Genomic DNA, 115,343 nt, shown 5'->3' with positions numbered 1-115,343 from the left:
AGGGGGCCTTGTGCTAATTTGTGGATGATTACCCTGCGGGTAGGATCTGAAATAGCCTGAAAAATATCTCTTCGTTCGATCATAATACAACCAAATGGTTGCTCAAATATAAACACAACCATTTGGTTGTACAAATATTTTGGATAATATTTTACCCTTACAAAACGATACAGGAAAATAGAAAACTCAACGAAATTACTTGGCTAGCGCGCTCAAAGCATCACCTGTTGACCTGACAAAATTGACGTGCTTTCCCTTGTTACTTTCATAGATAAAATCCTTTAGGCTTTGGCTCGTAAATGTTGAGTAGTCGCCGACAATGGCAAGCTGGATGCGATAATTGGCAAATTTTTGAAGAATATCTCCCGCCATCTTGTTCTTTAAATCGAAGAAGTCGGCCGTGATATCTTTTTGATGGATAATGATTTTGTCAAACCCTTGGTAATAAATATTGCCCATCAAATCCAACGCATCTTCGGTGTTTTGGATGATGATTTCTTCCGAAATTACTTCTGCAATTTTTGAGTTATGTATGTTGTGTTCTTGGATCTTCATTTTGAATGGTATTATACTTTACAAAGATGCGCGTCTCGAAAGCTATTGGCGGTCCAGGTTCAAATCTTCGATATCAGACATTTCGTCCTCCGACTCATCCGCACTTCTTATCAAGTCTTCATGGACATCAAAACCGAAAGCGGCACTTCTTTCTTGATCGATCTGGGTTTTATAATACGTGCCGTCAAAAAAGCCCAGCGCCTTTTTGTTGGTTTGGTTTTTTATATTTTTCTTATAATACGCTTCAGGCACCCGTTTTACCTTGGCGAAAAAGGGAACATCTTCACGCTTTATGCCTTCAACTCCAGGCTTCACCAACACCTCTTTATCTGCTACGGCCAGATCCTGCGCCTTTTCCCCCTTAAGTTTAGCGGCTTTTTCTTTCGTAGCGAAATCTAAATGTTCTCTTCTTTTGCGTATCCCCGCAATAACACCAATACGCTTTCTACCTTCGTGCTCCTCTTGGCTTCCTTTCGTATACGATTTTTCTTGTTTAAGGAAACCGCCTTCCAGCATTTCAACCCCAAGGGGCTTATTATCATCATCCACTGGTTTTGGAGCATACTTTCCGGCGCTGACCGCCAAGCCTTCGGCCTCAAACGAGAGGTAGGGAGAATCTTGGGAATCGTCAACGATGTGTTCTTCGGGCGTGGCTGACCCCTCGGGGTTTTGCACCGTGAAAATAGCAGGGTTATCGCCATAGAGATTGGCGAGGTTATTTACACTCATCCCCCGGTATATCAAATCGCCGCCTAAATCAGCTCCTTTCTTTTCCGCTGCCTTACGCCCCCTTTGGGGGACGTCTTCGCGCACTCCGGGTGCGCCGGACTTCTTTCCTTTGCTGGGGCCATGCTGCTTAAACAGGTGCTCCTTATATTCGTCTTTACTTAATTCCCGTTCATCGGATTTTACCTTGTAACTATCCTTTGCGACGACAACCTTTCCATTTTTCTTCATCACATACTTTTTCAGCTGTATGACGGGTGAAATGCTGGTCATGCCGGCTTTCAGCTGCATGGGTAGACCGGTAAGACCGGGACTCCCATTTTCGGCTGCTTGTTGCAACTTCGCTTGCGTGATGGCCTCAGGTCGCTTATCGGTAAACCGGATGGTTTGCCGGGTAGTGACGGCATTATCCTGCGGCGGCATCGGGCGTGTGATACGTTCTTTCGTTGCGTACATAGCGTAGTGTGTCCATCACAATATTACGGATTGTTGGCGAGGTTTTCATTCGTAATGTGAAAATTGTCAGCTGGTATACCCATGATAGAGGTATAAGGCGCCGGAGGTCCAATTCGGCCCTTCAACCCCGGATAGTTGAACCGATTCATCATGAGTGCCACGTATCGAAACGAGTGACTGTCTGGCAATTCCACCATGTTAGCCCAAACCCGTGTACCCGCACGTTCGTCCCATGGTGGCAGATCCATTTTCAACGTGCCGAATTCCTCCAGATTAGGATACGAATAGATAAAGATCTTCCGTTCATCACTTCCGGAAAAACAATAAGGTATCCCACCGATACGTTGAATGGATGTCCCTGTCGAATTATGGGATACCGGCTCGGCAATGCGTTGATCATCCTTATTCCAATGAAACCGATTCTAACATGATGGCTTTATAACCACCGGTGTTTTCACAGGTGAGTATGCGCCATCTCGCTACATCGGCATCATACAGCATATGCGGGTCTTCGATATCTCCAACAATGCCAAAGGGCGCAACTTGCCGATAATTGCTCCAGGTTTTAGTGCGGCCAATGAAATGGAATGCGCCTCTTCAAAAACGAATCGTCGGACACCCTGACGTGTGAAGTTAATTTCATCGGGGGAGAGTTGACTCTGCGCTAAGGCACGGTTGGGAACAAAGGAATTAATTTAGTGTTTCCGCTTTTAGTGCAAAGCGTCTCGATAGGCTTTCAACGCTCTTTCTCTTGCCATTTCGTGAGACACGATAGGGGCTGCTAAACGTTGTTGATAATCGGGGTTCCAAGTTTTGATATACTGTAAGTCCTTGTCGAATTTCTGTGTTTGGATAGTTGGATTGAAAATGCGGAAATACGGCGCGGCGTCGCAACCACAGCCCGCAGCCCACTGCCAGTTCCCGTTATTGGATGACAGCTCATAGTCCATTAATTTCTGTGCAAAATATGCTTCACCCCAGCGCCAATCGATAAGTAGGTGCTTGCAAAGGAAACTGGCCACGATCATCCTTACCCGGTTGTGCATGAAGCCGGTTTCGTTGAGCTGTCGCATTCCTGCATCGACAATGGGGTAGCCGGTTCTACCTTCGCACCATCGCTGGAATTCTGCCTCGTCATTCCGCCATACAATGGAATTATATCGGGTTTTAAAACAGCTGTTGACTACACGTGGGAAATGGTACAAAATCTGCATGAAAAATTCCCTCCAGATCAACTCCGACAACCAGGTTTCATTGTGCCGCCGGGCAAAAGCTACGCACCGGCGTATGGAGATGGTTCCAAATCGCAAAGCGCTGCCAAGTCGGGTCGTATGATTATGGGCCGGAAAATTACGGTGTTTGTCATAGTCGCCAATAATAGTCAGGTCCAAGTTGGGCTGTTGAAATACCACATCGGTTTTCTCAAACCCGATTGCTGCCAGGGAATGTATTTCCTTTATTTTCGTTTTGTAAAAATTATCGAATGAAGCTGGTAACGAGGCCTGATGTTCCGTCGTTAGCGTAGCTTTCCATTTACTTGCATACGGGGTGAAAACGGTATAGGGGCTGCCATCATTTTTTAAAATTTCTGATTGATCAAAGATAACCTGATCCTTAAAATCATAGAAGCCGATATTGTTTTCCTGTAAATACGCACCTACTGCTTGATCACGTTTGATGGCTTGAGGTTCGTAATCCCTGTTGCAATAAACAGCATGAACTGCATAGATTTGCGTGATTTTCTTGAAAACTTCTACGGGTGTGCCGTGATAGGTATGTAGTGATGATTGATGTTGCTGCAATGTGAGATGCATCACACCCAATGCCTGGCAAATGTAGTCTACACGACGATCACAACGGTCATCCAAGAGGTTGAGTATATCCGTATCAAAAACAAATACCGGCAAAACCGGAACTCCCGCAGACAAGGCGTACTGTAAACCCACGTTGTCTTCCAGACGTAGGTCCCGCCTAAACCAAAAAACAGCCACCTTACTTTCCATTAGCTAACGCCTATATCAAAAACCCCTTGAAATTTAGTTTTTCCTGAAATCCATACTTCGCCTTTAAAAGCAATGCGCCATGGTTGCCTACAAGTATACACAAAAAAGGCCGGGCTACCGACGTTCCCCGTAAAGATGGTCACTGAGTAAAACTGACTTGGATCTGCTTGCCTAACGACTAGGTTTAACCGGTTGATTTGTTTAGATTTGTGGATACAACAACATAGAAACATGACCACGTTATCTGAAAATCACCGCATTCATTTACAACGTTGCGTGGCCCTAGCGAAACAGGCACTGGCTGAAGGTAACGATCCGTTTGGCTCGCTGCTTTTAGCTGCCAATGGCGAATTGTTGTTTGAGGATTACAACCGTACGGTAAACGGCAACCAAATGCTGCATCCGGAGCTGGCCCTTGCGCAATGGGCGGTGGCGAATATGACGTTGGAAGAAAGGGCAACAGCCACCGTGTATACATCCGGCGAGCATTGCGCCATGTGCTCGGCTGCACATGCATGGGTGGGGTTGGGAAGAATAATCTATGCCAGTTCATCCGAGCAACTGCAGGAATGGATGGTTGAATTCGATGCCAAACCTTCACCGATTAATCCTTTGGGCATCAAAGACGTAGCACCAGCGATTGAGACCGAAGGCCCTTATCCGGAATTTGCCGAAGCGATTCGGGAGTTACACAGAAAAAGGATAAGGCCGGCATAATGTATCCTACCCTGTTGGCGCTACATTCGGTAATCCGCTGGCTTGTATTGGCTGGCTTACTGTTCGCACTTTTCCGTGCTTATCGTGGTTGGATTTCAGAACGGCAGTTTTCTCGATTTGATAATTCCGTGCGACATTGGACGGCCACCATCGCTCATATCCAGCTAGTACTTGGCCTTTTGCTCTATTTCATTAGCCCGATAACCACGTACTTCTTGCAGCATTTCAATCAAGCGGTCCATCAGCGGGAACCCCGCTTCTTCGGCATGGAACATAGCTTCATGATGGTTATCGCAATTGTGGTTATCACAATAGGTTCAACAAAGGCGAAACAGAAAACAACGGACAATGGAAAATTCAAGACCCTGGTCATTTGGTATACCATCGCCCTGCTAATCATACTTACTTCTATCCCGTGGGCATTCTCGCCATTTACACGCAGACCAAATTTCCGACCATTCGTTCTCGCAAAAGTAGCACCACCCGGACAAAAGTGGCTCAAACCAGATCAAAAGCCATGGCAAACCGGAGCAGTTCCGCAAAGGAACTACATTCAATTTTACGAATGATATTTTTCCGGTGTGTTGAGACGGTATTTGGAGAGATAAACAAGATTTCGGCAATCTCTACCGACGATTTCCCATTTGCCAAAAGGGCAATGATTTCCTTTTCGCGCGGGGTCAATTCAGAAAACTTTCTATAATTTTTCCGGATATAAGAATCTTGGTCTAGCGTCTTGGTAACACGGGCTATAAGGCTATTTATACCTGCAACCGGAGAAGACAGCAGTACAACTTTGTCGACCATACTATCCGCCACGCGGAGTCTCACCAACTTGCAAACCGTATAGAACCAAGTATAGTCATTATCACCATCGAGTTTTACCCGCTGAAAAAAATTATACTGCCGATCGAAGTCGCCTGCTTCCAGGTAGTCGCCCATCCCCTGAAATATTGCGGTAGACTCTTCCTTTACAAAATATTTTTCGTAGTAAGCTTCACCCATTGCATTGATTTCCGCCAACGAAGACCCCAAATGCTCCAGCCCCCAATTATTCATATAGCTGCATCCGATGGGCTTAAGGCCATCCAGATCCTGAAGCATTACAGATGCTGGAACAATTTCGCCAAAATCTGGCACTCGCATATCGCCCTTCTTCAGGCTTTTGGAAAGTCCGTGAAGCTGTATATCCAATTGGTATTTCATTGCAGGCTAGATGTAATGTATTAATAGGTCCGACGGCTATTTTAACAGCACGAAGATAAGGTTTTAATCTTGCATGCAAAAATACCCTAGGTTAGGTATTTATACGCCCAAGTCTTAAAGATAACTTTGCATAAACTATTCACAAAAAAGTAATTAGAACGTTATACGCCCATGAACGTAAATGCTTACGCAGCCCGCCACAGTGATTTTACGGACAAAATAGATGTAATTTGTCCAAAATGCGGGCGGAAGGCATTGGTAATTGGTGCTAGTGTTTATGCATCGGTTGCCGAATATGAAAAAAATGTGCGTTTTTCCTGCGTGGCGTGTGGCTATGCAGTCAAATACGGCAATACTCCAAAATTTACGGCGTTTATCAATACTAAGGGCAAAGCCGTACAGGGCAGAATGTTGTTTCTGAACACGACCTGTGATCCATTTTTCGGTTTTGGTCTATGGTACATGATTGAAACTCCGTACGGCACATTATGGGCCTATAACCTGGATCATCTTTCGGTAATTGAACACCATATCGCCGACAGAAAGCGCGAAAGGAACGGCTTACCAAATCAAAACAACAGTATTGCAAGCCGATTACCCAAATGGGCCAAAGATGCCAAACACCGAGATTCGCTGTTGCGGCTAATCTTGCGATTTAAAACAGCTAAAAGCTAGACCCCTTGTTTGCCTTTTGATTTATGATAGACAATTGTTAGCTTCATCCCTTGTTAGTCACTTCGATTAGTTAAGGAAAATGAAGTTTTTATTTTTAGTGGCCATACTGTTATTGGCGGGCGGGTACCTCTGCTCCTACCTATTGTCTCGAAATGATAGCCGCCCTTTTCTATCGGCCAGCGCTCGCAATAGTGTAAGGCGTTTTTGCATCACCTGCTTTTTTTTGGGGACGGCGCTTTGCTTATTCATGTTGTACATCAGGATTAGGTATTAAATTCAAACATTCCCCCAATTTGGGCGTTACTAAACCAATGAGATCGGTTTGGAAATGGTCTATCGGGGTTGCGGTGTGCGCGATTGCAGTTGTAGCAATTGCCAATTGGTATGTAAACTATTCACTGAAGCCGAAAATGGAGGTGGCGTTGAAGAAGCGGGTAGTTGATGGCACTAATGGGCACTATCGGCTGACGTATGACGAACTGGAGTTATCATTGCTCGCAGGCAACGCTACCGCTACGAACATCCGGCTTACGCCAGCTATGTCGGCCGATACCCGCCATCGGCCCGCCGCAACAATTTACCACCTGCGAATTGGGCGTTTAAAGATCAACGGCGTAGGACTGCTTCGGCTACTCATTTCCAATCGTCTGACTATCAATACGATCACTATCGACACGCCCTCATTCCGTATTGTCCGGCATCGGCAGGTCGATACCGGAGCCACAGATTCGGCCTCCAAACCGGTACACGAGCAGATTACCCAAACCCTATCGGGTATAAAAGTGAATCGTATCGTGCTCCAAGCAGGCGAATTTGAATTGGCGGATGAACACGATGCGACTCACCTGCATATCCAAAAAATCACAGGAACTGCACGGGATATCCGGATCGATTCGGCTTCATTACTCGATACCGCACGTCTTTATGGTGCAAAGGCCATCCAACTGGAAGCGGAAACTGTGGATTACGTCCGACCGGACAGCCTGTATCATCTGCAAATCGGTCCGCTACATTTTCAGACCACCAAGGAGGAATTGGTATTACATAATCTCCGTTATGGGCCCACATTAAGCAAAGCGGCGTTTTACCGTCGAACACAATTAGCAAAGGATATCAGTAATATCTCCATCTCACGCATCGGCCTTACCGGGATTGATATAACGCGTTGGGTAAGTGCACAGACTATCGCTGCAGCGGCGCTGCATATCGACAGCGGGAGCATCGCGATCTATAAAGACAAAACGCAACCGAATCCGCCCGAAAACAAAATAGGTAAGTCGCCGCACCAGCAGTTGCTGCGATTGGAACAACCGGTAGCCATCGACTCAGTATTGATCGGCGCGCTTGATATCGGCTTTACCGAAGTAAGTGACCAAACCGGCAAAGCGGGTACGGTGACATTCGAAACGACTAGCGGTGTAATACGCAACCTCACGAACGATTCACTAGCATTGGTCCGCAACCGGTTTATGGAGCTTCATGCACGTTCACGGGTCATGGGGGCCGGTGATCTGACCGTCGACTTCCGCTTCGACCTACGGGATAGTTTGGGAGCACACAAGTACCGGGCTCAATTGGGCCCGATGAGCGGTACGCCGTTCAACAAAATGCTCACACCACAACTCCACGTCGAAATTGAGCACGTGGCAATCCAGGGATTGCGTTTCGATATGGAGGCCAACGACAGGCGCACCGCAGGTACGCTGCATCTGGACTATGACAACCTGAAAGTGAATATGCTACGGGAAGACAATGAAGGCGGAACCTCGACGAAACCGATCGTATCCTTCTTTGCCAATAGGTTCCTCTTGAATGATAGTAATCCTGATGCCAACGGCGTACGCCATACCGGGCAAGTATACATCGAGCGCCCGTATTCGTTTTCGTTCTTTAAGATGATCTGGCGAAGTATCCGCGAGGGTACGAAGGAATGTATTGGGCTGTAACCCGTCAGTTCTTTTCTGATTGCTGCAGATGCAGGGAATTAAGCTGTTCTAATATTTTATATTGACCAAGTATGGCCGATTGTTCAACAACATCCGGAGGAACCATAGTCGTATGGTTGGCCAACCCCAGTAGTTCCAGAGCCAGGTTATAAACAGGTGCTAAGTGGATGCCCGCACAGAGCACAATTTCATCACCCCCGCTAAGGTATTTCAATTCGTGGCCAAGAAGCAGTCCGATCAGAAAGTCATAGTTCTGCGATTTGGTGAGCTTGTTCAATACTTCATTGCACCTCACAGTGAATATATTCTCCAACAAGTCAGTCTTTTTACCGGTCAATAACCCAGTGTTAAAGCAATCCACATCCATGTCGGCCGGTTTAGTTGCCGAAACGTTTGTCTTAATGGTACTGAAATTGGTAAGCAGCGAAAGCAACTCCCCGGTAATGAATGTCCTGAAGTCACGAACAGTAGCATGCGCTACGTCGATGTGTTTGGAATGCGTACCCGGAAAGATGAACGTCTTTCGTTCGGATGCGAACGTTTGCTGCCAACATCCGATCAGCTGGGTCTCTTCGCCACGCATAATATTGCCCTCAGTCCGAAGACCCGACAATAAAATGACCTGCGGGTTGCCGAACGCTTCCATAATCTTTAAATTGATTTTTGGAGGGTCTAATTCAAACGGCACCATGCTATACGGTACTTCTTCTATTCCGATTGAAGAACTAGCCATTCCGGAGATGACAATGGGAGTCTCCTGCAGCGTTTGCATCGGCAGGCCAAGGTCGGCCGTGATTTTTTCCAGGTAGGGCCGCAACCGCGTCAGGTAATAATCTGCCCGATCTGTACGGGGTCGCTCCAACCATCCATTGTAGACTTCGGATACACCCATCGCGGCTTGCTCGCTACCCAGTAGTGTCACCCCGCCCTGACTTATCTTTACTAATTTAATGCGACAATTTGTAGTGCCCCAGTCAACGCTAAAAAAAATCATAAAACGACAGCAAATATATCTGTTGATTACTCGCTTGGTTATTTAGAGTTCTTTGATGGACATTTTCTTCCACCTTACTTTGATGCCGCCACCGTCGTGGATCTGCAAAGCGATGAAGCCCGTAGCCTCGCCGATTTTCTCATCAGACAGCTGTACCATCTGCTTGCCATTGAGCCAGGTAGTCACCTCGCCCCCTACGGCGCGTATCTTCATCTTATTCCAAGCGCCCGGCTTGAGGTATTGCTCATCCTCGGGAGCGGGCTGTATCAGCCAACCGCGGCCATAGGATTCGTAGATACCACCTGTATGGTTCCCAAGCGGAGCCACCTCTACCTGCCAGCCCTCGATTTTCACGCCCTCGATATCCGAACGGATGAAAACCCCACTGTTACCATCAGCCTCCTGCTTAAAATGGACCACCAACTCAAAGTCCTTATACGTTTCTGTCGTGGATAAATACCCGTATTCCGCATCCGGACCGCTCTCACACACCAACTCTCCATCTTCCACGTACCATTTTTCGGTACCGTGTATTGTCCATCCGGAAAGATCTTTTCCGTTGAACAGGCTTTTGCGTTGGCCGATTGCTGAAAGATGGACCGTCAGGCACACCGCAATTAGAGCGGTTTTAAGTAGTGATTGCATCGTCATTAAATTAAATTAGTCAATATTCAATATATAGGTAATCATCTTCTATGCTGTCGAAAGGGAACCTCCGGGTTGTATCTTAGGCAAATACAATCAATGCTTCCCATGCTGGAAAAGAACAAAAGCAAAAATATCATAATAACCTGGTATATACAAGGGAAGTGATTTGAAATTGTCGTTATACCTATTGACCATCGCTATCACGAGTTTTACAGAAAAATCGTACCTTTGTCTTTTATAGAAACCACTAATAGTCAGGGATGTTATCGAAGAAAACGAAATACGCCATCAAAGCGCTGATTGTTTTGGGCCGCAATTACGGTAAAGAGCCGATGCAGATTTTACGCATTGCAGAAGCAGAACGTATCCCCAAAAAATTCCTCGAGCAGATCTTATTAGAAATGCGCAACGCAGGAATCCTGTACAGCAAGAAAGGAGCGGGCGGGGGTTATAGCCTTAATAAAGCGCCCGAGGATATCCGCCTCTCGCAAGTGATGCGCCTCATCGATGGCCCCATTGCCCTGCTGCCTTGTGTGAGCCTCAACTTCTACAGGAGCTGCGACGAATGTAAGGCGGAGCACGTCTGCGGTATCCGTGATACGTTTATTGATGTCCGAAACGCCATGCTCCAAATTCTCAATGATACCAGCATAGCGGATATCATCAATAAAGAGTCGCGATTGGCTTTGGATGTATAATCGGTAATCAGTGACCGGCGGCCGGTGATTCGATTCCAAATTTGGAGGCCAATCCCATTAAATCTTGCCATACCGCATCGACCAATGGAATGCCATGCGTTTTGCGTTGTTGAACAGACTCATATTCCGGTTCACCGGGAATGACCACAGGCTGCTGCTCATTGATGCGTCTGGCTTCCTTGAACCGCGCAATCCACTGATCCATATTAGCTTTGAATTCCGAAACGGGCCGGAAACCATCCACCCGCATAGCACCCACGAAATGGCCGATGCCCTGCCCAGGCTGATCGGCCACTGGTTGCAGATAAGCCACAAAAGGTGGTACCCAAGGTCCGTAATTGGCTCCGGAAAGCACCCCGGAGAGAATATCAACTGTGGCTGAAAGTCCAAAACCCTTATGGCTACCATGTTCGCAGTCGCTGCCCAAGGGGAGAAGTGCGCCTCCTTTTTTCACTGCTGCTGCATCCGTGGTTGGATTACCTTGCGTGTCGAGCGCCCAGCCTTCGAGGATGGGTTTACCGGTACGATCCGCAATTTCCAGCTTGCCGTTGGCAGCAGCGGAAGTGGCCATATCGACCACAACCGGTGGATATTGCCCAGCAGGAAAAGCATAGCATATCGGATTGGTACCAAGTAATCGTTCCGACGAAAACGTGGGGGCTACTAACGGGCTGGCATTAGTGAGCGCATAACCAATCATCTCCTGATCTACCGCTTTGAGCGCATGATAGCCTGCAATACCGAAGTGATTGGAGTTGCGGATGGCTACCCAGCCAGAGCCGTACTGCCGCGCTTTTTCAATAGCGACATCCATGGCATACGGAGCTACCACAAGCCCCAGCCCGCCATCGCCATCTATCGTAGCCGTAGTAGGTGTTTCGTGTACAATGCGAACATTGGGAGTCGCATTCAGGCGGTTGTTTTCCCACAGCCTTACGTACCCACTAAGGCGAGCTACGCCATGCGAGTCAATACCACGTAAATCTGCTGAGACCAACACATCTGCGGCTAAAGAAGCATCAGCATCGGAGCAACCGATGGATTTGAAGATGCGATAAGTAAATGCGCGTAAGCGCTGCTCAGGTATTGTCATTTTTATGCTTTATACGGTGTGCTTAGGGAATACGCGTCGGAGTCGATCAGGTAGAAGCCCTTATTGCAATTCGTCATCCTCAAAATCGCCATCAAAAAGACTGCCAAGCATATCGGCAAACACTACGCCACCATTAAGATAATCTTTATTGAGCTGCGAATATTCAGCCAATCCGTGAAGTACAAACTCCATGAGCAGCAATAGCTGACCTTCAACAAGCTTTGGATGCAATTTTTTGACCAAGGCATACAGCCCGGGAACCTGCATGACCGCCTTTTTGTATTGGTTGTCCGACAGGCTATCTGTCAGTTCGAGGCGATTCCCCATGGTAAACCAGTCGATAATGGAGGCATAAAGGTTTTCACTTTTAGATTTCTTTGCTTTCTCGGGGTGGGGAAAATATTGCGTAAATAGTGTTTTCACGGCTGACCCGATCAGGCGATGCGCCACATGTACCGGTCCTTCCAGTTCGCCTTCGTAGACCAGCTCGATTTTGCCGGTAACAGCAGGGATGATACCCGCAAAATCGGATAGGCGGGCCACGGTCTTCTCTTGTCCGGCCGTGAGCATGCGGCGCTCGGCGGCGCTGACCAGGTTTTCAAACGCCGAAATGGTGAGGCGAGCGGAAACACCCGATTTCTGATCGATGAACTCGCTCTTACGGGCTTCAAACGCCACTTGCTCCACCAAATCCTTCAACAATCCGTCTACCTCAACGGTAATGCGCTGCTCTGGGGTGATGCGTGCTTCCTGAAAGGTAATTTTGCGCGATATCTCGATGCTCTTCGGATAGTGGGTCAGTATTTGGCTTTCGATCCGGTCTTTGAGTGGTGTAACGATGGCTCCGCGGTTGGTATAATCTTCGGGATTGGCGGTAAATACAAACTGGATATCGAGCGGCAGGCGCAGCTTGAATCCCCGGATTTGGATATCCTTTTCCTGCAGCATATTGAAAAGGGCTACCTGTATGCGTGCTTGGAGATCTGGAAGTTCATTGATAACAAAGATTCCGCGGTGCGCCCTGGGAATCAACCCAAAGTGAATGACGCGTTCGTCGTTATAGGTGAGCTTCAGCGTAGCCGCTTTGATGGGATCGACATCACCCACCAGGTCGGCCACCGTAACATCGGGGGTAGCAAGTTTCTCGGTGTATCGTGCCGACCGGTGCAGCCAAGCGATGGCTGTATCGTCGCCTTTGGTTTCAATTTCGTTGCGCGCATACCATGAGATGGGATGTAGGGGATCGTCAAACAGCTCGCTGCCAGCCACATAGGGCACATACTCATCCAACAGCTGTACCATAAGGCGGGCAATACGCGTTTTGGCTTGACCACGTAACCCCAACAACAGGATATTGTGTCGTGAAAGAATTGCGGTTTGCAATTCCGGAATTACCGTATCATCATATCCCACAACACCTTCAAAGCCCGCTTTATGTTCTTGCAATTGCTTGATGAGGTTCGCTCTTAATTCGTCTTTTACTGTTCGGTATTGATATCCTGCTTTTTTGAGTTCGCCTAAGGTGTGGATGTTCTTCATTTATTGCTGATACGCTTTTGTGTTTGCTAATTCGGTTATCGCACAGTTTTCCTCCTGTTGCGCACATAATCTTCAAAGATGTATTCGCCGAGGCCCTGCAGGGAGCTATAAAACGCTCTACCCCCATTGGTTTCGGTAAACTGCCGAACGAACTGCTGCAGGTACGGGTCGCGTGCGATCATGAAGGTGGTAATGGGAATATTAAGCCGCTTGCACTGCGCGGCCATGTTCAGCGTTTTGTTAACCACCTTGCGATCGAGCCCTACGCTGTTTTTATAATAGCGGCCATTTTCCTTCAAGCATGTTGGTTTGCCATCGGTGATCATAAAAATCTGCTTGTTATGTGTTTTGCGTCTGCGTAGTAAATCTGTAGCAAGTTCTAACCCGGCCAAGGTATTGGTGTGGTAAGGCCCTACCTGTAGGTAAGGCAAGTCTTTGAGGCTGATGGGCCACGCATCGTTGCCAAAAACGACGATGTCCAACGTGTCTTTCGGATAACGGGTATGGATGAGCTCGGCCAAGGCCATTGCCACTTTTTTGGCTGGCGTAATTCGGTCTTCACCGTAGAGGATCATGCTATGGGAAATATCGATCATCAGTACGGTAGCTGTCAACGTCTTATAATCCCGTTCTTCCACTTCCAAGTCACGCTCGGTCAACATGAAGTTGCCGAGACCATGATTGACCTGGGCATTGTGAATGGACGATGTCATATCAATCTGATCGAGGCTATCACCATATTGGTATTCGCGACGGTCGGCATTTTTCTCCTCACCCAATCCCGAGTGGTTACTGTTATGGTTACCTTGGCCACTTTTACGCAATTTCCCAAAAATCTCCTCTAAAGCCGATTGGCGGATGGATTGTTCGCTTTTGGCTGTAATCGCCAATTGGCCGGAGGCCGGATTGTCACTCAGGTAGCCTTTGTCTTTAAGATCTTGGATGAAATCTCCTATCCCATAACTATCGTCAGTAACCCGGTACTGTTTATCCAGCTCATTGAGCCAGGCCAAGGCTTCATCAGCGTCGCCCGCGGTATAATGGAGCAGCTGCATAAAGAGTTTCAATAGCTCGTCAAAACCGCCTTTGGGCAATTCATTAGGAACGTATTTTGAAAAATGGTAGCCGCGCATGTTGTGTGCTTATTCGTTTGTCGGTGAAGCCGTAATTTCCTTATGCGGAACAGCAGTCTAAGGTAATTGTTTTTTACGATTGTACGAATCGGTGGTTGATTTTTGACATTAGGCGTATAATTGATCTTTATTCCACATTTAGCAAATCCATTGGAAGATTTCCTAATCGCTAAATTTCCGTATCTTTGCACCCGATGAACACTGATACACCCTATGTCTGTTAACATCGGAAATATCGACTTAGGGGTATTTCCACTTCTCCTTGCACCCATGGAGGACGTGAGTGATCCCCCTTTCCGTTTTGTCTGCAAACAAAATGGGGTGGATATGATGTATACCGAATTCATTTCTTCGGAGGGGCTTATCCGCGATGCCGCCAAGAGCAGGCAGAAGCTGGATATCTTTGAATATGAACGGCCAATTGGTATCCAGATTTTCGGCAGTGACATCGACACCATGCGTGAGGCTACCGAAATTGCCTCACAAGCAGGTCCCGATCTAATTGACATCAATTATGGCTGCCCCGTCAAAAACGTAGCCTGCCGCGGAGCGGGAGCCAGCTTATTGCAAGATGTGGTTAAAATGACGGCGATGACCAAAGCCGTGGTCGAAGCCACCCACCTCCCTGTAACGGTGAAAACCCGCCTGGGTTGGGACGACAACACCAAAAATGTATACGAAGTGGCCGAGCGTCTGCAGGATGTAGGAATCCAGGCGCTAAGCATCCATGGCCGCACGCGGTCACAAATGTATAAAGGGCAGGCTGATTGGCACCTCATCCGTGAGGTAAAACGCAATCCCCGTATCCGCATTCCGATTTTCGGCAACGGCGACGTGGATAGCGTAGAGAAAGCCGCGGCTTGGCGGATGGAGTACGATGTGGATGGCATCATGATTGGGCGCGCCGCTATCGGCTATCCGTGGATATTCCGCGAAATCAAACATTTCTTCCAAACCGGCGAATACCTGGCAGGACCGACCACTGCGGAACGCGTGGCCGTTTGCCGCACACACCTGCAAAAATCCGTGGAGTGGAAAGGCGAAAAGACAGGCATCTTCGAAATGCGCAGGCATTATGCCAACTACTTCAAAGGCATCCCCCACTTCAAAGAGTACCGCATGAAGTTGGTATCGTTAACCGATATTGCGGATATCCACAATGTGCTTGATGAAATCAGTGAGCAATTCGAGCTGGAAGTTGCCTAACGAAACTACGGTAGCGTTAGCGCTGTTGATGCCAAATCGCCAGCAACGTCTTGCGTTCCACCAGTGCGGCCGTAACGACAAATCCCAAAAACAGTAGATTACCGACTACAATGTGCCGATCAAACACGGCAAATTGCAGCCAGCAGAGCGTTGCACCAGCACCGATATACGCCAAATTTTTACCAACGCGGTAGGGAATAGGGTACCGCTGCTGCCCCCAGAGGTAAGATAGGGTAACCATGACCACATAGGCGAGGACCGTAACCCACACAGCGCCGACATAACTGTACCGGGGAATCAGAATCAAATCAAATACAATGGTGACCAAGGCCCCAATACCCGAGATATACAGGCCGAAGCGGGTTTGGTCGGTCAGCTTATACCACACCGAAAGATTCATGTATACGCCTAAAAGCACATAGCCTAACAATAAGATGGGTACAATATGCAATCCAGACCAATAAAGGGCCTGCTGCTCGGCATCCTCGCCCTCGATGAAATACTTGAGCCATTCGATATTGGTGGAAATACCGACCATGACCATGACCATGGCAATCACGAAGTAGTCCATAATCAAGGCGTAGACGCGTCTTGCATTATCGTTTTTGGCGTAGCTGAAAAAGAATGGTTCGGCACCCAGGCGGAAAGCTTGCACAGCGATACTCAAAAACACCGCAATCCGGGATACAGCACCATAGATGCCGTTCGCTATCTTACCCTCGTCCCCCGAAATGAGGAACGGAATTGCTATCTTGTCAAGATGTTCATTGATGATAAACGAAATATTCGCAACGAGCACAGGAAAACTATAGGAGAGCATATCCACCATCAGCTTGCGATCCATACGCAGGCGGATACGTAGTAGCTCGGGAAGGAGCAGCAGAAGAGTCACTAAACTTGCGATCAGGTTCGCGATAAATACATAGCCCAACCATTCGGGCCGGTACCAAGTGAGGTAAGCACGCGACGAAGGCACATACTCTAGCAACAAGGGGATACCAAAAAGGAACAACAGATTGATGCTGACGAGTGCAGTAACGTTGACCAGCTTAAGCAAGCCAAACCGGACCGCTTTGCCATCTGCCCGCAATTGAGCAAATGGAATGATTGCGATGGCATCTGCTGCAAGGAAGATTGCAAAGTAACGAACGTACCGGACGTAATCACGATCGTATGTACCGTCGTTCAACCACGTAGCAATGGGTGTAGAGAACAGGAAAACCGTGACCAAGAACAGGCAAGACAGGAATAACGTAACCGTAAACGTGTTATTCAGTACCTTTTGTTTATCACCCTCGTGCTTTTGCAGGTACCGGAAAAAGGTAGTCTCCATGCCGAAAGCGAGTACGGCTGTAATCATAGCTGCCCAGCTATACAGCTGGGTAAAGATGCCGTAAATTGCTGTTGAAAACTGCCGAACAAAAATCGGTGTAAGCACGAAGTTGATGAGCCGGGCGATGATGGTACTCAATCCGTATATCGCGGTTTGTCCAGCAAATTTTCTAAGTACAGACAACTTCTAAAACATTAAGGTCAGCCACGTGATTTCCTGATGACCTCAAAGTTACGATAGTTTTTCATTTCGCCCTCAATGGTCGTTACTTTTTCCACTTCCGCCTTTTCCGGCCCCTCGCGGCACCACTCCAAGAATGATTCCAACGCGAACCTATCTCCTTCTGCTTCGATATATACTGTGCCGTCTGCATTGTTCTGAGCCATACCTTTCACGCCGAGCTGGTCGGCTACCGCTTTGGTAGTCAGCCGGAAAAATACGCCCTGTACCTTGCCGGTGACGGTAATATCGAGGTGTTTGAAGTTGCTTTCCGTTGCCATTTTAATGGATTTTCCCAAGATTGCCCAAAGATACCAAACAGAAACCGGGAAATACAGCCAGATTAAATCCCTTTATACCTTTGCCATTCATGAACTACCCATAAATTGCTTCTGATCCATGTATTAACCACGTATCCGCCACCTATATCCCACATATTGGCCACCTTTCACTATGTGGATAATCAGTTGCCAGTATCCTGCTAATCCATGGTTTTTAAATGAGGTTGCAAGAGATCGGCTACGCTTACCCATAAACAGGTGCCTAAATAAGGCATCAGGAAACCGTCTTTGCAAGGCAAACAATGGGCTGCATAGCGAACAATCATCAAAGCAGCCTTGCCGCGCCGTCGAAGCGGTAACTCAGACCGATTTCGTGGGTGTTGTTACTGATGCCACGATTGAGCGCCTCATTACGCGTGCCGAACTGGTAACTGTAGCCGAGGCCGAAACCGGCGAAGTTGAACTGTGCCATGCCCGCGATTTCCCCGTAGCTGCGCACATTGAGCCCAACACCAAACACGCGCTTGACGAAGAACAGTACAGAAGCCTCTGCCTGAGGACGCAGGCTTTCCGAATAGGTCACCAACACCGACGGCCGGAATTGGAAGTCCGTACCCATGTCAAACAAGGCGCCCGCAGTGAGGTGGTAAAGGTTACGGAAATTGTAACGGCTGTCACCGCCCACGCCCAAGTTGCCCAGCATCAGCCGCGGCAGCGACAGGCCCACGTAGTAGCGCTCGGGGCGGTAAAGCATGATGCCGAAACCAACCAACGCATCGGTCTCTTTGACATCCTCACGGAAGGCCGGGTCTTGCGGGTCCAATTGCGAGAACCGGCCATCCATGTAGCTGAAGCCTGCGTTGAGCGATAATCCCACATATTCCGTTTGTGAGATGCGTACGGATTTGGCAAAGAAAGCCGAAGCCTCGGTGAGCTTCTCCACGGCAAGGCTTTCGTGGCGGATGTTGATGCCGCCAGTGGCGCCGAAACGTTGGAAGCCCATGTGTCCGCTTCCCCAGAATACCGAGGGCGCACCGTCAAGCCCCACCCATTGGCGGCGTCCGATCACGCTTACTTCACCACCCATTTGCATTAAACTCGCAGCTGGATTCAGTACGGTACGGAGCTGTCCATACTGTGTATGGGTTAGCGGTTGCTGGGCCCGAAGGCCCGTACTCATCAGCGCTCCCGCTAGTATCATTAAAAAATATCGTTTCATAGTCTCTTATCTATTGTCTGCTATCTTAATACCTAAGTACAAACCATCCCTTTTCATATTTCCATTTACCATCTACCTTAATTTCAGCAACATAGAAGTACGTGCCGGCCGCTACTCGCAGCTGTCCTGTACCGATGCCCCGGAAGGCCTTGGTACCGTTGTTATAGCCCGAAACTTCGTACACAATGGTACCATTACGGTTGAAGACAGTCACCCGGTTTTCGGGATAGTCCTTGATCGCTTCGATGATCAGGTACTCATTGATGCCGTCGCCGTTGGGCGAAACGGCTTTGTGTATCCGTATCGGCATATCCGATGCTGGGTCGATGACCCGGATCGCTACCGTGACCGGCTCGGCCGGCTCATAGTTCGCATCCCCTTGTTGCACGGCAGTGATCCGTACTGTACCGAGGCGTAGGATATCCAAGGTCAGGCCCTCCAGCTTAGCCACTTCAGGGTCGTCCAGTGTAAGCACGAGCGGCAAGCCACTTGAGGCCGTCGCAACCAATTCGATGCTGCCTGCATCACGATAAACTTCCAGCGGTGCATCGAATGTGATGGTCTGGGTTGCTTTGCGCACGGTTAGCACCTGCGTAGCTTCGGGCCTGTTGCTGTAGTTACTGTTCTCAGGTACAGACGCTGTGATCGTGGCTGTACCTGCGCCCGTGATGTGAATTTGCCCATTGCGGATTTCGGCTACTGTGGCATCGCTGCTGGTATAACTTACCTCCTCATCAGTACTAGCCGTTGCCCCGGCGTTAAAGTCCGCATCACCGTAGGTTTTTGCCGGTATCGCCGGGAATTCTATACTGCGCGTAGCTGCCGTTACGGTGAGTCCTGCTGTTAGCATCAGGTCCTCATAATTATCACCGCTAACGGTAGCCGTCACTTCCTGTGTGCCCGCGTCCGTGCGGCTATTGTTGGTGTAACTTACCGATGTGCCATCCGGCAGATCGCCCGCTATGGCCAGCGACTTCGCCGTGCCATCATATACGAAGCTGCCGTCTTCCAGCGTAATACCAGTGATTACGGTCGCGGTGATGGTCAGGTCAGCAGTCAGTACCAGGTCCTCGTAATTATCACCGCTGATGGTTGCCGTTACTTCCTGTGTGCCCGCATCCGTGCGGCTATTGTTCGCGTAACTTACCGATGTGCCATCCGGCAGATCGCCCGCTATGGCCAGCGACTTCGCCATGCCATCATATACGAAGCTGCCGTCTTCCAGTGTAATGCCCGTGATTATGGTCGCAGTGATGGTCAGGTCAGCAGTCAGCACCAGGTCCTCGTAATTGTCACCGCTTACGGTAGCCGTCACCACCTGGGTGCCCGCATCTGTGCGGCTGTTATTTTCGTACGTCACGCTTGTGCCATCCGGCAGGTCGCCTATAATGACGAGCGATTTCGCCGTGCCATCGTAGATAAAGGTGCTGTCTTCCAGTGTGACGCCGGTGATGATATCGTTGAATTGAAAACGCAACGTATTCGACACGTCGTTCCCATTATTTGCGATATTAACAGCCACATCCGCAGCAACAGAAAGTTGCACGCTTCCACCCATGATGGGTGTGACTACGAACACATAGGAACTATTGTCGCTTGTCTGCAAGTCGCTCAACGTGCCATTAGTAACCGTAATATCACTGAGTGTAAATCCGGTAACCGCCTCGCTGAACGTCGCCGTAACGTTAAATGGTGCGTTCACGGGCGATGCGGCTTCAGTAGACAAGGCAACAGACGGTCTCTTCGAATATACAAAGATATTGTCTGTCGGTGCCACATCATTAAGCGTGAGCGCCGCGTCGTTGCCCACTGCGTCCTTCATCGTACCGTCATTCAGAATGATATCCTCACCAAGGGCAATACCATCTAAGTCCTCATTTTCGGCCTGTACGGTATAGCTGAAGGCGAGCATTGCTGTTCCTGAACCACCCGTATAAGTTGCCTGTACGGTAGCTGTTCCGATCATGACATCCAAGTAAGGTGTTCCGACGGCGTCATTCACCGCCACATCCTCACTCATATGCACCGTAAATAGCAACACATCCGCTTCGCGGTAATAGCCATCGGCCGGCACCGATACCGAAGTAACCACCGGGGCTACGGCATCTACCAGTACACCGCTGGTATTGCCAGCACCAACCAAAGCGAGGGAAGCGTCGTTGCCAGCGCCGTCCAGCAGTGCCCCTCCATTCAGTAAAATGCCGGGCCCTATTTCAATACCGTCCGTATCCAGTTCACCATTCTGCACGGTATAGCTAAAGATAAGCCTATTACGGGTGGTATCGGTAAGGGGCGCTTGCACTGTAGTGGTACCAATCGTTACCGGCAAAGTCAGCATGCCGCCAACCACGGGTATGTCTTCACTGTAGTGTACGGTAAAGGAGAGTACATCGCCGCTGCGATAGGTGCCATCGGCTAGCATGTCTACAACAGTCACGACAGGTGCCACCCCGTCGACGATAATGGCGTGCTGCCCCGCAATTGAACTGGCCCCGCCAACAGCAGGCAATGTCAACACCGCATCATTGCCGGCAGCACTCTGTATGGTTGCACCATTAAGCGTTAACGCTGCGGTCGATTGGTAATCCAGGTCCGTTGTCTCGTCGCCTGCCTGCACCGTATAGGTAAATTCCAGTGTATTGGACCCTGAGCCGGATTTATAACCCGCCTCCCGATCGGCGCTACCGGTTTCTAGCAGCAAAGTGGGCAAACCGCCAGTCTCATCCACGGTCACCACTTGATCGAACGTCACCGTCAAGTTGATGATATCAGTCATTTTATATACGCCGTCCGGACTCGTCGTATTCACACTGGTGACTTCCGGATTGATTTCGTTGACGGTAATGTCGACTACGTCGGTATCCATTTGGTCGCCACCAGCGCCGGTGAGTCCAAGATCGTTGGTGACGATCTGGAGACTGGCTGCACCACTGTAACCAATTGTAGGCATCATCGTCAATCCCTCCAGTGCTGCATTGATATCGATAATCGTTCCTACGAAGGTCACGGTGGCATCATCGGTTCCGCTGCCACTGATGAATGTCAGTCCGGTAGTCCCCCCCAATGTCAGTAATCCGTTCGACGCCGTTAGCGTAACCTGTATGGTGCCGCCTCCAGCATCCACGTCGGCAACAGAAACGGTATTACCACTGGCTGCGCTGAACACCAACGGCTCATCCTGATCGATGGTTTGGCCTGCGGGAACAGTGTTTACCGGCGCATCGTTTTGGGCGGTCACGGTTATCGTCACCGTTGTTGTAGCTGCCTCCGAATCATCCGTGCCTGAATTTCCGGGGTCGATGCCCGTATTACCTCCGTCGTCGATATCGATGGTGAGTGTTACATCGGTGGTGGCATTGAGCGCAGTTGTGAAGGCAAGGTTGTTCGCCGCGATAAATGTATTGAGGTCAGCAATCGCTCCAACCAATGCCAATGTTCCTGTTTCCGACCCGCTGACCGTCACACCACTGCCCGACACGGCAGAAAGCGTACCATCAGCTACCGAAAATGTCGCCGTGACATCGGCACTGCCCGCGTCCACGTCAGCGAAGCTAATACCCGTAAGTGGGGTTTGCACGTCTTCATCCGCTGCGATGGTCGCCGGGGCCGTAATGGAGGGGGCACTATTAATTGCACCCACGTTGAAATATACCAATGCCGTATCACACAGCGATGGTGTGCCGTTGTCGCAAACCTGGTAGGTCAGGCTGTCCCGGCCATTGTAGTTGCTATTGGGCGTATAGGTCAGGCTACCGTCCGCGTTGAGGACTACCGTACCGTTAACGGGTGCGGTGACCAGGGACGCCGTCAATGCATTTCCTTCCGCATCCGAATCGTTGGTCAATGCATTGCCGGTGGCGGGCACGTCCTCCGTGACCATTATTTCATCGTTCACCGCTACCGGAGCCGTGTTTACCGCCACGATATTGACATCCTTTGTCGCCGGACTGCTGTTGGCCGTACCGTCATTCGCTACAAAGCTAATCGTTCGGATGGCCGTATTTGGTTTTTGTGAGCTATTGCTATAGGTAATAGCACGCAAAGCAGTCTGCCATTCCGCCAAGGTCGCCGCGGCACCCGCAGAGGTGAGCGTAAACATACCTGTACCGGCATCGTAAATACCGGAGATATTGCCCATACTGCCGTCGTTTACGAAAGCAAGCAGATCTTCGCCGGATTCGAAATTGCTTGTGATGCTCACCGTTGCCGAAACAAGCGTCGTATTGTCCGGATCCGTCACCGTCAGTCCCGGATCAATGATTAACGGTACGGGATTACCGTCTTCCGGTTCGGTAAACGTAACTGTTCCACCACTAGTGGTGACAATCGGCGCATCGTTTACCAAGGTGATATTCACCGTAACTTCCTGGAAAGCGCTAGTGGCACCATCGCCGTCCGCCAAGGTGATACGGATCGTGCGTGGATCCGGCGAGGGATTTACGGAGTTAGAATTACTGTAAGTCAGGTTTCTGATCAGCGCCTGAGCGACGGCGGGAGTTGCCGCCGAATTGAACGTCACAATGAGATCGATTCCACCAGTGCCTCCGGTTAGCGTACCGATCGTCGTCCCCCCGTAGGTCACATCACCCCCAGATACACCGATTTGGCCAGCGGCCGTCCCTTCATCCCGGATCGTCAGCCGATCTTCGCCAGCAGCGCCATTCGACACGATGGATACCGTCAGGCTGCCCCCATTGAAATCAGGACTGTCCGGATCGCTGACCGTGGCATCCCCACCCGCATCGATCAGCACTGCCGGACCACTTTCGGTGAAAGAGATGACATCGCCATCCAGGTTACTGAATGTAGGCGGTTGGGGTTCGGTAATCGTCACATCCAATACATTAGAACAATCGTTTTCGTCGGTAACCGTAACGGTATAAGTACCCGCTACCAACCCGGTGGCGGCGGGCCCGGTTTGTACCGGGGTAGTACTCCAGCTGTAGGTGAGCGATCCGGTACCACCAGTGGCGCTCACTGTTGCGGACCCGTCGTTACCACCGTACGTGCTTACTGGCGTAATCGAGCCGATCGACGTTACAATTTCATCGGGTTCGTTAATTATGAAATTTTGGGAGATCTCACATCCGTGGTTATCCGTGACGGTAACGGTGTAGCTTCCTGCAGACAAACCTGTAGCCGTGGCTTGCGCGCTGACGGAGGAGGTCCAGCTATAACTATAGGGTGGTGCGCCGCCGGTTACTTGAACGGTAGCCGTTCCGTCTGCCTCACCAAAGCAAGTGATATTTGTTTGAGAAGGAGTGATGACTAATGCCGGCGGTTCCGTAATGGTGAAGTCTAACGTTGCCTGACAGTTGTTGACGTCGGTAACTGTGACGGTGTACGTACCAACAATCAGGCCAGTGGCGGTGGCCGCCGTGCCGCCAGACGGACTCCAACTATAGGTGTAAGGACCCACACCACCCGATGCGACCACCGTAGCGGTGCCGTTTGACCCTCCAAAGCAGGAAACGGCGGACTGCCCCCCTGATATTAGGACCAGTCCCATGGAATTGATATCAAACGTGTTGGATACGGTGGTGCCCAAGCCGGTATTGCCGGAGTCATCCGTCACGCCGGTGTTATCCAACGTGATAACTAAGCCTGTCTCCTGTACATTCAGGTCGGGTGTGAACGTAGCCGCCCAAGTAATGCCGCCATCGGTTGAGTTCACTTCCGTTAAGGTGCCATAGGGTACGGTCAGGTCACTATTATCAAAACCCGAAACCGCTTTGGTAAACGTAAACGTCACGGCAGCTGTGGCGCAGCTGTGGAGGTTTACATTACCAACGGTGATTGTCATCTCCGGCCGCTGGGTATCGATGGAATAATTTTCCGAATCGGTCGTGCCAGTACCTGCGTTGCCTGCTTGGTCGGTTACGCCGGTACTGACCAACGTTATCACGTTGGTCGCGTCGGCAACGCCGCTGGCGGGCGTGAAAGTGACTGTCCAGGTGATACCGCCGTCATCGGATTCGACCATACCGAGATTACCATTGGCGGCATCTAGGTCGCTGGCGGTAAAGCCCGAGACGGCTTCGCTGAACGTGATGGTTACCGTGGTGGTTTCCCCGGCGACCAGCTCCGTATCGGCGATATCGATTGTGGCCGTGGGACGTATGCCATCTACCCGCACGTTCGTCGTACTGCCTATGCCGTTCAAATCAGTGACAGCCGCATTTCCGGGTAAATCCGTGATCGCACTCCCGTTGAGGTCGATCACGTTCCCTACCGTGATACTGGATTCAGGGTCGTCTTCCTCTACGGTGTATTGAAACACCAGCGTGTTGGTGCCTGACCCCGACTGGTAGGAGGCATATCGGGTCGTGCCATCAATGGTCAGTGGGAAACGAGGGGTGCCGCCGCCGGTGTTCACGGTGACGATTTCATCAAAATTAACCGTAAAATTAAGCGTTTCACCAATACCGTAGGTATCAGCCATAGGTACATCTACACTGGTTACCGATGGTGCTATGCCGTCGACAAGTACGCCCGAGGCGTCCGCGGAGCTAATCGCTAAATTCATGTTATTGTCTGCGCCATCGGCGATGGTGCCGCCATTCAAGGTGATGCCATTGTCCAATTCTATGCCATCGGTGTCCATGTCGCCCGGTTGGATGGTATAGCGGAATAGCAAGGCCGTTGCGGTAGAACCGCCTGCATTGTAGGTAGCATTGACAGATGCGGTTCCGATGGTCAATGGCAGTTGTGGCGTACCGGTAACCGTTATATTTTCCGATACGTTTATAGTGAAATCGAGGTTCTGCCCCGCAACATAGGTTGCGTTTGCCGGTACGGCTACGCTGCTGACCGTGGGTGCCACGTCATCCACCACGACAATTACAAAAGCTCTTTCGTAAGATCCTCCGACATTGTCCGTCGTACGGATATGCACCGTGTATGGTGCTCCACCGACCTGCATAGCCGATGCATCATTAGCGCGCAGCATACTCCCCGCGATATTGAAAAGATCATTATGATCATCGCCTACACCTTCGACTAAAGCATACGTATGTGTATCATCCTCATCGGCATCGGTAGAACTGAGGGTGCCTACTACCGCGTTAGCACCCGCGCTCTGATTTACAGATGCATTGCTGAGGGTGATGTCTGTAGGCGCATTGTTTGGTGGCGCAATATTGACGATTGGCGTCGGAGCCGAGGTGATCGGATTTGTAACGTCATCTTCGTCACTTCCAGTCCAGTTGGCAATGTTGGTGATGCGCGCTAACCACGTATTCCGGTCGGCAGTCGCCGTTGGACCGGTATATTGGACATTGTCTTGTTGAGCAGCCTCTCCGGGTAGGCCGATGGCATTTATACCATTGGTCAGGGCATTTTGGCTACCGCCCGAACCATTTGGAAGATTTGAATCCCTCAGAGAAGCAGCTATTGAGGTATTCCAGTTCGTGGCATCCACCGGACCAGCGGAATTATTCATCCCAAAAATGAAAAACGGATTCGAATCCACACCTTGGTAAATGAAAATCTGGTCGCCAGTAAGAATCATCGCATCGTTTATCGTATAAGTCGAAGCGGTTATATCACTGGTTAAACTGGCTGATGTTGTCAAGTTGGTCAATGACGTACCGTCATCAGCACCGCCTAAAAATAGCTCCAACACCGTCCCGGCTGGCACCGCATTAGATAGCGTCCAAGTAACAATACCATCGCCGGTGAAGGATGCCGTAAATGCATTGGTATTCTGATCCCAGCCCTTATCCGTGATTTTGATGACTGTACCGGTTGGGATATCCACCAAGGTGACCAAATGCACCTGATCTGTAAGCGCATTCCATCCAATGACCGCCAAATCACCCTGATTGAGGGTCTGCGCCTTTATACCGGTAAAACATAGCAGTAAAGCAACCGGAAAAAGAACGGCTATTTTTTTCAGGAATTGTAGCTGTCTATTCATAACAACGTGTATAATGATGATTTGGAGGCATATCGTCGAAGTGTAATGGTTTTACAAAACCACTACACCCCCAACGAGTGGGTCATCTTTCGGGAAATGCGCCACGGCATGGATCCATTGACCAATTAACTGTATTCGTATATGACTTAGTTTCTAGCGGGAAACACCCCATACATACAAATGATGTAATACATCGCCAATGACGGTTGCATATTGGGATGTGGCGACGTAGATCCGGCCGGACCCACGGTCACCGAAGGCGGCGGTACCACCACGTCTGTAACCGTTATCGCACCGGCATTCATGGCAACGGGCGTACCCGAAGCGGCATACGGCGTAGCGCCTGCGCTATTATCCTCACCGATGAAATTTCCGCCGGGGTTAGCCTCTCCACCGGGGCTATTGACACCATACAACGTGCCGGTAGCGGTGACGGTGCCCACCTGGGCGGTCGCCTCATGACTATGCATGGGCATCTCCGGCGTAAGCAGCGTTACGTTCTCCGTACCGGTACGTTCCCCGATGGTGTAGGTGCTCAGGCCGGGGCCCTGCCCAACGCCCAGCGCGGTCCTCCCCCTAAGATCAGGAAGCGCGAATGTGGTCTTCCCATCGCCTCCGTACTGGACACCCAGTATCGAGAAAAGTGCCGTATTGCGCGAAATCGGCAGTAGTTGCCCTTCGCAGGAAGCCCAGTTTTTGGGCGCGAAATTAGCCGCGAAAACGCGGATTTCTCCAATTGTTCCTTCCATAATTCTTCACTTATTAAGATTATTAAATCAGTTTCTTGATGGGAATATACCCTCCAGACAGATAATGTAATTCGTCGCGAGGATGGGCTGTACGTTTTCATGCGGTGTGTTTCCGCCATTCTGCGATAGCCTGACTGTCGGGGGGGATGCGTTAATAGTCGCGTCAAGGGAGCTGGCGTGCATCGCGACAGGGGTACCCGCCGTAGCATAAGACGTTGCTCCGGCGCTGTTGTCTTGCCCCAGGTAATTTCCGCCAGGGGCTGATTGCCCACCGGCATTGTTGATCCCATTGAGTGTCGCCTTTGCTGAACCGGGGGTCGACGCTTGCTGGACGGTAGCCGCGTGGGAATGAGCCGGCATTTGATTGCTCGTTAATGTTACTCCTTCGTCGCCAACCTGACTTCCTAACGTATAATTCGGCAACCCCGGTCCCTGGCCGGTCCCAATGGGAATACGGCTCCTCAAATCAGGTAAATTAAAGGTCGTAACACCGTCTCCGCCGTAAACGGTACCCACGATGGCAAATAGTGCATTGTTGGATGCGATGGATATGGTTTGCCCCTGGCAAAACGCCCAACTGCGCGGAGCGAAATTCCCGGCAAAAATCCGGATTTCTCCAATAGTTCCTTCCATGGTGATGTTTCTTTCTGGGTTAATAATCAGTTTCTCGACGGGAATATGCCCGCTGTGCAAATAATGTAATTCAAAGCAAGCGACGGCTGCATGTTCGTATGCGGCTGGCTTCCGCCGGCATTTCCAATCGACACCGTGGTTGCAGCCTGCACGTCAGTTATCGCTGCGGAGCCTGCATTCATCGCGACCGGTGTTCCGGACGATGCGTAAGCCGTGGCTCCCGCGCTATTGTCTTCCGCTAAGTAATTACCCCCTGGCGTTGCACTCCCCCCGCCGGCATTCACCCCATACAGGGTAGCCGAACCGCTTGCGGTACCTGCCGTAACCTGTGCCATATGCGTGTGTGCCGGCAGCTGGTTTAATGTCAGCGTCTCCGTGGGGGTACCTACGATTTGGCCTAGGCTGCGTGGGCTTAAGCCGGGTCCGGCCCCTTGGCCAATCACAGTTCGCCCCCGTAAATCGGGCAAATTAAACGTAGTCACCCCATTTCCGCCATAGGTTGTACCCAGCAACGCAAAGAGGGCTTGATTGCTCGATATAGCCAAAACACTCCCATTGCAAAACGCCCAATTTCTTGGTGCAAAGTCGCCGGAGAACAGGCGGATTTCTGCCATTGTTCCTTCCATAATTCAATTGGTTTTTATGTAAACATTTAATTAGTTGTAAATCGCTCTCCTGGTTTTACACCCATCGTGAAAAGCTTACTCCCCGAAAGGTAACCTTCAGGAAGATGCACCACATTCACCTTAAGGAATTTCTTATCACTACAAGCTATGATCAAACCGTATACCGCATCCGCATATACAATGGTACCTGGCATGGACATACCCTCATTGCCTGTACCATTCATGTCTGCCGGAGCTACTTCCAGCAATCGGATTTCCCTTCCCCTTAATAAAGTAGACGCTCCTCCGTATTTCGGATTAGCCGCATTGATCAGCCACTCAATTTCTTCCGCCGACTGTTTCTCCCAATCGATGGATAAGTCTATTGTCTCGGGTTTCTTTGCAAATGAGGGGACTACGGTTTGCTGTTTCTTTTCAGTCAGTTTTCCTGACATCAATTGTTCGGTAAACGGTAGTAGCATATCGGCGGCCAGGTACCCCATACGTTGACAAAGCATACCATAGGTCTCTCCCGGAATCATCTGGCACTTTTCCCGCCAAACGATAGGCCCTTGGTCTACGATCGATGTCATCCGATGCACGGTAAGCTCACCTTGGTCCTCCCTGTTCCGAAGTTGCCAGAATATCGGATCAGCTCCTTGATAGACCGGCAGCTCGCCAAAATGAAAGTTGAAAAAGCCTCTTACTGGTGCGTCAAGAACATCCGCAGTGATTTTCCATGGAAATCCAAAAACGAACACCACGGTGGGTTTAAGCGCACATACCCAATCTTTCAGCGCCTGTCTTCGCGTATCGGCAGGAATCAAGGTAATGTCTTTTTCCGTTAGGCCTATTTGGAATAAGGCTCCAACCAAATAGTCTTTACTCTTTTCCGGTATTGCCACACCAGCGAGCCAGCCCTTTTCCCGCAATTGCTGGAGGGTCGGGGCGACTAGTGAGTCCGTGTTACAAAGCACCGCGATGTTCATTGCTATACGCCTAAATAAGGGTTTCCCCAACCGGAGGAAGGCCCTTCCATATTTTTCATGAGTTCATTATCAGTTATTTCTACCGTTTTCAACGGTTCCTGCACAGCCATTTCAATGGAGTTCTCTTCTCCGTGGTGCGTGTTTTTGACCAGGTATACATAATTGGCTTTGCCCGGCCACGACGAATCAATCTGCAATGCGCCTCTTATCGAATGGCTGATTGTTCCATTTATCGCCTCTTTTAAACCCTTATCGTCTTTTTTGCTAAGCGCCTCGGCGAGTATTGATCCCGTTGCCGAACCCAATTCATCAAATGGACGATCTGTATTCAATTTCTGGACGACCGGCTCAACATCCGTCATGTCCAATGTGGATGTAACAGCGGTATATATTTCCAATGCTTGCTGCTGTGCATCAAAGGGCTGTAACAGAAAAGGCAATGCTAAAAGTGGTGTATTTTTATGGTACCCCAAGCGGATGTATTCCGCCAAAAAAGCACTCGCCTCGCCCCCGCAAAATGCGCTGAAGATAAAATCTGGTTCAAATGTCGCAATGTGTTTAAATACATCCCGGGGATCAGTCGTCTTGCCGGGTTGCCCTAGCTGTGCAATCGAAAAGGCCAAAACGGATTGGCTGTCAGCAGCCTCCATGCCTAATTTAAGCATATTGGAGAAGGAGTAACCTGCATCATAAATACCAGCCACAAACATTCCGCGTTTACCGAATGTGCCGACTGCCCAGTGTCCCAATGACCACACTTGCTGCCAGGTATGTGTAGAGTTTATAAAAACATAGGGATTGAATCGATTGGGATGGGGCACGTGCTCCCCGATATTATTAATCAAAAACGGGATGCGATGCTTTTCAAATTTTTCAGCTACCTCCATTCCTACTTGATTCGATAAAACCCCTGTTATCAAATCAACCTGATGATAACCGATTAATTTGTTGATCGCTTCTTCAACAGCCGATTTACTTCCTTGCCCAATAAATTCGGGAATGAATTCAACTGTACAGTTACTTGCTGTTAACTTTTCTGCCAGCGTTCGCTTTAGTCCGCGTTCAAAATCCTTACCCATCGGTAAAATCGTTGAAGCGGGCAAAAGTACGCCTATAGCGATATGGTTAGTATTCATATTAGGTTGATCTATTTTCATTCACACCACATTCTTAATAGGTTACTATGGCTTTGTTGAAGAAATTTAGCTTCCAAGTTTTGTCGATCTTGCATAAACAGTTTGTCAATCACCTGTTGGATGTCAAACAATAATTTGCGCTGCTCAGCAACTTTTACCAAACTTTGTATCCACGTTACCGCAACATGTCGTTCGCCATCGACTACTTCCCTGACCTGATGCAATTGGGTACATGGATAACAAACGGCATCCCCCTTTTTCAATTTATAAAGCACATTGCCTGTGGAGGATTGCAGTTCCAACTCACCTCCCTCATAATCTTCCGGATCATTTAGAAATATAGTCATCGCGACATCGGTCCGCATCATATTGCCCATTAACGGACTATCCACGTGCCAACCATATCCCATCTGCTGGGTGTATTTACTGATCAAGAAGGGATAGATGTTTTTAGGCAGTACGGCGTTTCTGAATACGCCATTATGATTCATTGCCGTGAGAAGAACTTGCTGAATGGTTGAATATGCGGTACAACCGGTATTCATCTGCTGGTTATTTTTAACTTCCCTGGCTCCATCCCTGGCAGTATGCTTACCATCTTCATAAATGGCGGTAGTTTGGGCCTGAGCAATTTGCTCCAATTGCTCCTCATTTAAAAAGCTTGATATGGTCAAATAGGAAGAGGAAGTATACATGGTTCCATAGTATTGATGTAAGCGAAACGCCTAGCACGAACCGTCGACACACACCATTATCTTGCGGTTGGCGTGATCGATATGGTTTATGCCGATATCATGCCGTACATGCAGATTAACTGTGATTAAAAAGCCTTTTCATGGGCTTGATTAAAAAATGAATGTCATAAGTAGTAGTAGATGCTAAGATTTGCCCTAACTGATCGCGTTGTAGGCAATATCCTATATTTTGCACTGCTAATGTATGTAAAAAATATTTTAGTATTATGATTTTTTACCTTTTAAATTACATCGCTTGGTAAAAATGTACCTGTCGGGAAGCCTTTGGAATCGGTCGATGGTTAATTAATATTGAAAATAATTCCGCTAAAGCCCCTTTTCATTAGAATACCGGATTAAAAAAACAATTTCATTTCTCCTAAAAAACTTGTTAATTTGTTTTAAGTCTACCTCAATTAGCCCATCTAGCTATGATCTGTTTTGCTAAAATACCACTTGTACCACCCAACTCCGTCGCGGCGGAACTGGCTCGATATCCCGCTACTTGGCAGTCGCATTTTAATACGTTGCATTACCAGGGAGAATGGACTGTTTTGCCGTTGCGCACGCCAGCAGGAAAGGATAGTATCGTCCCGGATCTGATGGGCGAACAAGCGTATGCCTACACAGCACACATGCATCACTTTCCGTCTGTTGGAGAATTGGTCCGCTCCTTGGATTGCCCGGTACAATCAGTGCGTTTCTTGAATTTAAAGGCGGGCGCTGATATCAAGCCGCACCGCGATCATGAACTGGCATTTGAAAAGGGAGAGGCACGTCTCCACTTTCCAATCGTGACCAATCCGGAGGTGGAATTCTACGTGGAGGATATCCGTGTGGACATGCCCCTTGGCACCTGCTGGTACATCAATGCCAACCTGGTGCATCACGTACACAATAAGGGTACGACTGACCGTATCCATTTGGTGATTGATTGCCAAGTAAATGATTGGTTGCGCGGGCTTTTCGACCGTGCCGACAAGCAAACCAAGACTGAGGATGTCGATGTCGCACTGCAAAAACAGGTCATTGCGGCGCTCCGGCTACAGGATACACCAACCGCTACGCAACTCGCCGACCGATTGGAGAACGAGCTATGAATAATATGCCTTCCATGCTGCCTATTCGAAATTGGTATCCCTCTCGTCTCCACACCAGCAAACAGGATGTTTGGTGCGAATGGATGCAGCTGAAGGGCATTCCGTTCACTGATCCGTTTTTTGAAGAGACATTGGCCAAAGGCCGGAGCAAAATTTTCAATTCCAGTCGTTTTCGGCCAGCGAGCGCTGTCGACCTACTGGCGGCCTGGGGTACTGCATTACCCCACATTCCGCCCACGGCCTTCATCTTCCATGTATCGCGATGCGGATCTACCCTGCTGTCACAACTGCTAGGGCTACATCCGCTGTGCATCAGCCTGGCGGAAGTGCCGTTTTTCGACGATATTATTCGGTTGCCCTTTAAAACCGACGCCCCGTCGGGCTTTTCGGTCTCCGAAACACTATCCGCTGCCATCCGACTCTATGGGCAACAACGGATAGGCAATGAACAGCACCTCATCATTAAACTGGATAGTTGGCATATGTTCTTTTGGCGGCAACTTCGGGCGTTATACCCTGAGGTTCCGTTTATACTCCTTTATCGACGGCCTGATGAAGTGGTTCGATCCCATCGAAAACTCCGGGGCATGCATGCGGTACCGGGATTGATTGAGCCGGTAGTTTTCGGGTTTGATCCCAAGGAAATCCATGCTGCAGATTTGGATGACTACTTGGCACGGGTATTGGAACGCTATTTCAGCACGTATCTGGATATTGCTTCATCAGATAGCAGGGCCGTGCTCCTCAATTATGAAGAAGGGCCACTCGGTTTATTACATAACGTAGCTTCGAGCTGTGGGATGGCACTCAATGAGACCCATATCATGGAGGCGGCTAAGTGATCGGCATTCCACGCCAAACACCCCGAAAGCGTTTTCTCGGAAAGCAGGGAGCGCTTGGATACCAAATCTTATCTTGATACGGCATTTGAGCTGTATGACCAGTTGGAACGTTTACGGTTGCGCCGTAAATTCCGGCAAACGGAATGAGGTGTGACTAGTCAACATTCATAGGCGTCGAATCACCCGGTTCGTTTGTTAGGTGTACCGGCTCGACTGCGGGTATTACTGTCGGCCGCCTCGACGTTGCCGGTAACAAAACGAGGTAGTAGTAGGCAATAAAACCGATGCCGCAAACAAACGGTATCGCCGTATAGTACCGCAGGTAATCATATTCAGGCCAGAAGAATTCGAATGTCATCCACGTGCAGTTGGCGCAGATCCAGCAAACAATGGCTAAATTATGGTACAGCTCACTCTTGATATACCGCGTTTGGATAGTAATCTTGATCGCCAATGTCAGCGTGGGAATAATCATCACCATGCCCAGGGGCTTCCAAAGCATCGCCCAGCTGATGTCTTTGATCAACCAAAATACAATATGCAGGTTCTCAAAAAAGCGGAACCGAGCGGGCACCTGGTACATCGGTTCCTCTGGTGATGGGGATTGCATATTGACTGTTTGCTTTGCGTTTTTTTGCCTCGAAATTATCGTCTTTTTTTCAGGTAAACAAGGGATGGGTAATAAAAAAACACCGGTGCCATTGGCACCGGTGAAAAAATTGAAGGGTGGGTAACTATTCGATAACAACTTCACTTCCGCTGACGACAAACTGCTTATAGTCAGGCACCAATTTGACACCCCATCCGGGCTCATCCGGTATAAACCATTGCCCGCCCTTAAATTGATACTTCGTAGTCGAAAGTGCGTGATTATGAAAACGGTCGTCCTCAACAAAATTGATATTGGTGCTTATCTTCGCTGCATGCAGGCTCATAATGAGCCCCATTTGGCTCTGCCAATTGTGAGGAATGAGCTTGACGTGCGGGTGTCCTTTTGCCTCGTGAGCCATCAGCAAAATATAACTCATGCCGCAGGTACGCATATCGGGTTGCAAAAAGTTGTAAACACTATCGGCCAACAGGGACGTGAACTGTTCGTGTCGGCGGATATTTTCACCCTCAGCGATGGGAATAAAAAAACCATCTTGCAGCAACGTCTCCCGTAACTTGAGGTACAATGACTTATCTTCCGGAAACAGTTCTTCCATCCAATACATTTCGTAAGGAGCGCAGGCTTTCATTAATTTCACTGCCCATTCAAATTGGTCTTTATACCCATTGTTGGCATCGGTCATGATATTAAAATTCCATCCCACGGCCTCTCTTAAGGCGATAAAAACATCGATGTCACGGTCTACGCCTGCTTCTCCTTTCAACCATTTTGAGGGTCGGCCCAATTTCATTTTTATAGCGGTGTACCCATCGTTTTTTACCCGCTTTCCGATGTCTGCAATCGTATCAACATCGCCGTTGAGTGAAATCTCCTCGAAGTACAGTGTCCCATCGTAGGTATCGATGCCGGCTTTTACGGCATCTCCAAATAATTTCCAAACGGGAACCTGCAGTACCTTGCCCAACGCGTCTAAAATCGCACCCTCTATCCACGAATAGTCTGCATCATAAAAATACGGGTGCAAATCTTCTGCCACCCCTGCAATCCGTTCATCCTGCCAGTTGTAAAAGCCGAAGGGATCTTTACCGATCAATTCTTTTATTTTAGCTAGAATCCCGTCGGTAATACGGGTGTAGCCGATTACCGTGAGTCCTTCCGTACCATCGGCTAAGGTAATCCTCGCGATCTGCTGTACTTTATTGATACCCTTGGGCTCCGTGTCATAAGCATTCATTCCTACAAAGCGATAAAAGCTGCCGGTTACATTCATCAACTCGATGCGTCGGATGGCTGGTCCCCTTCCATTAAAACGGGAGGGGTTGATTGAAAATAGTGCATGCTTATCTGCCAGTGTTATCGCCGGTACTGCGCCGGCCATCTTGATAAAATTTCTTCTTGATACCATTATTCTATTGATTAAATTACTTGCCTGAATAGCCGCATTCGGAATCCTTACGGATTTTGCCATGCGGGTTACACCTATATTTTATAATATCCTTCGTTTAATAATACCCTTCGTTTTGCTCTTCTTCCAATGGACCAATCGGATCAAGGCGATCGATGTGGTTTTGCGGAATGGGCATGAGTTTGTGGAATTCGCGTATATTTTGGGCTTCCGGATTATGTTCCAATACCCGCTCAACCAGTTTCTCGCACCTGACGAGTTCCCAACGACGTATGCATTCGCCATGCAATTCGCGGGCGCGTTCATCCAACATAAAGTCGATAAAGGAATAATCACCCAGGCCCGTCGTGATATCTTCCACCGAGAGGAGCAGTGCTTGCTCCGTACTTTCAAACCGTTCATCGTAATCGCCACCTTCAACACGCCAGTATTCGCCGGGCTTTTCTTCTCCTTCTTTGTAGGCAGCCCGCTTCCTCACTTCATTCAGTCGTTCAACAGCGGTGGCATAGTTGCCAGATCGACCATATGCCTCTGCTGCAATCAGGTAGGTCTCGGCCAGCCGAAATACGTACCAATCCCGAGAGCCATTCTCGTCATTCGCTGCCGGTCGTTTATCATCGTAAAACTTGAAATTCTGCGGAAACTCCGCATTGGTTTGCCGGTTGCGCGGAATATAATAATAGGGTTTGGAAGCATATAGTGAATCGCGGTTTACGTGATCGGGGACACGCTCCATCGTAACCCATATTGCGGTATCGCCTACCGCAAACTTCGGTTTCCCCACCAGATCCGATGGCGGCGTATATCCGGCTGTGGCCTGCCATACGGGAATATTATCCGGATTGTTTGCATACCATACCGTTCGAAACGTTTTATAGAAACGGGCATCGTTTTTACGGTCGAAGAGCTCGTAAAGCGTAAAATCAGTGGGCCTTACCCTCCGCCATGGGCGTCCATATTCCAGCGCGCGGCTCATACCCGGCTTATTATCGTATACCATGGTGTAATACAGATGTATTTTATTGCCAGAATTGTTGTTGTATAGCATATTTTGGGAGAATTGCACCGCGAATATCACTTCACTGTTTTTTTGATTGTCGATATGCCACAATTGCTTGAAATCGGGAACAAGGGAATACGTGCCGCTAGCTATCACTTGATCGGCATAGTAGGCAGCGCTGTCCATGTCTGTCGCTTTCTGCCCACGCTGGGCGGTGATGGCGCTACCTCGAGTAAGGTACACCGAAGCCAGCAGGTGCTGCGCCGCTCCTTTCGTAGCTCGGCCATAGTCCGGTTGGCTCGGCGGCAAGTAGTCTACGGCATAGCGGATGTCTTCAATGATGAGGTCATAGACATCGGCTACCGGAGCACGCTTGAAATCCGTCTTGACTTCAAAGTCCACTTCCTTGACAATAGGCACCTGGCCAAACGTTTGCACAAGATAAAAATAGAATAACCCTCTCAAGAAACGTGATTCCCCCATCCGGATATTTTTGATGTCGTCGCTCATACCCGTTACGCTCGGTATCGCATTGATGACAATATTTGCCCGGCTAATCCCCGTATAATAATTACTCCAGAAATTATACAGTACCCCGAATTGTGAATTTAGTGACGACTCATATCGGTTCAAGGCTCCCTTGAGGTTCCCATCCTGCCCTTCTTGATAGGTATCGGTTCCCAATTCCTGAATGGGATGCAGGTTTTCTCCGTTATAAGCCCACCTCAACACGCTGTAGATGGATGCCACGCCGGCGTCTACACCCTCAGGAGTTTCATAATAACCATAGGATATCCCCGATACGATTTTTTCGTCGAGGTAATTGGTGCATGATAAGCTCAATACCATGCAAAATAAGATGATGTGTATCTTCGTTTTCATTTTTAGCGTTCGTTATAGATTTATAAAGCCACATTTATTCCAACCATAAAGGTCTTCGGGCTAGGTGTATTGAATCCCCTCGCTCCTTCAGGGTCCAACCCATCAAACTTAGTCCAGAGGTATGGATTCTGGGCTGTAAAGTACACGCGAGCGCGGCTCATCTTCATCCGCTCAATTAGGCCGTTGGGAATACTATATCCCAATGTCACGTACCTTAAACGTACAAACGACCCATCTTGATAATAGACCGTACCGATATCCGGAGGCGTCTCCCAGTTTGCACTGGGTTTCGGATACTCGTTGCTTTGGTTTTGAGGAGTCCAATAATTTACATTGACCGTATTCCACCGGCCCTCCAGCCTCAGTGCTTTATCGAAGCGGATCAAAGGGCCGATATTGGCATAGAGCTGAAATGACCAATCAAACCCCTTCCAGCTTATCCGATTGGTGAGGCTGCCTATCCATTTTGCGCGGTCGTTGCCGAGGATAATCCGGTCTTCTGCATTGATCCGGTAGTCACCGTTTTGATCGACCAACCGGATCAACCCTGGCTCATAAGAATGGCCGTTCTCATTATACTTAGCCATTTCCTGGCGATCCTGCTCGGTATCTTGCCATATTCCTGCAAATTGGTGGTCATAAAAAACACCGATGGGATGTCCGAGAAACCAGGTATTGCCGATATCGTCCTTTTTCCCACCATATAGCTCCACGATTTCTTCCCGGTTCGCATTGAATAACCAATCCGTACTCCAACTGAAATCGGACCGCTTCGATTCATAGTTGACGGTTGATAAGCTGATTTCCAAACCTGTATTTCGGGTTTTTCCCACATTCTCCAACACACTGGAAAAACCGGACACTACGGGTAGTTGACGTTCCATCAACAAATCACGGGTGTTTTGCTGATATACATCGATAACCCCGCTTATTTTACCCTGCAGCCACGAAAAATCCAATCCGAAATTTACTTGGCTTGTCGTTTCCCATCCCAATCTGGCATTTGGAAATCCGCCGGCGGCATAACCGATAGCCACATTTTCGTCCCAAGAATAGCGTGTTAAACTCAATGATCCCTGGGTCTGATAAGGGCTGATTGCTGAATTGCCGGTCATCCCGTATCCGATACGTAGCTTCAGATCGTCCAGTTGATCGATGTTCTTGAATAACTCCTCATCGGATAATCGCCAAGCCAAAGCCGCCGACGGAAAGAAGGCGTATTTGCGGCCTGGAGCCAAAACGGAAGACCCGTCACTCCGGCCAGACAGTGTAAGCATATATTTCCCTTGGAAACTGTAGTTAACCCTACCCATCCAAGACATCATCCGCCATTCAGCCAAATTACTTCTTACGCCGAGGTTTTCGGTAGCAGAGCCTACGTTGTAAAACCACTGATATTCATACGGCAACCCTCTGACGGTCTCCCCATATTCCTCCATTCTATCGTTTTGGATACTTTGGAGCGCCGTGACGGTGAATCGATGGTTATCAAACTCCCTATCGTACGTCAATATGTTTTCCCATACGTACCCTTTAGAATAGTTACCGCCATATTCTGCCCAAGCCGGAGCACCATTTTGGTTGGTAGACATGGATGACCGGAACCTTCCATCTCGCGCCGTCCGGAAATCAATGCCGAAATTTGTCCTGAATTTTAATCCATCGACGATGCTCACCTCACCATATAAGTTGGTAAGTGTCCTGTTTCTCCGGTGCTCGTTGATTACGCCATCGATATTCAAAAGCGGGTTCACCGCCAACGCGTCATTGCCAGGATTCAGCAGTAGACTTCCATCAGGATTATAGGGGGTAGCCAAGGGGTTCTGCTGCCGTGCAATGCCGTACAACTCAGAACCGGCGTTTTCACGGACGTAGGAAAATACGGAAGACGTGCCCACTTTAATCCGGCTACTGACCTGATGATCGAGGTTTACCCGGATACTGTACCTGTTGTAGTCCATACCTTTCGTGATCCCCTTATTGGTATAATATCCTCCCGAGATCCCTAGTTGTGTTTTTTCCGTGCCGCCGGTAATGCCCAATTGGTGGTTTTGGATAAATCCGTTGCGCAGAGTGGCATCTACCCAGTCAAAGCTTCTCACTTTTGAGGGATTGTAATTCCCGCTTTCGTCGTAAGCCTGTGTAACGGATTCCAGTATGTAGGGATCTTGGGTGAATATCACCAACCGCTGGTCTTCTTCCAGGTTGGGCGAGGGTGAGTCGTAAGGATTAGTTGTCCGGTTGCGGTAAGTCTCTCGCACAAATTCAGCGAACTCGGCCCCATCCATAATATCCAATAAGCGCAGTGGCGTTTGGCTTCCCACGTAGGCGTCGTAGGTAATTGACGTCTGCCCGGTTTTTCCGCGCTTCGTTGTAATGAGCACGACCCCATTCGCACCTCTTGAGCCATAAATAGCCGTTGCAGAGGCATCTTTCAATACTTCCATCGACTCTATTTCAGCCGGATTTATTTCGTTCAGTCCCCTTACAATGGGGATCCCATCGATTACATACAACGGATCGTTTGAGGCATTGAAAGATCGTCGTCCCCTGATTCTGATGGTCGCATCCGATCCCGGGTTCCAACCGTTTTGCATCACATTTACACCAGCAACTTTCCCCTGAATCGCTTGCATCGCATTCAGGCTGGCAACTTCGGTGATTTCCTTGGAAGTGACCGAGGAAATTGCTCCTGTTAAATCCCGCCGCCGCTGTGTGCCATATCCTACTACAACAACTTCGTCTAAGTTGCTGACGTGGGTTTTAAGCGAGATGTTCAGCACATTGCCTGTGGGAACTGCCACTTCCCGCATTTCGAACCCGACAATGGAAAAAACCAATGTACTCCCATTTTCGGGTAGCGTCAGTTGGTAATCCCCGGTTGCACGAGATGTCGTTACAATGGGAGTTCCCTTAACGGAGACGGTAACCCCTTCCAAGGGCCTCCCGTGCTCGTCAGTTACGTTACCGATGATCTGCCGTTCCTGTAGCGCGTAGGTATTCTTTCCGGGCAGCTTCGCTTTTTCAACTTTCGTGATGATCACATTTTTATCAACCACTTTGTAGCCCAGCTCCAATCCCTTGAGTACATAGGTCAACGCTTCTTCCAACGACCTATTCCGGATATTAACAGATATGGGATGCGTCGCTTGGATCATTGACGCATCGTAGAAGATGTGATACCCGCTTTGCTTTTTGATATCATTGAACAGCTCTACCAACGAGGCGTTATGCTTGCTGATACTGATGTGTTGTGCATACGTATGCGCATTGAGTTGCAAAAAGCCAACCATCAGCAAAACACAGGATAATTTCATGCGTAAGGCATATTTAAGAAACACACATCTCCAATAGCAGTAACCATGTGTGGTATTTTTTTTATACATTTGAATAGGGTTTATAAAAATGGTTTCCAAATCTTTTTTATTGAATCCTGATGGTTTAAAGCCATAGCCAATCCGGGGCGGTGCAACGCCCTTGATTGGTTCTTTGCAAGCCTTAAACCTGATGGTCTCACTCGCTAAGTCATAACGGTTACCCTCCTTCCCGTAATCTTGAATTGAATCGTTCCTGTCAATCCAATCGTTTCCAATAATTTTTCAAAAGATTCGAACCGCGATATGGTTCCTCCGAAGACTTTGCCGCTCACGTCCCCCTGGTAGTCTACATCGATATCATACCAACGTGCGATGGTACTCATCACCTCAGTGATGTTCTCGTTATCAAAAGCAAAATAGCCGTTCTTCCAAGCGATTGCATTGGCAGGGTCCACGCTATTGACCTGAATTCCCCCATCAGTTGATGTTAGGACCGCCTGTTCGTTGGGCTTCAGGATCCGGTACGGACCATCATTTTGTCCGTCACTAGTTAACGATACTTTTACACGGCCTTCCAACAGTGTCGTTTTGACCGTCCCATCGTCATCGTATGCATTGATATTAAAATGGGTACCGAGGACTTCCACCGCCTGGGCTTTTGTTTTCACAATAAAGGGCATGCTTACCTTGCTTTTCGATCCGCCCGCTGTCCGTCTGCTTTTAGTTTTGGCCACTTCAAAATAGGCTTCCCCCATTAATTCTACTTCCCGTTTATCGTCGGTAAATGAGGTCGGGTATCGTAAAGAAGAGGCGGCATTTAACCACACCTTCGTGCCATCGGGGAGCACCACACGGTATTCGCCGCCCTTGGGTGTGTTAATCGTGTTATAAGTGATTTCCCTGTTTGCCGAAGCACCACGAGCAGCTTGGTAGAAAATTAAGCCTTCCTCCGATTTGATGATGCGCACACCCACCTCATTGGCTAAGTTACCGGTATCAATCTCATTCAATTTGATGATCCTGCCATCTGCCAAGGTAAGGGTAGCGACATTTCCTCCGGGTAAAATTGCCTGAGCAGGATCGGCTATCCGTACTAAATCGGGGTTGGAATCGGGTATCGGACTAAGCCGAACGATATAGAACAACGAGAAAGCCACACACAATATGGCCGCCACCGCACCGGCCAAGCGCCAGGGGAGGCGTTGAATCGCTTTGGCTTGGCCGCCGATAGACCGCGGCGGGTCTGCCAATACATCGGGGTCCTTCAGGATACGTTGATAGATGGCTTCACTTGCGATAGACATCGGTGCCTGCATGTCTACTTCGGCCCATAGCTCGTCAATGATGGCATATAAGTTTTCATTGTCGGCGGCATGCTGAACATAGGCTTTCAATTCTGTCCATTCATCTTCCCTGATGTTATTTACGATATACGATTCAAGCAAATAGCGAAGCCGCTCTTTATCGAAACTCATGTTTATAGTATATTCGGTTTACAACCTTGGTTACTTTAATATAGATAAACGGCTGTGGGTCGTCCAAGGACTAGTTGCCCGAAACTTTTTTCGAAACGCCCTGAATTGGCGTATTATGGGAGTATAGTAGTTGAGGAAAACCGTATTCAACTCAGGAAAAAGAGAAAATAGACATAAAGTATATCATTTTCTACAAAATGTCTTTTGAGTTGCTTTAAGGCGCCAATCAGGTGATTCTTTACGGTATTTTTTGAAATCTGCATGCGTTCGGCGATTTCATCATAAGATAGCCCTTCATTCCGGCTCAGTAGAAAAGCTGTCCGTTGTTGCCGTGGCAGTGTTTTGATTACCGCTTCGGTAAACCGTTGAAGGTCTGCCGCCGCGAACGATTCCGATATGCAATCGTGTTGCTCACCGACGTGCTGTTTAAGGTAGGAAAGCGCATCAGCTTCATTGATTTTTTTTCGGAAATGGTCGATAGCTAGTCTTCTGGCGGTAAGATAGATATATGGATACAATGGTTGCGATTCGTTGAGCTTGGCTCGGTTTACCCACAAATTGACAAATGTTTGCTGCAAGATGTCTTCTGTTTGTTCATGGTTTTTCACCAATGCGCGTAACATCCGATAAACACGTTCGTGCAGTTGATCATAGATTGCTCGAAATGCCGTTTCATCACCTTGCTGAAGTTGTGAAATTAATGCATTGGAAACTTCTATTCTAATAGCCATTGTAAAAGAATATGTCCGGTAATTTTAACGGGATTACTATTGGGTATGCTAAGACAAACCTAGGGCAAAAATTTTATTTTTCCAATAGTAATACGGAAACGAAACCAAACCACACAAATATCCTCAGATTCCATGTATAAAATAAAATTGAAAAAATGTTAGCTTTGTCCTGCATGAGCAACATCATCCCGCCCGCATTGGTGCGCAAACTGGGAAGCCTGGCCGGGTTCGACACAGCGGCTTTTGAAGCCGTGCATGAAAAGGAAGGCGGTCTTACTTCCATCCGCATCAATCCGGCAAAGCCCGGTCAACTCGACACCTCTTCGGACCAGGTGCCTTGGTGTGATACAGGCTACTACCTTCCAGAACGTCCGATATTCACACTCGATCCACTTTTCCACGCAGGCCGCTATTATGTACAGGAAGCTTCATCCATGTTTGTCGCTCATGCCATCAAGGTATTGGGGCTGCATGAACGGCCGCTGATTGCTTTGGATCTGTGCGCGGCACCCGGTGGAAAGAGTACATTGCTCAACACCTACCTCCACCGCGATAGCTTGCTCATCGCCAACGAACTTATCAAGGCACGGGCGACGGTATTGGCGGACAATCTCATTCGCTGGGGTCATTCAAACACGATTGTCAGCAATAACGATCCGTCCGCATTCCGCCACCTGCCCGGTTATATAGACGTCATGTTGGTGGATGCTCCGTGTTCCGGTTCCGGCATGTTCCGCAAAGATCGCCAGGCCATAAACGAGTGGTCAGAAGCCGTCGTACAGCTTTGCAGTGAGCGGCAACGGCGTATCCTGGCCGATAGCCTGCCCGCACTCAGGGAAGGTGGTATCTTACTGTATTCGACCTGCTCCTATTCGATAGAGGAGAATGAACATATCGCCGATTGGCTATGCGAAACCCAGGGTATGGAACCGCTTTCCTTGTCCACCCCTGAGGCGTGGGGAATCGAACAAACGCGATCTGACAAGCACGCCTGCCCGGGCTATCGTTTCTATCCGCACAAGCTGCGTGGGGAGGGGTTTTTCCTCGCAGCTTTCCGGAAGGCAAGCAAGCAATCGACATTCGACCGTCGCAAGCCTAAAGCGGAAAAAACAATCACCCCAGCACTGCGCAACTGGGTTTCCAATGCCGACGACTTCTTCACATTCACCGTTGGCGAAGATATCCATATCCTACCCAAAGATCGAGAAGCAGACCTGCACATCCTCCAGCGCATGCTTTATCTCCGGAGTGCCGGTACGCGTGTAGGGCGGCCTGCCAAGGGTGATCTTATTCCCGCACACGATCTCGCACTGAGCCTGGCGCGCCACCCCGATATTCCTGTGTTGGCACTAGCTAAGAATCAGGCCCTGGACTACCTGCGTAAGGGCAACCTGGATCCTGCCATCAATAGCCAAGGGCTTAAGGGATGGGCACTTGCCACCTATCAGCATGCCACATTGGGTTGGGTGAAATTACTCCCAAACCGGATCAATAACTACTACCCAAAGGAGTGGCGGATCGCAACGATGTAGCCCCGCTATAGCAAGTCATTTGCCAGATTGGCCAGCTCGCTTCGCTCGCCCTTCTGCAAAGTGATGTGCGCATACAGGGGGTGATCCTTCACGTTTTCGATGAGGTAGGAGAGTCCGTTGCTTTCGGCATCGAGATAGGGGGTGTCGATCTGATAAATATCACCCGTGAAGACAATCTTGGTGTGCTCGCCTGCCCGGGAGATAATGGTTTTGATCTCATGGGGAGTAAGATTCTGCGCTTCATCTACAATGAAGAAAATCTTGGTAAGCGTACGCCCACGGATAAACGCCAGTGGTGCAACGGCTATCTTTTCCGTGGTGATCAACTCATCTATTTTCCCAAGCATCTTTTCATCATCCGCAAACTGTTCTTTGATAAAACGGATGTTATCCCAAATGGGAGCCAGGAACGGATCCGTTTTGGATTTGGCATCGCCAGGCAGAAAACCTATTTCCTTATTGCTTAGCGGAACGACCGGCCGGGTGATGTAGATCTGCCGGTAGTTTTTTCGCTGTTCCAGCGCGCTTGCCAACGCCAAGAGTGTTTTTCCTGTGCCTGCATTGCCCTGTATACTTACCAGCCGGATGGCGGGATCAAGCAAGGCATGGAGTGCAAAGGCTTGTTCACGGTTTCGGGGTTTGATGCGAAACACGGTAGCCGCTGCGACCGGTGTGAAGGTATGTGTGCTTTTATGATAGAATGCATGCAGTGTTTTCCGGTTGTGTCTCAGTACGTAGAATTGATTGGCGCCGATATGGTCGAGTACCATATTGTCGGCAGCTGCCGGGGTTTTCTGTTTCAACTGCTCGATCATCGCATCCGGAAAATCGCTGCGCTGGGTTTTCCCGGTATAAAGTTCCTCCACATTCTTGATCTTCCCGGTTTCGTAATCCTCGGCGAGCAGGTTCAATGCCTTTGCCTTAAGTCGCAGGCAAATATCCTTTGAAACCAATACCACTTTCTTATCCGGGTTTTCAGCCATCAAGATAAGCGCCGCATTGATGATTTGATGGTCGTACTTTTCATTACCGAAAATTTCAACTGCATCAACCTTCTGTTCTCTTCCAGAAAGAATAACCCGGAATTTGCCCTTGGTTTGCCCATTCAGATAAATCCATTGGTTAATCAACTTCTTCCTGGAGAGTTCGTCAATCAGCCGGATAAAACTGCGCGCCTCGAAGTTGCGGGTCTCATTGCCGCCCTTCATGTTATCGAGTTCTTCAAGCACCTGGATCGGAATGGCCACATCGTGCTCCTGAAAGTTGTTCAACGCATTGTGGTCATACAAGATGACAGAGGTGTCTAAAACGAAAATCTTGCGGAGTGCCGCCATAGGTAATACCTGCTTTCCTTATCTCATAATTGAAAGTATAAAATTACTACTTTTTTCATCAGCGCAGTCTCTCAAAGTGCGTCATCAGGCAGAAAATTGTTCGGTTGGGTCTTTCGGCTATCGCCTTCCGTGTTAATAACCCATGATACCAAAATGTGGAGAACGTGTGCCTTTAGAGGTCACGCGGTAAGCCAGGCGGTGGTTTTGGATACGAACGCGCTGTTGATAACCGGCCTCTTTTGGGTGGAAAACTTGTTAATAAAATAAATCGTTATTTTATTGAAATATAGGCTTTTATTACATACCTTAGTCAATATCAAGTACGAAGTTCTTTGAATCGCCTGAAATAAGCATCGCAAGAAGGAGTATCGCCGAAAGGCTACCACCTCAGATGACTTTAGCGATGGATCGGCTCTCAAAGGTATCATACCGGACGGAGATTGTTAACTGCTTTAGAGTGTGTGACCCGATCAAAACATACGCTGTGGGGTTTGTTCATTCTGTTTACCTCTACGGAGGAAGCAATAAATGGCAAACTGTATGACGACGTGAGAAGCCTTAACGGGCAGACACATGAAACGGATACCGACTTAAGATACTTGACTTGATACCTGATTTACAACTACGGTTGTACTTAAGGTTAAAAGCGGAGAATTCAAATCGAAAGAGGCGGTTCTCCGTTTTTTTATGCGATAAATCCATATCTTTACGAAAACATTCATAACCAATTATTGTTTCTCCGTCAATACGATTGAAGGTGGAACAAAAAACACAAGGACTATAGCAGCTAACGTTACTTTGTATGAAGCCAATCTGGAAATGGATAATCGGCATCGTTGCCGGTTTGCTGGTTATCGTTGCGGTCGGAGCGTGGTACTTAAGCAGGCACTGGAAGCCGATATTGGACGCACAGATTAAGGAAACCATTATTAGCGCCACAGACAGCCTGTACCTTATCGCTTACGATGGATTGGACTTTAGCCTGATCACAGGGAATGCCTCCATTAAAAATCTGCGATTGACCGCAGATACAAATAGATACGCGGAGCTGGTACAATTGGAACAGGCCCCTGATAATATTTATAACATCCGCATCGCGAATCTGCGGATAAGACAGTTCCACCCCCGCCGGATTCTGAGTGATCGTAAGCTTAACATTGAGGGCATCATCATCGATACGCCGACCATCCATATCGTCAGCGAATACCACGCTTACAATGATACCGTCACGACCAAGCGTGATATGCGGACACTCTACCAGCGAATATCCGGTTTACTGAACGAGGTGAGTGTAGCCGCCATCCAGCTAAATAATATCCAGTTCAAATTTTCGAAGAAAACGGACTCAACAGTCAATGAAACCGCTTTAAAAAACCTCAACGTACAGGTGAGGGATATCCTTGTTGATTCGCTTTCTCAATTTGATTCGACCCGGTTCTATCATACCCGGGCTATCGATATAGAAATGCCAGGCTTCCGGTATGAGACACCAGACAGCTTCTATTATGTGAGTTTTGATCGGTTGCAAATCGCAACATTGTACAAGCAAGTGAAACTGACGGGACTGAAATATGCGCCACGTATGAGTAAGGAGGAGTTTTACAAGCGAAAACAGCGAGCAACGGACATGGCCGTCATGGCATTCCCCATGATCCGCTTGGAGGATATCGACCTTCAGCAATTTGTTAAAAATCAAAAAATCCATGCCGGAAGCCTGCATATCGACAGTGGCACGGTAGCCATATCCAATGATTTAAGGTACCCCAAGCACCCAACCAACAAGATCGGTAAATCTCCGCACCAGTTGCTTATGAAATTGAAGCAACCGATAAAGCTGGATTCTTTATTGCTGAACAATATAGCTATCAGCTACTCCGAGGTGAGCAGGAAGTACAAAAAGGAAGGGAAGATTACCTTCGATCGTGTGAATGGGGTATTCCGAAATGTGACGAATGATACGCTTTCCTTACTGCATAACAGCACCATGGCCGCCGACATTACTGCTTACCTGATGAACACCGGCAAACTGGATGTGGCATTTACCTTCGACCTCCTTGACGATAAGGGAGGCCATACCTACAAAGGGAAGCTCGGCCCGATGAATGGTCAATCACTCAACCGCATCATCACCCCGTTGTTAAACGCAGAAGTGGCTCGAGCTAATATCCGGGGAGTGCGTTTCGATGTAAAGGCAGACGATCATCGATCGCGCGGATCCCTTCGCTTCGACTATGACAACATGCGACTCAACCTGCTCACCACCGATGAAGATGGGAAAAAAATGTCGATGAAGGCCGTATCCTTTCTCGCTAACAGCTTCATTATCAATGACAGCAATCCCGATGCCAACGGCCAATACCATACCGGTCGCATCAATTACGCTCGCCCGCAGACGTATTCTTTTTTTAAGACGCTCTGGCAGAGTCTCCTTCAAGGCATCAAGGAGTGCGCAGGCATCAGCCCGGAACGCGAGCAGCGGCTAATGAATGCGGCAGAGGAAGCAAAAAAAGCATCAGAGAAGACCGGCGGCTTCTTTAAGCGTGTATTTGGCAAAAAGGAAAAGTGACCAGAGCTCCGCGACTAATACTTGGGTTTTAATAAATCCAGAAATTTAGTGAAGATACCGTTTCGGGGTTCCAAACCGGCCTGTTCGCGCTCAAGGTTAATAGCCTCCCTGCGCGTAAGAAGAAACATATCCATTCTTTGGTCTTTTAGCGGTCTATCATATCGGTCGGTTCCTTCCGCCGCAATGCTATCGACAACGGCCGTGCCCGAAATCAACTCGCCGAAAACGGTATAGCTTTGGTCGAGGTGCGGGGTACCGCCAAGTGTCTTATATACTTCACGTTGATTGGGTGGGATTTTGCGCCCTCCCAGTCGGAGCTGTTCGAGGCTGTCTAGACCTCGGTCGGTAAATGTACGCCCCTGTACCAGATAAAACTGGGATCCGCTAGATGCTTTTTCCGGATTGTCATCGCGCGCTGCGGCGATGACGCCTTTCTTGTGGAAGAGGCTATCATTAAACTCTGCGGGAATCGTGTAACCCGGCCCTCCTTCGCCCAGGCGCTGTTTTTCCGCGGCATACCGGGAATTGGGATCGCCGCCCTGGATCATAAAATGCTGGATGACACGATGAAATAACAAATCTTGATAATAACCTTCGCGCACCAGCTTCACAAAGTTGTCGCGATGTAGGGGTGTCTCATCATATAATTTTAGTAGGAGATCGCCATTGGTCGTCGTGATTCGTACGTATTTATGCGGTGGAGCGCCGTGGAGCAACGTATGACACGCGGCGAATACGATGAGCAAAAGTAGTTTCTTCATATTTTGAATCGTTGAATCCCGTATAGCTATGTAACGGATGTCAGTTATTAAACCGCTTCTTCGAAATAATCAATAATCAACGATTTGATTACCATTTCCTGTTCCAAAAGGGTGTAATTGGGTATGGGTTTGATGAGCTGCCAATGCGGCCACCCATCCTGATCCAGCCCTTCAAGCTCATAAAAGCCCATCTCGCTGAAAAGCCTGCAGGTGGCAATATGCATTAATTCTTCCTTCTGCCTTTTGTTGAATTTCATTGGGCCTTTTCCCAACTCTTGCACGCCGATGAGGAATAACATCACTTTGATGTCGGGTTTTTCCATCTCAAAGTGCTTCGCTGTATCGGCTTGCAATTCATTCCATTTCCTGTTTATCACTGATGCATTCACCGTACAAACTTAGCTAACTCCCGGTTTAAATGCAAGTTGCTATGGAAGACGGAAGAAAACAACACTTTGGGGAATTAGTTCTACATTGTGTGGTTAAGCGCATTGCAAACGGCGCGATAAATTATGGCTACTAGCTTACGTCGGCCAACTTGTCCGATAGAAAATCTCACTGATTTTCAAACGCATGGACACTATTCTCGAAACTTCGTTTCGTTCTCAGTAGCATCCGTACGTATTGGCACAGTATTATCGTATAGGATATGTATTATCGGCAGAATTCAAAAAAGGATTAACGATATAGCAATACCTCCCACGGTAGGCTGAAAAAGAACGGTAAATTACTTAATAAAGTATGAACTGTTTGTTTTAGTATCTGGAAAAGCGTCGCTTCGGTGGCGCTTTTTTTTAACATCAAAACTGGAGGGTAAAGACGCTCCCTTTCCCTTCTTCACTATGTACAAGGATATTTCCACCGTGCAACAGCATAATCTGTTTGCTCAGCGTGAGCCCTATTCCGCTTCCCGTTTTGCGGGTGGTGAAGAATGGAATAAAAATATTTTCCAGCAAATCAGCTGGGATTCCTTTCCCATTATCACTCACATTGATTTTCGGCTTACCATCACTGACGGAGGCCGAAAGGGAAATGTAGGCATCCTCCTTTTCCTTCACGGCCTCCATGGCGTTGAGCAGCAGGTTAATCAACACTTGTTCAATGAGATTGATGTCAAGCTCTAACTGCAATCGGGTATCTTTCAAGATGATATCTAATTCGATGTTTTTTTGAAGGATTGAAGGTTCCATGAGCTGGTAGAGATTTTCAAACAGGTCGGCAGCAAACACCTTACTCAGGCTTGGTCGTTCAATCTTATTAAGCGATCGGTATGTACCGGCAAACTTGAGGAGCCCCTCACTGCGACGCTTGATGGTCTCAGTTCCCAACCGGATATCCTCCAATTCCTCGCTATTGGGCAGATGGTCTAATCGGTTTTTCAGCGTGTCCGCGAGGGATGATATCGGGGCGATGGAATTCATAATTTCATGCGTAAGCACACTCAGCAGCTTTTGCCATGCTTTAGCTTCTGTCTCATCGATGGCCTCATTGACATTTTGGTAGACAACGAGCTGGAATTTACCCTCCGGGGTCTGGAAATGACTGGTCGTGAGCAGCAGTTTTATATTCCCTTTTGCGGAATTCACACTGAGCAGGGTTTGTTCCCCCGGCACCAATTGCATCGTTTTCTGGTACAGGTCTTCGTTCTTTCGTTCGAGCCCCCCAAAGCGATGCAAATAGGGAATACCGAAAAGCCTTTTAAATGCATCATTCATCCATACCACTTCATGGGTTTCGATTTTAAAAGAGAGGATTGCGGTATCCACGATTTCCAGTATCTGGTGCAGGTATTGATACTGTGTTTCGCGCTCACCGCTTATCTTTTTGAAAACAGCATTAATCTCATTGAATGCGCTTCGCAGGGGCAGCAGTTCCGCCTTCGCATAACTCAGTGGGAAATGGCGGGTAAAATCACGGTAGCGCGCTGCTTCAGCGAATTCTTCCAATTCGCGATACGCTCGCAACTGTGACCGGAAATTGAGCGCCAGCAACCAGATACAAATGGGGCCGAGCAATACGGCATAGAGATATGCTGCCTTAAATAGTAAATAAGCCAAGCCGGTCAGCGCCACCAAAAGCAAGATCGCCCGAAAGAAAATCAACCGCCTGAACCGCCGCATCCTTAGATATCGTATTTGCTCAACCTACGATATAGGGCCGTCCGTGTAATCCCCAATTCCTTGGCTGCCTTACTGATGTTTCCCCCATGTTTTTCCACCACGTTAGCGATCGTAAGGCGTTCGAGCTCGACAAGATTGTGTTGTGCAGGAACCGCTTGTTGATTTTCGCTTTTTTTCGGTGCTTGCTCAATAGGTGAGAAAATGAGATCATCTGCCCCCAGAATCTGTCCTTCAGCCATGATTACCGCCCGCTCGATACTATATTGCAGCTCCCTAACATTCCCAGGATAGTGATAGTTGAGTAGTTTCTGCTCTGCGCGTTTATCAAAGTCTCCAGCAGATTTCATGTACTTTTCGGCATACTTATGGAGGAAATGCCGCGCTATCCGGATGGTATCTTCATCGCGCTCCCGCAAGGGAGGCACCTGTAAATCTACCGTGTTGACGCGGTAAATGAGATCTTTTCGAAAGCGATTTTCATTGGCCAGGTCAGCCAATGGCACATTGGTAGCGCAAATCAACCGGATATCTACCGGAATAGGCGTATTGCTACCGAGCGGTATAACCTGCCTGTTTTGCAATACGCTCAGCAGCTTAGCTTGTTGTTGGAGTGAAATATTACCGATTTCATCGAGGAAAAGTGTGCCGCCATTAGCAGCCTCAAATCGGCCTACGCGATCTTCCCGCGCATCGGTAAACGCTCCTTTTTTATGCCCGAAAAGTTCACTTTCAAATAGACTTTCCGTCAATGCGCCCACGTCTACCTTAATAAATGGTTTATCGGCACGCTTGGATTGCCTGTGAATCGCAGTTGCGATCAGGTCTTTACCCGTTCCGTTTTCACCCAGTACGAGTATATTGGCGTCAGTGGGTGCAATTTTGCTGACTTTATAAAGTAGGTCTTGCATCACTTCCGACTTGCCAATAAGCTCCAAATCGGCCCCTACATTGTTTTCAGCATTTTTTTTGCGGTCCTTTTTTGACAACAAGCCCGTAATGACCGCGATCAGCTGTTCATTTTGCCAGGGCTTGACCACAAAGTCCGCCGCCCCTTGTTTGAGCGATGTTACCGCCAAATCGATAGCACCATAAGCCGTAATCATGACCACGGGCAGGTCTGGCTTGATTGTTTTGATGCGATTAAGCCAATAAAGCCCCTCATTGCCGGTATTGATGGTGCTTTTGAAGTTCATATCCAACAATACCAGATCCAGCGTCTCTTTGGTGAGTATAGCAGGAATCTGCTCGGGGTTATGTTCGGTAATGACTTCTCCAACGTGTTGTTTAAGCAATAGGCGTACGGCGGTTAGTACGTCAGAATCGTCGTCTACGATTAATATGCGCGAATGCTTCATATGCGTGGAAATTAATGAGGCTTGAAAGGCATTAAGCAAGTACCTAACAAGGAGGTGTAAAACTACAATTATATAGACACAAATAAAAGTGGATTGTTGCACCTACCTGGCAAGAAGAATTAATGCACTGTACCCCGCTTTAGCAATTCCGTTTAATAGCTGTCAATTTGAGTAGGTATAAAAAATGAAAAAATAATTTTGAAAGTCCCGTAACTGCACTATATTTGCAGACCCAAATAAGGGAGCTTAGCTCAGCTGGTTCAGAGCATCCCGACATACAGTCGGGAGGGTCACGAACAAAAGAGCAAAACAAATGGGAGCTTAGCTCAGCTGGTTCAGAGCACCTGCCTTACAAGCAGGGGGTCACTGGTTCGAACCCAGTAGCTCCCACAAACACCCGCCCTTCGGCGGGTGTTCCTTTTTTAAACCGATGCATTACCTGTATATCATCTATTCGACGAGGCTCGACCGCTACTACATCGGCGCATGCAAGGACATTCTTCAACGGCTCAGGCGCCACAATTCCCAGCACAGGGGCTTCACCGGAAAAGCCGACGATTGGCACTTGGTATACCACGAAGCCATCACTTCCAAGACTGCGGCAATGGCCCGCGAACGTGAAATAAAATCATGGAAGAGCCGAAGAATGGTGGAAAATCTAATCGCAGGAACTTAGCTGGCTCAGAGCATCCCGACATACTGTCGGGAGGGTCACTGGTTCGAACCCAGTAGCTCCCACAAACACCCGCCCTTCGGCGGGTGTTCCTTTTTTAAACCGATGCATATTATATGCATCACATTTTCGCCGGGGTCTTTTTCCGTTTGTTGTAGCGTATCATCTTGTTATCCCGTGACCCGCAGTGCCTTGGATTGCACCGCCGACGCTCATTTCTGGTTTCATCTAGAAAAGCCCATCCGCACTATTTTTAAATAAAAGTTGATAAAAACGATGCAGCTGGGTGTTGAAACAACTCGGCTACTTCCAGATGAAAAGAAGGATTAATGTATAAAGGCATATTGTGCTCGTCAACAGCAACAAAAATTCAAAATCCGTTTCGGGGAAAGCGGAGGACTGCGTTAAAAATGCCGCCAAAAGTAACGTCAATAGGATTCCAATACCAAAAGTAAGAATAAGCCTTTGTCTATGATTGAGCTGCCGCCGATCGGAAGCGCTGAAGTGAAATGATTCAAGTCCGGATTGCTGGGCTAGTGTCTTGTCGGGAGTGGGGTTGTTTTCGTGCCATATATCTGGCGGGAGACCGAGGTGCTGTGATAATAATTTTAATGTATATGCCCGCGGCAACACGTCTGCATTTTCAATTCGCTGTATGGATCTCAGGCTTACGCCAATGATTTCGGAAAGCTCTCGCTGCGTATACCCTTTGCTTGCGCGGCCTTCCTTCACCAGGTTGGAAATTTTCTCTTTATGGTAATTGCCCATCGTTTTTGCAGTGAAAGATGCGACACGGGACGCCATATATACGTCATTGTGAAATGACGCCCGTTTGAGCTACCCAAAGATAGTACATTTGCTTTACGATGGAAAAACTACTTAACACCAAACCGGTAATTACGATATCACTTCTGTCCATTCTCTTTTTTGCGGTTCCCTTTGTGCCAAGCTTACTCCTAGATTACTCGACGGGCGTAAGCCTTTTGTCGGCACTGCTGCTGTTGCTCTTCAGCTGGCTGTTATATCGGCGGGAGAGTCAGAATTTATCGGAACTTGGCCTTAACTTCAAACGCAGGCGTATCCATTTCCTTCCTTTGGGGATCATTATCGGCATTTTGTTTTTCAGCGTACTATTTAGTACACAAATGCTCCATAATGGAATGCACATCCGGGTTAATACGCATGCGGAATACCTATTGATAACTAAGGGTGCATTGCTACTTCTTCCGGCAGTGCTTGTCGAAGAGCTTATCTTTAGGGGATATTGTTTTAAACGGACGGTTGATCAGGCAGGAATCCTAGGGGCTAATTTGATTTTTGCTTTCCTTTTTGTGATATGGCACTGGATCGCATTTAATGCTTGGGGAAACTACGGCATGATGTTCGGGCTGATAACAACAGGATTTGGGCATTGGCTGTTTTCGACGGCATTGCTAAAATCAGGAAGTTTGTACTTTCCAATCGGTATTCATTTAGGCAATAATTGGGCGGCGCACAATTTGTTTTCTTCAAGCACAGGCGGTATCAATACCCAGCCGTCCAACGATGCCCTGTTTATCATTACCGCCCCCAAGCAGTATCCGTCATTGCTACAGAACGCGATAAGTTATTTAATCACATTACTTTGCTTCCTGATTTTTATATGGATGATTGGGAAATGGAAAAAGAAAACCGAAGCGGCATGATTCCGTTCAGGCAACCGTTTGCACCGGCCTGTTTTTTATTGTACTTTTAGCGCTCGATTTTATAGGACGGCAAATGGACATGACAACGGCAACTTCCCTGCGGGATTCAGTATATGAAAAATATAACGAGCTTTTTGATGGCACGCCTATATTGGTGCGATCTCCCGGACGGGTAAACCTAATCGGCGAACATACCGACTATAATAACGGGCTGGTACTGCCGGCTGCCATAGACAAAAACATCATCTTAGCTATTGGCAAACGTGAAGATAACGCTATACAGCTATACTCCTTGGATCAACAGCAGTCCCACACAGCGACATTAGACACCCTGGCACGGTCTCCGCTGCTATGGCCTGATTATATTCTTGGCGTGGTGCAGCAGCTGATCAAACGAAGCCATACGTTGGGTGGGTTCAATCTGGCATTTGGTGGGGACATCCCTCAGGGCGCGGGGCTTTCTTCGTCCGCAGCACTGGAGTGTGCTACTGCATTTGCACTCAACGAACTGTTTCAACTGGATATCCAACCGTTGGACATCGCCCTCGTTGCGCAGGCCGCCGAGAACGAGTTTGTGGGTGTTAAATGTGGGTTAATGGATCAATTTGCGAGCGTATTCGGAAAGGAACAACGGCTCATCAAGTTGGATTGCGCGGACTTCACTCACGAGTATATACCCTTCAACAATCCAGATTTGCGGATTGTGCTATTCGACACACAAGTGAAACACTCACTGGCCTCCTCCGCCTACAACGAGCGCCGTGAGCAGTGTGAATATGGCGTAACGCTTATTCAAAAGCATTGTCCTGATGTGAAAAGCCTTCGTGATGCCACCCTTGCGCAATTGGAGCAGTATGTGAAGCCGATAGACGAGGTGGTATACAACCGCTGCCACTACGTGGTTTCCGAAATCCAACGCCTACGGGATGGATGTGAAGACCTGAAAAAGGATGATTTTGAAACGTTCGGAAAGCGGATGTTTGAGACACATGACGGGCTCCAACACCGATATGAAGTAAGCTGCGGTGAGCTCGACATTTTAGTCGACCTGGCAAGGGGCAACGATGCCGTGCTGGGTGCCCGCATGATGGGCGGCGGGTTCGGCGGCTGTACCATCAACTTAGTGAAAGCCAGCAGCGTGCAAGAAGTGGTAAGCGAGATAGCCGAAGCGTACGCCAAGAAAACCGGCCGGGAAGCACAGGTCTACGTCGCAAAGATATCGGACGGCACCAGTCTAATAAACAACGATTAAAAACGAACCTGATTTATGAAACCCTACAAACTACCTGAGGAGCACCTTTTCGACCATCAGATTTCTGGTAAGCATACACACCTGATTGTTCTGGAAAACAATAGGGGGGTAGCCGTGGCCCTTTCGGACTATGGCGCCCGCATCGTGAGCTTAATCGTACCCGACAAGCAGGGCGACCCTACGGATGTCGTGCTGGGGTTCGATAGTATACAAGGCTACCTCTCCGCGCAAGAGCCTTATCATGGCGTAACTGTGGGCCGGTTCGCCAATCGGATTGCAAGTGGCCGCTTCACCATCGATGGGGAGACTTTTTCTGTCCAACCCAACAACGGGCCGAATGCACTGCATGGCGGAGCCGGCGGATTCCATAGCAAGGTGTGGGACCGGCGTGTGGTGTATAAAGAAAAGGTCGATTTTTACTACGTATCTACCGACGGTGAAGAGGGATTTCCGGGCAGGCTATCGGTGATGGTTAAATACCGACTCACCGATGAAAACGAACTGGTTATCTCTTACCGGGCCGAAACCGACAAACCTACCGTAATCAACCTCACCAACCATGCTTTTTTCAACCTCAATGGCGAGGGAAATGGTGATGTGCTCGACCACATCCTGGAGATACCTGCTGATAAGTACCTCCCGGTAGACGAGACGCAAATTCCTACCGGCGTCGTGGAGGCTGTAGAAAATACGCCTTTTGATTTTAGGGGACCTAAATCCATCGGGCAGGATATCAAAACGGCAAATGACCAGTTGGCTGGCGCAAACGGCGGCTATGATCACAATTATGTGTTGAATCCGGCTACAGGAGGCATTCCTACCCTTGCAGCCACCATTCATTCGCCCCTCACGGGTATCCGGCTCGATGTATTGACCACCGAGCCCGGCCTACAGCTCTACACGGGCAACTTCCTCAATGGGAAAGACATAGGGCGACAGGGGAATCCATACGGGAAATATGGTGCATTCTGTCTCGAAACCCAGCATTTTCCGGATGCGCCCAACCACCCCGACTTTCCGAGCACGTTGCTTCTGCCCGGCCAAGTATTTCAGTCCGAGACCAGGTATCGGTTTTCCGTGTTGAAATAAGCGCAGCATGTAGCTGCGGCTATTGGCTGTCCGCCAATAGCTTGCTCAACGCTTCATGGACACGATCGAAGCCGAAACTTCCTACTGCTTGGCCAAAAGCTTGTCGGATTTCGCTATTGCACAAGTTGCCAATACTGCCTTCGTGGGTATGGTTTACCGCCTTTTGCGGCTTAAACGTACCGGCTTCGATTGCCAAACCAATATTACGGTATGCCTCCCTGAATGGCACGCCTTTAAGCACCTCATCATTCACTACCTCCACGCTAAACAGGTAGTCGTACTTGGGATCATCCAAGATGCCTTCCTTGATACGAATATGCTCAAGCATGAACGTTGTGATCTCCAAACATTCATTCAGTGACCGAAACGCCGGAAAGAGATTCTCCTTGAGCAACTGTAAATCACGGTGATAGCCCGACGGGAGATTTGTAGTCATCAATGCAATTTCGTTGGGGAGTGCCTGTATTTTGTTGCAGCGCCCGCGCACCAATTCAAAAACATCGGGATTTTTCTTGTGGGGCATAATGCTCGATCCGGTGGTCAGGTGATCCGGAAAGGAAATAAATCCAAAATTCTGATTGATATAAAGACATACATCCATCGCAAACCTGGCCAATGTAGCCGCGATTGCGCTCATGCCCTGAGCCAGGATGCGTTCGGTCTTTCCCCGGCCCATCTGCGCGTACACCACATTGTAATTGAGGTCGTCAAAACCGAGCAACTCGGTAGTCATCCGGCGATTGAGCGGAAAAGAAGATCCGTAACCTGCTGCCGAACCCAGCGGATTTTTATTACATACCTTCCACGCCGCCTGCAACACCGCCAAGTCATCAACCAAGCTCTCCGCATAAGCGCCAAACCAGAGCCCAAACGAAGAAGGCATGGCGATCTGCAAGTGCGTATAGCCGGGTAAGAGCACCGCTTTATGCTGCTCACTCAAGGCCATCAACCGATCAAACAATGCTTGCGTACTTTTTACCAGGCTTTCGATCTCTACACGGAAAAACAGCTTGAGATCCACGAGCACCTGATCGTTGCGCGAGCGGCCGCTGTGTATTTTCTTACCCGCCTCACCGATGCGCTTGGTGAGCAGGAGTTCCACCTGAGAGTGTACATCTTCGACCCCATCTTCGATTACAAATAGGCCAGCCTCCACCTCCCGATACAATGCCTTAAGACCGGCCTGTACCGAAGCCAGGTCCGTGCTATCTAAGAGTCCGATGTGGTGCAGCATCCGGGTGTGCGCCAGCGAGCCCAAGATATCCGCCGAGGCTAACTCCAGGTCTAACACGCGGTCGTTGCCTACGGTAAATGCCTCTACAAATGAGTTTACATCGGTATTTTTTTGCCAAATTTTCATCGTTCTAGATTTGTTTTTTCGATGATGAGGCTTGTATGAATTATTGAACAGCAGCTCATACAGGCCTTATTTCAACGCCAAACTTAGTAAAATGCTTGGTATTAGCGCGTATGTTATCGATAAATTCCCGCAATGGAAGTCCGGACACCTTAATATTGTTGCAAATTATCCGCTTTGCCAGGAATTTAAGGCCAAGTTAAAAATACCAGTCAGAACGTTTCCCCGCTGCTAAAAGGGTAAAGCTCATCGTAGGGTAAGTGTTGACTCACTTATTTTTAAAAAAAACCTTTGCTGTAATCGTTTATATTATTACGTTTGTAGCCACGACAGGGGAAATGGTTTGATTCAAACGCTTTTAGCTTGTTTTGCAAGAAGTCAATGAATCGTGAATTACTCGATATTGTAAACATAAATTGATGATAGACTTCCAAGTCTTTAAACTAGGAAAAAACTCGCTAACCAGTTATAAACCTATTTTATTTGTTTAATTTTTAAGCAAAAGACGGCACTAAGAAAGGTACTTGGCGCCGTTTTTTTTGCATATAGTCCATTAAAATCTCCAGGCAACCGGAAAACTGATCAATCTCTGCGCGTAGCCAGTCGCCGTCGCACTTTGCTCAAGAATTCGGGTGTCATACCCAAATAGGATGCAATGTAGTGTTGCGGTACCCGCAAGGCAATCTTTGGATATTGTTTTATAAATTCCACATAGCGCTCTTCGGCTGTTTTGGCAATCGTGCGGATAAGACGGTGTTCTAATGCCGATAAGTGACGTTGAATCATCAATCGGAACACCCGTTCGAACTGGGGTACCCTGGCTAGCAATTCTTCCTTGCGGGCCGGATTGAGCATCAGCAGGTCGCTGTCCTCCATTGCTTCGACATACAACAAAGTGGGTGTACGCTCATGGAAACTACCAATGTCACCCACCCACCAGTCCTCCACCGAAAACTGGAGAATGACCTCGCTTCCATTTTCATCGATATAAAAAGTACGGAGGCACCCCTTTACAATGTAAGCCTCGAAATCGCATATTTCGCCTTCACGTAGCAGCAGTTGTTTCTTCTTGATGGATTTGGGCTTGAGCAGACTGTTGAATACCGCAATATCTTCCGGCGAAAAGGCACCGCAACGATTTACGTAGTCATTGATGGATGTAAACATAAGGAACCGTGTTGCACAACAAACATAAGGATTATATATTTCCTTTTTTTGTGTTTCTTTGCAGGGATGAATACGATGTCTACCCGTTATCTTAGATTGTGCCTTGTCGGCTTAAGCCTGTCGTTATTTTTCAGTGCTTGCCAGTCCACAACTAATGGCGGCTATGTAACCGAGGCATCTGCCCAGGAGCCCGTAGATGGATCCGTGCAGGATTCCGTGGCGACAGCGGATACAACAGCAGCAGAGCCTTTGGGTATCGATGCTGCGTCATACCAAGCCAAGCTCGAGGTATTGGCCAACGGTGATACTACAGGGCGCTGGCCCGTGGCCGACCAACCTTTACCTCATCAGGGCGCGATTTTACCTTACAAGCGTATAGTGGCTTTTTATGGCAATCTCTATTCGGCGAGGATGGGAATCCTGGGTGAACTGCCACCCAAGGAAATGCTAGCAAAACTCGACAAGGAGGTGGCAGCCTGGAACACTGCCGATACGGCCACCGAAGCTATTCCGGCGTTACATTACATTGCTGTGACCGCCCAGGGAAGTGCCGGCCGCGATGGCAAATACCGTGCCCGCATGCCGTTTAGCCAGATCGACTCCGTGCTCCGCATTGCAGAAAAGCGCGACGCCCTCGTGTTTCTCGACATTCAGGTTGGATTTAGCACGCTGGAGGCAGAGCTCCCTCGTTTGGATACGTTTCTTCGCATGCCGCATGTGCATCTGGGTATAGACCCCGAATTTTCCATGAAAGACGACCTGCCCCCCGGCAAACGGATTGGCCATTTTTCGGCCGCAGACATCAATTTTGCCACAGCGCATCTCGCAGAACTCGTGCGGGTGCATAGCTTGCCACCAAAAGTATTGGTTGTCCATCGTTTTACACAGGGAATGGTAAAAAATTACGATCAGGTAACGTTACGGCCGGAAGTACAGGTTGTCATCGATATGGATGGTTGGGGTGCTCCCGCCCTGAAAAAAAACACGTATCATACCTATGTTTTCCGTGAACCTATCCAATTTACGGGATTCAAATTCTTTTACAAAAATGATTTGATACCGACACCCCACCGGATGATGACATTAGAAGAAGTGCTAAAGCTCACACCCCAGCCGATTTATATCCAATATCAGTGATCGGATCAGCTGTAAGATAATGAGTCTATCATAAACTTTACCCGCTCCTCAATAGACAGCTTGGGCAACTCCACGAGCTTATACCCCAACTTTCCATACGTGTCCACCATCACCTCGTACGTCGCCACAGCTTCGGCAAAAGATTGTTTCCGTTCGTCATCGCCATGATAGATGGCCTCCCAGGGTGGGGTAATGAATACCTTTGGGAAATAACGATATTGTTCGGCAGCAGTGGACATCGCCTTCGGCACCGGCAAACCACACAGTGTCAAGTAGCCGATGGCATCCGGGAGACCGCGATCGAAGAACGTCAGTAATCCACTTTCCACCGCAGCACTGTAATCCAATAGGGCTTGTTTAAACATGTCATTTGCATAACCTTCGCGGTTCATCCAAGGCAGGTTGGTACCGCCAGTTTCCAATTGATGACGGATAATCGTGCGACCCGACTCATGCATACACCGATAGCCTAAAGTCTCCAAGTGGTTGATAACGGAAGTTTTGCCCATACCCGGCCCTCCGGTAACAATGATCAAATTGGTATTGGCTGTTTTGTTCATGAATTTTCAAATCAATTTATTGCCGTCGGCAGATCTCCCTCCAACAACTCAAAGACCCCTTCATTCTTCAATATCCATAGACCGATGCGATCGTCCGTAATGCCTTCACGCAGGCGGTAGTCAAATACCGGCTTTCCATCGGCGATGTGGGTTGGTAGGTAGTTGAATTTAATCTTTTCATTTGAAGCAAGCGCATGGGCGACCTCAACGATATGCGTAGAAATGACAAAAAAGCCTTTATTGAGTCCGGAAAATGCCTGCAGAATACGGAGTGAGCCATCGTAGGCATCCTTGACGTTGGTGCCGCGAAACAGCTCATCAAAAATGACAAGTAGGCGGTTAGATTGACGAATCTGCTCCGCGACGAGCTTCACCCGCTTCACTTCGTTATAAAAATGGCTATAGCCCTCATTGATATTGTCCGCTAAGTTAATCGTGGTGACGAGTCCCTCCAGTATGCATGTCCGCATCCGCGCAGCAGGCACTGGAAAACCCAAATGGGCAAGGTAAACCGCAATGCCCATAGCCTTCATCAACGTAGATTTTCCCGACATATTGGCACCGGTTACGAAGTTTACCCGCTGACCGCCGGTAAGCGATAAGCTATTTGCCACGGGGTTGCCGATTAACGGATGGAAAACGTCTTCCACCACCACGCTTTCATTTTCATGGAATTCAGGAAACGTGAGATGCATGGTTTTGGAAGCCTTTGCAATGGCGTAGTAGGCATCCAACATATAGACCTTCTCCAGCAGTGCAAGAGCCTCCTCGTGGTATTTTTTTCGCAGCAAGAAATCCATTCGCTCCACAGCATATCGCTTGATGCGCTTCTGGGGCATCGCTACATACACCGCAAGTAAAGGGTGTCTGGTTAGCTTTCCAAGAGACTCCCGAAGGTCCGCCAGCAATGGGCTATCAGCAACGGGGGGATAAGCTTCACAAAGTTTTGCGATGAAGGCCAACATGTCGAATAATTCCGCGATACCCCGGCGCTTGGTGTAGTAAGCCTGGTTGGGCGAAAAAAAATGCAAAACGGCATTGCGAATACCCGTGTAGACCGAAAATGACTTAGGTCGGTCGGGCCGTTTCAGGTAATAATCCACAAAATCCACCGCAGTTTTATCAAATACAAGCTCCTCCACGTTGTCCATCAAGAATCTAATAGTTGACGTACGCTTCTGGAGGCGATCGCGATCGGTGAGCGGTTTGCCAAAAAGGTCGCGCAGGGCATCTTCCCCACCGTAGGTAATGGTTTGGTTAAAACATGCGAAGACACTGCCCTTACTGTCATCAAACAATTGCAGGTCAGCGATCGTCTGCTTATCCAGATAAAAATCACCCATTCACAAACTTACCTAAATTTGCATTGGAAACATATATTTCATTGCCGAAAACCATTCCGTTCGATTCTTGTCCTAGATTAATGTAGGAGGAAACGGGCCGCCTTACCTTTGTACCAATAAAGAAAAGAAAGGAACAATATCATGGACAACAGGATCTTGGGTTTACATCACATCACCGCCATCGCCAGCGATGCCAAGCGCAACTACGATTTCTATACACGCGTGCTGGGCCTACGGTTGGTCAAAAAGACCGTCAACTTTGACGATCCCGAAACCTACCATTTCTATTTCGGTAACGAGGTAGGCACTCCGGGCACCATCCTCACCTTCTTTCCGTGGGGTAATCGCGTGAGGCAGGGGCGGCGGGGTACCCAACAGGTCACCGAAATTGGCTATGCTGTGCCATCCGGAAGCCTTGATTTTTGGAAACAACGCCTCGAAGCCAACAATGTTATCCTCAATAATGTGGCTGAGAAATTTGGTGAACAATACCTGACCTTTCTCGACCCCGACGGACTCAAACTGGAGCTCACCGTACCGCAAACACCGGATACGCGCATGCCGTGGCAAACCGATGCGGTGAATGTCGAACATGCAATCCGTGGCTTCCACCACATCACCATTACCACGAATAAAATGGACGCTACGGCGCGGGTGCTCACCGAGATTTTTGGCTACCACTCGCTGACACATGAAGTAAACCGGCACCGGTTTATCACCGATGCCGTAAAGGAGGCCTCCCTTGTGGATATCGTTGAAGCGCCGGGTGAAGCTATTGGGGTGGTGGCCGGCGGGTCGGTACACCACGTGGCATTCCGCGTCAAAGATGAGACTACCCTGATGCATTTCAGAGAAAAGGTGATCGAACAGGGACTTCACATTACCGAAAAAATAGACCGCAATTACTTCTATTCCCTCTATTTCCGCGAACCGGGTGGCGTATTGTTTGAAATCGCTACGGATAATCCGGGGTTTGCAACCGATGAGGCCGTGTCCGAATTGGGAAGCGGCTTGAAACTGCCGCCGCAATATGAAGGGTACCGCGATCGTATTGAGCAGGTTTTACCGCAATTGGATTAATGATCATGTACACACACGAGAAACAATTTATACAAGCAGGCAAATTGGCTGCACACGCCAAAAAGGCGGTGGTACTGCTCCATGGGAGAGGCAGCACTGCACAAGGTATACTTTCCCTCCAGCGTCACTTACAGCTGGAGGGCGCCTTGCTGCTTGCGCCCCAAGCGACCAATAATTCATGGTATCCCTATAGCTTCCTTGCTCCCGTGGACACGAATCAACCCGCACTGGGATCGGCATTGGCGTTGGTGGAAGAGGTCGTGGCCGAAACCGTCAAACTGGGTATCCAGTCGGAAAACCTCTATTTCCTAGGCTTTTCCCAGGGTGCGTGCCTCACGCTGGAATATGTAGCTCGCCATGCTAAGCGCTATGGGGGAATCGTTGCCTTCACCGGCGGACTTATCGGCAAATCACTGACCCAATCGAACTATCAGGGTGATTTCGCGGGCACTCCCGTTCTGCTTACATCGGGCGACAACGATCCACATGTTCCCTTACACCGGATTGAGGAAAGTGTGGTTATCCTTCGGGATTTGGGCGCAGCTGTCACCACGGAAATCTATCCCGGAAAGCCACACAGCATCAGTGCAGACGAAACACTATTAGCCAACGAACTGGTATTTAGCTGACTAATCCTTCAGGAAAAAGCGTTTCTCTTGTACATCGCGTGAATTCGTTCCCACGAAGACGATAAATTCGCCGGCTTCGGCTACATGTTCCAAATCCGCATTATAAAATTTGAGGTCTTCTTCAGTGAGGTCAAAGACTACCCGTTGTGACTGACCGGGTACCAGTTGGATTTTCCGGAACCCTTTGAGCTCTTTGACAGGCCGGGTTACCGACCCTACCAAATCGCGGATGTACAGCTGTACAACCTCCTCACCTGCGTATTCGCCCGTGTTGCTTACTTCTACGCTTACCTGCATCTTCCCGCTCCGTTGAAGCGTATCGGTACTCAGCATAAGTTCGCCGTAGGTAAACGTGGTATAGCTTAGTCCGTACCCAAAAGGATAAAGCGGATCGTTGCTTACGTCGAGATAGTTCGAACGGAATTTCTGGAACCATTGCCCATCAGCCAATGGCCGACCGGTATTTTTATGGCTATAATACAGCGGCAGTTGACCCACATGTTGCGGAAATGTAGCCGGCAGTTTTCCCGACGGATTCACATCACCAAACAGTACATCAGCCACGGCCTTGCCTGTTTCTGTGCCTCCAAACCATGCGTTTAAGATCGCCGGTACATGTTCATTTTCCCACGTGAGCGTAAGCGGCCGGCCCGTAAACAATACCAATACGACCGGTTTACCGGTTTTTAACAACTCGATTAGCAACCGTTGCTGCACTGCCGGGATGCCGATGTCCGTACGGCTGGAAGCCTCGCCGCTCATCTCCGAGCTTTCCCCCAATGCTGCAACCACAACATCGGCCTGCTTAGCTACCTCCAGCGCCTCGGCGATGATCTCAGCTTCGGGGCGCTCATCGCGCGGAATGGTCCGGCCAAATAGTGTTGCTCGTTCCTGATAAGCAGAGTCCGCCAGCAGGTTGGAACCTTGGTGGTAAACGATATTGACCTGTTCGCCCAATGCCGCTCGCATCCCTTCCAGCAGCGAAGGCGTGTTTTCCAAGTCGGCGCTCACACTCCACGTGCCCGGCATGTTACTGCCTGTATTCGCGAGTGGACCAATAAGTGCTACAGTACCCGCTTTCTTTAAGGGCAGCAGTTGCCCATCATTTTTGAGCAATACGAATGACTTTCCAGCCGCTTCGCGGGCCTTTGCCAAATGCGTGGGGTGGAGGATGGTCTGTGCCGCGCGTGCTTCATCGCAATAGCGGAATGGATCTTCAAACAATCCTAATTTGTATTTAGCCTCCAAAACAAGTCGGCAAGCCCGATCGATATCCGCTTCGCCGACCTTTCCCTCATCCAGTGACTTCTTCAGCGTGGTGAGGAATCCTTCACCGACCATGTCCATTTCCACCCCAGCCTTGAGTGAAAGCGCGGACACCTCCTGTAGGTTACCTAGCCCATGGTCGATAAGCTCGTTGACCGCCGTGTAATCTGTTACTACGAAGCCGTCGAATCCCCATTCGTTACGGAGCACATCAGTCATGAGCCATTTATTGGCTGTGGCTGGCACACCGTTTATATCGTTGAAGGCCGTCATTACACTACCGGCACCCGCATCGATAGCCGCTTTGTAAGGTGGTAGGTACTCATTATACATGCGATGCAGGCTCATGTCAGTGGTGTTGTAGTCACGTCCGGCTTCCGCCGCGCCGTAAAGTGCAAAATGCTTCACACACGCCATCAGCGTATTGTCCGCGGAAAGGTCATTACCCTGGTAGCCATGCACCATAGCCTCAGCGATACGTGAACTCAGGTAAGTGTCTTCACCGCTGCCTTCGGAAATACGCCCCCAACGGGCATCGCGCGAGATGTCTACCATGGGCGAAAACGTCCAATTCAGCCCATCAGCAGACGCCTCCTTAGCGGCGATGCGTGCCGTCTCCCGGATCAGGTCCATATCCCATGTAGCGGCAAGTCCCAATGGAATGGGAAAAATCGTTTTATAACCATGGATGACGTCCAGACCGAAAATGATCGGTATCTTTAACCGCGAATGGTTTACGGCCAGCTCCTGCGCCGCCCGGATACGCGGTACGCTCGTCATACTGAATATCCCACCTATTTTGCCTGTCTTGATCTTGGTCTCCACATCGGTGCTAACAATCGAACCGGTAGTCACCTCTCCCGCGGTAACCAGGTTGAGTTGACCGATTTTCTCATCGATGGTCATCTGCCCCATCAGTCCATCAATAAAATTATCCATGCTTGTGTCGCGTTGTTGCGCGTTTACGAGATGTGTACCTGTGCCAATCATTACGGCAATTAAAATGAGCAGCGAAGTCTGTGTACGCATGTTTCAAAAATTTTGGCCTGTATTAATACGTTCCGCGAAAGCGGTGATCGTTACGTTTCTGATAAATCTTTTTCAACGGTATCTGCATGCCATCCGTGGACTCCATCCAATCCCATAGTTCTTTCTTCAGCTGGCCGGCGATTTCCTGTGAAGCAGGGTCTCGGATGAGGTTATTCATCTCATATGGATCGGCCTGCAGATCATACAGTTCATTGGTATCCCAAAGTCCCTGATTGAAAATGTATTTGTAGCGGTCTGTGCGGACGGCAAAAATGGTAGGGGTCTGCGGAAATGCCCATTCCCAATAGTATTCATAGAAGACCTTCTCGCGCCATTCATCAAGGGATTTGCCTTGCAATAGCGGCAAAAAGGAATAGCCCTGCATCTGCGCCGGCTTGGCCATGCCTGCGACATCGAGAATAGTGGGGCCGATATCTACATTCATCACCATTTGCTCGATCTGCGTATGTGGTTTAATGAATTGGGGTGACCACGCCAATAGCGGCACCCGCATCGACGCTTCGTATGCGTTACGTTTGTCGATCAACCCCTGCTCGCCGAACAGGAAACCATTGTCGCCCATGTAAATAACCAGGGTGTTTTCCGCCAAGCCCTGCTGTTCGAGCCATGCAATTACCGAACCGATGCTTTCGTCTACGCTGCGCAGGGTTTCGCAGTATTGTCGATAAAAATCCTCGAAGATAATCTGTCCGTCATACATATAATCCACCCCATGCCAGCTGTAACGCTGCTTACGTACCCAATCCGGAATACCGTCAAGGTTCACGGGTCCGTCATACGGTGTTTCAATACCCACGCGCCTACTGCTATCCGTAGCGGTGAGGTACATGGAGGGCGGGCAGATAATGGGCATGTCTTTATAAGTGCCGCGATGCCTTTCCGCTGGGGCAAACTCTGCGTGCACCCCCTTGTGCGAAAGGTAAAGGAAAAATGGCTGATCGCTATTGAGCGTCTTTAGCCAATCGATGGCGTAGTCTGTCAACAAATCGGTGGTATAACTTCCCTCCGGCTGTTTGACCTCCTTTCCATTGATGTTGAAGGTGGGTGAGTAATATACGCCTTGGTCGCGAAAGCTCACCCATTGATCAAAGCCGGGCTGCACGCCACCGTCTTTATTCCCCATATGCCATTTTCCGAAAAATCCGGTTTTATATCCCTTTTCCTGCAGATACTGCGGGAAGAATGTCAGGCCCTCCGGCAAGGGCGCATTGTTATCCACAATCGTGTGTGTATGGGCGTACTGCCCCGTAAGGATGGATGCCCTGCTGGGAGAACATAGCGCCGTGGAAACAAATGCGTTTTGGAGATGGGCGCCTTCCTGAGCCATGCGATCCATGTTTGGAGTTTCCAGATCCGGCACTTTATCCATGAATCCCATAAAGTCGTATCGGTGGTCATCGCTCAAAATGAAAACCACATTATAGGGCTTATCCGTAGATTGGCCGAATGAAGCTGCACACCACCAGCAAAACCCGAAAAATAGACCGATCTTTTTCATTTCTTCTTCAAACTAATCAACACGTTTTACTTCACTTCTTACCGACACCCCATTCTCATTGACGGCTTCGATGCTGAAGTAATAAGGTTGCTGGCTGTCCATCGCTTTATAATAATATTCATTGGTACCGTGTACCATAATGCAGTTATACAACTTGTCGGGTGCCAAGCCCGTATAAATGTTATATGCGTAGGCGTTGTCCACCGGGCTCCATTTCAGCCAAGCACTGCGCTTGTCTTTTTCCGTCCGTAGAATGATGAAATCGTTGACCGAAGCTGGCTTGACCCCCTGTCCCTTGCCGAACACGCGGAAGCCACTGACGGCAAATTTACCTGTGGGCATGTGGATATTTTCCAATTTGATGTATCGGGCTTTCACCGGATTTTCCAATTCCACGTACTCATGTGGGACGTCCATATCGTTCTGGCTTTCGTCTTTAAGTACCTTCCACTTACGGCCGTCTTCGGAATAAGACAGAATATACTGGTGATAAATGCCCTCCATTTTGCCAAGAAAAGCACTGTCGGCATCCTGATCCGCATAGTTGATCTGCACGGCATGCACCGTGCTCACCTCACCCAAATCACTCTGTATCCATTCGCCGCGGTCGCCCGTGGCGGCACTCCAGTAGGTTTTCATGCTTTCGTCTACCGCATGGTTAGCTGGATAGGCTGCTCCCAGCATGGACGATACCTGTACGGGCTTGTTGTAATTGAGCAGCATCCAACCCGTAAACCGGCTCTCGCGGTGGTCAGCGGGACCATCCGGCAAGTAATGCGGATAATCGCCAAATGCCGTATTGCAATACATGATGTCGTCTTTATCAAACCCGGCGGGCCACATGCCCAATCGCCGTTCAAAATTATTTTTCACACCAAGGGCAATCGTAGCGACATGCCAGTAATTACCGTCGTTATCCTGAAAGGTAGCACCATGGCCAGCCCCACGAGCAAATCCACCCGGCTTGTAACTTAGGGGATCCGACTGTGTAGTAAACGGCCCCAACGGGCTATCACCCACTGCCACACCATCGGCGTAGCCGCTGAATTCGGTACCCGGCGCTGCATATTGCAGGTAGTACTTACCGTTATGTTTGGTCATGTGGGCCCCTTCGATAAAGGGGTCGAGAAAAGTATTGTCCATGTATTCGCCGAAACGCTGCCAACCGTAGCGCCAGTCTTCGAGGAAATACAGTTCCTTACGTGCTCCAAGGGGCTCGAAGGTTTGGCGATCCAGTTCGACACCATAGAGTGGATAGCGGTTGCTACTGCCGTTGTACATATAGAAACGGCCATTGTCATCCGTAAAGAAATCAGGATCCCAGCCACCGATGGAAAAGGAGTCTATGAGTGGTTGCCACTGGTTTTCTTTGGGATTCGTACTCATCCACAGCGTAAACTTGTCGGTGTAGGTAGACCCGAATACCAGCATGGTATCGTCAACAATACCCACGGCCGGAGCACACAGCTCGTCGTATACATCGCCGTTCCACGGCCGCAGGAATTTCTTGGATACAAAATTCCAGTTGGATAGGTCGCTGCTCCACCAATACCCCCACTGGTTGGTGCTGAACAAATAATAGTCCCCTTTATAATTCACGATAACCGGGTCGGCCGTCGCACGATGTCGCCCCCATTCGGAAAAATTGGGAATGGGTGTATAACCGTAGTCGATGTTGATCGGGTTGCAATAGGTACGAGGCGTTTGAGCACCACTCATCCCAGCACACAGTACCCACGTGGTAACGATCAGCCAAAGGTATTTTACAGGATATCTCATTGTCTGTCACTATATGTTCGGGCTTTTAAACCCCAGTTTCTTCAATCCATCCTTGATTTCGGGTGCCCCCATGAATAACTTCCAAAGCAATCCCGTCCGATGGTTTTCAATCATCACGGTTATCGGCCCTTGGTCGATAGCCAGGTAGCGTTGCGGAAACCAATTATCGGTCTCACTGTAAGCATCATAAAACCCATACTTGCCCCAAATTTTGTCTCCGAGTTGCTCATAAAGATACCGCATCACCTCCATACTGTACTCGGGCGTATATGGAAATGACGACAACGCAGCGGTGGGCGAAATGACACCCAGATCATTATCGGGATTGTGCGCCGAATAACCATTGCTGGAATAGCTCGCCGTAAATCCCCACGCCTGCTTACCATACCCTTTAAAGCCTTTCGGATTTTCGACGGCGTAGTCGTGATGGATGAGTGCATGATTACGGTTTAGCTCCCAATAATCCGCATACTCGTCTTCTAGTCCACGGGGATCCAACCCAAGGTAGGAATAGTGAGACCAGAACAATGGTCCCACGCCATTGCTATCCGGCACATTGTGCTTGAGGATAAGCGGGTGCCCATACCGTTCCGCGGTCGATTTGATGGCACCGCTACGTGCCCACCCCTCGTGATACACCGCTGCGGGCACACCATGGGTGGGCGAGGAGGCAGCAAGGACATACGTGATCAGGCACTCATCATAGCCCCTGATGGGATGGTTGGCCGCCCAGCCCGCCGTGGGGCTCCAATGCCAGTAAAGCACGTTTTGCCCACCTTGGCGGTACCAATCCCATTCAATGGATTTCCAGAGGGTATCGGCGCGTGCAGCCAATTGCTTTTCATGTTCATTACCCTGCTGGAAGTATTCCCTTACGCAAATCAACGCTTGCGCCATAAAGGCGGTTTCCACAAGGTCGCCACCATTGTCATTCTTGCTAAACGGCTTGGCCTTGCCTGTAGGCCCATCCAACCAATGCGGCCATGCGCCATGGAACCGGTCGGCCTTTTCAAGGTAGCCGATCACTTGTTCGAACCGTTCGACACCGGCTTGCCGTGTGATGAAATTGCGTTCTATACCCACCAATAAAGTCATCAAGCCGAATCCACTGCCTCCGATGGTCACGACCTCTTTATCGTTCTGCGGGTATTCACCATCGATGTGGATGCGTTCACGGGCGAGGCCCGACACGGGCTCCGCACCTTCCCAGAAATACTGGAAGGTTTGGCGTTGCACCAGCGTGAGCAGTGAGTCATCCGGCAGGGTGGCATCGTTATTATTTGTACCCTTTTGTGGTGTACCGTTGCAGCCGGCAAATGCAATGACTGTAATTAGTAATATCGTTGTTATTGTATTTTTCATCAATCAGTCGTTATTAAAGTTTCGGGCTATCAAATCCCAATTTACGCAGTCCAGCCTTGATTTCGGGTGCGCTCATAAACAAGTCCCAAAGCAAGCCCGTGCGGTGGTTTTCAATCATTACGATGATTGGCCCCTGGTCAATAGCGAGGTAAGAATCAGCAAACCATTGCTGGGTAATGTTAAAGGCGTCATGAAACCCATAAGGCCCCCAAAGCCTATCGCCCAATGCGTAGTAGAAAAACTTCAGTGCATCCATCGATTTATCCGGGGTATACGGAAACGCCGAAAGCGCGGCGGTTGGTGTGATTACTCCCAAGTCGTTGGTGGGTGAATGTGCCGAATAGCCTTCGTGGTTATCACTCGCTGTGAGTCCCCAAGCGTTCTCACCGTAACCGATATAGTTCCGCGGATTTCGGACACTATATTCATAATTAATTAACGTATGGTTTACATTTTGCGTCCAATAATTGGCATATTGGTCGCTTAGGCCCCTCGGGTCGATGCCAAGGAACGAATATTGGCTTAAAAACAGCGGACCGCCATACTCCACGCCTAGTGGCAGCGCGATACCCTCATAGATTGCCCCGTTGCGCATATCACCGTCCCTCGCCCAGCCACTGTCATAAATGGTCTTGGGGATACTGTGTGTCGGTGACGCAGCAGCCAATACGTAAGTAATCAGACTCTCATTCCATCCACGGATAGGGAGGTTCATTGCCCAGCCTTTATCCGGCGACCAATGCCAGTACAATACATCCTGACCATCCCGTCTGTACCAATCCCATTCCACAGTCTGCCAAAGCACATTGATGCGGTCGATGAGCTGCTTTTCGGCTGGTGTGGAAGTTACCAGATACTGCCGCACGGTGATCAGCCCTTGCATCAGCAGTGATGTTTCCACCAGATCGCCGCCATTGTCGTTGGCACTAAACGGCATTACCGCGCCGGTATTGCCGTTAATCCAGTGTGACCAAGCACCGTGGAAACGGTCGGCCGTTTCAAGGAAACTGACAATGCGCGCTAGTCGTGCAACACCCTGGCTACGCGAAATAAATCCCCTTTCCATGCCCACGATCAACGCCATGATGCCAAAACCGGAACCACCGCTGGTCACCAAATCACCCGAGGTATTGCGCTCACGGGCCATACCGCTGGCGGGATGCGCAAAATCCCAGAAATAATTGAATGTTTGCCGTTGTACCAGGGTAAGCAATTCCTCATCCGGGACAACCGGAAACTTTGGTACAGGATCAATTGCGGTGAAGAGTGTCTTGGTCAATCCCGAAAAGCGCTCGCCCCCTGCCCCCATTAACGCATCCGAAATACGCAGCTCATATTTGGTAAGCCCTTTCAGTGGAGTACTGCTCACCAGCGTAACCGATTGCCCGTCGGCAGCGATATTCAGCTGCATATTGGCCGTGCCTGCTGCCCCCACCAATGTGAAAGCCTGTTGCACAGTCGCCTTATCAAGTGGGCTAGAAAACCGAAGGGTCATTTGCAATTCGAGGGGTATACTGGCCAGCACGTTATCCTGCCCTATATTTTCGCCACCCACCTCGATGGCTGCCACCTGCAGGTCTTCCATCATGGTTTTGAACTGGATATCATAGCCTGGTCCACGGCTGCCATCTGTACCCCGAAGTTGTTCGGAGACTGCCAGTTTATACGTTGTGTTACTACGCAATGGGCCACTGGGGTGCACTACCACACTAGCCCCGCCCGAAAGGAACGCCAAACTTACTGCTACAGGCTCGCCATCGTGGCTTAGGGAAATGGCCGCATTGGCAGTGGATTGATCTACCGGCTGCGAAAACACCACGGTGATACTCCGGTCTAGCGGCAACCCGTCTACAACCGTTCCATCGAGTGCAAGGGTCACCTCACCAACCGACACCTGTGAAAGCGTGAGCGTACCGACCTGATTTTTCTTACACCCTGCCAATAAATAGGCAACAACTATAAAACAAACCAATCGTATCGGTACGCCCATGCTCATCTGCTGACTACTAATTATCTTCAACAATCTGTTGTATCTCTTCCTGTGTCAATGCTTTGTCGAAAATACGCAGTTCGTCTATCAAACTCAGGTCTGATAGGTGACCCCATTCGGTAAAATTGGGTGCGCCTGAACCGATGGTGAGGACATCACTATTTGCCCAGCTAACTCCGGGATAGGCTCCCTGGCTTACCACATTGCCGTTGATGTACACGGTACATTGGTCACCAGCAATCGTAAACGCAACATGTACCCAATCGCTACCTGCATCAATATCCGCCGCAGCACCGCCATCAAACCAGTTGTCTCCGGTGCCATTGCCGACATTGAGTTTGATTCGTTGCTTAGCACCCGCTGCTTCCCGGAATAAACGGAAACCGCTTGTCCGATTATTGTTCGTTGGGTCTGGAGGGCTCACCGTCAAAATACCCGCGCGGTCTGGCACGGCATTCACTTTATACCAGAACGATGCGCTGAACTCGTCGCTGATTACATCGGCAGCGGGCAGCGTCAAGTAGCCAGCGGTAGCACCGGCATAGGCGCGACCCGACTTGCCTGCGGCAAAACCCGGGCTTCCCACTTTGGTGGCACTGATATTCTCCAAAAGATCGAGGTAAACATCGCCCTCGAACGGCATGTATAAGATTTCACCGTCGTATTTGGCTTGATATACATTGCTGATTTCGAAATCATAGCTTTTGGTCGTACTCTTGCCAGATGCGTCGGTGGCGGTGACGTCAACCGTGTAGTCGCCAATGGGCAGTGTTTCACTAAGATGCGCTGCCGCTACCCGCCGGTAGTCTTTGAAACTATCCAGTGTGGTCAGTGGGCTTCCATTGAGTGCAACGGAAATCGACGTAATCTCGATATCGTCCTTTACCTCAAATTCGAAATTGATCTGTGTTGATTCCTCTGTAAAGGGAATCAGCACAACGGCTGTCGACGGATAGCCGATCGTTACCTCGGGGGCCGATTCGTCTGCTCCGGGTTGTACGGGTTTGATGTCGTCGATATAGCCCTCTTGGCACGACGCGGCAACAAGCAGCAAGATGAGCAGTTTAATGATATTTTTCATTTCAATGCTTAATTAAGTTTCTAATTGGTCTACTGATTTTCGTCCCTCAACTGTGGCAGTAGATCCTGTTGGTCCAATGGATAAGGATAGAACCGATCCGTGCCTGCATCATACGTACGCCCACCATAGGATAGTTCGGCCGTGCGGTCATGGCGCACCACGTCATAAAACCGGATACCCCACTCGCCTGCGAATTCCGCAAATTTTTCATCCAGCACCTGATCGAGTGTAACACCGCTCAATGGCCCGAGGCCCACCCGATTACGTACAGCGTTTACCGCAGCATCCGCCGTCATCACCGAGCTTGTGGCACCGCTGGTCAAGGCCTCAGCGTGCATCAACAACACTTCTGCATACCGGATAACGGTAAAGTTTTTATTTTCGCCGTATGCCGTGCGACCGGCTGTCAGCATGGTTGACGGCCAGTAGTGTTTACCACTGTAGAATTTGGTCCGGACACTGTTGTTAAACACATCGCCATCCGCGGTGGTATTCGATATCCAGCTGGGTGCGTCGGGGTACGCATTGCGCAAATCCGTGATGCCATCCGGCGTGAAAATCACGGTTGATTCGAGGCGCTCGCGCTCACCGCGGTCGAGCATGAACTGGATATACTTCATACTAGGTTCCCAAAAACCCCAGCCGCCGCTGGAGCCGCTTCGTGCGGGTGTCCAGCTCGTCGGGCCAAAGAAATCCCACAAGTATTTGTTGGAGGCACCCGATCCCGTGCCATAGTCCGAATACTGGAACTCCAATAGGTTTTCGTCATTGAGCTTACCACGGAGTTTAAACAAATGATAAAAATCGGGCTCCAAAATAAACAGTCCACTATTAATGATCTGGCCGGTGGCATCGGCGACTGCGGGATAGTTTTTTAGTTCGAGGTTGGCCATCGCCTTCACAGCAAGTGCCGTGTAACGGGTAACCCCGCCACGGACATCCGAACGCTGGTTTGGCCGTACATCCGGCAGTAGTGGAATCGCTTCATCCATCAGCGCCGATATATGCTGCATAACCGATTCAAAGCTAGACAACTCCACGTTGAGCAGCTCAGAAGGTTGGGAAGACGTCGGTATCAATATCCTCCCCCAAAGACGGGCTAATTGCAGGAACTCAAAGCCCTGCATCACCTTGATCTCCGCAATGTATTGCTGCGCCGTTGTCACATTGGCGCCTGCCGCTTCGTATTTCTGGATTTCCTCGATGGCTCCCTGCCAATAAATCAAATCACTGTAGAGGCTGGTCCACGAGTTATTCATCGCCCAGAAATTGCGGTCGTACCGAAAACTATCGGCCTGTGCAAACAGCGGTTGGTCACCGCGCCCGCCGATGTCAATATCATCTCCCCGTACACTGAGGGTTGGGTAAACTTCCCACCCAAAGTCATACAATTGATTGTAAGCACCATACAGCATCAACACCATGTTCTGTGTTTGTGTATAGTCCGTTCCCTCAGCAATCTGCTCATTTTCGAGCGGTTCATCCAATAAACCGCTACACGATGTGCCGAGCAATAGTCCAAAGAATACCATCGCCCCGTATTGGATATTTCGTATCGCTTTCATAATGTCTTTCCTTAATGCTTTACAGTTTAATGGTTACACCCAAGGTATAGATAGCCGGTATGGGATACACTTCGCGGTCCACGCCATCCGCAACTTCCGGGTTAAAGCCGTTGTATTTAAATACCGTCAAGGGCCGCTCCGCAGTGAGGGTGACCCGGGCTTCCGGCCAGGTCACGCCATTGATTTCCTTACCCAAGAATGAATAAGACAGACGTACATTCTGCAACCTGAAGTAAGAACCCTCTTCCACGAAATAGCTACTCATGACCTGATTCCACGCCCTCCGCAAGCCGGACGCCGATGGATAATTCTTCGACGAAGGTCGACCTTCCGCCCATAAATTGGTGGCCAGATCGGCATCGATATTGGTATCGTTGGTGAAAATCATTTCACCGCGCTTACGATTCAGTATGTTATATCCGGTTTGCCCTTGCAGCAACGCCGCAAATTCCAGTTTCTTATACCGGAAACCCAGATTGGCGCCCCATGTGAAATCCGGCATGTAAGAGCCCAATACCACGCGGTCTTTATCGTCGATAATGCCATCGCCGTTTTGGTCCTTAAAAATCAAATCGCCGGGTATCAAACTTTTGGAAGCAATGAAGTCCGCATTGTAGGTGTTTTGAATTTCTTGTGTATTGTCGAACACTCCAGTTACTTCATAGCCATAGAATGCTTGGTACGGGTGCCCAATGATGGACCGCTGCCGGAATTCAGCCGAGCCAGCATTCAGACCATCAGCGCCACCGAGCCCCAGCACTTTATTTTTCAGTGTAGCGATATTTCCACCGATGTTATAAGAAAAATCCGCTGACAGGTTGTCGCGCCAATTGAGGTTGAGCTCCAGCCCTTGATTGCGGATCTCACCCACACTCCGGCGTTCGGCAGATGCAAATACCGGCGGCACGATGGTCACCGCCAGGTTGCGCGTGTCGCGGATAAAGTAATCGGCTTCCAGCGACAGTCGATTATTCAGGAACTGCGCATCCAGACCGAAGTTTTTCTCTACCGTAGTTTCCCATTGAGTGATCAGGTCGAAAGTCGGATTCAGCCGCCTACCGATTACCCGCGTTCCATCGATCGCACCATTATTTTCCTCTACCGTGGGAAGCCCCACCGAAGGACTGATCGCGTCGTTACCCAACTGTCCCCATGATACCCGGAATTTCAAGAAATCGACACCTTCCACATCGAAGAAGTCCTCTTCAGACAGTACCCATCCGGCACCCACAGTAGCAAAGTTACCCCACGTCTTCTGAAATTTATTGTTGCCGTCTCGCCGGAATGTACCGTATAATAGGTAACGATTATCGTAGTTATAGGCTGCCCGACCAAAGAACGAGAAGAATTGCAGGTTGGCATTAATTGCTTTATCGTCACCATCATTCGCATCACCGATTCCATCAACGTCGAATTCGGTGGCATTGGAGAGATACCAAAACTGTTCAGCTGCACGGGAGGGAGCCGGCGCAATGCCGGTTCCCCTGGCATAAAGTAATTCGGCATACTCACTCCGATAAGACTGCCCCAGCACCACATTCAGGTTATGCTTACCATAATTATCATCATAGGTTAGGAAATTGTCCCATACCTGGTCAAGACTCGACGTATTCCTTCGCCGAATGGCCGATTGGTGTTGCGTAACCCCGTCATTGTATTCAAAATCGACGCGCCGCGTATTGACGAAGCCAAGCCCATAATTATACTGCGTGCGGAATTTGAGCTTGTTTTCCCAAACATTGACCTCCGCATGGAAATTACCCAGCAATTTAGCCACGTGATTACGGTTATCGATATATTCCAATGGGAAGAACGGGTTTTGGCTGCCGCGGTAGCCGATCTGCTGTGCGTTGGCATATTTCACTGGTGCGGCGTTGGCATTCCCGTCGTCAAACACCGGCAGAATCGGTACCGCAAAATAAGAACGGAACCAAGCGGTATTTTCGCCGTTGTATTGCCGGGCCGTACTTACGTTGAAGTTGCCGCCAACATTCAGCCAATCTTTTACCTTGCTATCCACTTTTACACGGAAGTTCAACCGTCGGTAATCGTTGCGCTGCAAATCCAGGAGCCCTTCCTGGTTGAAATAGCTACCGCCGATAGAATAGCGCGTGCTCTCACTGCCACCGGTAAACGAAAGGTTGTGGTTTTGGATGGGAGCGGGGCTCATGATCTCGTTGTACCAATCGGTGTTGACATCGGGTATACTGGGGTCTACCCGGCTGCGGCCATACCGCTGCATAGCGTTTTGTATCAAGGCAATATCGGCTGCGCTCCCGGTTTCGTTAATGTACCGGACAAACTGCTGGGTATTAGCCATTTTCAGCACGTTTTGCGGATTTTGTATGCCGTAGTACGCATCGTAGATGATTTCGCCCGGTTTGTTGTAGGCTCCCGATTTAGTTTCAATCAGCACCACGCCATTCCCGGCCCGTACCCCATAAATCGCCGATGCCGAAGCATCCTTCAATACGGATATTGTCTCGATATCATTGGGATTTAAGAAATCGATGTTGTCAAAAAACATCCCGTCGACCACATAGAGCGGCGCAGCATTTCCTTCGAAGGAGCCGATACCCCGCAGCCGTACAGTAGGCGATGCACCTGGCGCACCGTTACTTACGATCTGCACACCGGCAACCCGTCCCTGCAAAGACTGCATGGCTTGGGCGTTTGGCGTTTTTGCGATGTCGTCTGCCCGAACGGTAGCCACAGCTGTGGTTAGGTCGCGTTGCCGCTGCGTACCGTAACCCACTACAACAACCTCGTCCAACTCGGTCCCCTCAGCCTCCAATACCACGTCGACTGTAGTCCGACTGGCAACCGCCACCTCCTGTAAAGCGAACCCCAATGAACGGAAGACCAACGTATCCGTAGCCGCCGCCTCAATGGAATAGTTCCCTGCCGCATCCGTCTGTGTGACTTCAGTAGACCCTTGCACCATCACGGTCACCCCAGGTATTCCCCCGGATGTGAGCGCATCGGTCACCTTGCCACTTACTCTGCCTTGTTGCGCTTGCGCAAAACCAGGAAACATGCAGAGTAGTAAGAAGCATGTAAATAAATTCCTCATGTTGTTCTCAATTTGGTTTTTAATAATTGTGTGTGTTGTCCTCCAGCCAGCAAATGCTAACATTAATTGGCTCATATGAAACCGATTAAAGGCTTCATATGTTTTACAAAAATGTGATGTATCGACCGATGCGGCAAAAAAAAGGCCTACACATCCCTACATCACCTAGCTAAAAATTTCTCAACCCAACCCGCACAACATACGTAATTACCTAATAATCAAATTATTAAATCCTATACACAGCTACTCACTTCAGATTCAACTGTGTACAGGATACACTATTTAGTATGAGAGGTAATGATGTAGTGAAATAGAGGTGTTGAAAGGCGTGTGAAAGTTGAATCAGACCTCTATTAGAAATTCAGTAAGGTTCTTACTTTGCGCAAGGCTCAATTTCTTGCGCAATCGGTAGCGTCTTATTTCCACGCCCCGCGTCGTAATATTGAGCAGTGATGCAATCTCCTTGCTGCTCATGTTCATCCGCAGATAGGCACAGAGTTTCAAATCGTTTGGCACCAATTCGGGATAGTCGGCCTTGAGTTTCTTGAAAAAGTTCTCATGCGCTTCGTTGAAGCTCTCCTCGAAGACGTTCCAATCCCGCTCGTCACTGCGGGCGTCCTCAATGATCTTGTTGATTTTGCGCAGTTGCTCATTAGACAGCTTCCGCCCCTCGCTATCATGGAGCTCCAGCAGTTCGTCATGCACATTATTCAACAGTTCATTTTTGTACACAATACTCATGGCGGTATTTGCCAACTCCCTGCTTTTGCTCGCCAAATCCCGTTCCAGCTGTTCGTTCTTGAGCTTGATGAGCCGCTGTTCGCTTTCCTCCGCTTCTTTAGCCAATATTTCTCGTTGCTTCTTGGCCATATTGGCCTGTATTAGCTCGCGGTGCTTCTGGATTTTACGACGATACCATCCACGCCCGGCAACCAGCAGGAATACAAAGAGCAAGGCATACACGAGAAATGCCCCCCAAGAGAGCCACCATGGGGGCAGGATCGTAAATTGCAGCGCAGCAATACCCGATATTGTGCCATCCGGAGCCATCGCTCGTACCTTAAACAGGTACTTCCCCTGCCGCAGGTTGGTAAATTCTTTTTGAGCGGCCTCACTCCAATCGGACCATGTGCGGGAGTATCCCTCGAGGTAAAACTGATAACGCAAAGGTATGGCACTATACCAGGGCAAAGCATAACTGATGCGGATATTGTTGTGCCGGTACGGAATTTCGGGATCAATGCCCGCCGCGTACCACCTGTCCGAAAGACTGTCCGTGATATTATTGACTGCACGAATAAGCGGGGATGGCAACCGATTTTTGGCGGTCAGTGAATCGTCTGCTTGATAAATAGCAAAGCCGTCGTCAAGGCTAATCAGGTAGACATCATCTTTGACCCGGTTGATGTTTTCATAAAATTTTATCATCCGGCCGTTCAACGTGGCAAATTGGGTAGAGTCTACCTGGACTGCACCTTTAGCTCCAAAATGGACAAGTGAAATCCGTGCACGGTTGATAAACCAATACCGATCGTTATCTGCATGGGTGATTTTATTGGAAAATGCAAATGAGCCCAGCTGTATATTTAATTGATCATATGGATAAAACCTGTCCGTGAGTTCGTCGTAGCGATAGAATCCACTATCTGTCGCAAACACAGGTTTTCCCGCAAGTTCCATCACATTGGTAAAGGTACTTAGCGGCAACCCGCTGGCCGTATCATAAACCTGAACCTCCTCGATCTGCCGAAGCTCCGCATCCAGTGTGAGCAACCGCAATCCCTTATAACCACTTGCCCAAACCTTGTTGTCTGAAACGGGCATAATAAATTGTGTGGGGTCGTTGTAACCGCTCACGCGATGAGAAAACCGCCATTCCCCTGCCTCCCGCTCAAAGACCGCCAACCCCGTATACGTGCCTTGCAACAACATATGGGGTCTACCTGCGGCCGGCCGCAGAATCCAACCTCCGGTGACGGACGATAACTTTACAAGCCGATTGTCCAACACCTTGTACGTACCATCGTTGTGCCCACAAAGCAGCTCACCATTTGCCACGGTGAGATCCCATACCTGACCTTGCGAGCCTTCAACCAACGCAAAGGTAAAGGGATGATAGCTTTCACCCACCGACCACGGGCTATAGAACAATCCTTGATTGGTACCCAAGTAGATATTGCCTTCGAATATGCGGGCAGCATATACTGTACCGATACTGCCCGTATTATCTGCATAGTAATATAATGGAGCATGGATTTCAATTCGATCGATTCCATTGTCGAGCCCCACCCAGATATTCTGCTGAAAATCCAGCTGCATACCGAGCACCGTGTTGTTCTGCAGGCCATTGCCTTTATGAACGTGTTGTACGATATGGCCTTCCTCGTCGATAACTACCACGCCTTGGAGTATGGTGCCAAATGCGTAATAGTTACCCAGCACATGCAGGCCATTGTTTAGCTGAGCCTCCCGAAGCACGCGGTCGGCAGCGTTATCCCATTTCCGTATCGTGCCCGTGCTGTCCATCAAAAACAACCCCGATTTGGACGTACCGATAAGGATCTCATCATCCTTATAGGGCAGCATGGTCAGGATGTTTGCGCCATGCAATACATCCTTGTCCTTTAGTGGCACGAGCTTGTCTCCGGTTAGTTCGTGGAGGCCGGAGGGGATTAGCTCAATAAATGTGCGCCCACGTACCTGATGCAAGAAAAGAAAGGGCTGGCCACCGCCTCTCACGGTATGCAGGCTATTATTCTCGTAGATGTATAACGTCGAAAACGTCTGGAAGAAGACGCGTTCGCCGTCAATGATGATTTTCCACACCTCATCCCGTACCCGCTCCCCATCATCCAACAACCGGCTGATCGACTGATAACGCATCTGTTCGTAGCCGGAATCCTCCCAATACCCGAATTCAGCAAGACCACCCGTATAAATCCTACCGCTACTGTCTATGGCCACGCTTCTTACCGTACTTTTATTGGGCAGTTGGTGTAACGTCCAGTACTGCCCGTCGAACACCAATAGCCCATCGGCATTGGCGACATACATGATTCCGTTTTTCCCCGTGGCTACCGCCCAGTTCTGGTTGCCCGCCTTGTAGTCGGATTTGGTATACTGCTGTACCAGAGGAGAACCAATGCGTTGGATGTCCTGTGCCCAGCCAATGGTACCCAAGGCAAGGCAAGTAAGTGTAAAAATGGTTGCTATCACTGGTTTGACCCTATCCATTCCGCATCATGCTTACGCAAACATAAGGATTTCGATGAGAACAGAAAAGGTCCTCGGAAACGTGGGCGAATGATCGGCAAATAACACCTTACTGAAACTTAATATTTAAAAGTAATAATAGGGAGGTAATACGTGTTTAATAGGGAGATCATAGGGGAAAACACGGATAATTTACTTATTACCTATTAATAATAGACGACTAAATTTTTAATGTTTTTAGGAATCAATGTGGAGTCTTTCTAGCGTTGGATGGTTACACGTTAGGCATAACCGGGGAATTAAAAAAAACCGCCGCCGATTCCCATCAGCGGCGGCGAACCACAAATTTATATGCCCAAACACACTAAGGCATATTTATACGGCTTTTTTCCTCACTCTGGGTCTCACGGCGGGCGCCGTTTTTGAGGGTCCCAAAGTTGTAGGTGAGGGTAAGCCGCGCAACCCTTGTTTCATTTTTCTGATTGATAATGGCATGCAATCCCGCAAACCGAGTGCGCACGTCCTGAATACGGGTATCGAAGATGTCGCTGACCGAAAACTTGAGGTTTGCTTTTTTGTTGTAAAACGACTTGTTTAATCCGGCATCGATAGACCATTGAGCTCCGATTCGGTAGACGCTGTAAATCAAAGACGATTGGTAGTTGGCCGATACCTCTGCCGTGAATGTGGGCCAAATCGTAAAGGTATGGTTGCTGCGCAATTGCCAGGCAAATTGCCCCTGATCGAGTTGCTGCCCATTCAATACCCCATCAAACGCCATGTAGAAGGCATTGAGGTTGGTATTGGTATCCCACCACTTGGCAATCTTTACCGGTGCGTTGACATTGGCATACCAGATGTCCTGCTTGGCCAGGTTATCCCGCGATACCCACGTCTGTTTGGTTTCGTCATTTTGGTTCATCGACTCGGCGATGACGTCATTCGTGCGACTATAGCCGGCACTCAAATTATATCGTTGCAGCAACGTGTATGAAAAATCGAACGCATGGGTGTATTCCGGTCGTAAATATGGATTGCCGCGTTCAAACGTATATTGATCGAGGAAATACTCAAAGGGATTGAGATTGCCGTAGTTTGGCCTGTTGATACGCTTGCTGTACGAAACGCCCATCTGGTGGTTGTCTGAAAGGTTGTAATTGACAAACACGCTGGGGAAGAAATCGATATAATCGCGCTTGATGCGGTTGCCCAAGGTAATGGAATTGCCGTCTGACACGGTATATTCGCTACGCAGCCCTGCTTGGACGCCCCATTTCCCCAGTTGCGTATGGTAATTGAGGTAGGCTGCAGATACCTGTTCTTCATATACGAAGTGGTTGGTCCGGTTCGCTGCGTTCTGCCACACGCCATCTACCTGATTTTCAAACCGCATATCGTTATCTGACGCCACATTGCTGTATTTCATACCGGCTTCCAGCTTATTGTCCTTTCCAAATGGGTGGGTATAATCCACCTTTGCCACCCGGATATCGATAATGGTCGGCATATCACTGCGTGATACCAGAGGCTCATCTTTCATATCGCCCGAAGGCAGGTAGAGCGTATTGCTGTAATTCGCTTTGTTGTAGTTCGAAAACCGGGAGATGTCTACGTCTGCCACCAATTTACGGCCATTGCTGTCTATGTTAAACTGATTATTTACATTGACCGCCAAGCTCGTATAATTCCCATCAAAAATGGAAGAAGTGGCCAGCGTGGAATCGGGCGACAGGACAGTCCGGCCAATCAACGTATTGCTCGAATTGTCATTGTCATTGCCACTGGCGTAGCCATTCGTCGAAACGCCAATCACATTGCGGTCGGATGTCTGGTAGTCTATGCCGGCACGGTAGGAGTGACTGGAATTGTGCCGTATAAAATCAGTGTATTGCTGGAAATCCGTGTTGGCACCACCCGGTTGCACAATGGAACGGAAAATATCGAATTCATTGCCACCCCGATTATTCATATAGCTATAGATACCATATACATTAAGCGGACCTTCTTTGTGATTAAGATTGAGCGATGTATTGGCCTTATGGCCAAATCCGTAGCCTGCACCAACCGTTACCGATCCATTGGTACCCGCCATCCGGTTTTTTTTGAGCACGATATTGATCATCCCTGCGGTACCTGAAGCGTCATATTTAGACGATGGATTGGTAATCAGTTCGATGGATTTGATGGTGTTGCCATCCGTATTGCGGAGGAAGTTGGCCAGCTGATCTGCCGAAAGGTGAGTTAGTTTGCCATCGATCATGACGGTGACACCCTGCTTGCCCATAAGGCTGATGTTGTCATCTTTATCCACGGTTACGCCCGGAGATCGTTCCAGAATATCCATGGCTGTATTGCCCGCCGCCAATGTGGAGTTTTCTACATTGACCACAAGCATATCCGGTTTGCGCTCCACCAGTGGGCGCTGGGGGGCTGTCACTGCGACTTCGGCAAGTACTGTGTTTTCATTTCGGAGTATCAAAGCGGGGATTTCCTTGCTACCTACTTCCGAGGTAATCTTCAAGACCTCACTGCTTGCATCTTCATATCCCACAAGCACAGCCGAAATGCGATACTCGCCGTATTGGACGCCCAGGAATGCAAAGTTACCCTGCTCGTCAGGAAATATAGTCCTCACCACGGAGGAATCAGTTGCATTCAGCAAGTTTACTGTTGCCAGGTCAAGTGGTTTTTGTTGCTCATCAACCACCCTGCCTGAAATGGACGCTTGCTGCGCATATGTTCGGGCACAAAAAGTAGTCAATAGAATGGTAAAAACGATATAAATGTGTTTCATCCTTGTTATCCGTTGGTACAGAGATTCCCCTTATCAAAAAGCCAAACGCCTTCTAATTGACTATTAATCTGTTCGTTGTGTACCGTTTATTTCTTTAGCCGCGTACGGCAGCCGTTCCAGTTTTTTGTATTGTCGTGTCTGTGAGCTTCCGTTATTTCTGCACCGGCATTATGTGGTGTTTATTCTTTTAACCCTGTGTTTGTCCATATGACGCTTGGACAAGCCCAAAAGTTGCATCGCATCCGCAATTAATTTCAACGTCGTTACTTTCACCGGTTGCACAAAAGAAGCTATTCTGCTTTTCACCCAAAAATAACATTGACCAATAGTGCTTCTGGCGTGACGAATGGACACCGCTTATTCATTTGTCGCAACCGAGTCAATAACCTGGCTGTCTATGCGGACAGTATCGATGATTGCAGGGGCTTCTGCTGGTGGAGGTGCCATCGCGCATTTCAAGCCTGATTCCGTCATCGTCCACTCGGTCTTATCTGGTATATTTCCGTTGGCATGTTCATGATTCTTCTCACATTGGCTGAATGGCAAGTCCGAAATATGCCGCTGCAGGTCTCTATCAATGACTAGCTTTGCCCCCACGGGCATATTCAACTTGAGGTATAGCTGCTGATCACGCATCAGATCCCCGTTGGCCAGGTTAAAGTGACTGTCGAAAACCAGCCTGTCTGCCTGCTGCTGGAAATGATAATTGATCTTACCCGCACGCGCGGCTGCGCCTTCATAAGTTGCCCCACGTGCCGAATATTCATACGTCAGGGAAGGAAGCTGTGTGGAATCCACTTTTACGATGCGCATATACATGCGGCTTTGCCATTCCATCATGGTGCGGTTGCGGACAACGGCCCGTTGCCGGATCAGTGAAGTCCGGTCGGTCGAGTCATTTTGTAACCGGATAACCGTTATGTCGTTTTTCGACAAGTGGTATATGGGTTGCTTTTCCAGCGAACGTTCTTCGACAACGGTGCTCTCTTCCCGGAAATCGTTAGCGGTGCGAACTGCATATACCGTTGTGAACCCCACCGCAATCAGCCAGACAGCCAATAGCGTAAAGCCGGTGTACTGCCCCATTGCAGATTTGTTGAACAATATCCGGATGATCAGTGCCACCAATGCTACGAAAGGAATGATAGCGACAAAAAGCGCGCTGACGAGCATTGGGCTTCGATAAGCCGGCTCGATGACATTGAGCGGAAACATGGCCATGTTCGTATCGCTTCCAAGGAAGCCGAAAGACGCAATGATGCTAATCGCCAATACGACCAATCCGCCGCATAATCCGACAATGAACAATACACCGATGACCTTTGCCAAGACGATAAATGCCTTCACCAAAAAACTCCCAGCCGAGTTGAGTCCGCGTTTAAGACCTTCCTCGGCTCCGGTAAAATTTGAGCGGAGGCCCTCCATCTCCTCCTGAAAGCTACGTTTGAAATTCTGCAGGTTTGGTGCCTCCCCGCGCATGGCCATCCGGTCTGCACGGGTACGGGCTAGCGGCATCACAATCCAGAGGATAACATACAGCAGGAGACCGGTACCGCCGAAGACAAACAGCAACACCAGGATAAGCCTGATCCACCGGGCCTCTATGGCAAAATAATGCCCCAATCCACTACATACGCCACCGAACACCTTATCGTCCGGATCGCGCATCAGCTTGCGCTGCCCACTCACGGGTGGAAAGTCATACGCATCCGCAGATGTGTAACCTTCTTCCTGTTCGCCCGCCTCGAAATCGCTCACCCGCCCCATTTGGGCAATGACATCATTGACGTCTTGCATGGTAATGACTTCTTTTTTGCCTTGAATGATGCGATCGTTGAACATCTCGGCGATGCGATTTTCGATATCGCCGACGATTTCGTGGCTATCGGCCGAATGTCCGAAATGCTTCTTCACATCTATCATATAGGAGCGGAGCACTTCATAAGCATCTTCTTCAATGTGGAAGACAATGCCGTTTATATTAATGATGATGGTCCTGTTCATTTTCTTGTGGTTTTTATAGTTTGTTTAATGTCTGTCAAATATTGATGTCTCTAAATCGCTATTGCCCTTCGTCCGATGTTGTTCCGACATCGCTCTGCTCATCGGTTGCCTGTTTTGCTTCAGCAACTGTCCCGCCCTCCACACGCCCTTCCAGGGATGTCTGCACGGCGAAAACAAGTTCTTCCCAAGTGGTATCCAGTTTGTTGAGTACTTCCGTGCCCGCTGGCGTGATCTGGTAATATTTGCGCGGCGGGCCCGAGGTGGATTCCTTCCATACATAGCTAAGGAGTCCGTTGTTTTTGAGGCGGGTGAGCAGGGGATATAAGGTACCCTCTACCACCAGCAGTCGCGCTTTCTTGAGCTCGCCGATGATGTCTGAGGCATATATCTCGCCCCGCGAGATAATTGAAAGGATACAGTATTCCAGTATCCCTTTCCTCATTTGGGTTTGCGTGTTATCTACTATCATAATACAAAGATATATGTTTTAGTTTGTACTATGCAATACATAGTAGTATATAAAATCACATCTATTTGATAATCAGTAACAAAATTTTCAAAAGCCGAGTTGAGCAAGCCAAAAAAGCCACCTCATAATGAAGCGGCTTTTTGGAAATAACGAAATTTAGGTGTTTTACTCTTTTTTAGTATCCTGGATTTTGTTCGAGATTAGCATTAACCGCCAATTGTTGGCTTGGTATTGGATATACTAACCGATGCGGCTCGGATGCGGTAGTCCTTACCAACCCCGGCTCTAAGAACTTGCCAAAACGGATCAAATCTTGCCTTCTCCAACCTTCCCAATAAAGCTCACGGCCGCGCTCGTCGATTAAATCATCCAACGTGAGGGTGGTAAATGGTGCGATACCGCGGTTGGTCCGTATGGTATTCACTAAGGTCAGTGCTTCAGACGGTGCACCGGTACCGCCGCGTAAGATAGCTTCAGCTTTCATCAGCAAAACATCGGCATACCGGAACACGACCCAATCATTATTACGTTGGCCAGACGGCACGCTGTAATCAAAGGCGTATTTCATGACGCGGATGCCCGCTGTTTCCAACGTGCTACCCGATGTCCGGATGGTGATTTCTCGCGTGAATGAAAGTGGCTGACTTGAAGGGTTCCGCGCGTTCAACGGTCGGCCGGTATTCATGTTGTATTGTTGTCCAATAAAGAAACCTACATTTTTCCGTTGATCTGGATTATCCATCGTATCAGCGGGATAATCGTAGTAGATACCCAGCCGTTCGTCACCTTCCTCATACAGGTCATAGTAATCTGAAAGTGTACACCAGCCGTTCCATCCGCCTGGAACCATGTTGTAGTGCGCCACCGTGTTCCATGTCCGATCAACATTGCCTCCTCGTACTCCGTTCTCATTATACAATGTAAAGATGTTTTCTGTGGACACAGCATGATTATTCGGCGAAAAATTATCGAAATAATGGCCGGGAGCCGAGATGGTATACCGGTTGCTGGCGGCAATTTGATTAGCTAATTCGATCACTTGGTTCATATCAGCTGCTTCGAACGTGGGGCTTTGTCTATTGAGGAATACTGCCTTGTTCAAATATAGTTTCATTGATAACGTACGGGCGGCATTTTGGTTAGCAACATACGCTGCTCCCGTACTTGGTAGATCGTTCATAATCTCATCCAGTTCACGGGTAATAAAGTCAATGGCTTCTTGGGCTTGCAACGTGGTTGGATTGGTGCGAAAATCTTCCAAGTCTTCCCGATAGGGTACTACTCCCCAAAGATTTAACACATCATACATGCTGAGTGCTCGAATAAACCTTGCCTCTGCCGCTTGTTGGGCCGAAGGATTATTACGCAATACGTTGGATGCCTGGAATTGCACGGTCAATAGCCTGTTGAACGTGTTATTCATGTAACCATTATCAGCATTCCATGTATGAAGATGGATGGCCCGGTGCATCCCATTGTCATCCCAGTCGCCGCCGCGAGTGGGGGCGATGGCCGCATCGGTGGAAATCTCTTCCAACACCCACCGCTGTTCTTGCTGGTAAGGTTCATTCAGCGCAGTGTAGGCTCCAATCAATAAATCGGCCGTATTCACGGTCGACACCCCTTGCTCCAACTCACTTCGGAGCTGCTCGTCTAAATCGGTACAGGAGATTGCCAATCCCGCGATAACCAAAAAAAGAGTACGATATAATTTAAAAGCGTTCATGATTTCTCTTTTTGCTATAGTGAAAAATTAATACCTAAAAGAAACGTCCTGGCCGGCGGGTAGGGGATATATTCGATTCCCAATGAGGGTATATCTTCAGATGCACCGTCTGTATTCACTTCCGGGTCAAACCCATTGTAACCCGTTAGGATAAATAAATTCTGGCCAGTAAGGGATACGTTCAGGTTTCTAATGGCACTACCAATATTGCCCACGTTATAACTCAAGGTCAGGTTTGACATTTTCATAAAATCTCCTTTTTCAAGATAACGATTGGAAGGCGATGCGGAATTTGACGTAGACTCGACCGCCTGTGGATCGAAGAACACGTGACCGATATTCCGGTTCGATAAGTTATTCACCCCCAAAACGGTGGCCATGGTGTTGTTGAACAGGTAATGGCCAAAAGCCCCGTGCATGTTGATAGTGGCCGTCAACCGTTTATAGCTCACGTCAGTGGAGATACCCAACAGGTACTTGGGGTTGGGGCTGCCCAGGTAAAACTTATTCAATGCCGGGTCCACGTCGGTGCCTGCCGTCCCGTCAAGCCCCTGATACCTGCTGGTTCCCGTTGTCGGATCTATTCCTTCGAACCTGGCTAAATACCATACGTTAAGCGGTTGGCCACTCACCATTCGTTGACCCAGCACACCGGAGAAGCCCTGCCCCCGGAGCTGCGCCGTTTCGTAATAACCTAATAGACCGCTTACCTTGTTCTCCAAATAGGTGGCGTTCACACCCAGATTCCAGTTCCAATTCTCCTGCTGAATAATGTTGCCCATCAAAGCCAACTCCACACCCTCGTTGATGATTTCGCCATCCAGATTCACCCATATCCGGCCTCTGGGTGCTGGCTGAGCAAGCGTTTGTTCAAATAGCGCATCTGTAGTTGTTTTGCGGAAATAATCCACCGAACCGGAAAGTCTGTTTTGGAAAAATCCGAAATCGACACCGGCATTGATGGTCGAAGAACTTTCCCACCTTAAGTCCGGATTGCCGAAATTGGCCTGTACGATACTCTGTGGCTCAAATATATAACGGTCTTTTGAAGCCCCCGAGGGAAACTCCTGATTACCCGTCTGCCCCCATCCCAAGCGCAACTTAAGATTGCTGATGTGCGTGTTACCTTGCAGGAAATCCTCGTTGGACAAATTCCACGCAAATGCGACCGAAGGGAAGTTGGCGTATTTATTGTTTTCTCCAAATTTTGTCGATCCGTCCCTACGGATTGTACCAGTAAGTAGGTACCGGTCCCGATAATTAAAGGCTATCCGGGCAAAATAAGATTGGAGTTCATTGGTTGGGCTTCTGAACGAATTGATATCCCTATTGTTGGCAATGGAGTACCTTAAGTAGTCAAAATAGTCAATATCCCCCAGATCAGAAAAACCAGTTCCGCTTACCGAATTCCATCGGGTATCATAACTCAGGTACTCATATCCCACTACGGCATTCAAGTTTAAGTCCATCGCTATTTCTTTATTAAAAGACAGCGTATGGGTCAGTTGGTGGTTGGTCTCGGTATCATTGCCGATGAATGCGCCGCCGTTATTGATATCGTTCGGATTGATCATCCCAGCGATAAACCTGCCGGTCCGACGACCGGCTTGGTGGGTAAGGCTGTACATCAATTTGTATTCCAGTTCTTCGGTAATTTTGAAGGATGGAGCAAAGCTGGCTAAAATCGTATTGACCTTCGAGTTGTCTTTATACGCGGCCAATGTCGTGAGTGGATTTCTAAGGTCGGAAGACTGAAAAGTCAACTCGCCATTGCTGCCTCTCAGTGGGAGTGTTGGGTTCCACTGCAGCGCCTGGGAAATCACATTCCCGGTAAAGCCCACGCCAACATCGATAGGCGCGATATTTTCGTCGGTCTGTGCCGCCAAGATATTAATGTCAAGTCCCAAGCGTTTACTTTCCAGAAACCTGAAGTTGCTACTCACATTGGCCGTGTATTTTTTGAACCGTGAAGTTTCAATGATGCCGTTCTGGTCTAAGTAACCGGCGGATATACGGTATCGGCCGTCTTCATTGCCGCCGGAAATGTCTATCGAATAGTTTTGGGTCATGGCCGCCCGGGTAATGGCATCGAAGGCATACTCGTCTCCGCCGAAGTCTGTGGAATCTCCTTCCAACCCATAGGCTTGGAGGGCCTGCCGGAACTGACTTGCACTCAACACTTCCGGCTTCTTCAACAAGTTGGAGAAACCTGTTGACGCGACCACATTCAGCGTGGGGGTACCCGATCGGCCACGCTTAGTAGTGATAATGACCACACCGTTGGCACCCCGCGACCCGTAGATCGCCGTTGCCGACGCATCTTTCAAGATGTCCATGCTGGCGATGTCGTTGGGATTAAGGTAACTGAGAGGATTTCCACCGTCAGACCCGTAGCCTCCCCTACCTCCGGGGCGAGCCGATGTGCCCGACAGCGGGATGCCGTCCACCACAAACAACGGATTATTGCTGGCGCGGATGGATGAATTTCCTCGAATCCGCACGGTCGTGGATCCGCCCGGCTGTCCCGTATTATTGATGACCATTACCCCTGCTGTGCGCCCTTGTATCAACTGGTCGGGAGCTGCAATCACGCCTTTGTTGAAATCCTTAGCCTGTACCGATGCTACTGAACCAGTCAGATCCCGCTTTCGCGTAGTGCCATAGCCGATAACCACCACTTCATCTAGGTTTTCGCCGCTTGGTACTAATTCAAAATCAATGGTTTGTACCGACCCCGATACCGTAACGGTTTGCTCTGCCTGCTCATAGCCGATAAACGATACGGTAACTACATACGTGCCATCGGGAACGTCCGTGAACGTATACAGGCCTTGTTCGTTCGTTCCGGCCTGCCTATTGAGTTCCGCAATGTGCACGGATGCTCCGGCCAAGGGTGCCTGACTTTCATCCACTACTTTACCTTGGATACCGCCGGTTTGCGTATATCCGGTCGTTGCCCATAGCAACAGCAACAGCGCGCCAGCGTAACCGCCTACGCACCGACAAAATAATACACTTGTTCTCATATTGATGTGTGTTTATTAATAATTGGCATTGGTAGTCATGAGGCTGTCATGACCAGAAAAGTGCTATCGGACGTGTGGTCGCATCCGACTGCCAAGAGAAACAACAACAAACGAGATTTTTTGTTTGCGGTAGTAATTGTTAATCATCAGTTCCGCCGCTTCAGCAGGTATTTTCGGTACCGTTGCAAAGCAAACATGACTAGACCAGAAGCAACCCCCAAGGTAATCAGTGGATGCCCCTGAGGAAGGGCAAGCAGACTAAAGATGCAAAAAATCACGACGAAGACATAGCCGTAACTGAAATAGGGATGGAGAATGATTTTCTGCAATTTTTCCATGTTTTAGGCGCTCTATATCATTCGACTGGTTCGATTCGGAGGCCAACATCACTGATTTCACGGAGCGGATTGTCGCGCATGTTTTGTTCAAGTCCAAATACATAGCTCCCCGTATCCGGGAATCGTACGTTTTCCTTGATCAACTGCTGGTGGGCATATACGCTCCCCGTACCACGCCCTAGCCAGCGCCCATCAGGTTCGGCAAGACGCAGTTCAAACCGTTCGGTCGTATCACGCCCTTGGGGCTGATGTTGGTGCAACAATATAAAAATATTCGAATATTGATAGTCCGGTGTATGCCTGAGATTGAGATAAATATTATACGGTCTGGTCGTATCCGTGATGTGTGCGACCACGCGGGGCCGGTCATCGTAATGCCATGCATGACTGTCAATGGCAATATGTTGGTCCACTACGGCAACATCAGTACATGACAATACCAAGAAGAAACCCACACCATAAAAAACCTGTATCGCTGATTGGCAATGGCGCATCTTGATTAGCTATCTTGCCCCCCCTGTTGCTGCCCTCCTGGCTTCCCCTTTCGATTGTTTCCGCGAAATCGCTTTTTTGGTTTAGCTTGAGCATCAGGTGCTTTCTTCTCGTTCGAGGGTGCAGCAGGGCGTGCCGGCTTCGCTTTATTTCCGGGTTTGTCCTGCTGTTGCGGCGGGGCCGGCCGTTTTCCATCGGGCTTCCTTTTGCTTTTGCTCCGCCGCTTCTTCTTGTTCCGATCATCCAAGCGGGTAAGGCTATCCTGCCCTACTACGTTTTCATAGTCGTAAATGACGGGCTTTTCCTCGACTACTTCCATGACCACGGCTCCGATTTCTTCCGGCTTCACGCCATCTTTATTCAATTGGTGAATTTCCTTTACCCGATTGGTGGTCAGCGGAATCCAATTTTCCTCACCGGGATAACTAAACCACATTAGTTTTTTGAAAATATCGGTTTTCTGAAGGTAGGCCGTACCTTTTTGTGTTTCTATCCGCTCTATGTTGTTGGGAATGTCTTTAAGGGCATCCATGTAACTATCCAGCTCATAGTTGAGGCAGCATTTAAGCTTTCCACATTGGCCGGCAAGTTTCAAGGTATTGAGTGACAAGTTTTGATAGCGGGCTGCCGATGTTGATACGGTTTTGAAATCAGTAAGCCACGTAGAACAGCATAGTTCTCTGCCGCAGGAACCGATACCGCCTAGTCTGCTGGCTTCCTGCCGCATACCGATTTGCCGCATTTCTATGCGGATTCGGAAGGCTTCGGCCATGCGTTTGATGAGTTCCCTGAAATCGACCCGTCCATCTGCGGTGTAATAAAACGTGGCCTTTGACTTATCGCCCTGATAGTCCACGTCGCTGATTTTCATCGACAAACCCAGATCAAGTGCCAATTTGCGGGCGCGGTGCATGGTTTCCCACTCCAGGTCTTTAGCGGCCTGCCATTTCTTGATATCGGTATCGGTAACCTTTCGGTATATCTTTTTGGCTACGCTGGTTGCATCGACTTTGTTCTTCTTCAATTGCAGCCGCACCAATTCGCCCGTCATTGATATGTGCCCGATGTCATATCCGCCCGTACTGGGCTCCACAACCACCATTTCACCCATCTCTAGGTATAGGTTTTCATGATTGATATAAAATTCCTTGCGCGACCCCTTAAATCGGACCTCAACAATGTTGAAGGGTTTATAATTTGTTGGCATGTCCATATGGGCCAGCCAATCGTATACATCTAACTTATTACATCCGCTGGTCATGCAAGCGCCATTATTCTGGCAACCTGCGGGTGTGCTGCCACACCCACCGCCGGATGAGCAACTGCTACATCCCATAATTATCGATATATGTTGAGTCCGCCTGTTGGCGGAACGTTTGATATTTATATATTAAAACCAATTGCAAAGATAAATCTAAAAATAATATTTTTGGATTCGCATTGCGTTCTATATGATAGTGTGCCTCTTCAAATAAGCGGATAGCCTCTCCAATCTGCTGCACCGGATAGTGCTGGCTAAACTTCCGAGCAAAATCCAATTCGGCACTTGGTAAATGCACTAATGGAGACGCATCCGCCTTGAGTAACACCACCTGCCTCATCATATTAATGGCGTAAAGTAAGAAACTTTTTTGATTTTCACGCCCTAATTTCGACAATTCCTCTTCGCATATTTTGATCAATGCAGACCCTGCATCCATAACGCAGTGACGTAGCCAGCGCACCATTAAATCGAAGTGGCCCCGGGTGTCCTCCCCCAAAAGATTGATGGCCTGCTGAAGATTTCCATTACTAATAAATGCAATCTCATTAGCCTGATGTTCCGTCAATTGCTGCGTATCCATCAAATATCGGCTTACCTGCTCATTATCGAGCCGGTTTATCTTTACCAACTGGGTCCGTGAAATAATGGTATTCAATATTCGATCCGGGTTTTCTGCAACCAGCAGAAACAACGTGTTGGCCGGTGGCTCTTCGATCAGTTTCAGCAGCGCATTGCCCTGGGCGTCCAAATACTCCGGCAACCACATAATGAGCACTTTGTATGTTGCTTCAAAGGCTTTAAGACTTAGCTTCTTGATGATGTGGTGTGCCTCTGCAATATTGATGTTAGCTTGCTTGTTTTCAGCATCCAGTTGGTCTCGCCAATAACTAAGGCCCAGGTATGGGTTGCCCAAAAAAGCCCGCCGCCACTCCTCTACGTATGTAGCGGCGGTATCTTCTTTATGTTTGGCAAAGAAGGGGTATGACAAATGCAGGTCGGGGTGAATGAGCTTGTTGTATTTGCGGCAGGAGGTGCAGGCCCCGCAACTGTCGTTCGTCTGTCTGTTCTCGCAGTTGATGTATTGGGCATACGCAACAGCCAATGCCAAGCTTCCGCTTCCTTCGGGGCCAAGGAAAAGCTGCGCATGGCTTACCCGGTTTTCGCGTACCGTATTGAGAAGGTGTTGCTTTACGTGTTCCTGTCCGACAATTTCTTTAAATAGCATAGGCTAACTAAGGTCCATTTTGTCAATCCCAGATTCCATTCTTTACCGTCAAAACAATGGGACGGCCATCCGTAACAACAAGGGTATGCTCATGCTGTGCGACAAAACCACCCCTGTTGCCAACAAGCGTCCACCCGTCTTCCAATGTATCAGCAAAAGTAGAGCGGCTTGAAATAAATGTCTCCACGGCAACCACGGAATTCCTTCTGAATCGGGTTTTATTAGACCGGTCGTAATAATTGGCTATTTCATGGGGCTCTTCATGCAGGCGCCTTCCTACGCCATGTCCCGTAAGGTTCTTGATGACCGTATATCCGGCTTTCTTTGCTTCCTGTTCAATCAATCGCCCAATTTCCGCAATACGAACTCCACCGCTTATGTGACCGATGGCCTTTTGCAAAATCCTTTTGGAAGCGTCTACCAACCGCTGATGGTTGCCGATATCTTGCCCCAGTACAAATGATCCGCCATTGTCTGCCCAAAAGCCGTTAAGCTCCGCCGAAACATCGATATTTACCAGGTCCCCTTCATGCATTATCCGATCATCGCTAGGTATTCCGTGTGCAATTTCGCCATTCAGGCTAATGCAAGTCCACCCAGGAAAACCATAGGATACGGCTGGTGCAGACCTAGCGCCGTACCGTTCGAGCAGCTGCCGCCCGAAATTATCCAACTGTTTGGTGGTCATACCCGGCTCAGCATACGCGCGCATTTGCTTAAGCGTTAATGCAACGGCTTCACTGACTTGCTGTATTCCGACCCATTCTGATTCGCTTGTTATTGACATGCGCTTAAATTTCCCAAAGGTACAAAAAAAGCCTTGAAGCAATATCCCGTCCTGCGCTACGGCTGCCCGTCCACGGTGATACTCCGACGACCATCGGTTAGCGCAACAATGTCTACCCGTATGGCACCAGCGGGCAATAAACCGCTGATTTTCTCTGGCCACTCCACGAAACAATACCTCCCAGAATAGAAGTATTCTTCGTAACCCAAATCAAATGCTTCTTGTTCGGACTTAATCCGATAAAAATCGAAATGATATAAAGGGCCTTCCGCCGAATGATATTCATTGACAATGGCGAAAGTAGGGCTCGACGTGACGCCCGTAACCCCTAATTGCTCGCACATTGCCTTAATCAGTGTGGTTTTTCCCGATCCCATTTCGCCATAAAACAACAGCACGCGGCAACTACCAGCTGCTGCCAATACGCGTGCAGCGGCACCTGGCAATTCACGCAAGTTATCAACTTCTAAGACCATTACCGCAAAAATACGGTTTTTGCTATTTGGTGGTGTATGTTGCGAAAGGAATAATCACCTCTTCCAATGATATGCCGCCATGCTGGAACGTTTCATTGAAGTAATTGACAAAATGATTGTAATTATTGGGGTATACAAAGTAAGTGTCTTCTTTGGCAAAAATGAAGCTGGAGCTGACGTGAAGCTTCGGCAACATCGCATCATGCGGATTTTTGACATGGAATACATCTTTCGCAATGTAGTTGAGGTTTTTACCTTGTTTATAACGCAAATTGGTATTGGTATTACGATCTCCAATAACCTTGCTCGCACGCTTTACCCGAATAGTTCCGTGATCGGTGGTGATGATTACCCGCACCGGTTTTTGCGAAAGCCACTTCAATGCATCTAAAAGCGGGGAATGCTCAAACCAAGAAAGCGTGAGTGAGCGATAGGCAGCCTCATCATTGGCTAATTCACGAATCATGGCCATATCGGTACGAGCGTGGGAAAGCATGTCGACAAAATTATAGACCAATACATTGAGATCATTACCCATCAGGTTGCTGAGGTTTTCAGCCACGTCGCGTCCCTGTTCGAGGGTGAGCACTTTGGTATAGGAGTGCTTACATTCCTTTCGGTAAATCCGCTTGATTTGGTCGGTGAGAAACTTATCCTCATGTAGGTTTTTACCCCCTTCGTCCTCATCATTTTGCCATATATCCGGATGCTGGCGCTCCATCTCTAAGGGCATCAGTCCACTGAATATTGCGTTGCGCGCGTACTGTGTAGCGGTAGGGAGGATGCTGTAGTAGCTGTCCTCTTCTTCAAGTCGGAAATAATTCGTGATGACTTCATTGATCACACGCCATTGGTCGTACCGGAGGTTGTCAATTAGGAAGAAAAAAGTAGGTCTATTATCTTGCAGCGTTGGAAAAACCTTCTTCCGAAACAATTGGTGTGACATTACTGGGCCTTTTTCAGGCTCCTTCACCCATTGGAGATACTTTTTTTCGATAAACTTGAAAAACTGCATATTGGCTTCAGCCTTTTGCAGCGTTAATACCTCGTGCATGCCCGCGTCTTCTAGCTTTTCAAGCGACAGTTCCCAGTAAATCAGTTTTTTGTATACATCCGCCCACTGTTCATAGTCCAGATTATCATTCAGGATCATGCCCAGATTCCGGAAATCCTGCTGATACGCCATGGATGTTTTTTCACTGATCAACCGTTTGTTTTCGGTCAGTTTCTTGATGGTAAGCAGTATTTGCTTGGGGTTGACCGGCTTAATCAGGTAATCATCGATTTTGGAGCCTATGGCATCCTCCATCAAGTGCTCTTCCTCATTCTTGGTGACCAATACCATGGGTACGGCAGGATTGATGTTCTTCAGCTCCGAAAGGGTTTCCAACCCCGTGAGGCCCGGCATGTTTTCATCCAGAAAAACCAAATCATAAAATCCTTTTTTAAACGCATCAACCGCATCATTGCCATTGGTTACCGTCTTTACTCCATATCCCTTCTCATTCAACAGCATGATGTGGGGTTTCAGCAAATCAATTTCATCATCTGCCCAAAGTATATTCGTCTCTTGCATTCCAACTCCTCAAATAATATAATCTTTTCTACATCAAAATAATGGCGAACATAGCGAAAAGTTTGCCTGTATCGACATTTTTAACATAAATTAACAGCGGCTTAACGTATCTTTGCACGGTACAACTGCGGCGGGCAAAAGCACCCTCCGCATTGAAAGCAGCGATTGAATAAAAAGAAAATAATCAACGATCCCGTTTATGGATTTATTTCCATTCCGTCTGGCTTCATTTTTGACCTGATACAGCACCCCTATTTCCAACGTCTACGTTATATCAAACAGGTGAGCATGACGCATCTGGTTTATCCTGGTGCATTACATACCCGCTTCCAGCATGCATTGGGGGCTATGCATCTGATGGCGCTGGCCATTGAAACGCTGCGTGGCAAGGATGTCGCAATTTCTGACGAGGAAGAGGAGGCCGTGTTGGCAGCCATTTTATTGCACGACATCGGGCATGGCCCTTTTTCCCACTCCTTGGAGCACACCTTGGTAGAAGGGGTTTCGCATGAGTGGCTTTCTACGTTGATGATGGATGAGCTCAATGAAGCAGTTGGGGGGCGGCTCGATCTCGCCATTATGATTTTCAATAACCGCCATCAGAAAAAATTCCTTTACCAGCTGGTTTCTGGGCAGCTTGATATTGACCGGATGGACTACCTCAGCCGCGACAGCTTTTTTACGGGTGTGGCCGAAGGGGTTATCAGTTTTGATCGCATCATAAAAATGTTGCATGTCGTTGACAACGAACTTGTCATCGAACAGAAAGGCATCTATTCGGTCGAGAAATTCCTCATTGCACGTCGGCTGATGTATTGGCAGGTTTATCTGCACAAAACGGTATTAAGTGCCGAACAGATGCTGCTTAAAATTCTCCAGCGAGCGAAGGCGCTGTATGAAAACGGTGTATCGCTCTTTGCTTCGCCATCCTTGGAACATTTTTTGCGCAACAAGATAACCCGGCAGAATTTCACCGAAGATGTGTCTCATTTAGCTCATTTTTCGCGTCTAGACGATACCGATATTTGGTCTGCTGTAAAAACTTGGGCATATCATGACGACCATATTTTGCGTATGCTATGTTCACGGCTCATCGCAAGATCTTTGTATCACACGGAGTTGCATGGTGCTGTTCCAGAAGAACAGCTGATAGCTGATTTGAAAAGTCAAGCTGTAGACTATTTCGGTATTGATACCGCTGAGGCAGATTACTACGTGTGGGTGCAATCAATTGAGAACAGTGCGTACGAACCAAACAACAGTACGATTAAGATTTTAATGAAGGACGGGAGTATACAAGACATTGCGGAAGCATCGGATCTATCCAATTTGGAGACTTTATCTAAGAAAGTGCAGAAGTTTGCCGTATCGTTTCCAAAGGAATTGGTCGGTATTCCGTCATCAATAGGCTGATAGCCAGTAAAAATTTGAATAGTTATCGTTTAAACTTATACATTTGCAGATGCAATTTTCCGCACATCAAATAGCAACGCTCGTAAACGGTTCCGTTGAAGGAAACCCCGATGTGATGGTGGAGCAATTGGCCAAAATCGAGGACGCATCAAGTGGTTCCCTCTCCTTTTTGTCTAACCCAAAATACGAACAATACCTTTATACTACAAAGGCATCGGTCATCATTGTCAATGAAGACTTGAAATTGGACCGGCCGGTAGCGGGCACAATCGTCCGGGTAAAAAATGCTTATTTAGCATTTTCTACGCTGCTGGAATTGTACAACAAAATGCGTTTAGATAAAACCGGTATCGAGGAGCGCGCCTTTATCCATCCGAGTGCAAAAATTGGCAAAAACGCCTATGTTGGTGCTTTCGCCTATATCGATAAAGGAGCTGTTATCGGTGACAATTGTAAGATATATCCCCATGTATATATTGGCGATAACGCCAAAATAGGCAATGATAGCACTTTGTTTCCTGGTGTATCGGTCTATTTTGATTGTAATATCGGGGAACGTGTCATTATCCACTCGGGCACGGTTGTTGGCAGCGACGGCTTCGGATTTGCTCCTCAAGAAAACGGCACATACACCAAGATCAGTCAAATCGGCAATGTAATTATCGAAGACGACGTGGAAATAGGTGCAAATTCGGTGATTGATCGCGCAACGATGGGTTCGACAATCATTCGAAAAGGTGTGAAACTGGACAATCTTATCCAAGTGGCACACAATGTAGAAATCGGGAAAAACACGGTCATCGCCGCCCAGTCGGGTATTTCTGGAAGTACCAAAATCGGCGAGAATGCCGTTATTGGCGGACAGGTAGGCATCGTGGGCCATATAAGCATTGCCAACGGCAGTCAGATACAAGCCAAATCGGGTGTTAATCGTACGATTGCCGAGGAAGGGAAAAAATGGTCAGGTGCCCCAGCAGCAGCATTTAATGCACAGATGCGCTCACAGGTGGTCTACTCGCGCCTACCGGAGTTAGAGCGCCGCCTTGAGGAGTTGGAACAATTGTTAACTAAAGAACTATCGAAATAAAACCAAGCGCTTTCCTTCCGTCAACTGACGGATAAGCCAATTGACAGCGATGAACGTAAAACAACGAACAATCAAATCAGAAATCATCATTTCAGGGGTAGGGCTACACACCGGCAAACCTGTGACCATGACCTTAAAACCGGCATCCGAACACCATTGGTACAAGTTCAGACGGGTCGATCTGGAAAACCAACCGACGGTCTTGGTGGATGCGGATAACGTGTCGGACACTTCGCGCGGTACGACGATCTCCCAAAACGGAGCAAGCGTGAGCACCATCGAGCACTTGATGGCAGCTTTGGTGGGCCTCCAAATAGACAACGTACTTATAGACATCGACGGACCGGAAGTCCCCATTATGGATGGAAGCTCTGCACCATTTGTAAAGGCCATTGAACAAACAGGTTATGTGGATCAGGGAGCCGATCGCGACTATTACGAAATTCCACACAACATACACCATACCGAACCGGATAGAAAAGTCGAAATGGTAGCCATGCCTTTGGATGGATACCGTTTTACTTGCATGATCGATTTCAACTCCCCAGTGTTGGGTAGCCAGCATGCATCGATCAGTAATATCGATGAATTTTCCAAAGACATTGCGTCATCCCGAACGTTTTGTTTCCTGCACGAACTGGAAATGTTGTTGCAAAATAACCTCATTAAAGGTGGCGACCTCAACAATGCTATTGTCGTGGTGGACCGTGAGGTGAGCAAAGATGAATTACGGCACTTGGCTACACTATTCAACAGGGAAGACATCGACGTGGCGAAAGAGGGCATATTGGACAATATCGAACTTCGCCATCAAAACGAACCTGCACGGCACAAGCTGCTGGACATGATCGGTGACCTAGCGTTGGTGGGACGTCCCATTAAGGGCCATATCATGGCTGCCAGGCCTGGCCATGCGGCCAACGTGGCATTTGCCAAGAAGATAAAGGCCCAAATCAGAAAGGAAAAGGGGCGCAGGTACGTAAAAATATACGACCCGAATATGCCGCCCCTGTATGATACGGTTCAAATCATGAATATCTTGCCGCATCGGCAACCTTTCTTGATGATCGACAAGATCTTAGAACTGACCAAGACACACGTGGTGGGACTGAAGAATGTCACGATGAACGAGGACTTGTTCTTGGGGCATTTTCCGGGAGCACCGGTTTTTCCCGGTGTATTGCAGATTGAAGCAATGGCACAAACCGGCGGCGTATTGGTATTAAGCACGGTACCAGACCCCGAGAATTATTTAACATTATTTCTAAAGATCGAGAATGCCCGATTCAAGGCTCAGGTTAATCCGGGGGATACGATTATCTTCCGCTGTGATTTGCTGGAACCCATCCGCAGGGGCATTGCACAGATGAAAGGGGTCGGCATGGTCGGTGATAAAATCGTAGTGGAAGCAGAATTGATGGCCCAGATTGTAAAAGTAAAAGAGAGCCAGGCATCATGATACAGCCTTTAGCATATATACATCCGCAGGCCAGAATTGCCGGCAATGTCGTTATTGAACCTTTTGTTACCATCCATAAAGATGTGGTGATCGAAGAAGGCACATGGATTGGTTCCAATGTGACCATCATGGATGGTGCGCGCATCGGCAAGAACTGCCGGATATTCCCCGGAGCCATTATTTCAGGCATTCCCCAAGATCTAAAATTCGACGGCGAGGAAACCACTGCGGAAATCGGTGATAATACCACCATCAGGGAATGCGTTACCATAAATAGAGGCACCAAAGACAAGTGGAAAACGGTTATCGGCAAGAATTGCCTGATCCAAGCATACAGCCATATCGCACACGATTGCATCGTAGGTGACAATTGCATTTTTTCGAATAGCAGTACATTGGCCGGCCACATTACCGTAGGTGATTACGTCGTCTTAGCAGGTTTGGTGGCGGTACATCAATTCTGCCACATCGGTTCGCATGCATTTATTGCTGGAGGTTCGTTGGTTCGCAAAGACGTGCCTCCGTTTGTAAAGGCAGCCCGCGAGCCGTTGGCTTATGTCGGTATCAATTCCGTTGGCCTAAGAAGGAGGGGCTTCTCTTCCAACCAAATCAATGAGATACAGGATATTTATCGGGTTCTGTTTGTCAAGAACAACAACCTGACCAAGGCTTTGGACATCATTGAAGCGGAATATAAGCCTACCGAAATCAGGGATGAAATACTTGATTTCGTGCGGAACTCCAATCGAGGCGTAATGAAGGGGTTTGGCCAAAGTAAGGGCGTGCTTTAGGTAATGGAAGTCATACTGGAAGACATCGGCCGGCGATTCAACCGAGATTGGGTCTTCCGGCATTTGAACTACCGGTTTACAACTGGACGGCGTTATGCGATATTGGGGCCTAATGGCTCGGGCAAGTCCACTTTACTTCAAATCATCGCGTCAAGCCTCACGCCATCTTCCGGTCAGATCCGTTACGTATCTGGGGAGCAACACATCGATCCCGAACGTGTTTATCAGTACATTGCTTTGGCTGCGCCTTATATGGAGCTGATTGAAGAATTCACGCTTACCGAACAGGTCCGGTTTCATTTTACGCACAAGAAGTACTTGCACGGCTTCGACGAACAGCGAGTAACTGACCTGCTTGGACTACGCCATGCCGAAAATAAACAGATCCGGTATTTTTCGTCAGGTATGAAACAGCGGGTAAAGTTGGCATTGGCCTGTTGTGCGGAGGCACCTATTTTACTCCTGGATGAACCGGCAACCAACCTGGACCACGATGGCGTAGATTGGTATTTACACCTCGTAGATAAGACCAGCGCCGACCGCATGCTGCTCGTCTGCTCTAATCAGGAGCGAGAATATGGGTTTTGCGAGTATACCATCGGCATCCCTGCGTATAAAGCCTAACCGGGCTTTTTTCCTGTTTTTTGCAAATAGTTGGCGTGTTTCGTATATTTACGCCCATATCTAAGACATTTGTAAAATTAAATCATGGCCAAAGCTTCAGACGTAAAAAACGGCAATATCTTGCGCTTCAACGGCGAATTAGTGTCTGTTGATGAGTACATTCATCGCACCCCCGGCAATCTACGTGCATTTTACCAAGCCAAAATGCGTAATGTGAAAACCGGAAAACTCGTAGAATACCGGTTCCGTACGGATGAAGAAGTAGAAATTGCGCGCGTTGAAACCAATGATTATCAGTACCTCTACGAAGATGGGGATACGTTCGTTGTTATGGATAACAATACGTTCGAACAATTCAATATCCCGAAGCATCTTTTCGGGAGTTCGGCACGTTTTTTGAAAGAGGGTATGCAGGTGCTGGTCGCGATGGAGAGTGAGGAACCGATTATGGCACAGGCCCCTACAACTGTAGAATTAGAGATAACTTATACTGAACCTGCCGTGAAAGGCGATACGTCAACAAATGCGTTGAAAAGCGCCACGGTAGAAACAGGTGTTGAGATTAAAGTGCCCCTTTTTGTCAATCAGGGAGACAAGGTAAAAGTAGATACACGTTCGGGAGACTATATCGAGCGCGTGAAATAAAAGAATTCAAATTTTTAGGTTTAGGTTGATTATTCGGTCTTGGGGCTCCCCGCTCCAAGGCCGATGTTTTTTGCTCCCTCTCGTGTATCTTTGTGCCCAACGTTCTCGATCATGCATCCATACACAAAACAGGAACTACGAAAAATATACCGCGAAAAGCGGATAAACCTGGCTGCCCAAGAGTTCCAGTCACTGAACGAACAATTGATGGCGCAGGTTATGGCACTCGACCTACGGGTACATGCCACAATACACCTCTTTCTTCCCATTAAGGGTAACCATGAACCAGACACCTATGCAATCGCTAAGTGGTTGAGGCAGGAATACCCCCATATGAGACTGGTCCTTTCTAGGACCGAGCGTGGCACCCCCGGCATGCGTCATTTTATCTGGGATAAGGCTACCGTCCTAACACTCAACCATTGGGGAATCCCCGAGCCGGAAAATGGAACCGCCGTACTCCCGTCAGAGATAGACGTGGTATTTGTACCGCTGCTTGCTTTTGATAGCTATGGACATCGCGTGGGGTATGGCAAGGGGTATTATGATCGGTTCCTTGCCGAATGCCGCCCAACGGTAAGGAAAATCGGCCTATCGCTGTTCGAAGCCGAAACAATCATAGGCGATATCACGGTGCACGACATGGCCTTGGATGCATGTATCACCCCGACTCGTATATGGGAATTCAATACAGCACCCTGAATTTTACAGTATTGGCTATCTGCCTGAGCTGTCTAAGCAACTGCTTGTCGTATTGCGCATCCACATCTGTCACTGCGTAACCGATATCCCCTTTGGTCATTAAAAACTGTGCGACGATGTTAATCCGGTTTTCGGCAAAGACATTATTGATCTGAGCCATCACCCCCGGCACATTGCGATGGATGTGGAGTAGCCGGTGCGCTCTTTCAATTTTGGGAAGTGGCAGATTCGGGAAGTTACGACTCATATACGTATCCCCTTTATTGATAAAATCGGCCATGCGTCGAGGGATAAACTCATTATTCCGTTTCTTTCCCTTTTTGTCATCAAAAAGAACAATCCCCTTCTCATTACAGATATCACGGTTCACGTGTTGTTTGCTATCGCCCAGGTAACCAATGGTTTTGAGCTTATCGGCCCTGGCCAACTGGTCGTCATCGATCGTCACGTCATTGCCCAACAGCAGCATGCCCACGTCTTTCACATATTTTTCCTCAAAGGTTTCCTTCACCCGGATGGAAAAGCCATCGCGCTTCAGGATGTGCGCCGCGATTTCCGGCACATTGCCCACAATGAGGCAGAGAATGCGGTTTTTCGGATAGGAAATGGCGCGCGGCAAATCATTCACATAAAGAAACTCATCGAAGCTGGGTGTCACGTGGTCCGCTTTCTCGGATACACTTTTGCGCTCTATATTTTCGGTAAAAGCAAAGAAACGCTCAATGAGTCCCGATTCCTTCAATTGGAAGTCTGAATAACCATCGCCGATGCCATAAATTTTACCGGGCAATTGCAACTGACGCAGGAGTTTCACCTTACCGCCTTCTTCCGAAAGCGGGTTGCTTTCGTCATAACCGGTAATGTTGCCTTTGTCATCAAATATAAAAGTATTCGCGTAGACGTTTTCCTTCTTGATGTGATAGGGGATAACAACCGGGAAAATAAACTCCTTGAATCCGCCCGAGACAATCAGTACGCTATCGGCATTTTTCTTAAAAAACTCCTTGTTACGCGAAAAGGATATGGACACTTTCTTTTTCAATACCCAAATCAACCGAGCAAGATGTTCCCGGTTGGCTTCCAAAAGCTTTACCCGTCCTGCCAGGCTCTCGCGGAAGGATAGCTGCCCGTTCATAGACAAGTTGGTAAGCCGGTCAATCTCTTCATAAACCAATTCTCTCGCCGGGTGATTGGCCAGCGAAATACGGGCCAATTCGTCCAATGCTTCTACCTGGGTGAAGGTACTGTCAAAATCAATGATGTAATAGTTTTTCAATTTATTGGGTTGTTAACAATTCCGTACATATTTCGCGCAGGGTATCGTCTATGGGTTTGAATGTGATACCTGTCGCGGCTACAACTTTCTGGTTCGAGAACCGCAACTTCCGGCTTGCTGCCCGGGCGGCTTCACGCGTGAGGAGTGGGCGCTGACCCGTAAAAAGGGAGAAAAACTTGGCGGCCCGCCAAGCGAGGCTTAACATAAAAGGAGTGGCCCTATACGTTGGCGCTGCCCTATCCAGGTAAACACTGCATCTTGCCAACAGTTCCTTATGGGCCATGTTTACATTACTCAATAAAAAACGTTGCCCCGTTATTGCAGGGTTATCCATCAATGCTATCATTATCTTGGCAACATCATCCACGTCGATAAGGCCTACTGCACCATCGGGATAAAAATTAAGTCCGCGGCGGAGCAGTGCAAAAATGGATCCGCTCGTACCGCTGTCCGTCGCTCTCGCCGATGGCCCGATAACAAGTGCGGGATTTACGATGACGCCATCCAGGCCCTCGGCAATACCCCGCCATACTTCCATCTCAGCCTCATACTTGGCAATGGCGTAGCCCGACTGGTCGGGCCCATATTCCCAAAGGTCGCCTTCGGTAGCCTCATTGTTGTTTTTGGCTTGCCCAACAGCGGCTATCGAGCTGACATGCAGCAACCTCACTTGATGCTCCAGTGCCAAACTTACCATGTTTGCAGTACCCTCTACATTTACCGTTATCAACCGCTTCTTGTCGGCCACCCGGTAAGAAATCAGGGCCGCACAATGGTAAACCTTTGTCACGCCTTTGAAAGCATCCTCCAATGCAAAAAAATCATTGACATCGGCATTCACCCACTGCAAGCCCGGCAAGCCCGTCAATTCGGCAGGGATGGCGGATGTTTCCCGCTTTGTAGCCCGGACGCTGACTCCCGCCACGATTAACCGTTTGATGAGTACCGCACCCAGAAAACCCGTTCCGCCTGTTACTAAAACCACCGTCTCAGTATAGTTTGATGATAATGCTTCAAAAGTAAGGTAATAAATGGACATTCTAGTTGTTTGTTTCAATTTTCCACGGCAAATTGACAACACATAAAATGCACTTTGGGCATATGCGCATTTTATGTAAGTTTGTCGGGTAATTTTGCCAAAACAACAGATAGCTACCATGTCCTTATCCGTTTTCTTTTCTCCCATTGACCCTCAGGATTTCACTCCCGATACGGGATTTTTCCGTTCCCAAATCGGGGCCTCTGTACGAATCCATGACAAGGATTTTCCGGATTTGGAGCATGAAAAGCCTGATTTGGTATTATTCGGGGTGCTGGACGACCGAATGGCTGTCGGCAACTCGGGTTGTGCCGGAGCTGCCGACATTATCCGCAAGCATTTATATGTACTTTATCAAGGTGAGTATAAACTGCGGGTGGCCGACTTAGGTAACATCAGGGCCGGGGAGCGGGTAGCCGATACTTATGCAGCGGTGAAAACGGTCTGTGGTGAACTCATTAAATCAGGTATCGTTCCCATTATCATCGGCGGTGGACAGGACATCACCTATGCGCAATACCTCGCCTATGAAAAGCTAGAGCAAAAGGTAGAGGTATCCATTGTCGATTCACGGTTTGACATCGATCAGGACCAGACAGAAAATGCACCGCTCAACTCACAGACCTATATCAATCACATCATCCTGCACGAACCGGATTACCTGTTTAATTTGAACAATTTGGCTTATCAAACCTATTTCGTAAGCAAGGAGTCGGTTGCCATGTATGACAAGCTCTATTTCCATGCGATGCGACTTGGCCTCATCGCCGGCAAGGTAGATCACATTGAACCGATTATCCGTGCAGCGGATATGGTAAGCTTCGACATCGGTGCCATACGGTTTTCGGATGCACCGGGTAATGCGTATGCCACAGCCAACGGGTTATTTGGCGACGAGGCATGCCAGATCTGCCGGTATGCTGGAATGAGCGACAAGCTCACCTCTATCGGCTTCTACGAATACAATCCAGCGTTTGACAACCGCGCACAGACCGCAATGCTTATAACCCAGATGATCTGGTACTTCATTGATGGGTTCTACAATCGCAAACACGATGCTCCACTTGTTCCTAAATCGGCTTACATCATCTATCGGACTAGCGTTCATAACGAGGCGTATGAATTGGTTTTTGTGAAAAGCAAGAAATCAGATCGCTGGTGGATGCAAGTGCCCTACTCGGGTTCTAAATCGGTCAATGAACGTTACCACCTCGTTCCCTGCCGGTATGAGGATTACCAGACGGCCGTATCCGGTGAAATGCCCGATCTGTGGTGGAAAACGCATCAGAAGCTGATTTGATGGGCTATGCTGCCTTCAGTGGCGGCCACTCTTATCCAAAAACCGCCTGGAATACTTCTTCTACTTTGGCTACTGCCCTGATGCTGATTTGATACTTGCTGCTATCCAGTCCTTTGGTATTGTACTTCGAAATGTAAATGGTTTCGAAACCCAACTTTTCTGCTTCTGCGATACGCTGCTCGATCCGATTCACGGCTCTTATCTCACCCGAAAGTCCCACTTCCCCGGCGAAGGCTATCGTTGCGGAAACCGGTATATCCTGCTGTGAGGAAATAATGGCGATAATGACCGCCAGGTCAATGGCGGGATCTTCCACACGCAATCCTCCGGCAATATTGAGGAAAACATCTTGGGCGCTGAGTCGAAAACCAAAACGTTTTTCAAGCACTGCGAGCAGCATGTTCATCCGCTTCGTATCAAATCCGTTGGATGAACGCTGGGGGGTGCCGTACGCGGAATTTCCCACCAAAGCCTGCACTTCGATAAGCATAGGGCGCATTCCCTCCAATAAAACGGCAATCGCGATACCACTCATGTTTCCTTCGCGCTGCGAAAGCAAGATTTCTGACGGATTGCTCACTTCGCGAAGTCCCGATCCTTGCATTTCATAGATACCCAATTCAGTAGCGGCACCAAACCGGTTTTTCACAGCCCTTAAGATGCGGTATGCGTGGTGACGATCCCCCTCAAACTGCAATACGGTGTCTACCATGTGCTCCAACACTTTGGGACCAGCTATAGCACCGTCTTTGGTAATATGGCCAACGATGAATACCGGAATCGCCGTTTCCTTGGCAAACTGAAGCAATTCAGCGGTGCATTCCCTTACTTGAGATACGCTTCCTGGGGCAGCGTCGATATGCGCGGAATGCAGTGTTTGGATTGAGTCGATAATGACCAAATGGGGAGCAACCGTATTGATTTGTTTGAAAATATGCTGTGTAGCCGTTTCGGTGAGGATAAAACAGTCAGCCTTGGAGGCCTGCGAAAGCCGCTCCGCACGCATTTTAAGCTGCTGCTCGCTTTCTTCACCCGATATGTACAAGGTTCTTGTATCCGGCATGTTGAGAGCAAGCTGCAACATCAATGTAGACTTTCCAATGCCCGGCTCACCACCGATAAGTACCAATGAACCCGGCACAATACCTCCGCCCAACACCCTGTTAAGCTCCTTATCGGGCGTGATGCGACGCGCCTCATCGGCATGAACGATTTCGTGTATCGCTGCGGCTTTGCTTGTTCGCTTCTTAACGCCAGACACGGTTTGCCAATCCGGCACACGGGCGCTTACACGTTCCACCACCTCCTCCACAAAGGTATTCCACTCGTTGCACGATGGGCACTTGCCGAGCCATTTCGCAGATTCATATCCGCAGCTTTGGCAAAAATAAATTGTCTTCGTCTTTGCCATGGTTATTCCTCCTGTGCCTTCATCAATCGTAACACATTTTCACCCAATATCTTACGAATATCTGCTTCGCTATATCCGCGTTGCAGCAATCCTTCCGTAAGATGTGGAAAGTCACCGCAATCGTCAAGGCCCTTAGGAGTGGATGATATACCATCAAAATCGCTCCCGATACCCACGTGGTCTATCCCGGCGAGTTGCACCATATAGTCGATATGGTCAAGCAGCAGGGAAAGCGGAGGGCGAAGCTGCTCTTTAGCCGCTGCGGACAACCGATCGAATTTGGAATCGGTTGAGCGCCGCACCGTGTCCTGTGCAGTGACCTGTTTTGCATACAGGCGGTTAATCTTCGTGTAATGCATCGGGTCAAGAAAACCCGAATAGAAATTCAGGCAAATCACACCATCGTTTTCGGCAACTGCTTTAATTTGGTCGTCCTGCAGGTTGCGTGGGTGTGCCATCAATGCATAAGCATTACTATGCGATACAAGCACGGGCTTGTTTGTGATTTCCATCACATCAAAAAACGTTTGCCGGCCCACGTGGGAGAGGTCTATCATCATCCCCAATTCGTTCATCCGGTGGATGACTTGCCGCCCGAAATCATTCAACCCCTTGCTTTTCAGTTTTTTTGAATGCCTGGTTTCATCCGTGGCCGAAGTCGCCCAATCCACGCTATTGTTCCAAGTAAGGGTAAGATAACGAGCACCCCGGGAAAAAAGGCTATCCAGATAGTCCATACGACCTTCGATCATGTGCCCGCCTTCAACCCCGATGACAGCGGCAATCTTTCCCTGCGATACCGTTCGCTGTAAGCTTTCCGTATCGGTTACCAAGGCAATTTCACTTGGATAATTCTGAATGACATTCATTAAACCATCGATTTGCTTGTTTGCATACGCAAACGCGGTACCCTTGCCGTATTTCTCATTACACCATACGGCAAAAACCTGTACGTCGATTCCCCCTTCCCGGATACGGGGAAGATCGGTGTGACCGGTATTAATCCGTTTGCCGATATCCTTCCCCCGCATGACCGATTGGTACAGCACATCGTTGTGTGTATCGATGACAAGTGCATCCGTATGGATACGCTGGGCTTCCTGCCCAAACAGTTGGAAGCCCCAGAACAAGGCAGCAACAAACAGCAGGTTCTTCTTCATCATGAGGTCATTTTGCAGCCGCAATCGCTTCATAGATAGCATCCTGTATCCTGCTGCGCACATTTAACTCATACAACTTCGTACTCACTACCGGGTGCACGCGGTTGGATAGGAAGATGTAAATCAGTTGTTCCTTGGGATCAATCCAGATACACGTGCCTGTATAGCCGGTATGGCCAAACGTAGCTTCTGAAGCCAGTTTTGAAGGATAATGTTTGGAGGTATCTGGGTCCGATCGGTCGAATCCCAGTCCCCTTCTGCTGGTGGCCGACTGTTTAGAAGTAAATAAATCTACAGTTTCCGCCTTGAAATACCGCGTACCCCCATATTCGCCCCTATTGAGCAACAACTGCCCGTAGATGGCTAGGTCGTTTGCCGTAGCAAACAGGCCGGCATGGCCAGCAATACCACCCGCCATGGCCGCACCCTGATCGTGCACATACCCCTGCAGCAGTGTCTTTCTGAAGGTTTTATCGTTTTCAGTAGGGATGATCCGTTCCTTGGGGAAGCGATTCCGGGGGAGGTAGCCCGCCGTCTGCATACCCAATGGTTGGTAAAATTCCTGCTGAATGTAGTCTTGGATGGGAATACCTGTTTGGTGTTCGGCTACTTCCTTCATGACATACATGCTGATATCGCTATATACATAGGCGCCTGTCGGATTGAGTTTGGACTCAAGCATGATGGGCCACATGACCTCTTCGTAATATCCCGTGCGGATGTAACAGCCGTCGGCTACCTTTACGGAATAGGCCGCAGAGGAATCCGTACTCAAATCGCCGGGCTTCAACTCCCTGTAGAATGGAATAAATGGGGTAAAGCCCGCTTCATGAAGCATTACATCCCGCAGTTTGGTGTCATTCTTATTGGTGCCCTGTGCTTGCAGCAGGTAATGGCCCATGGTGCTATCCAAATCGATGACGCCGCGCTCGCTTAGGCGCATTACCGCAGGAGTTGTCGCAGCGATCTTGGTCACGGAAGCCATGTCAAAAATATCAGCGGTTTTCGTAGGAACATTTCGGTCATACGTATGATAACCATAAGCCTTTTCAAAAATCACCTTACCATTCTTGGCAACCAGCACCACCGCGCCTGGGGCAGCCCGCTCACGAACGGCTTCCTGAACGATGCCATCGATTTCAGCCTCAAGACGGGTCTGATCGAGACCTAATGCAGCGGCGTCCGTGTATTGCAATCGTATTTGCTCCGTGACAAAACCTGCCCCTGTTGCATACCGGGCAGAAAACGATTGCGGTAGGCGAGCCGTACAAGCCATGCCGCCAAACACCGACATCGCCATATGCTCAGCAGCCGCCTCAGTCGCCTCGGGATTCCATATTATCGGGAAATGGACAAAATCCAGTTCACCCAGTTTTGTGCCATCTCCAAACACAGCGAGTATCACCTCTTTTCCTATAGCCTGCGTGTTAACGAACTGCATGAACCGTCTTTCTGTCAAATCCACGGCATCCACAGCAACGATAATCGTATTGTAGAACTTCAATGCTTCATCGAGGCTACCATAGGCGTCTGCTTGTACCGGCACCGTAAAACGGGCAACCGAAGTGTAGCGAGCCAGCAGATTGCCAAACACATCAGCTATGGGTTCAGCAAGCTTGGTGATATAGGCGACACTACGGTCTTCCAGATCGCGCAGGGGGACAATCCGGATTTGGTTATTCAATAAAACCGTATGGTTTGTATTTGCCGCCACGTGGGATTGAGCGTGGGAGGTCAGGCTATTGCATAGGCAGGCAAAGAAAAAGGATATTACGGTGAGGATTCTTCTCATATTGACGAATATCGCTATTTTGCACAAAAAATCGTTATCTCTTGAAAATTTTGTGATTTTTGTATTCATTTACCTGTCTTCCATGTTTAATGTCAACAGCGCCTTCTACAGGTTTCTTACGGATTTGCAAAAGAAGTTGCATACCGAATTTGCTTTAAAAGCATTGTCAGAAACTGCATGTTTATTGTATACAAGTCCGGATAGTATCCAAGTCGTATATTACCGTTGTGATTCCAAGAAACGCGTGCCGATAGCTAGCGATAGTCGCGTTATCCATATCGATGAGGATCTTTGGATTACCAAACCGGATCTTCTACTCAACCGCATTGCCGCTTTAGCGGGAAAGGCACAACGTATCCACGCACGGAATACCGTGGTGGCACGTATCGAAAAACCCGTTGCAATGGCTTTCCAACAGGAGCACCATCTACAGGTAGCGTTGCCCGGCAAGTACCGCTATGGTTTGTTTCATGAAGGGGAACTGGTGGCAGCGGCGGTCTTCAGCGGCGGCAGGCAGATGGAGAATAAACCGGCGGATTACCGCTCGTTTGAATTGCTCCGGTTTTGCCACAAACAAGGACTACACGTGGTGGGTGGTTTCAGCAAGCTGCTGGATGCCTTCGAGCGGGATTTCGAACCGGGAGATATCATGACCTATGCCGATAAGGATTGGTCTGATGGCAGCAGCTATCGCAAAACAGGCTTTACCATTGTCGGAGAAATTGAACCCCAGATCTTTTGGGTAGACAAACGTACAACGAAACGGTATTACGAAAGTACGCTGCCCGTGGAGATCGTCCAAAAATCAACCGACGGACGGGTAAAATCGGGTTATACGCCTGTCTACAATAGCGGCAGCATCAAGCTGGTGAAAGCGTAATGCCTTCTGCCCCGATGCAATAGCAGATTTTTAGTATATTCGGGCAGATTTTATTGGCCTATAAATTTTTAAAGCAACAAAACAGATGAACAGAAAACTTCGCATGGGCATGGTTGGAGGAGGCAAAGACGCCTTCATCGGCGCAGTGCACCGTATTGCAGCCAACATGGATGGCTTGGTAGAGTTGGTGTGCGGTGCGTTTAGCATCAACCCGGAAATAGCTCAGGAATCTGGCAAAGCACTTTTCATTCCGGAAAACCGCATATACCTGACCTACGAGGAAATGATGGAGAAGGAGCGCCTGCTCCCCGAAGATGAGCGCATGGATTTTGTCACCATTGTGACACCTAATTTTGTCCATTATGCCCCGGCGAAACTGGCATTGGAGAGTGGTTTCCATGTGGTCATTGAAAAGCCGATGACGTTCACGTTGGAGGAAGCCAAGGAACTCAAAGCAATTGTGGAGCGCACCGGTAAGCTATTATGCCTCACCCACACCTACAGCGGTTATCCGATGGTTAAACAGGCCAAGGCGATGATAAAAGACGGCGTAATCGGCAAAGTCAGGAAAATCGTGGTCGAGTATCCGCAAGGATGGTTGAGCCGGCTCTCCGAACGGGAAGGAAATGCACAAGCTGCGTGGCGCACAGACCCCAAGAAGTCAGGCAAAAGCGGTTCAATGGGTGATATTGGTACACATGCCGCGCATTTGGCCGAATACGTAACCGGCCTACAGATTAGCGAGCTCTGCGCTGACCTGTCTACGTTGGTTGAAGGCAGGATGTTGGACGACGATGGTAACGTGTTGTTGCGTTTTGACAATGGTGCAAGGGGAGTCCTGATCGCATCACAGATATCCGCAGGAGAGGAAAATGCGCTTCGCATTCGGGTATACGGCGAAAAGGGTGGAATCGATTGGGCCCAGGAAGACCCGAACAACCTGATCTTGAAACTACTTGACCAACCCCGTCAGTACATTCGCACAGGCAACGGCTATCAAGCACCCTATACGCTCAGCTCTTTTGCAACCCATAATACCCGCATTCCTTCGGGCCATCCAGAGGGGCTTTTGGAAGCGTTTGGCAACATCTATCGCAATTTCGCGCTTACGGTATCGGCCAAGCTCAACGGCGAAACGCCTACTCCCGAGATGCTCGATTTCCCACAGGTAGACGAAGGTGTACGAGGCATGGCGTTCATCGATAACGTCGTGGCCAGTAGCGAAGGCGCCGAGAAATGGACAAAATTTGTCGTTTAAAATAAGTCAACATTGAACCTCTCGGGTGGCCCGGTA

The 115,343-nt window shown here is 48.8% G+C and carries 89 protein-coding genes, 2 tRNA genes and 1 pseudogene (1 of these 92 only partly in view); 28 read left to right on the top strand and 64 right to left on the bottom strand.

Features of this window, described 5'->3' with window-relative positions; all coding sequences use genetic code 11:
- From IEV98_RS04805 to IEV98_RS04785, 5 genes are all read right to left on the bottom strand, one after another.
- A protein-coding gene (locus tag IEV98_RS04805) for an ArsR/SmtB family transcription factor (RefSeq protein WP_188504757.1) crosses the window boundary here: on the bottom strand, nt 1-83 show its beginning. 232 nt of this gene lie to the left of the window's left edge; 83 of the gene's 315 nt are visible here — the first part of the coding sequence; its start codon is at nt 81-83; its stop codon lies beyond the left edge, outside the window.
- A gap of 112 nt (nt 84-195) precedes the next feature.
- On the bottom strand, nt 196-555 hold the full coding sequence (locus IEV98_RS04800; protein WP_188504756.1) for a DUF4180 domain-containing protein: 360 nt from the start codon (nt 553-555) through the stop codon (nt 196-198).
- Between the two features lie 42 nt (nt 556-597).
- Nucleotides 598-1,737, bottom strand: a complete 1,140-nt coding sequence (locus IEV98_RS04795; protein WP_188504755.1) for a hypothetical protein — start codon at nt 1,735-1,737, stop codon at nt 598-600.
- A 23-nt stretch (nt 1,738-1,760) separates the two neighbouring features.
- Entirely contained in the window at nt 1,761-1,985 is a 225-nt protein-coding gene (locus IEV98_RS04790; protein ID WP_188504754.1) for a hypothetical protein, read from the bottom strand.
- Nucleotides 1,986-2,447: 462 nt separating this feature from the next.
- Nucleotides 2,448-3,740 (bottom strand): cryptochrome/photolyase family protein, encoded by a 1,293-nt coding sequence (locus IEV98_RS04785; protein ID WP_188504753.1) that lies wholly within the window; start codon nt 3,738-3,740, stop codon nt 2,448-2,450.
- 231 nt (nt 3,741-3,971) lie between these two features.
- Here IEV98_RS04785 and IEV98_RS04780 point away from each other — a divergent pair, with 231 nt between their 5' ends.
- The gene (locus IEV98_RS04780; RefSeq protein WP_188504752.1) at nt 3,972-4,457 is read left to right on the top strand and encodes a nucleoside deaminase; all 486 of its coding nucleotides are present in this window, start codon (nt 3,972-3,974) and stop codon (nt 4,455-4,457) included.
- Nucleotides 4,458-4,955: 498 nt separating this feature from the next.
- Here the strand turns inward: IEV98_RS04780 and IEV98_RS04775 are convergent, their stop codons facing one another.
- Nucleotides 4,956-5,663, bottom strand: coding sequence for a helix-turn-helix transcriptional regulator (locus tag IEV98_RS04775; protein WP_188504751.1), 708 nt, complete (start codon nt 5,661-5,663; stop codon nt 4,956-4,958).
- Nucleotides 5,664-5,834: 171 nt separating this feature from the next.
- Between IEV98_RS04775 and IEV98_RS04770 the strand changes: the two genes are divergently transcribed.
- Together IEV98_RS04770 and IEV98_RS04765 are read left to right on the top strand one after the other, a co-directional pair.
- Entirely contained in the window at nt 5,835-6,338 is a 504-nt protein-coding gene (locus IEV98_RS04770) for a hypothetical protein (protein ID WP_188504750.1), read from the top strand.
- Nucleotides 6,339-6,649: 311 nt separating this feature from the next.
- Nucleotides 6,650-8,284, top strand: a complete 1,635-nt coding sequence (locus IEV98_RS04765) for an AsmA family protein (protein ID WP_188504749.1) — start codon at nt 6,650-6,652, stop codon at nt 8,282-8,284.
- Nucleotides 8,285-8,288: 4 nt separating this feature from the next.
- On the opposite strand, the gene IEV98_RS04760 is transcribed toward IEV98_RS04765, so the two are convergent.
- Entirely contained in the window at nt 8,289-9,278 is a 990-nt protein-coding gene (locus tag IEV98_RS04760) for a 2-dehydro-3-deoxygalactonokinase (RefSeq protein ID WP_188504748.1), read from the bottom strand.
- 42 nt (nt 9,279-9,320) lie between these two features.
- Nucleotides 9,321-9,923 carry a 3-keto-disaccharide hydrolase gene (locus IEV98_RS04755; RefSeq protein ID WP_188504747.1) on the bottom strand — a complete coding sequence of 201 codons (603 nt, stop codon included), beginning with the start codon at nt 9,921-9,923 and terminating at the stop codon, nt 9,321-9,323.
- Between the two features lie 263 nt (nt 9,924-10,186).
- On the opposite strand from IEV98_RS04755, the gene IEV98_RS04750 reads away from it, so the two are divergent.
- The gene (locus IEV98_RS04750) at nt 10,187-10,624 is read left to right on the top strand and encodes an RrF2 family transcriptional regulator (protein WP_188504746.1); all 438 of its coding nucleotides are present in this window, start codon (nt 10,187-10,189) and stop codon (nt 10,622-10,624) included.
- A 7-nt stretch (nt 10,625-10,631) separates the two neighbouring features.
- Here IEV98_RS04750 and IEV98_RS04745 read toward each other — a convergent pair whose 3' ends face one another.
- Genes IEV98_RS04745 through IEV98_RS04735 form a run of 3 tightly spaced genes read right to left on the bottom strand, consistent with a single transcriptional unit; the run spans nt 10,632 to nt 14,389 of the window.
- Nucleotides 10,632-11,717 (bottom strand): Ldh family oxidoreductase, encoded by a 1,086-nt coding sequence (locus IEV98_RS04745; RefSeq protein ID WP_188504745.1) that lies wholly within the window; start codon nt 11,715-11,717, stop codon nt 10,632-10,634.
- Between the two features lie 60 nt (nt 11,718-11,777).
- Nucleotides 11,778-13,256, bottom strand: a complete 1,479-nt coding sequence (locus IEV98_RS04740; RefSeq protein WP_188504744.1) for a sigma 54-interacting transcriptional regulator — start codon at nt 13,254-13,256, stop codon at nt 11,778-11,780.
- Between the two features lie 35 nt (nt 13,257-13,291).
- Complete coding sequence (locus tag IEV98_RS04735) at nt 13,292-14,389, bottom strand: vWA domain-containing protein (protein ID WP_188504743.1); 1,098 nt, start codon at nt 14,387-14,389, stop codon at nt 13,292-13,294.
- A 213-nt stretch (nt 14,390-14,602) separates the two neighbouring features.
- Between IEV98_RS04735 and dusB the strand changes: the two genes are divergently transcribed.
- Complete coding sequence (gene dusB / locus IEV98_RS04730; protein ID WP_188504742.1) at nt 14,603-15,595, top strand: tRNA dihydrouridine synthase DusB; 993 nt, start codon at nt 14,603-14,605, stop codon at nt 15,593-15,595.
- 16 nt (nt 15,596-15,611) lie between these two features.
- Here dusB and IEV98_RS04725 read toward each other — a convergent pair whose 3' ends face one another.
- The 10 genes from IEV98_RS04725 to IEV98_RS04680 form a co-directional block, all read right to left on the bottom strand.
- Nucleotides 15,612-17,111, bottom strand: a complete 1,500-nt coding sequence (locus IEV98_RS04725) for an oligosaccharide flippase family protein (protein ID WP_188504741.1) — start codon at nt 17,109-17,111, stop codon at nt 15,612-15,614.
- 17 nt (nt 17,112-17,128) lie between these two features.
- The gene (locus IEV98_RS04720) at nt 17,129-17,428 is read right to left on the bottom strand and encodes an acylphosphatase (RefSeq protein ID WP_188504740.1); all 300 of its coding nucleotides are present in this window, start codon (nt 17,426-17,428) and stop codon (nt 17,129-17,131) included.
- A 325-nt stretch (nt 17,429-17,753) separates the two neighbouring features.
- Nucleotides 17,754-18,647, bottom strand: a complete 894-nt coding sequence (locus tag IEV98_RS04715) for a PorP/SprF family type IX secretion system membrane protein (protein WP_188504739.1) — start codon at nt 18,645-18,647, stop codon at nt 17,754-17,756.
- Between the two features lie 25 nt (nt 18,648-18,672).
- The gene (locus IEV98_RS04710; RefSeq protein ID WP_188504738.1) at nt 18,673-26,565 is read right to left on the bottom strand and encodes an Ig-like domain-containing protein; all 7,893 of its coding nucleotides are present in this window, start codon (nt 26,563-26,565) and stop codon (nt 18,673-18,675) included.
- A 146-nt stretch (nt 26,566-26,711) separates the two neighbouring features.
- Complete coding sequence (locus IEV98_RS04705; protein ID WP_188504737.1) at nt 26,712-27,314, bottom strand: phage tail protein; 603 nt, start codon at nt 27,312-27,314, stop codon at nt 26,712-26,714.
- A gap of 27 nt (nt 27,315-27,341) precedes the next feature.
- Nucleotides 27,342-27,947, bottom strand: a complete 606-nt coding sequence (locus IEV98_RS04700) for a phage tail protein (RefSeq protein WP_188504736.1) — start codon at nt 27,945-27,947, stop codon at nt 27,342-27,344.
- 26 nt (nt 27,948-27,973) lie between these two features.
- Entirely contained in the window at nt 27,974-28,573 is a 600-nt protein-coding gene (locus IEV98_RS04695; protein ID WP_188504735.1) for a phage tail protein, read from the bottom strand.
- 26 nt (nt 28,574-28,599) lie between these two features.
- Nucleotides 28,600-29,541, bottom strand: a complete 942-nt coding sequence (locus IEV98_RS04690; RefSeq protein WP_188504734.1) for a methionyl-tRNA formyltransferase — start codon at nt 29,539-29,541, stop codon at nt 28,600-28,602.
- Nucleotides 29,542-29,543: 2 nt separating this feature from the next.
- The gene (locus IEV98_RS04685) at nt 29,544-30,677 is read right to left on the bottom strand and encodes an ABC transporter substrate-binding protein (protein WP_188504733.1); all 1,134 of its coding nucleotides are present in this window, start codon (nt 30,675-30,677) and stop codon (nt 29,544-29,546) included.
- A gap of 17 nt (nt 30,678-30,694) precedes the next feature.
- The gene (locus IEV98_RS04680; RefSeq protein ID WP_188504732.1) at nt 30,695-31,372 is read right to left on the bottom strand and encodes a Fe2+-dependent dioxygenase; all 678 of its coding nucleotides are present in this window, start codon (nt 31,370-31,372) and stop codon (nt 30,695-30,697) included.
- 470 nt (nt 31,373-31,842) lie between these two features.
- On the opposite strand from IEV98_RS04680, the gene IEV98_RS04675 reads away from it, so the two are divergent.
- Both IEV98_RS04675 and IEV98_RS04670 read left to right on the top strand, forming a co-directional pair.
- Complete coding sequence (locus IEV98_RS04675; protein ID WP_188504731.1) at nt 31,843-32,511, top strand: aspartyl/asparaginyl beta-hydroxylase domain-containing protein; 669 nt, start codon at nt 31,843-31,845, stop codon at nt 32,509-32,511.
- 14 nt (nt 32,512-32,525) lie between these two features.
- Nucleotides 32,526-33,353 carry a sulfotransferase family protein gene (locus tag IEV98_RS04670; protein ID WP_188504730.1) on the top strand — a complete coding sequence of 276 codons (828 nt, stop codon included), beginning with the start codon at nt 32,526-32,528 and terminating at the stop codon, nt 33,351-33,353.
- A gap of 154 nt (nt 33,354-33,507) precedes the next feature.
- On the opposite strand, the gene IEV98_RS04665 is transcribed toward IEV98_RS04670, so the two are convergent.
- The 6 genes from IEV98_RS04665 to IEV98_RS04640 all read right to left on the bottom strand — a co-directional run bounded on the left by IEV98_RS04665 (nt 33,508) and on the right by IEV98_RS04640 (nt 42,776).
- Complete coding sequence (locus IEV98_RS04665) at nt 33,508-33,963, bottom strand: hypothetical protein (RefSeq protein WP_229738570.1); 456 nt, start codon at nt 33,961-33,963, stop codon at nt 33,508-33,510.
- Nucleotides 33,964-34,087: 124 nt separating this feature from the next.
- Nucleotides 34,088-35,371, bottom strand: a complete 1,284-nt coding sequence (locus IEV98_RS04660) for a mandelate racemase/muconate lactonizing enzyme family protein (RefSeq protein WP_188504729.1) — start codon at nt 35,369-35,371, stop codon at nt 34,088-34,090.
- A gap of 97 nt (nt 35,372-35,468) precedes the next feature.
- Nucleotides 35,469-37,253 (bottom strand): RagB/SusD family nutrient uptake outer membrane protein, encoded by a 1,785-nt coding sequence (locus IEV98_RS04655; protein ID WP_188504728.1) that lies wholly within the window; start codon nt 37,251-37,253, stop codon nt 35,469-35,471.
- A 20-nt stretch (nt 37,254-37,273) separates the two neighbouring features.
- Nucleotides 37,274-40,570, bottom strand: a complete 3,297-nt coding sequence (locus tag IEV98_RS04650) for a TonB-dependent receptor (RefSeq protein ID WP_188504727.1) — start codon at nt 40,568-40,570, stop codon at nt 37,274-37,276.
- 203 nt (nt 40,571-40,773) lie between these two features.
- A complete protein-coding gene (locus IEV98_RS04645; RefSeq protein WP_188504726.1) occupies nt 40,774-42,045 on the bottom strand; it encodes a FecR family protein in 1,272 nt (423 codons plus the stop codon).
- Between the two features lie 146 nt (nt 42,046-42,191).
- A complete protein-coding gene (locus IEV98_RS04640) occupies nt 42,192-42,776 on the bottom strand; it encodes an RNA polymerase sigma factor (protein WP_188504725.1) in 585 nt (194 codons plus the stop codon).
- Nucleotides 42,777-42,949: 173 nt separating this feature from the next.
- On the opposite strand from IEV98_RS04640, the gene IEV98_RS04635 reads away from it, so the two are divergent.
- A complete protein-coding gene (locus IEV98_RS04635; RefSeq protein ID WP_188504724.1) occupies nt 42,950-44,308 on the top strand; it encodes a methyltransferase RsmF C-terminal domain-like protein in 1,359 nt (452 codons plus the stop codon).
- Between the two features lie 5 nt (nt 44,309-44,313).
- Here the strand turns inward: IEV98_RS04635 and IEV98_RS04630 are convergent, their stop codons facing one another.
- Nucleotides 44,314-45,642 carry a PhoH family protein gene (locus IEV98_RS04630; protein WP_188504723.1) on the bottom strand — a complete coding sequence of 443 codons (1,329 nt, stop codon included), beginning with the start codon at nt 45,640-45,642 and terminating at the stop codon, nt 44,314-44,316.
- A gap of 802 nt (nt 45,643-46,444) precedes the next feature.
- Between IEV98_RS04630 and IEV98_RS04625 the strand changes: the two genes are divergently transcribed.
- Nucleotides 46,445-48,208 carry a hypothetical protein gene (locus IEV98_RS04625; protein WP_188504722.1) on the top strand — a complete coding sequence of 588 codons (1,764 nt, stop codon included), beginning with the start codon at nt 46,445-46,447 and terminating at the stop codon, nt 48,206-48,208.
- Nucleotides 48,209-48,222: 14 nt separating this feature from the next.
- Here IEV98_RS04625 and IEV98_RS04620 read toward each other — a convergent pair whose 3' ends face one another.
- From IEV98_RS04620 to IEV98_RS04605, 4 genes are all read right to left on the bottom strand, one after another.
- Nucleotides 48,223-48,969 carry a peptidylprolyl isomerase gene (locus IEV98_RS04620; protein WP_188504721.1) on the bottom strand — a complete coding sequence of 249 codons (747 nt, stop codon included), beginning with the start codon at nt 48,967-48,969 and terminating at the stop codon, nt 48,223-48,225.
- Between the two features lie 47 nt (nt 48,970-49,016).
- On the bottom strand, nt 49,017-49,358 hold the full coding sequence (locus IEV98_RS04615; RefSeq protein ID WP_188504720.1) for a hypothetical protein: 342 nt from the start codon (nt 49,356-49,358) through the stop codon (nt 49,017-49,019).
- A 411-nt stretch (nt 49,359-49,769) separates the two neighbouring features.
- Nucleotides 49,770-51,089, bottom strand: coding sequence for a sensor histidine kinase (locus tag IEV98_RS04610; RefSeq protein ID WP_188504719.1), 1,320 nt, complete (start codon nt 51,087-51,089; stop codon nt 49,770-49,772).
- 2 nt (nt 51,090-51,091) lie between these two features.
- Nucleotides 51,092-52,444 (bottom strand): sigma-54-dependent transcriptional regulator, encoded by a 1,353-nt coding sequence (locus IEV98_RS04605; RefSeq protein WP_188504718.1) that lies wholly within the window; start codon nt 52,442-52,444, stop codon nt 51,092-51,094.
- A 315-nt stretch (nt 52,445-52,759) separates the two neighbouring features.
- On the opposite strand from IEV98_RS04605, the gene IEV98_RS04600 reads away from it, so the two are divergent.
- The 3 genes from IEV98_RS04600 (at nt 52,760) to IEV98_RS04590 (ending at nt 53,182) form a co-directional block, all read left to right on the top strand.
- A tRNA-Val gene (locus tag IEV98_RS04600) sits at nt 52,760-52,834 on the top strand.
- Between the two features lie 40 nt (nt 52,835-52,874).
- A complete protein-coding gene (locus IEV98_RS04595; RefSeq protein WP_188504717.1) occupies nt 52,875-53,120 on the top strand; it encodes a GIY-YIG nuclease family protein in 246 nt (81 codons plus the stop codon).
- Nucleotides 53,112-53,182, top strand: a tRNA-OTHER gene (locus IEV98_RS04590). The genes IEV98_RS04595 and IEV98_RS04590 overlap by 9 nt, the downstream gene beginning before the upstream one ends.
- A 56-nt stretch (nt 53,183-53,238) precedes the next feature.
- Here IEV98_RS04590 and IEV98_RS24685 read toward each other — a convergent pair.
- Nucleotides 53,239-53,352 (bottom strand): annotated as a pseudogene (locus tag IEV98_RS24685) (hypothetical protein); the annotation flags it as partial.
- Between the two features lie 68 nt (nt 53,353-53,420).
- The gene (locus tag IEV98_RS04580; protein WP_188504716.1) at nt 53,421-53,885 is read right to left on the bottom strand and encodes a helix-turn-helix transcriptional regulator; all 465 of its coding nucleotides are present in this window, start codon (nt 53,883-53,885) and stop codon (nt 53,421-53,423) included.
- Nucleotides 53,886-53,983: 98 nt separating this feature from the next.
- On the opposite strand from IEV98_RS04580, the gene IEV98_RS04575 reads away from it, so the two are divergent.
- The 3 genes from IEV98_RS04575 (at nt 53,984) to IEV98_RS04565 (ending at nt 57,143) form a co-directional block, all read left to right on the top strand.
- A complete protein-coding gene (locus tag IEV98_RS04575; RefSeq protein WP_188504715.1) occupies nt 53,984-54,802 on the top strand; it encodes a CPBP family intramembrane glutamic endopeptidase in 819 nt (272 codons plus the stop codon).
- A gap of 73 nt (nt 54,803-54,875) precedes the next feature.
- On the top strand, nt 54,876-56,054 hold the full coding sequence (gene galK / locus IEV98_RS04570; protein WP_229738569.1) for a galactokinase: 1,179 nt from the start codon (nt 54,876-54,878) through the stop codon (nt 56,052-56,054).
- 15 nt (nt 56,055-56,069) lie between these two features.
- Entirely contained in the window at nt 56,070-57,143 is a 1,074-nt protein-coding gene (locus IEV98_RS04565) for an aldose epimerase family protein (protein ID WP_188504714.1), read from the top strand.
- A 19-nt stretch (nt 57,144-57,162) separates the two neighbouring features.
- Here IEV98_RS04565 and argH read toward each other — a convergent pair whose 3' ends face one another.
- Complete coding sequence (argH, locus tag IEV98_RS04560; RefSeq protein ID WP_188504713.1) at nt 57,163-58,503, bottom strand: argininosuccinate lyase; 1,341 nt, start codon at nt 58,501-58,503, stop codon at nt 57,163-57,165.
- A 579-nt stretch (nt 58,504-59,082) separates the two neighbouring features.
- On the bottom strand, nt 59,083-59,667 hold the full coding sequence (locus IEV98_RS04555; RefSeq protein WP_188504712.1) for a Crp/Fnr family transcriptional regulator: 585 nt from the start codon (nt 59,665-59,667) through the stop codon (nt 59,083-59,085).
- Between the two features lie 75 nt (nt 59,668-59,742).
- Here IEV98_RS04555 and IEV98_RS04550 point away from each other — a divergent pair, with 75 nt between their 5' ends.
- Nucleotides 59,743-60,804, top strand: coding sequence for a hypothetical protein (locus IEV98_RS04550; protein ID WP_229738568.1), 1,062 nt, complete (start codon nt 59,743-59,745; stop codon nt 60,802-60,804).
- Between the two features lie 5 nt (nt 60,805-60,809).
- Here IEV98_RS04550 and IEV98_RS04545 read toward each other — a convergent pair whose 3' ends face one another.
- Together IEV98_RS04545 and IEV98_RS04540 are read right to left on the bottom strand one after the other, a co-directional pair.
- Nucleotides 60,810-61,364, bottom strand: coding sequence for an AAA family ATPase (locus IEV98_RS04545; protein ID WP_188504710.1), 555 nt, complete (start codon nt 61,362-61,364; stop codon nt 60,810-60,812).
- A gap of 11 nt (nt 61,365-61,375) precedes the next feature.
- Nucleotides 61,376-62,707, bottom strand: coding sequence for a MutS-related protein (locus tag IEV98_RS04540; protein ID WP_188504709.1), 1,332 nt, complete (start codon nt 62,705-62,707; stop codon nt 61,376-61,378).
- Nucleotides 62,708-62,848: 141 nt separating this feature from the next.
- Here IEV98_RS04540 and IEV98_RS04535 point away from each other — a divergent pair, with 141 nt between their 5' ends.
- Together IEV98_RS04535 and IEV98_RS04530 are read left to right on the top strand one after the other, a co-directional pair.
- Nucleotides 62,849-63,787 carry a ring-cleaving dioxygenase gene (locus IEV98_RS04535; RefSeq protein ID WP_188504708.1) on the top strand — a complete coding sequence of 313 codons (939 nt, stop codon included), beginning with the start codon at nt 62,849-62,851 and terminating at the stop codon, nt 63,785-63,787.
- Between the two features lie 5 nt (nt 63,788-63,792).
- The gene (locus IEV98_RS04530) at nt 63,793-64,416 is read left to right on the top strand and encodes an alpha/beta hydrolase (RefSeq protein ID WP_188504707.1); all 624 of its coding nucleotides are present in this window, start codon (nt 63,793-63,795) and stop codon (nt 64,414-64,416) included.
- Here the strand turns inward: IEV98_RS04530 and bglX are convergent, their stop codons facing one another.
- The 21 genes from bglX to porX form a co-directional block, all read right to left on the bottom strand.
- Nucleotides 64,417-66,711 carry a beta-glucosidase BglX gene (bglX, locus tag IEV98_RS04525; RefSeq protein WP_188504706.1) on the bottom strand — a complete coding sequence of 765 codons (2,295 nt, stop codon included), beginning with the start codon at nt 66,709-66,711 and terminating at the stop codon, nt 64,417-64,419.
- A 22-nt stretch (nt 66,712-66,733) separates the two neighbouring features.
- Nucleotides 66,734-68,230, bottom strand: a complete 1,497-nt coding sequence (locus IEV98_RS04520; RefSeq protein WP_188504705.1) for a sulfatase family protein — start codon at nt 68,228-68,230, stop codon at nt 66,734-66,736.
- A 12-nt stretch (nt 68,231-68,242) separates the two neighbouring features.
- A complete protein-coding gene (locus IEV98_RS04515) occupies nt 68,243-70,009 on the bottom strand; it encodes a family 43 glycosylhydrolase (RefSeq protein WP_188504704.1) in 1,767 nt (588 codons plus the stop codon).
- A 9-nt stretch (nt 70,010-70,018) separates the two neighbouring features.
- The gene (locus IEV98_RS04510; RefSeq protein ID WP_188504703.1) at nt 70,019-71,371 is read right to left on the bottom strand and encodes a glucoamylase family protein; all 1,353 of its coding nucleotides are present in this window, start codon (nt 71,369-71,371) and stop codon (nt 70,019-70,021) included.
- A 13-nt stretch (nt 71,372-71,384) separates the two neighbouring features.
- Nucleotides 71,385-73,391 carry a glucoamylase family protein gene (locus tag IEV98_RS04505; RefSeq protein ID WP_229738567.1) on the bottom strand — a complete coding sequence of 669 codons (2,007 nt, stop codon included), beginning with the start codon at nt 73,389-73,391 and terminating at the stop codon, nt 71,385-71,387.
- Nucleotides 73,378-74,442 carry a LamG domain-containing protein gene (locus tag IEV98_RS04500; protein ID WP_188504702.1) on the bottom strand — a complete coding sequence of 355 codons (1,065 nt, stop codon included), beginning with the start codon at nt 74,440-74,442 and terminating at the stop codon, nt 73,378-73,380. Before IEV98_RS04500 ends, IEV98_RS04505 begins: the two co-directional genes overlap by 14 nt.
- Nucleotides 74,443-74,471: 29 nt before the next feature.
- A complete protein-coding gene (locus tag IEV98_RS04495; RefSeq protein WP_188504701.1) occupies nt 74,472-76,007 on the bottom strand; it encodes a RagB/SusD family nutrient uptake outer membrane protein in 1,536 nt (511 codons plus the stop codon).
- 19 nt (nt 76,008-76,026) lie between these two features.
- Nucleotides 76,027-79,080: a SusC/RagA family TonB-linked outer membrane protein gene (locus IEV98_RS04490; RefSeq protein ID WP_188504700.1), complete on the bottom strand. Its 3,054-nt coding sequence runs from the start codon at nt 79,078-79,080 to the stop codon at nt 76,027-76,029.
- Between the two features lie 342 nt (nt 79,081-79,422).
- Nucleotides 79,423-82,314, bottom strand: a complete 2,892-nt coding sequence (locus tag IEV98_RS04485) for a ligand-binding sensor domain-containing protein (RefSeq protein ID WP_188504699.1) — start codon at nt 82,312-82,314, stop codon at nt 79,423-79,425.
- Between the two features lie 343 nt (nt 82,315-82,657).
- The gene (locus IEV98_RS04480; protein ID WP_188504698.1) at nt 82,658-85,087 is read right to left on the bottom strand and encodes a TonB-dependent receptor; all 2,430 of its coding nucleotides are present in this window, start codon (nt 85,085-85,087) and stop codon (nt 82,658-82,660) included.
- Nucleotides 85,088-85,444: 357 nt separating this feature from the next.
- The gene (locus tag IEV98_RS04475; protein WP_188504697.1) at nt 85,445-87,091 is read right to left on the bottom strand and encodes a PspC domain-containing protein; all 1,647 of its coding nucleotides are present in this window, start codon (nt 87,089-87,091) and stop codon (nt 85,445-85,447) included.
- 58 nt (nt 87,092-87,149) lie between these two features.
- Nucleotides 87,150-87,560 (bottom strand): PadR family transcriptional regulator, encoded by a 411-nt coding sequence (locus tag IEV98_RS04470; RefSeq protein ID WP_188504696.1) that lies wholly within the window; start codon nt 87,558-87,560, stop codon nt 87,150-87,152.
- Nucleotides 87,561-87,735: 175 nt separating this feature from the next.
- Nucleotides 87,736-89,286, bottom strand: coding sequence for a RagB/SusD family nutrient uptake outer membrane protein (locus IEV98_RS04465; protein WP_188504695.1), 1,551 nt, complete (start codon nt 89,284-89,286; stop codon nt 87,736-87,738).
- Nucleotides 89,287-89,300: 14 nt separating this feature from the next.
- Nucleotides 89,301-92,312, bottom strand: a complete 3,012-nt coding sequence (locus tag IEV98_RS04460) for a SusC/RagA family TonB-linked outer membrane protein (protein WP_188504694.1) — start codon at nt 92,310-92,312, stop codon at nt 89,301-89,303.
- Nucleotides 92,313-92,458: 146 nt separating this feature from the next.
- Nucleotides 92,459-92,650, bottom strand: coding sequence for a hypothetical protein (locus tag IEV98_RS04455; protein WP_188504693.1), 192 nt, complete (start codon nt 92,648-92,650; stop codon nt 92,459-92,461).
- A gap of 17 nt (nt 92,651-92,667) precedes the next feature.
- Nucleotides 92,668-93,144, bottom strand: coding sequence for a gliding motility lipoprotein GldH (locus IEV98_RS04450; RefSeq protein ID WP_188504692.1), 477 nt, complete (start codon nt 93,142-93,144; stop codon nt 92,668-92,670).
- Nucleotides 93,145-93,149: 5 nt separating this feature from the next.
- Complete coding sequence (locus tag IEV98_RS04445) at nt 93,150-94,478, bottom strand: PSP1 domain-containing protein (RefSeq protein WP_188504691.1); 1,329 nt, start codon at nt 94,476-94,478, stop codon at nt 93,150-93,152.
- Complete coding sequence (locus tag IEV98_RS04440) at nt 94,468-95,631, bottom strand: DNA polymerase III subunit (RefSeq protein ID WP_188504690.1); 1,164 nt, start codon at nt 95,629-95,631, stop codon at nt 94,468-94,470. The genes IEV98_RS04445 and IEV98_RS04440 overlap by 11 nt, the downstream gene beginning before the upstream one ends.
- Before the next feature lie 22 nt (nt 95,632-95,653).
- Nucleotides 95,654-96,418 carry a type I methionyl aminopeptidase gene (gene map / locus IEV98_RS04435; RefSeq protein WP_188504689.1) on the bottom strand — a complete coding sequence of 255 codons (765 nt, stop codon included), beginning with the start codon at nt 96,416-96,418 and terminating at the stop codon, nt 95,654-95,656.
- 56 nt (nt 96,419-96,474) lie between these two features.
- Nucleotides 96,475-96,894, bottom strand: a complete 420-nt coding sequence (gene tsaE / locus IEV98_RS04430; RefSeq protein ID WP_188504688.1) for a tRNA (adenosine(37)-N6)-threonylcarbamoyltransferase complex ATPase subunit type 1 TsaE — start codon at nt 96,892-96,894, stop codon at nt 96,475-96,477.
- A gap of 22 nt (nt 96,895-96,916) precedes the next feature.
- A complete protein-coding gene (gene porX / locus IEV98_RS04425; protein ID WP_188504687.1) occupies nt 96,917-98,470 on the bottom strand; it encodes a T9SS response regulator signal transducer PorX in 1,554 nt (517 codons plus the stop codon).
- Between the two features lie 165 nt (nt 98,471-98,635).
- Here porX and IEV98_RS04420 point away from each other — a divergent pair, with 165 nt between their 5' ends.
- From IEV98_RS04420 to IEV98_RS04390, 7 genes are all read left to right on the top strand, one after another.
- On the top strand, nt 98,636-99,883 hold the full coding sequence (locus IEV98_RS04420; RefSeq protein WP_188504686.1) for an HD domain-containing protein: 1,248 nt from the start codon (nt 98,636-98,638) through the stop codon (nt 99,881-99,883).
- A 49-nt stretch (nt 99,884-99,932) separates the two neighbouring features.
- Entirely contained in the window at nt 99,933-100,970 is a 1,038-nt protein-coding gene (gene lpxD, locus IEV98_RS04415) for a UDP-3-O-(3-hydroxymyristoyl)glucosamine N-acyltransferase (RefSeq protein ID WP_188504685.1), read from the top strand.
- A 49-nt stretch (nt 100,971-101,019) separates the two neighbouring features.
- Nucleotides 101,020-102,429 carry a bifunctional UDP-3-O-[3-hydroxymyristoyl] N-acetylglucosamine deacetylase/3-hydroxyacyl-ACP dehydratase gene (locus IEV98_RS04410; RefSeq protein ID WP_188504684.1) on the top strand — a complete coding sequence of 470 codons (1,410 nt, stop codon included), beginning with the start codon at nt 101,020-101,022 and terminating at the stop codon, nt 102,427-102,429.
- The gene (lpxA, locus tag IEV98_RS04405; RefSeq protein WP_188504683.1) at nt 102,426-103,220 is read left to right on the top strand and encodes an acyl-ACP--UDP-N-acetylglucosamine O-acyltransferase; all 795 of its coding nucleotides are present in this window, start codon (nt 102,426-102,428) and stop codon (nt 103,218-103,220) included. The genes IEV98_RS04410 and lpxA overlap by 4 nt, the downstream gene beginning before the upstream one ends.
- 3 nt (nt 103,221-103,223) lie before the next feature.
- The gene (locus tag IEV98_RS04400; RefSeq protein ID WP_188504682.1) at nt 103,224-103,844 is read left to right on the top strand and encodes an ABC transporter ATP-binding protein; all 621 of its coding nucleotides are present in this window, start codon (nt 103,224-103,226) and stop codon (nt 103,842-103,844) included.
- An 84-nt stretch (nt 103,845-103,928) separates the two neighbouring features.
- Complete coding sequence (gene efp, locus IEV98_RS04395) at nt 103,929-104,489, top strand: elongation factor P (protein ID WP_188504681.1); 561 nt, start codon at nt 103,929-103,931, stop codon at nt 104,487-104,489.
- A gap of 111 nt (nt 104,490-104,600) precedes the next feature.
- Nucleotides 104,601-105,191 carry a 5-formyltetrahydrofolate cyclo-ligase gene (locus IEV98_RS04390; RefSeq protein ID WP_188504680.1) on the top strand — a complete coding sequence of 197 codons (591 nt, stop codon included), beginning with the start codon at nt 104,601-104,603 and terminating at the stop codon, nt 105,189-105,191.
- Here IEV98_RS04390 and IEV98_RS04385 read toward each other — a convergent pair.
- Together IEV98_RS04385 and IEV98_RS04380 are read right to left on the bottom strand one after the other, a co-directional pair.
- Nucleotides 105,175-106,467, bottom strand: a complete 1,293-nt coding sequence (locus tag IEV98_RS04385) for an HAD-IB family phosphatase (RefSeq protein WP_188504679.1) — start codon at nt 106,465-106,467, stop codon at nt 105,175-105,177. The two genes, IEV98_RS04390 and IEV98_RS04385, sit on opposite strands and share 17 nt — an antisense overlap.
- A 1-nt stretch (nt 106,468) precedes the next feature.
- A complete protein-coding gene (locus IEV98_RS04380; RefSeq protein ID WP_229738566.1) occupies nt 106,469-107,506 on the bottom strand; it encodes an NAD-dependent epimerase/dehydratase family protein in 1,038 nt (345 codons plus the stop codon).
- 118 nt (nt 107,507-107,624) lie between these two features.
- Here IEV98_RS04380 and IEV98_RS04375 point away from each other — a divergent pair, with 118 nt between their 5' ends.
- Nucleotides 107,625-108,806: a formimidoylglutamase gene (locus IEV98_RS04375; protein ID WP_188504678.1), complete on the top strand. Its 1,182-nt coding sequence runs from the start codon at nt 107,625-107,627 to the stop codon at nt 108,804-108,806.
- A gap of 31 nt (nt 108,807-108,837) precedes the next feature.
- On the opposite strand, the gene radA is transcribed toward IEV98_RS04375, so the two are convergent.
- The 3 genes from radA to IEV98_RS04360 are packed head-to-tail and all read right to left on the bottom strand — an operon-like array spanning nt 108,838 to nt 113,169.
- Nucleotides 108,838-110,217, bottom strand: a complete 1,380-nt coding sequence (gene radA, locus IEV98_RS04370; protein ID WP_188504677.1) for a DNA repair protein RadA — start codon at nt 110,215-110,217, stop codon at nt 108,838-108,840.
- A gap of 2 nt (nt 110,218-110,219) precedes the next feature.
- Complete coding sequence (locus IEV98_RS04365) at nt 110,220-111,380, bottom strand: dipeptidase (RefSeq protein WP_229738565.1); 1,161 nt, start codon at nt 111,378-111,380, stop codon at nt 110,220-110,222.
- 4 nt (nt 111,381-111,384) lie between these two features.
- On the bottom strand, nt 111,385-113,169 hold the full coding sequence (locus tag IEV98_RS04360) for a serine hydrolase domain-containing protein (protein WP_188504676.1): 1,785 nt from the start codon (nt 113,167-113,169) through the stop codon (nt 111,385-111,387).
- Between the two features lie 82 nt (nt 113,170-113,251).
- Between IEV98_RS04360 and IEV98_RS04355 the strand changes: the two genes are divergently transcribed.
- Nucleotides 113,252-114,049 (top strand): hypothetical protein, encoded by a 798-nt coding sequence (locus tag IEV98_RS04355; protein WP_188504675.1) that lies wholly within the window; start codon nt 113,252-113,254, stop codon nt 114,047-114,049.
- Nucleotides 114,050-114,134: 85 nt separating this feature from the next.
- Entirely contained in the window at nt 114,135-115,307 is a 1,173-nt protein-coding gene (locus tag IEV98_RS04350) for a Gfo/Idh/MocA family protein (RefSeq protein ID WP_188504674.1), read from the top strand.
- Nucleotides 115,308-115,343: the final 36 nt, after the last annotated feature.

Source organism: Parapedobacter pyrenivorans (genome assembly GCF_014636865.1).
In the GTDB taxonomy this organism is placed as follows: Bacteria; Bacteroidota; Bacteroidia; order Sphingobacteriales; family Sphingobacteriaceae; genus Parapedobacter; species Parapedobacter pyrenivorans.
This window is presented reverse-complemented; position numbering and strand designations above follow the sequence as displayed.

Coding starts and splice junctions, on each gene's coding strand:
- IEV98_RS04800 (WP_188504756.1), bottom strand. CDS start 555: ATGAAGATCCAAGAACACAACATACATAACTCAAAAATTGCAGAAGTA.
- IEV98_RS04795 (WP_188504755.1), bottom strand. CDS start 1,737: ATGTACGCAACGAAAGAACGTATCACACGCCCGATGCCGCCGCAGGAT.
- IEV98_RS04790 (WP_188504754.1), bottom strand. CDS start 1,985: ATGGATCTGCCACCATGGGACGAACGTGCGGGTACACGGGTTTGGGCT.
- IEV98_RS04785 (WP_188504753.1), bottom strand. CDS start 3,740: ATGGAAAGTAAGGTGGCTGTTTTTTGGTTTAGGCGGGACCTACGTCTG.
- IEV98_RS04780 (WP_188504752.1), top strand. CDS start 3,972: ATGACCACGTTATCTGAAAATCACCGCATTCATTTACAACGTTGCGTG.
- IEV98_RS04775 (WP_188504751.1), bottom strand. CDS start 5,663: ATGAAATACCAATTGGATATACAGCTTCACGGACTTTCCAAAAGCCTG.
- IEV98_RS04770 (WP_188504750.1), top strand. CDS start 5,835: ATGAACGTAAATGCTTACGCAGCCCGCCACAGTGATTTTACGGACAAA.
- IEV98_RS04765 (WP_188504749.1), top strand. CDS start 6,650: ATGAGATCGGTTTGGAAATGGTCTATCGGGGTTGCGGTGTGCGCGATT.
- IEV98_RS04760 (WP_188504748.1), bottom strand. CDS start 9,278: ATGATTTTTTTTAGCGTTGACTGGGGCACTACAAATTGTCGCATTAAA.
- IEV98_RS04755 (WP_188504747.1), bottom strand. CDS start 9,923: ATGCAATCACTACTTAAAACCGCTCTAATTGCGGTGTGCCTGACGGTC.
- IEV98_RS04750 (WP_188504746.1), top strand. CDS start 10,187: ATGTTATCGAAGAAAACGAAATACGCCATCAAAGCGCTGATTGTTTTG.
- IEV98_RS04745 (WP_188504745.1), bottom strand. CDS start 11,717: ATGACAATACCTGAGCAGCGCTTACGCGCATTTACTTATCGCATCTTC.
- IEV98_RS04740 (WP_188504744.1), bottom strand. CDS start 13,256: ATGAAGAACATCCACACCTTAGGCGAACTCAAAAAAGCAGGATATCAA.
- IEV98_RS04735 (WP_188504743.1), bottom strand. CDS start 14,389: ATGCGCGGCTACCATTTTTCAAAATACGTTCCTAATGAATTGCCCAAA.
- dusB (WP_188504742.1), top strand. CDS start 14,603: ATGTCTGTTAACATCGGAAATATCGACTTAGGGGTATTTCCACTTCTC.
- IEV98_RS04720 (WP_188504740.1), bottom strand. CDS start 17,428: ATGGCAACGGAAAGCAACTTCAAACACCTCGATATTACCGTCACCGGC.
- IEV98_RS04715 (WP_188504739.1), bottom strand. CDS start 18,647: ATGAAACGATATTTTTTAATGATACTAGCGGGAGCGCTGATGAGTACG.
- IEV98_RS04710 (WP_188504738.1), bottom strand. CDS start 26,565: ATGAATAGACAGCTACAATTCCTGAAAAAAATAGCCGTTCTTTTTCCG.
- IEV98_RS04705 (WP_188504737.1), bottom strand. CDS start 27,314: ATGGAAGGAACAATTGGAGAAATCCGCGTTTTCGCGGCTAATTTCGCG.
- IEV98_RS04700 (WP_188504736.1), bottom strand. CDS start 27,947: ATGGAAGGAACTATTGGAGAAATCCGGATTTTTGCCGGGAATTTCGCT.
- IEV98_RS04695 (WP_188504735.1), bottom strand. CDS start 28,573: ATGGAAGGAACAATGGCAGAAATCCGCCTGTTCTCCGGCGACTTTGCA.
- IEV98_RS04690 (WP_188504734.1), bottom strand. CDS start 29,541: ATGAACATCGCGGTGCTTTGTAACACGGACTCACTAGTCGCCCCGACC.
- IEV98_RS04685 (WP_188504733.1), bottom strand. CDS start 30,677: ATGAATACTAACCATATCGCTATAGGCGTACTTTTGCCCGCTTCAACG.
- IEV98_RS04680 (WP_188504732.1), bottom strand. CDS start 31,372: ATGTATACTTCCTCTTCCTATTTGACCATATCAAGCTTTTTAAATGAG.
- IEV98_RS04675 (WP_188504731.1), top strand. CDS start 31,843: ATGATCTGTTTTGCTAAAATACCACTTGTACCACCCAACTCCGTCGCG.
- IEV98_RS04670 (WP_188504730.1), top strand. CDS start 32,526: ATGCTGCCTATTCGAAATTGGTATCCCTCTCGTCTCCACACCAGCAAA.
- IEV98_RS04665 (WP_229738570.1), bottom strand. CDS start 33,963: ATGCAATCCCCATCACCAGAGGAACCGATGTACCAGGTGCCCGCTCGG.
- IEV98_RS04660 (WP_188504729.1), bottom strand. CDS start 35,371: ATGGTATCAAGAAGAAATTTTATCAAGATGGCCGGCGCAGTACCGGCG.
- IEV98_RS04655 (WP_188504728.1), bottom strand. CDS start 37,253: ATGAAAACGAAGATACACATCATCTTATTTTGCATGGTATTGAGCTTA.
- IEV98_RS04650 (WP_188504727.1), bottom strand. CDS start 40,570: ATGAAATTATCCTGTGTTTTGCTGATGGTTGGCTTTTTGCAACTCAAT.
- IEV98_RS04645 (WP_188504726.1), bottom strand. CDS start 42,045: ATGAGTTTCGATAAAGAGCGGCTTCGCTATTTGCTTGAATCGTATATC.
- IEV98_RS04640 (WP_188504725.1), bottom strand. CDS start 42,776: ATGGCTATTAGAATAGAAGTTTCCAATGCATTAATTTCACAACTTCAG.
- IEV98_RS04635 (WP_188504724.1), top strand. CDS start 42,950: ATGAGCAACATCATCCCGCCCGCATTGGTGCGCAAACTGGGAAGCCTG.
- IEV98_RS04630 (WP_188504723.1), bottom strand. CDS start 45,642: ATGGCGGCACTCCGCAAGATTTTCGTTTTAGACACCTCTGTCATCTTG.
- IEV98_RS04625 (WP_188504722.1), top strand. CDS start 46,445: ATGAAGCCAATCTGGAAATGGATAATCGGCATCGTTGCCGGTTTGCTG.
- IEV98_RS04620 (WP_188504721.1), bottom strand. CDS start 48,969: ATGAAGAAACTACTTTTGCTCATCGTATTCGCCGCGTGTCATACGTTG.
- IEV98_RS04610 (WP_188504719.1), bottom strand. CDS start 51,089: ATGCGGCGGTTCAGGCGGTTGATTTTCTTTCGGGCGATCTTGCTTTTG.
- IEV98_RS04605 (WP_188504718.1), bottom strand. CDS start 52,444: ATGAAGCATTCGCGCATATTAATCGTAGACGACGATTCTGACGTACTA.
- IEV98_RS04595 (WP_188504717.1), top strand. CDS start 52,875: ATGCATTACCTGTATATCATCTATTCGACGAGGCTCGACCGCTACTAC.
- IEV98_RS04580 (WP_188504716.1), bottom strand. CDS start 53,885: ATGGGCAATTACCATAAAGAGAAAATTTCCAACCTGGTGAAGGAAGGC.
- IEV98_RS04575 (WP_188504715.1), top strand. CDS start 53,984: ATGGAAAAACTACTTAACACCAAACCGGTAATTACGATATCACTTCTG.
- galK (WP_229738569.1), top strand. CDS start 54,876: ATGGACATGACAACGGCAACTTCCCTGCGGGATTCAGTATATGAAAAA.
- IEV98_RS04565 (WP_188504714.1), top strand. CDS start 56,070: ATGAAACCCTACAAACTACCTGAGGAGCACCTTTTCGACCATCAGATT.
- argH (WP_188504713.1), bottom strand. CDS start 58,503: ATGAAAATTTGGCAAAAAAATACCGATGTAAACTCATTTGTAGAGGCA.
- IEV98_RS04555 (WP_188504712.1), bottom strand. CDS start 59,667: ATGTTTACATCCATCAATGACTACGTAAATCGTTGCGGTGCCTTTTCG.
- IEV98_RS04550 (WP_229738568.1), top strand. CDS start 59,743: ATGTCTACCCGTTATCTTAGATTGTGCCTTGTCGGCTTAAGCCTGTCG.
- IEV98_RS04545 (WP_188504710.1), bottom strand. CDS start 61,364: ATGAACAAAACAGCCAATACCAATTTGATCATTGTTACCGGAGGGCCG.
- IEV98_RS04540 (WP_188504709.1), bottom strand. CDS start 62,707: ATGGGTGATTTTTATCTGGATAAGCAGACGATCGCTGACCTGCAATTG.
- IEV98_RS04535 (WP_188504708.1), top strand. CDS start 62,849: ATGGACAACAGGATCTTGGGTTTACATCACATCACCGCCATCGCCAGC.
- IEV98_RS04530 (WP_188504707.1), top strand. CDS start 63,793: ATGTACACACACGAGAAACAATTTATACAAGCAGGCAAATTGGCTGCA.
- bglX (WP_188504706.1), bottom strand. CDS start 66,711: ATGCGTACACAGACTTCGCTGCTCATTTTAATTGCCGTAATGATTGGC.
- IEV98_RS04520 (WP_188504705.1), bottom strand. CDS start 68,230: ATGAAAAAGATCGGTCTATTTTTCGGGTTTTGCTGGTGGTGTGCAGCT.
- IEV98_RS04515 (WP_188504704.1), bottom strand. CDS start 70,009: ATGAGATATCCTGTAAAATACCTTTGGCTGATCGTTACCACGTGGGTA.
- IEV98_RS04510 (WP_188504703.1), bottom strand. CDS start 71,371: ATGAAAAATACAATAACAACGATATTACTAATTACAGTCATTGCATTT.
- IEV98_RS04500 (WP_188504702.1), bottom strand. CDS start 74,442: ATGAAAAATATCATTAAACTGCTCATCTTGCTGCTTGTTGCCGCGTCG.
- IEV98_RS04495 (WP_188504701.1), bottom strand. CDS start 76,007: ATGAAAGCGATACGAAATATCCAATACGGGGCGATGGTATTCTTTGGA.
- IEV98_RS04490 (WP_188504700.1), bottom strand. CDS start 79,080: ATGAGGAATTTATTTACATGCTTCTTACTACTCTGCATGTTTCCTGGT.
- IEV98_RS04485 (WP_188504699.1), bottom strand. CDS start 82,314: ATGGATAGGGTCAAACCAGTGATAGCAACCATTTTTACACTTACTTGC.
- IEV98_RS04480 (WP_188504698.1), bottom strand. CDS start 85,087: ATGAAACACATTTATATCGTTTTTACCATTCTATTGACTACTTTTTGT.
- IEV98_RS04475 (WP_188504697.1), bottom strand. CDS start 87,091: ATGAACAGGACCATCATCATTAATATAAACGGCATTGTCTTCCACATT.
- IEV98_RS04470 (WP_188504696.1), bottom strand. CDS start 87,560: ATGATAGTAGATAACACGCAAACCCAAATGAGGAAAGGGATACTGGAA.
- IEV98_RS04465 (WP_188504695.1), bottom strand. CDS start 89,286: ATGAACGCTTTTAAATTATATCGTACTCTTTTTTTGGTTATCGCGGGA.
- IEV98_RS04460 (WP_188504694.1), bottom strand. CDS start 92,312: ATGAGAACAAGTGTATTATTTTGTCGGTGCGTAGGCGGTTACGCTGGC.
- IEV98_RS04455 (WP_188504693.1), bottom strand. CDS start 92,650: ATGGAAAAATTGCAGAAAATCATTCTCCATCCCTATTTCAGTTACGGC.
- IEV98_RS04450 (WP_188504692.1), bottom strand. CDS start 93,144: ATGCGCCATTGCCAATCAGCGATACAGGTTTTTTATGGTGTGGGTTTC.
- IEV98_RS04445 (WP_188504691.1), bottom strand. CDS start 94,478: ATGGGATGTAGCAGTTGCTCATCCGGCGGTGGGTGTGGCAGCACACCC.
- IEV98_RS04440 (WP_188504690.1), bottom strand. CDS start 95,631: ATGCTATTTAAAGAAATTGTCGGACAGGAACACGTAAAGCAACACCTT.
- map (WP_188504689.1), bottom strand. CDS start 96,418: ATGTCAATAACAAGCGAATCAGAATGGGTCGGAATACAGCAAGTCAGT.
- tsaE (WP_188504688.1), bottom strand. CDS start 96,894: ATGGTCTTAGAAGTTGATAACTTGCGTGAATTGCCAGGTGCCGCTGCA.
- porX (WP_188504687.1), bottom strand. CDS start 98,470: ATGCAAGAGACGAATATACTTTGGGCAGATGATGAAATTGATTTGCTG.
- lpxD (WP_188504685.1), top strand. CDS start 99,933: ATGCAATTTTCCGCACATCAAATAGCAACGCTCGTAAACGGTTCCGTT.
- IEV98_RS04410 (WP_188504684.1), top strand. CDS start 101,020: ATGAACGTAAAACAACGAACAATCAAATCAGAAATCATCATTTCAGGG.
- lpxA (WP_188504683.1), top strand. CDS start 102,426: ATGATACAGCCTTTAGCATATATACATCCGCAGGCCAGAATTGCCGGC.
- IEV98_RS04400 (WP_188504682.1), top strand. CDS start 103,224: ATGGAAGTCATACTGGAAGACATCGGCCGGCGATTCAACCGAGATTGG.
- efp (WP_188504681.1), top strand. CDS start 103,929: ATGGCCAAAGCTTCAGACGTAAAAAACGGCAATATCTTGCGCTTCAAC.
- IEV98_RS04390 (WP_188504680.1), top strand. CDS start 104,601: ATGCATCCATACACAAAACAGGAACTACGAAAAATATACCGCGAAAAG.
- IEV98_RS04380 (WP_229738566.1), bottom strand. CDS start 107,506: ATGTCCATTTATTACCTTACTTTTGAAGCATTATCATCAAACTATACT.
- IEV98_RS04375 (WP_188504678.1), top strand. CDS start 107,625: ATGTCCTTATCCGTTTTCTTTTCTCCCATTGACCCTCAGGATTTCACT.
- radA (WP_188504677.1), bottom strand. CDS start 110,217: ATGGCAAAGACGAAGACAATTTATTTTTGCCAAAGCTGCGGATATGAA.
- IEV98_RS04365 (WP_229738565.1), bottom strand. CDS start 111,380: ATGATGAAGAAGAACCTGCTGTTTGTTGCTGCCTTGTTCTGGGGCTTC.
- IEV98_RS04360 (WP_188504676.1), bottom strand. CDS start 113,169: ATGAGAAGAATCCTCACCGTAATATCCTTTTTCTTTGCCTGCCTATGC.
- IEV98_RS04355 (WP_188504675.1), top strand. CDS start 113,252: ATGTTTAATGTCAACAGCGCCTTCTACAGGTTTCTTACGGATTTGCAA.
- IEV98_RS04350 (WP_188504674.1), top strand. CDS start 114,135: ATGAACAGAAAACTTCGCATGGGCATGGTTGGAGGAGGCAAAGACGCC.